This is a genomic window from Gryllotalpicola ginsengisoli DSM 22003 (assembly GCF_000419445.1).
Taxonomy (GTDB): Bacteria; Actinomycetota; Actinomycetes; order Actinomycetales; family Microbacteriaceae; genus Gryllotalpicola; species Gryllotalpicola ginsengisoli.
On record NZ_AULK01000005.1, the window covers coordinates 167,373 to 255,101 of the forward strand.

General features: G+C 69.7%; 102 protein-coding genes and 1 pseudogene (1 of these 103 cut by a window edge). 20 read left to right on the forward strand and 83 right to left on the reverse strand.

Annotation, left to right across the window (positions count from 1 at the left end; all coding sequences use genetic code 11):
- From H563_RS16255 to H563_RS0110810, 10 genes are all read right to left on the reverse strand, one after another.
- On the reverse strand, positions 1 to 175 hold the 5' portion of the coding sequence (locus H563_RS16255) for an RNA polymerase sigma factor (protein WP_051142734.1). Its footprint begins 1,100 nt before the window's first position; 175 of the gene's 1,275 nt are visible here — the first part of the coding sequence; it begins with the start codon at positions 173 to 175; its stop codon lies off the left edge, out of view.
- Positions 172 to 588, reverse strand: a complete 417-nt coding sequence (locus H563_RS0110770) for a YciI family protein (RefSeq protein ID WP_022882616.1) — start codon at positions 586 to 588, stop codon at positions 172 to 174. The genes H563_RS16255 and H563_RS0110770 overlap by 4 nt, the downstream gene beginning before the upstream one ends.
- Position 589: 1 nt before the next feature.
- The gene (locus H563_RS0110775; protein ID WP_022882617.1) at positions 590 to 1,048 is read right to left on the reverse strand and encodes a YciI family protein; all 459 of its coding nucleotides are present in this window, start codon (positions 1,046 to 1,048) and stop codon (positions 590 to 592) included.
- A 280-nt stretch (positions 1,049 to 1,328) separates the two neighbouring features.
- Positions 1,329 to 2,903 (reverse strand): glutamine-hydrolyzing GMP synthase, encoded by a 1,575-nt coding sequence (gene guaA / locus H563_RS0110780; protein ID WP_027479347.1) that lies wholly within the window; start codon positions 2,901 to 2,903, stop codon positions 1,329 to 1,331.
- Positions 2,899 to 3,456: a DUF3817 domain-containing protein gene (locus H563_RS0110785; protein WP_022882619.1), complete on the reverse strand. Its 558-nt coding sequence runs from the start codon at positions 3,454 to 3,456 to the stop codon at positions 2,899 to 2,901. The genes guaA and H563_RS0110785 overlap by 5 nt, the downstream gene beginning before the upstream one ends.
- A gap of 5 nt (positions 3,457 to 3,461) precedes the next feature.
- Complete coding sequence (locus tag H563_RS0110790; protein WP_027479349.1) at positions 3,462 to 4,292, reverse strand: SURF1 family protein; 831 nt, start codon at positions 4,290 to 4,292, stop codon at positions 3,462 to 3,464.
- 40 nt (positions 4,293 to 4,332) lie between these two features.
- The gene (locus tag H563_RS16260) at positions 4,333 to 5,685 is read right to left on the reverse strand and encodes a cation:proton antiporter (RefSeq protein ID WP_051142727.1); all 1,353 of its coding nucleotides are present in this window, start codon (positions 5,683 to 5,685) and stop codon (positions 4,333 to 4,335) included.
- 2 nt (positions 5,686 to 5,687) lie between these two features.
- Entirely contained in the window at positions 5,688 to 6,218 is a 531-nt protein-coding gene (locus H563_RS0110800; protein ID WP_022882622.1) for a cation:proton antiporter regulatory subunit, read from the reverse strand.
- Between the two features lie 131 nt (positions 6,219 to 6,349).
- Positions 6,350 to 8,086 (reverse strand): glycerol-3-phosphate dehydrogenase/oxidase, encoded by a 1,737-nt coding sequence (locus H563_RS0110805; RefSeq protein ID WP_022882623.1) that lies wholly within the window; start codon positions 8,084 to 8,086, stop codon positions 6,350 to 6,352.
- Between the two features lie 176 nt (positions 8,087 to 8,262).
- Entirely contained in the window at positions 8,263 to 9,384 is a 1,122-nt protein-coding gene (locus tag H563_RS0110810) for a GuaB3 family IMP dehydrogenase-related protein (protein WP_022882624.1), read from the reverse strand.
- Between the two features lie 56 nt (positions 9,385 to 9,440).
- On the opposite strand from H563_RS0110810, the gene H563_RS0110815 reads away from it, so the two are divergent.
- Positions 9,441 to 10,598 carry a MalY/PatB family protein gene (locus H563_RS0110815; RefSeq protein WP_022882625.1) on the forward strand — a complete coding sequence of 386 codons (1,158 nt, stop codon included), beginning with the start codon at positions 9,441 to 9,443 and terminating at the stop codon, positions 10,596 to 10,598.
- 10 nt (positions 10,599 to 10,608) lie between these two features.
- Here H563_RS0110815 and H563_RS0110820 read toward each other — a convergent pair whose 3' ends face one another.
- Both H563_RS0110820 and guaB read right to left on the reverse strand, forming a co-directional pair.
- The gene (locus tag H563_RS0110820) at positions 10,609 to 11,601 is read right to left on the reverse strand and encodes an LLM class F420-dependent oxidoreductase (RefSeq protein ID WP_022882626.1); all 993 of its coding nucleotides are present in this window, start codon (positions 11,599 to 11,601) and stop codon (positions 10,609 to 10,611) included.
- 376 nt (positions 11,602 to 11,977) lie between these two features.
- Positions 11,978 to 13,480 carry an IMP dehydrogenase gene (gene guaB, locus H563_RS0110825; RefSeq protein ID WP_022882627.1) on the reverse strand — a complete coding sequence of 501 codons (1,503 nt, stop codon included), beginning with the start codon at positions 13,478 to 13,480 and terminating at the stop codon, positions 11,978 to 11,980.
- 267 nt (positions 13,481 to 13,747) lie between these two features.
- Here guaB and H563_RS0110835 point away from each other — a divergent pair, with 267 nt between their 5' ends.
- From H563_RS0110835 to H563_RS16275, 7 genes are all read left to right on the forward strand, one after another.
- Entirely contained in the window at positions 13,748 to 15,151 is a 1,404-nt protein-coding gene (locus H563_RS0110835) for a branched-chain amino acid ABC transporter permease (RefSeq protein ID WP_022882628.1), read from the forward strand.
- A gap of 13 nt (positions 15,152 to 15,164) precedes the next feature.
- A complete protein-coding gene (locus H563_RS0110840) occupies positions 15,165 to 16,139 on the forward strand; it encodes a branched-chain amino acid ABC transporter permease (protein WP_027479351.1) in 975 nt (324 codons plus the stop codon).
- 40 nt (positions 16,140 to 16,179) lie between these two features.
- The gene (locus H563_RS16265) at positions 16,180 to 17,214 is read left to right on the forward strand and encodes an ABC transporter ATP-binding protein (RefSeq protein ID WP_407635320.1); all 1,035 of its coding nucleotides are present in this window, start codon (positions 16,180 to 16,182) and stop codon (positions 17,212 to 17,214) included.
- Positions 17,211 to 17,975: an ABC transporter ATP-binding protein gene (locus H563_RS16270; protein ID WP_022882631.1), complete on the forward strand. Its 765-nt coding sequence runs from the start codon at positions 17,211 to 17,213 to the stop codon at positions 17,973 to 17,975. Before H563_RS16265 ends, H563_RS16270 begins: the two co-directional genes overlap by 4 nt.
- Before the next feature lie 118 nt (positions 17,976 to 18,093).
- Positions 18,094 to 18,444: a YciI family protein gene (locus tag H563_RS0110855; RefSeq protein ID WP_022882632.1), complete on the forward strand. Its 351-nt coding sequence runs from the start codon at positions 18,094 to 18,096 to the stop codon at positions 18,442 to 18,444.
- A 1-nt stretch (position 18,445) separates the two neighbouring features.
- Complete coding sequence (locus H563_RS0110860; RefSeq protein WP_022882633.1) at positions 18,446 to 18,787, forward strand: YciI family protein; 342 nt, start codon at positions 18,446 to 18,448, stop codon at positions 18,785 to 18,787.
- An 8-nt stretch (positions 18,788 to 18,795) separates the two neighbouring features.
- Positions 18,796 to 20,067: an RNA polymerase sigma factor gene (locus H563_RS16275; protein ID WP_022882634.1), complete on the forward strand. Its 1,272-nt coding sequence runs from the start codon at positions 18,796 to 18,798 to the stop codon at positions 20,065 to 20,067.
- A gap of 265 nt (positions 20,068 to 20,332) precedes the next feature.
- On the opposite strand, the gene H563_RS0110870 is transcribed toward H563_RS16275, so the two are convergent.
- The 3 genes from H563_RS0110870 to groES all read right to left on the reverse strand — a co-directional run bounded on the left by H563_RS0110870 (position 20,333) and on the right by groES (position 22,989).
- On the reverse strand, positions 20,333 to 21,592 hold the full coding sequence (locus H563_RS0110870) for an ABC transporter substrate-binding protein (RefSeq protein WP_022882635.1): 1,260 nt from the start codon (positions 21,590 to 21,592) through the stop codon (positions 20,333 to 20,335).
- Between the two features lie 111 nt (positions 21,593 to 21,703).
- A complete protein-coding gene (rarD, locus tag H563_RS0110875; RefSeq protein WP_022882636.1) occupies positions 21,704 to 22,633 on the reverse strand; it encodes an EamA family transporter RarD in 930 nt (309 codons plus the stop codon).
- Positions 22,634 to 22,692: 59 nt separating this feature from the next.
- The gene (gene groES / locus H563_RS0110880) at positions 22,693 to 22,989 is read right to left on the reverse strand and encodes a co-chaperone GroES (RefSeq protein WP_022882637.1); all 297 of its coding nucleotides are present in this window, start codon (positions 22,987 to 22,989) and stop codon (positions 22,693 to 22,695) included.
- 137 nt (positions 22,990 to 23,126) lie between these two features.
- Between groES and H563_RS0110885 the strand changes: the two genes are divergently transcribed.
- Positions 23,127 to 24,323, forward strand: a complete 1,197-nt coding sequence (locus H563_RS0110885; protein ID WP_027479352.1) for a THUMP-like domain-containing protein — start codon at positions 23,127 to 23,129, stop codon at positions 24,321 to 24,323.
- 57 nt (positions 24,324 to 24,380) lie between these two features.
- On the opposite strand, the gene H563_RS17445 is transcribed toward H563_RS0110885, so the two are convergent.
- The 4 genes from H563_RS17445 to tsaB form a co-directional block, all read right to left on the reverse strand.
- Positions 24,381 to 25,268, reverse strand: a complete 888-nt coding sequence (locus tag H563_RS17445; protein WP_022882639.1) for a DUF4190 domain-containing protein — start codon at positions 25,266 to 25,268, stop codon at positions 24,381 to 24,383.
- 101 nt (positions 25,269 to 25,369) lie between these two features.
- Positions 25,370 to 26,437 (reverse strand): tRNA (adenosine(37)-N6)-threonylcarbamoyltransferase complex transferase subunit TsaD, encoded by a 1,068-nt coding sequence (gene tsaD, locus H563_RS0110895; RefSeq protein ID WP_027479353.1) that lies wholly within the window; start codon positions 26,435 to 26,437, stop codon positions 25,370 to 25,372.
- Positions 26,434 to 27,090 carry a ribosomal protein S18-alanine N-acetyltransferase gene (gene rimI, locus H563_RS16285; protein ID WP_245556842.1) on the reverse strand — a complete coding sequence of 219 codons (657 nt, stop codon included), beginning with the start codon at positions 27,088 to 27,090 and terminating at the stop codon, positions 26,434 to 26,436. The genes tsaD and rimI overlap by 4 nt, the downstream gene beginning before the upstream one ends.
- Entirely contained in the window at positions 27,087 to 27,707 is a 621-nt protein-coding gene (gene tsaB, locus H563_RS0110905; RefSeq protein ID WP_022882640.1) for a tRNA (adenosine(37)-N6)-threonylcarbamoyltransferase complex dimerization subunit type 1 TsaB, read from the reverse strand. Before tsaB ends, rimI begins: the two co-directional genes overlap by 4 nt.
- A gap of 90 nt (positions 27,708 to 27,797) precedes the next feature.
- Here tsaB and H563_RS0110910 point away from each other — a divergent pair, with 90 nt between their 5' ends.
- The 3 genes from H563_RS0110910 to H563_RS0110920 are packed head-to-tail and all read left to right on the forward strand — an operon-like array spanning position 27,798 to position 30,081.
- The gene (locus H563_RS0110910; RefSeq protein ID WP_022882641.1) at positions 27,798 to 28,568 is read left to right on the forward strand and encodes a LamB/YcsF family protein; all 771 of its coding nucleotides are present in this window, start codon (positions 27,798 to 27,800) and stop codon (positions 28,566 to 28,568) included.
- On the forward strand, positions 28,565 to 29,185 hold the full coding sequence (locus tag H563_RS0110915; RefSeq protein WP_245556843.1) for a 5-oxoprolinase subunit B family protein: 621 nt from the start codon (positions 28,565 to 28,567) through the stop codon (positions 29,183 to 29,185). The genes H563_RS0110910 and H563_RS0110915 overlap by 4 nt, the downstream gene beginning before the upstream one ends.
- Positions 29,185 to 30,081 carry a 5-oxoprolinase subunit C family protein gene (locus tag H563_RS0110920; RefSeq protein ID WP_022882643.1) on the forward strand — a complete coding sequence of 299 codons (897 nt, stop codon included), beginning with the start codon at positions 29,185 to 29,187 and terminating at the stop codon, positions 30,079 to 30,081. The genes H563_RS0110915 and H563_RS0110920 overlap by 1 nt, the downstream gene beginning before the upstream one ends.
- 21 nt (positions 30,082 to 30,102) lie before the next feature.
- Here the strand turns inward: H563_RS0110920 and H563_RS0110925 are convergent, their stop codons facing one another.
- Genes H563_RS0110925 through H563_RS0110935 form a run of 3 tightly spaced genes read right to left on the reverse strand, consistent with a single transcriptional unit; the run spans position 30,103 to position 32,829 of the window.
- The gene (locus H563_RS0110925) at positions 30,103 to 31,146 is read right to left on the reverse strand and encodes a DUF2891 family protein (RefSeq protein ID WP_022882644.1); all 1,044 of its coding nucleotides are present in this window, start codon (positions 31,144 to 31,146) and stop codon (positions 30,103 to 30,105) included.
- Entirely contained in the window at positions 31,133 to 32,101 is a 969-nt protein-coding gene (locus H563_RS0110930) for a DUF979 domain-containing protein (RefSeq protein WP_022882645.1), read from the reverse strand. Before H563_RS0110930 ends, H563_RS0110925 begins: the two co-directional genes overlap by 14 nt.
- Entirely contained in the window at positions 32,098 to 32,829 is a 732-nt protein-coding gene (locus tag H563_RS0110935) for a DUF969 domain-containing protein (protein WP_245556844.1), read from the reverse strand. Before H563_RS0110935 ends, H563_RS0110930 begins: the two co-directional genes overlap by 4 nt.
- Positions 32,830 to 32,937: 108 nt before the next feature.
- Between H563_RS0110935 and H563_RS16290 the strand changes: the two genes are divergently transcribed.
- Positions 32,938 to 33,570 (forward strand): GntR family transcriptional regulator, encoded by a 633-nt coding sequence (locus tag H563_RS16290; RefSeq protein ID WP_022882647.1) that lies wholly within the window; start codon positions 32,938 to 32,940, stop codon positions 33,568 to 33,570.
- Between the two features lie 2 nt (positions 33,571 to 33,572).
- Here the strand turns inward: H563_RS16290 and H563_RS0110945 are convergent, their stop codons facing one another.
- The 7 genes from H563_RS0110945 to glmS form a co-directional block, all read right to left on the reverse strand.
- The gene (locus H563_RS0110945) at positions 33,573 to 34,595 is read right to left on the reverse strand and encodes a DUF2891 family protein (protein ID WP_022882648.1); all 1,023 of its coding nucleotides are present in this window, start codon (positions 34,593 to 34,595) and stop codon (positions 33,573 to 33,575) included.
- Positions 34,592 to 35,896, reverse strand: coding sequence for an alpha/beta fold hydrolase (locus H563_RS0110950; RefSeq protein WP_022882649.1), 1,305 nt, complete (start codon positions 35,894 to 35,896; stop codon positions 34,592 to 34,594). The genes H563_RS0110945 and H563_RS0110950 overlap by 4 nt, the downstream gene beginning before the upstream one ends.
- The gene (locus H563_RS17950; protein ID WP_155865183.1) at positions 35,893 to 36,126 is read right to left on the reverse strand and encodes a hypothetical protein; all 234 of its coding nucleotides are present in this window, start codon (positions 36,124 to 36,126) and stop codon (positions 35,893 to 35,895) included. Before H563_RS17950 ends, H563_RS0110950 begins: the two co-directional genes overlap by 4 nt.
- 276 nt (positions 36,127 to 36,402) lie before the next feature.
- Positions 36,403 to 36,837 (reverse strand): tRNA (adenosine(37)-N6)-threonylcarbamoyltransferase complex ATPase subunit type 1 TsaE, encoded by a 435-nt coding sequence (gene tsaE, locus H563_RS16295; protein ID WP_051142736.1) that lies wholly within the window; start codon positions 36,835 to 36,837, stop codon positions 36,403 to 36,405.
- 107 nt (positions 36,838 to 36,944) lie between these two features.
- On the reverse strand, positions 36,945 to 38,165 hold the full coding sequence (gene alr / locus H563_RS16300; RefSeq protein ID WP_022882651.1) for an alanine racemase: 1,221 nt from the start codon (positions 38,163 to 38,165) through the stop codon (positions 36,945 to 36,947).
- On the reverse strand, positions 38,158 to 38,520 hold the full coding sequence (locus tag H563_RS0110965; protein WP_022882652.1) for a holo-ACP synthase: 363 nt from the start codon (positions 38,518 to 38,520) through the stop codon (positions 38,158 to 38,160). Before H563_RS0110965 ends, alr begins: the two co-directional genes overlap by 8 nt.
- Before the next feature lie 3 nt (positions 38,521 to 38,523).
- On the reverse strand, positions 38,524 to 40,374 hold the full coding sequence (gene glmS / locus H563_RS0110970) for a glutamine--fructose-6-phosphate transaminase (isomerizing) (protein WP_022882653.1): 1,851 nt from the start codon (positions 40,372 to 40,374) through the stop codon (positions 38,524 to 38,526).
- Positions 40,375 to 40,449: 75 nt separating this feature from the next.
- Here glmS and coaA point away from each other — a divergent pair, with 75 nt between their 5' ends.
- Entirely contained in the window at positions 40,450 to 41,397 is a 948-nt protein-coding gene (gene coaA / locus H563_RS0110975) for a type I pantothenate kinase (protein WP_022882654.1), read from the forward strand.
- 71 nt (positions 41,398 to 41,468) lie between these two features.
- A complete protein-coding gene (locus H563_RS0110980; protein WP_027479357.1) occupies positions 41,469 to 42,506 on the forward strand; it encodes a GNAT family N-acetyltransferase in 1,038 nt (345 codons plus the stop codon).
- A 170-nt stretch (positions 42,507 to 42,676) separates the two neighbouring features.
- Here H563_RS0110980 and glmM read toward each other — a convergent pair whose 3' ends face one another.
- Genes glmM through rplM form a run of 3 tightly spaced genes read right to left on the reverse strand, consistent with a single transcriptional unit; the run spans position 42,677 to position 45,039 of the window.
- Positions 42,677 to 44,041 (reverse strand): phosphoglucosamine mutase, encoded by a 1,365-nt coding sequence (glmM, locus tag H563_RS0110985; RefSeq protein ID WP_022882656.1) that lies wholly within the window; start codon positions 44,039 to 44,041, stop codon positions 42,677 to 42,679.
- A 32-nt stretch (positions 44,042 to 44,073) separates the two neighbouring features.
- Positions 44,074 to 44,553: a 30S ribosomal protein S9 gene (gene rpsI / locus H563_RS0110990; protein ID WP_022882657.1), complete on the reverse strand. Its 480-nt coding sequence runs from the start codon at positions 44,551 to 44,553 to the stop codon at positions 44,074 to 44,076.
- A gap of 39 nt (positions 44,554 to 44,592) precedes the next feature.
- Complete coding sequence (gene rplM / locus H563_RS0110995; RefSeq protein WP_022882658.1) at positions 44,593 to 45,039, reverse strand: 50S ribosomal protein L13; 447 nt, start codon at positions 45,037 to 45,039, stop codon at positions 44,593 to 44,595.
- A gap of 262 nt (positions 45,040 to 45,301) precedes the next feature.
- On the opposite strand from rplM, the pseudogene H563_RS18210 reads away from it, so the two are divergent.
- The 3 genes and pseudogenes from H563_RS18210 to H563_RS16305 all read left to right on the forward strand — a co-directional run.
- A pseudogene (locus tag H563_RS18210) lies at positions 45,302 to 45,853 on the forward strand (acylneuraminate cytidylyltransferase family protein); the annotation flags it as partial.
- 183 nt (positions 45,854 to 46,036) lie between these two features.
- Entirely contained in the window at positions 46,037 to 46,909 is an 873-nt protein-coding gene (locus H563_RS18215) for an N-acetylneuraminate synthase family protein (RefSeq protein WP_027479358.1), read from the forward strand.
- A 5-nt stretch (positions 46,910 to 46,914) separates the two neighbouring features.
- The gene (locus H563_RS16305) at positions 46,915 to 48,210 is read left to right on the forward strand and encodes a DUF6716 putative glycosyltransferase (protein WP_022882660.1); all 1,296 of its coding nucleotides are present in this window, start codon (positions 46,915 to 46,917) and stop codon (positions 48,208 to 48,210) included.
- On the opposite strand, the gene truA is transcribed toward H563_RS16305, so the two are convergent.
- The 51 genes from truA to H563_RS0111260 form a co-directional block, all read right to left on the reverse strand.
- On the reverse strand, positions 48,185 to 49,057 hold the full coding sequence (gene truA / locus H563_RS0111010; RefSeq protein WP_027479359.1) for a tRNA pseudouridine(38-40) synthase TruA: 873 nt from the start codon (positions 49,055 to 49,057) through the stop codon (positions 48,185 to 48,187). The genes H563_RS16305 and truA overlap by 26 nt on opposite strands.
- A gap of 31 nt (positions 49,058 to 49,088) precedes the next feature.
- Complete coding sequence (locus tag H563_RS0111015; protein ID WP_281169783.1) at positions 49,089 to 49,448, reverse strand: YchJ family protein; 360 nt, start codon at positions 49,446 to 49,448, stop codon at positions 49,089 to 49,091.
- A gap of 116 nt (positions 49,449 to 49,564) precedes the next feature.
- Positions 49,565 to 50,152: a 50S ribosomal protein L17 gene (gene rplQ / locus H563_RS0111020; protein WP_022882663.1), complete on the reverse strand. Its 588-nt coding sequence runs from the start codon at positions 50,150 to 50,152 to the stop codon at positions 49,565 to 49,567.
- 48 nt (positions 50,153 to 50,200) lie between these two features.
- Complete coding sequence (locus tag H563_RS0111025; protein WP_022882664.1) at positions 50,201 to 51,187, reverse strand: DNA-directed RNA polymerase subunit alpha; 987 nt, start codon at positions 51,185 to 51,187, stop codon at positions 50,201 to 50,203.
- A gap of 125 nt (positions 51,188 to 51,312) precedes the next feature.
- Complete coding sequence (gene rpsK / locus H563_RS0111030; RefSeq protein ID WP_022882665.1) at positions 51,313 to 51,714, reverse strand: 30S ribosomal protein S11; 402 nt, start codon at positions 51,712 to 51,714, stop codon at positions 51,313 to 51,315.
- A 36-nt stretch (positions 51,715 to 51,750) separates the two neighbouring features.
- The gene (gene rpsM / locus H563_RS0111035; RefSeq protein WP_022882666.1) at positions 51,751 to 52,131 is read right to left on the reverse strand and encodes a 30S ribosomal protein S13; all 381 of its coding nucleotides are present in this window, start codon (positions 52,129 to 52,131) and stop codon (positions 51,751 to 51,753) included.
- A 179-nt stretch (positions 52,132 to 52,310) separates the two neighbouring features.
- Complete coding sequence (rpmJ, locus tag H563_RS0111040; protein WP_022882667.1) at positions 52,311 to 52,427, reverse strand: 50S ribosomal protein L36; 117 nt, start codon at positions 52,425 to 52,427, stop codon at positions 52,311 to 52,313.
- Between the two features lie 67 nt (positions 52,428 to 52,494).
- A complete protein-coding gene (infA, locus tag H563_RS0111045; RefSeq protein ID WP_011186713.1) occupies positions 52,495 to 52,716 on the reverse strand; it encodes a translation initiation factor IF-1 in 222 nt (73 codons plus the stop codon).
- 173 nt (positions 52,717 to 52,889) lie between these two features.
- Positions 52,890 to 53,783: an aminodeoxychorismate lyase gene (locus tag H563_RS0111050; protein ID WP_022882668.1), complete on the reverse strand. Its 894-nt coding sequence runs from the start codon at positions 53,781 to 53,783 to the stop codon at positions 52,890 to 52,892.
- Between the two features lie 14 nt (positions 53,784 to 53,797).
- Complete coding sequence (map, locus tag H563_RS0111055) at positions 53,798 to 54,634, reverse strand: type I methionyl aminopeptidase (RefSeq protein ID WP_027479362.1); 837 nt, start codon at positions 54,632 to 54,634, stop codon at positions 53,798 to 53,800.
- A 7-nt stretch (positions 54,635 to 54,641) separates the two neighbouring features.
- Entirely contained in the window at positions 54,642 to 55,274 is a 633-nt protein-coding gene (locus H563_RS0111060) for an adenylate kinase (protein WP_022882670.1), read from the reverse strand.
- Positions 55,271 to 56,593: a preprotein translocase subunit SecY gene (gene secY, locus H563_RS0111065; RefSeq protein WP_022882671.1), complete on the reverse strand. Its 1,323-nt coding sequence runs from the start codon at positions 56,591 to 56,593 to the stop codon at positions 55,271 to 55,273. Before secY ends, H563_RS0111060 begins: the two co-directional genes overlap by 4 nt.
- A 98-nt stretch (positions 56,594 to 56,691) precedes the next feature.
- Positions 56,692 to 57,210: a 50S ribosomal protein L15 gene (rplO, locus tag H563_RS0111070; protein ID WP_022882672.1), complete on the reverse strand. Its 519-nt coding sequence runs from the start codon at positions 57,208 to 57,210 to the stop codon at positions 56,692 to 56,694.
- On the reverse strand, positions 57,210 to 57,395 hold the full coding sequence (gene rpmD / locus H563_RS0111075) for a 50S ribosomal protein L30 (RefSeq protein WP_022882673.1): 186 nt from the start codon (positions 57,393 to 57,395) through the stop codon (positions 57,210 to 57,212). The genes rplO and rpmD overlap by 1 nt, the downstream gene beginning before the upstream one ends.
- Positions 57,395 to 58,108, reverse strand: a complete 714-nt coding sequence (gene rpsE, locus H563_RS0111080; RefSeq protein WP_022882674.1) for a 30S ribosomal protein S5 — start codon at positions 58,106 to 58,108, stop codon at positions 57,395 to 57,397. Before rpsE ends, rpmD begins: the two co-directional genes overlap by 1 nt.
- A complete protein-coding gene (gene rplR / locus H563_RS0111085; RefSeq protein ID WP_022882675.1) occupies positions 58,105 to 58,464 on the reverse strand; it encodes a 50S ribosomal protein L18 in 360 nt (119 codons plus the stop codon). The genes rpsE and rplR overlap by 4 nt, the downstream gene beginning before the upstream one ends.
- A gap of 2 nt (positions 58,465 to 58,466) precedes the next feature.
- Positions 58,467 to 59,003: a 50S ribosomal protein L6 gene (rplF, locus tag H563_RS0111090; protein ID WP_022882676.1), complete on the reverse strand. Its 537-nt coding sequence runs from the start codon at positions 59,001 to 59,003 to the stop codon at positions 58,467 to 58,469.
- 6 nt (positions 59,004 to 59,009) lie between these two features.
- Positions 59,010 to 59,408 (reverse strand): 30S ribosomal protein S8, encoded by a 399-nt coding sequence (gene rpsH, locus H563_RS0111095; protein ID WP_022882677.1) that lies wholly within the window; start codon positions 59,406 to 59,408, stop codon positions 59,010 to 59,012.
- Between the two features lie 175 nt (positions 59,409 to 59,583).
- Positions 59,584 to 60,174, reverse strand: coding sequence for a 50S ribosomal protein L5 (rplE, locus tag H563_RS0111100; protein WP_022882678.1), 591 nt, complete (start codon positions 60,172 to 60,174; stop codon positions 59,584 to 59,586).
- Positions 60,174 to 60,533, reverse strand: a complete 360-nt coding sequence (rplX, locus tag H563_RS0111105) for a 50S ribosomal protein L24 (RefSeq protein WP_022882679.1) — start codon at positions 60,531 to 60,533, stop codon at positions 60,174 to 60,176. Before rplX ends, rplE begins: the two co-directional genes overlap by 1 nt.
- Positions 60,534 to 60,537: 4 nt before the next feature.
- Positions 60,538 to 60,906, reverse strand: coding sequence for a 50S ribosomal protein L14 (gene rplN, locus H563_RS0111110; protein WP_022882680.1), 369 nt, complete (start codon positions 60,904 to 60,906; stop codon positions 60,538 to 60,540).
- The gene (rpsQ, locus tag H563_RS0111115) at positions 60,906 to 61,205 is read right to left on the reverse strand and encodes a 30S ribosomal protein S17 (RefSeq protein ID WP_022882681.1); all 300 of its coding nucleotides are present in this window, start codon (positions 61,203 to 61,205) and stop codon (positions 60,906 to 60,908) included. Before rpsQ ends, rplN begins: the two co-directional genes overlap by 1 nt.
- 5 nt (positions 61,206 to 61,210) lie before the next feature.
- The gene (gene rpmC, locus H563_RS0111120) at positions 61,211 to 61,558 is read right to left on the reverse strand and encodes a 50S ribosomal protein L29 (protein ID WP_022882682.1); all 348 of its coding nucleotides are present in this window, start codon (positions 61,556 to 61,558) and stop codon (positions 61,211 to 61,213) included.
- Positions 61,558 to 61,977 carry a 50S ribosomal protein L16 gene (gene rplP / locus H563_RS0111125; protein WP_022882683.1) on the reverse strand — a complete coding sequence of 140 codons (420 nt, stop codon included), beginning with the start codon at positions 61,975 to 61,977 and terminating at the stop codon, positions 61,558 to 61,560. The genes rpmC and rplP overlap by 1 nt, the downstream gene beginning before the upstream one ends.
- Positions 61,977 to 62,729: a 30S ribosomal protein S3 gene (gene rpsC, locus H563_RS0111130; protein ID WP_022882684.1), complete on the reverse strand. Its 753-nt coding sequence runs from the start codon at positions 62,727 to 62,729 to the stop codon at positions 61,977 to 61,979. The genes rplP and rpsC overlap by 1 nt, the downstream gene beginning before the upstream one ends.
- A complete protein-coding gene (gene rplV, locus H563_RS0111135) occupies positions 62,729 to 63,094 on the reverse strand; it encodes a 50S ribosomal protein L22 (protein WP_022882685.1) in 366 nt (121 codons plus the stop codon). The genes rpsC and rplV overlap by 1 nt, the downstream gene beginning before the upstream one ends.
- A gap of 25 nt (positions 63,095 to 63,119) precedes the next feature.
- Positions 63,120 to 63,401, reverse strand: a complete 282-nt coding sequence (gene rpsS, locus H563_RS0111140) for a 30S ribosomal protein S19 (RefSeq protein ID WP_022882686.1) — start codon at positions 63,399 to 63,401, stop codon at positions 63,120 to 63,122.
- Between the two features lie 12 nt (positions 63,402 to 63,413).
- Entirely contained in the window at positions 63,414 to 64,253 is an 840-nt protein-coding gene (rplB, locus tag H563_RS0111145; RefSeq protein WP_022882687.1) for a 50S ribosomal protein L2, read from the reverse strand.
- A gap of 16 nt (positions 64,254 to 64,269) precedes the next feature.
- Positions 64,270 to 64,569, reverse strand: coding sequence for a 50S ribosomal protein L23 (gene rplW, locus H563_RS0111150; RefSeq protein WP_022882688.1), 300 nt, complete (start codon positions 64,567 to 64,569; stop codon positions 64,270 to 64,272).
- On the reverse strand, positions 64,569 to 65,213 hold the full coding sequence (gene rplD / locus H563_RS0111155) for a 50S ribosomal protein L4 (protein ID WP_022882689.1): 645 nt from the start codon (positions 65,211 to 65,213) through the stop codon (positions 64,569 to 64,571). The genes rplW and rplD overlap by 1 nt, the downstream gene beginning before the upstream one ends.
- 3 nt (positions 65,214 to 65,216) lie before the next feature.
- Positions 65,217 to 65,876 (reverse strand): 50S ribosomal protein L3, encoded by a 660-nt coding sequence (rplC, locus tag H563_RS0111160; protein ID WP_022882690.1) that lies wholly within the window; start codon positions 65,874 to 65,876, stop codon positions 65,217 to 65,219.
- 15 nt (positions 65,877 to 65,891) lie between these two features.
- Complete coding sequence (gene rpsJ / locus H563_RS0111165) at positions 65,892 to 66,200, reverse strand: 30S ribosomal protein S10 (protein ID WP_027479364.1); 309 nt, start codon at positions 66,198 to 66,200, stop codon at positions 65,892 to 65,894.
- 476 nt (positions 66,201 to 66,676) lie between these two features.
- Positions 66,677 to 67,870: an elongation factor Tu gene (tuf, locus tag H563_RS0111170; protein ID WP_022882691.1), complete on the reverse strand. Its 1,194-nt coding sequence runs from the start codon at positions 67,868 to 67,870 to the stop codon at positions 66,677 to 66,679.
- Between the two features lie 141 nt (positions 67,871 to 68,011).
- Positions 68,012 to 70,156 carry an elongation factor G gene (fusA, locus tag H563_RS0111175; RefSeq protein ID WP_027479365.1) on the reverse strand — a complete coding sequence of 715 codons (2,145 nt, stop codon included), beginning with the start codon at positions 70,154 to 70,156 and terminating at the stop codon, positions 68,012 to 68,014.
- A 93-nt stretch (positions 70,157 to 70,249) separates the two neighbouring features.
- Complete coding sequence (gene rpsG, locus H563_RS0111180; RefSeq protein WP_022882693.1) at positions 70,250 to 70,720, reverse strand: 30S ribosomal protein S7; 471 nt, start codon at positions 70,718 to 70,720, stop codon at positions 70,250 to 70,252.
- The gene (rpsL, locus tag H563_RS0111185; RefSeq protein ID WP_022882694.1) at positions 70,720 to 71,094 is read right to left on the reverse strand and encodes a 30S ribosomal protein S12; all 375 of its coding nucleotides are present in this window, start codon (positions 71,092 to 71,094) and stop codon (positions 70,720 to 70,722) included. Before rpsL ends, rpsG begins: the two co-directional genes overlap by 1 nt.
- Before the next feature lie 338 nt (positions 71,095 to 71,432).
- Positions 71,433 to 72,485: a hypothetical protein gene (locus tag H563_RS0111190; protein WP_022882695.1), complete on the reverse strand. Its 1,053-nt coding sequence runs from the start codon at positions 72,483 to 72,485 to the stop codon at positions 71,433 to 71,435.
- Positions 72,472 to 72,963 carry a DUF6121 family protein gene (locus tag H563_RS0111195; RefSeq protein WP_022882696.1) on the reverse strand — a complete coding sequence of 164 codons (492 nt, stop codon included), beginning with the start codon at positions 72,961 to 72,963 and terminating at the stop codon, positions 72,472 to 72,474. The genes H563_RS0111190 and H563_RS0111195 overlap by 14 nt, the downstream gene beginning before the upstream one ends.
- A 2-nt stretch (positions 72,964 to 72,965) precedes the next feature.
- Complete coding sequence (locus H563_RS16310) at positions 72,966 to 73,982, reverse strand: ABC transporter permease family protein (protein ID WP_022882697.1); 1,017 nt, start codon at positions 73,980 to 73,982, stop codon at positions 72,966 to 72,968.
- 42 nt (positions 73,983 to 74,024) lie between these two features.
- A complete protein-coding gene (locus H563_RS0111205; RefSeq protein ID WP_022882698.1) occupies positions 74,025 to 74,477 on the reverse strand; it encodes a MaoC/PaaZ C-terminal domain-containing protein in 453 nt (150 codons plus the stop codon).
- 25 nt (positions 74,478 to 74,502) lie between these two features.
- Positions 74,503 to 75,210: a hypothetical protein gene (locus tag H563_RS0111210; RefSeq protein WP_155865185.1), complete on the reverse strand. Its 708-nt coding sequence runs from the start codon at positions 75,208 to 75,210 to the stop codon at positions 74,503 to 74,505.
- A 5-nt stretch (positions 75,211 to 75,215) separates the two neighbouring features.
- A complete protein-coding gene (locus tag H563_RS0111215; protein WP_022882700.1) occupies positions 75,216 to 76,109 on the reverse strand; it encodes a hypothetical protein in 894 nt (297 codons plus the stop codon).
- On the reverse strand, positions 76,106 to 77,155 hold the full coding sequence (gene pilM / locus H563_RS0111220; protein ID WP_022882701.1) for a type IV pilus assembly protein PilM: 1,050 nt from the start codon (positions 77,153 to 77,155) through the stop codon (positions 76,106 to 76,108). The genes H563_RS0111215 and pilM overlap by 4 nt, the downstream gene beginning before the upstream one ends.
- 18 nt (positions 77,156 to 77,173) lie before the next feature.
- Positions 77,174 to 78,004, reverse strand: coding sequence for a prepilin peptidase (locus tag H563_RS0111225; RefSeq protein WP_022882702.1), 831 nt, complete (start codon positions 78,002 to 78,004; stop codon positions 77,174 to 77,176).
- Positions 78,001 to 80,001, reverse strand: a complete 2,001-nt coding sequence (locus tag H563_RS0111230) for an autotransporter outer membrane beta-barrel domain-containing protein (protein WP_155865187.1) — start codon at positions 79,999 to 80,001, stop codon at positions 78,001 to 78,003. The genes H563_RS0111225 and H563_RS0111230 overlap by 4 nt, the downstream gene beginning before the upstream one ends.
- Positions 79,998 to 80,708 (reverse strand): PulJ/GspJ family protein, encoded by a 711-nt coding sequence (locus H563_RS0111235; RefSeq protein ID WP_022882704.1) that lies wholly within the window; start codon positions 80,706 to 80,708, stop codon positions 79,998 to 80,000. The genes H563_RS0111230 and H563_RS0111235 overlap by 4 nt, the downstream gene beginning before the upstream one ends.
- A gap of 2 nt (positions 80,709 to 80,710) precedes the next feature.
- Positions 80,711 to 81,130 carry a type IV pilus modification PilV family protein gene (locus H563_RS0111240; protein ID WP_022882705.1) on the reverse strand — a complete coding sequence of 140 codons (420 nt, stop codon included), beginning with the start codon at positions 81,128 to 81,130 and terminating at the stop codon, positions 80,711 to 80,713.
- 85 nt (positions 81,131 to 81,215) lie between these two features.
- Positions 81,216 to 81,716, reverse strand: a complete 501-nt coding sequence (locus H563_RS18410) for a type II secretion system protein (RefSeq protein ID WP_051142729.1) — start codon at positions 81,714 to 81,716, stop codon at positions 81,216 to 81,218.
- Positions 81,717 to 81,891: 175 nt separating this feature from the next.
- The gene (locus H563_RS0111250; protein ID WP_022882707.1) at positions 81,892 to 83,130 is read right to left on the reverse strand and encodes a type II secretion system F family protein; all 1,239 of its coding nucleotides are present in this window, start codon (positions 83,128 to 83,130) and stop codon (positions 81,892 to 81,894) included.
- Entirely contained in the window at positions 83,127 to 84,737 is a 1,611-nt protein-coding gene (locus tag H563_RS0111255) for a PilT/PilU family type 4a pilus ATPase (RefSeq protein WP_022882708.1), read from the reverse strand. Before H563_RS0111255 ends, H563_RS0111250 begins: the two co-directional genes overlap by 4 nt.
- 19 nt (positions 84,738 to 84,756) lie before the next feature.
- Entirely contained in the window at positions 84,757 to 86,430 is a 1,674-nt protein-coding gene (locus tag H563_RS0111260) for a GspE/PulE family protein (RefSeq protein WP_022882709.1), read from the reverse strand.
- Positions 86,431 to 86,731: 301 nt separating this feature from the next.
- Here H563_RS0111260 and H563_RS0111265 point away from each other — a divergent pair, with 301 nt between their 5' ends.
- Complete coding sequence (locus tag H563_RS0111265; RefSeq protein WP_022882710.1) at positions 86,732 to 87,088, forward strand: hypothetical protein; 357 nt, start codon at positions 86,732 to 86,734, stop codon at positions 87,086 to 87,088.
- A gap of 355 nt (positions 87,089 to 87,443) precedes the next feature.
- The coding region (locus tag H563_RS0111275; protein WP_022882712.1) for a transposase at positions 87,444 to 87,729 on the forward strand (286 nt) is incomplete at its 3' end.

Sequence of the window (87,729 nt, forward strand, 5' to 3'; positions counted from 1 at the left end):
AGGTCAGCGCCTCGGCGAGCGCCTCCTGCGCGAGATCCTCGGCGAGGGCGAAGTCGCCCGTGTAGCGCAGGAGCGTGGCGACGATGCGCGCCGACTCGATGCGCCACACGGCCTCGACCGCGCGGCGGGCGGATCGCCCGTCTTTCCGGGGCGGGCGACCCGCGGCATCCGTCAGCTCGGCTGCTCGCTCGCGCGCCACTCCTTCTCCTTCTCGATCCACTCGTTCGCGTCCGGGAAGTCGCTCTCGTCGGTCACGCGGCGGATCTCGAGCTTGCTGCCGGCCGCCAGCGGCGCCCGCTTGGCCCACTCGGCGGCCTCTTCGATGGTCGGCACGTCGAGCAGCCAGAAGCCGTTGAACAGCTCCTTCGTCTCGCCGTACGGGCCGTCGCTGACGACCGGCGGGGTCTGATCGAAGTCGACGACGAGGCCCGGCTCGGGGGCGAGCCCGTCGCCGCCGACCATGACGCCGGCCTTGATCATCGACTCGTTGTAGCGGCCCATCGCCTCGATCACGGCGGTGAAGTCGGGCAGGCCGAAATTCTCCACCGCGTCGTCGGTGGTGCGCATGATCAGCATGTACTTGGGCATCTCAGACCTCCACGCCCGCCTTGACGGCAGCGCGGCGGGCGAGCTCACGGCGCCACTGCGCGTCTTTGCGGATCCACTCGTTGTCCTGCGCGACGTCGTCGAGCGAGCCGACGCGCCGGACCTCGAGATTCGTGCCCGGTCCCAGCGGGGCCTTCACCGCCCACTCCAGCGCCGCCTCCTTCGACGGCACATCGATGATCCAGAACCCCCAGAACAGCTCCTTGGTCTCGCCGTACGGCCCGTCGGTGACGACCGGCGGGGTCGACGAATAGTCGATGACGGAGCCGGACTCGGTGTCGTCGAGGCCCTCCATGCCGACGAGCACGCCGGCCTCGAAGAGCTGCTCGTTGTAGCGGCTCATGGTGTCGACCATCTTGTCGAGATCCATTCCCGCGTCGGCCATGGCCTGCTGCGCGACGGCCTCGTCGACCGTGCGCAAGATCAGCATGTACTTGGGCATCCTTCGCTCCTTCGCTCGGGGGGCCGCACGTCACGACCCTCTCACCGACGCGTCGAACGGGGAAGGCCCGGATCGACACCGGCGCAGGATTCGTCGCAAAACGCAGGATCCGTCACTCCGAGCCGACGTTCGAGAGTGACAGATCGTGCGATCAGCGACGATCGGCACCGGGCGCTTAACGCAGGATGCCGCCCGCAGGCGGCCACAGCTCCGCGCCGGCGGCCAGGGACGGCCGCCGGAATGACGGGAGGGAGGCCCGAAAGGGCCTCCCTCTGATCCGTCATTCCCACTCGATGGTGCCCGGCGGCTTCGAGGTCACGTCGAGCACCACGCGGTTCACGTCCGCCACCTCGTTGGTGATGCGGTTCGAGATGCGCGCCAGCACGTCGTACGGCAGTCGGGTCCAGTCGGCGGTCATCGCATCCTCCGACGACACGGGCCGCAACACGATCGGGTGCCCGTAGGTGCGCCCGTCGCCCTGCACGCCGACCGAGCGCACGTCGGCCAGCAGCACGACCGGGCACTGCCAGATCTCCTCGTCGAGCCCCGCCGCGGTGAGCTCGGCGCGGGCGATCGCGTCGGCGGCGCGCAGCGTCTCGAGGCGCTCGCGGTTCACGGCGCCGACGATGCGGATGCCGAGGCCGGGGCCCGGGAACGGCTGGCGCCCCACGATCTCGGCGGGCAGGCCGAGCTCGCGGCCGATCGCCCGCACCTCGTCCTTGAACAGGGTGCGCAGCGGCTCGACCAGCTGGAACTCGAGGTCTTCGGGCAGGCCGCCGACGTTGTGGTGGCTCTTGATGTTGGCGGTGCCGCTGCCGCCGCCCGACTCGACGACGTCGGGGTAGAGGGTGCCCTGCACGAGGAACTTGACCGGCTCGGCCCCGGCCGCGGCGGCCTCGGCGACCAGGTCGGCGGCCGCCCGCTCGAAGGCGCGGATGAACTCGCGGCCGATGATCTTGCGCTTCTGCTCGGGGTCGGTCACCCCGTCGAGCGCGGCGAGGAACACCTCGGCCGCGTCGACCGTGACGAGGCGGATGCCGGTCGCCGCGACGTAGTCGCGCTCGACCTGCTCGCGCTCCCCGGCCCGCAGCAGCCCGTGGTCGACGAACACGCAGGTCAGCTGGTCGCCGACCGCCTTGTGCACGAGCGCCGCGGCGACGGCCGAGTCGACCCCGCCCGACAGGCCGGCGATGACCCGCGCCGAGCCGACCTGCTCGCGGATGCGCTCGACCTGCGTCTCGATGACGTTCTCGCTGTTCCACTCCGACGGGATCCCCGCGGCCCGGTGCAGGAAGTTCTCCAGCACGCTCTGCCCGAACTGCGAGTGCTTCACCTCGGGGTGCCACTGCACGCCGTAGAACTTCTTCTCGTCGTTGGCGAACGCGGCCACCGGCGTCGACTCGGTCGAGGCGAGCACCTCGAAGCCTTCCGGCGCCCGCGCCACCGAGTCGCCGTGGCTCATCCATGCGATCTGCTCCGCCGGCTGGTCGGCCAGCAGGGTCCCGGGCTGCGTCACCGAGACATCCGTCGCCCCGTACTCGCGCTTGCCGGTGTGCGCGACCTCGCCGCCGAGCGCCTGCGCCATGACCTGGAAGCCGTAGCAGATGCCGAGCGTCGGCACGCCGAGCTCGAACGCGGCCGAGTCGAACGACGGGGCACCCTCCTCGTACACGGACGACGGGCCGCCCGAGAGGATGATGCCGGCCGGATTCTTGGCCGCGATCTCGTCGGCGGTGATCGTGTGCGGCACGATCTCCGAGTACACGGATGCCTCGCGCACCCGCCTGGCGATCAGCTGGGCGTACTGCGCCCCGAAGTCGACGACGAGGACCGGCCGGTTCTCCTGCGTGCTAATCGGTTCCTCCTGGCTGTGCGGACGGCTGTGCGGGCTGCTGCGCCGCCGGCTGTGCGGGTGCGTTCTGCGCGAGATAGGTCTTGACCTGCTTGGTGATCAGCCCCTCGACGATGAAGGACATGAACGGGATGACCCCGCCCAGCGCGATCTGCACGAACTTCGTGAACGGCATGCGCATGAGCGACCACAGCCGGAAGTCGGCGAACAGGTAGAGCACGTAGAGCCAGCCGTGCGCGATGAGCACGGCGATGGAGACGTTGAACCCCTGCAGGTAGGGGTCGGTGGCCGGGTTGACGATCGGGAACGAGATGATCGGCTGGCCGGGCTGGAAGGCGTACACCCAGTGCCCGAAGCCGTACTTGACGACCATCTCGGCGCACAGCAGCAGCAGCATGATGCCGGTGATCCAGGCGGTGACCTGGTAGAGCCGCAGCGCCGCGGGCACCTTGGGCAGGTCGGCCGCGCGGGGGCGGGCGCCGTTGACGCTGCGCAGCTGCTCGAGCAGTCGGGAGAGGTAGGTTCCCTCGTCCTGAGAGGTGGGGGCCGGCTGCATGGGGTTCAGTCTACTTTCTCGGTCTGGGGGGAACGGGCGGCCGGGGCATCCGCCCCGCCCGTCTCGAGCGCGGCGGCCGCCTCGAGGTCTTCGACCTCGCGCTCCCACGCGTCCTTCGCCAGCCGGTACCAGAGGTACACGGCGAAGCCCGCGAACACCGCCCACTCGGCCGCGTAGAACGCGTTCAGCCAGTCGATCGAGCGCTGCTGGATCGGCGGCGGCGCGTAGATCGCCGTGAGCCCCTCGGGCACGTCGGTGCGGGCGACGACGTACGCCTCGTAGATGCGGGGGCTCTCGCCGAGGTCGGACCACAGGTTGATCAGGGCGGCGACCGAGAGGTCCTGCAGCTTGGGCGGGTCGCCGTCCTCGCTGTCCTCCGGCTGCTCGGGCGCCTCGGTGGGCAGCAGCCGGCCGGTGAGATCCAGATTCTCGGGCACGGATGCCTCGAGCTTCCGCTGCGCCGCGACCGCTGCCTGCCGGGTCGCGGCGAAGCCGCGCGCCACGGCCAGGTGCGCTCCCTCATCCGCCCCGTCGGTCACGACGGTGTGCGCGACCACCCACCAGCCGCGGGTGCCGCCGTTGTCGCGATCCTGGATCAGCACGTAGTCGGCGGGCACGGTGCGCACGGACACGGTGACCAGCTGGCCGACCCGGTCCGAGGCGATCGCCTTGCCGGGGTCGAGGATCGTGCCGAGCCGGCGGGTCGTCTCGGTGATCTGCGGCCCCACCTGCCGCGCCTGCACGGCACGGGTCAGCTGCCACTTGCCGAGCCCGGCGAACACGCCGGCGACCACGAGGGCGAGCACCAGCACGCCGATCCAGCGGGGGCGGCGCATGACCTGGAAGAGCGTCAGGTCGCCGGGGTGGGGGGCGCGGTCAGAAATCTTCGGTTCGCTTTCGGGCGTCGGTCTCGGTCTCGAGCATCGCCTCGTCGACGAGCGGGTCGAGGACGGTGTGCCGCTTCCTATTCGACTCCCTCTCCTCCTCCGCAAGCTGGGAGTCCGCCGTCTGCGGGCGCCGCCGCGCGCGCATCCGTGCCAGCCAGGCGTTGATGCGGTCGGAGTTGGAGGCGAGGAGCGGGCCGACGACCGCCATGATCAGCACGTACAGGCCGGCGAACGGGGTGAGCTTCTCGTTCAGCCCGGCGGCCGCGGCGAGCGTGGCGAGGATCAGCGTGAACTCGCCGCGGCTGACGAAGATGACCGCGATGTTGACCCCGGCCGCGTGGCCCATGCGGTTGAAGTACGCGATCAGCAGGCCGGAGGCGTAGCTGACGACGACGGTGCCGACGACCGCGATCACCACCTCGCCGAACACCTGCGGGAAGGCGTGCACGTTGAGGGCGAGGCCGAAGTTCAGGAAGAAGAACGCCGCGAACACGTCGCGCAACGGTTCGGCGATCCGCTCGATCTTCGCCGCGTGCCTGGTCGTGCCGAACAGCAGGCCGATCAGGAACGCGCCGATCGCGTCGGTCACCCCGGTCAGCTCGCCGATGCCGGCGAACAGCAGCGCCAGGCCGAAGAACAGCAGGGTGAACAGCTCGTCGTCGCGCACCCGCAGGAGCCACTCCACGGGGCGGGAGCCGAACTGGGCGATGAGGAACATCGCGACGAGGAACGCCGCCGCGATGCCGAGCTGCAGCACCACCGACCAGAAGTCGCTCTTGCCGCTCAGCACGACCGAGACGATGGCGAGGTAGACGGCCACGAAGATGTCGCCGAACACGGTGACGCCGAGGATCGCCGGGGTCTCGGGGTTGGCCAGGCGCCGCAGCTCGATGAGCAGCTTGGTGATGATCGCGCTCGAGCAGGTGCCGACCATGCCCGCGATGATCAGCGCCTCGCGCGGCCCCCACCCGACGAGCGCACCGAACAGCCAGCCGAGCCCCGTGTTGAGGACGATGTACGAGCCGCCCGAGATGAGCAGCTTTCCGGCGTTGCCGATGAACTCGTCCTGATCGAACTCGAGGCCGAGGTTGAACAGCAGCAGGATCAGGCCGAACACCGCGACCAGTTCGACGTCCGCGGCCTGGAAGTCCAGGGGGAAGATCTCGGTGTGCGGGCTCGCCAGCAGCCCCACGATCATGTAGATCGGGATGGCGGGCAGGCCGATCAGCCTGGCGAAGCGCCCGAGGACGTACGCGAGGACGAACAGGACGCCGAGAACGATCAGGTCGTCACCGATGGAAGGTTGCTCACTCGCTGCGGCGAGTACGGCGGCGACGTGCATGGTCACTGCCCGGGCGGGGCGTCGGCCAGGGCCCGTCCGGCGACGGCGCCGGTGCGGAAGAAGCTGAACGCCTTGGCGACCTTCTCGGGGCTGCCGGCGACGACCAGGGTGTCGCCGGGGAACACTTTGAAGTCGGGCGACGGGGCCGGATTGGCCGACTCGCCGCGCACCACGGCGACCACCGTCAGCCCGACCAGCCCGTGGTCGGCGGGGGTGCCGAGCGGCTGGCCGGCGATGTGGTCGTCGTAGTCGACGGTGAACCAGTCGATCGACAGCCCGGGGATCTGGTCGAGGGCCGTCAGCGACTCGGTGATCTGCGTGCCGCCGAGCAGTTCGGCGAGCGTGTGCGCCTCGTCTTCGCTGAGGCGCAGGCTGACCTTCGTGACGTCGGCGCCGTCCTCGGCGTCGGAGAAGGTGATGAGGTCGCTGTGGCCGCTGCGGTGCGCGATCACGCCCACCTTGCCGCCGTCGTCGGTGACGAAGGTGTGCAGCACACCGACCCCGGGCAGCTTGACCCGTCGCACATCGACCATGTCAGAAGCTCCTCATCGGTTGCGTCGTCGCCGCCCAGTCTAGACAGGCGGGTGCGATGCGGTTCGAGGCGCGGAAGACCGGCCGATCCGCGGCGGGCGGGCGGTTCGCCCGCCCGGCCAGGTCCCCCGGGTCAGCTCGCGGCGAGCGGGCTGGGGATGTCGGGGGCGGAGAGCCGCACCCGATCGGCCGACTCGTCGTCGGGCTCGAGCTGCGAGGCGCGCTCGGCCTCGACGCGCTTCAGGTAGTAGTCGACCTCGACCTGCTGCTGCTCGTCATCCCAGCCGAGCACCCCGCCCATCAGCTTCGCGGCGACCGGTGCGGCCGAGACGCCGCGGTCCCACGCCTCGATCGAGATGCGGGTGCGCCGGGCGAGCACGTCGTCGAGGTGCAGTGCGCCCTCGTGGCTGGCCGCGTACACCACCTCGGCGCCGAGGTAGTCGTCGGCGCCCGGCAGCGGCTCGGCCAGCGAGCGGTCCTCGGCGATCAGGGCGATCACGTCGTCGGCGAGGGTGCCGTAGCGGTTCAGCAGGTGCTCGACGCGGGTGACGTGCAGTCCCGCCTCCTTCGCGATCCGCGAGCGGCGGTTCCAGGCGGCCTGGTAGCCCTCGGCGCCGACCAGCGCGATGTCTTCCGTGGTCGACTCGGGCACGCGCCCGTCGAGGGCGTGCACCGCCGCGTCCACCGCATCCTTCGCCATCACGCGGTAGGTGGTGAACTTGCCGCCCGCGATCACCACGAGCCCGGGAACCGAGTGGCCGACGAGGTGCTCGCGGCTGAGCTTGCTGGTCTGCTCGCTCTCGCCGGCGAGCAGCGGCCGCAGCCCGGCGTAGACGCCCTCGACGTCTTCCCGGGTCAGCGGCACGGCCAGCACCTGGTTCACGTGCTCGAGCAGGTAGTCGATGTCGGCGGCCGTCGCCGCCGGATGCGCCTTGTCGAGGTGCCAGTCGGTGTCGGTGGTGCCGATCAGCCAGTGCCGGCCCCACGGGATCACGAACAGCACGCTCTTCTCGGTCCGCAGCAGCAGCCCGGTGCTCGATTGGAACCGGTCGCGGGGCACCACCAGGTGGATGCCCTTCGAGGCCCGCACGTGGAACTCGCCGCGCTGGGCGACCATCGCCTGCGTGTCATCCGTCCACACCCCGGTCGCGTTGACGACCTGCTTGGCCTGGATGTCGAACGCCTCGCCGGTCTGCAGGTCGCGCGCATGCACGCCGACCACGCGCTCGCCCACCTTGATGAACCCCTCCACCTTGACGCGGGTGGCGACGGATGCGCCGTATGCGGCAGCCGTGCGCGCGAGGCTCGCGACGTACCGGGCGTCGTCGACCTGCGCGTCGTAGTAGGTGAGCCCGCCGACGAATGCGTCGGCAGCGAGGCCCGGCGCCAGTTTGCGCAGCTGGCTCTTGCTGAGGTGGCGGTGGTGCGGCACCCCCGGCGGCCGGCCGCCCGTGTACGAGAACGCGTCGTAGAGCGTCATTCCGGCGCCGATGTAGAACCGCTCGGTGACAGGGGTGGTGAGCGGGTAGAGGAATCGCACCGGCTTCACCAGGTGCGGCGCGATGCGCTCGAGCAGCAGACCGCGCTCGATGAGCGCCTCGCGCACGAGGCGGAAGTCGAGTTGTTCGAGATAGCGGATGCCGCCGTGGATCAGCTTCGACGAGCGGCTCGACGTGCCCGACGCCCAGTCGCGCTGCTCGACGAGCCCGACCGTGAGGCCCCGGGTGACGGCGTCGAGGGCGGCGCCGGTGCCGACCACCCCTCCGCCGACGACGAGGATGTCGAGCTCGGTCGTCTTGAGCGCCTCGACGGCCGCCTGGCGCTCCTCGGGACCGAGCTTCGAGGAATGCGAGATCAGCGTGCCAGCCATGTCCTCACCGTACCCGCCGCTTTCGCGTGATGTCCCGGCCTTTCGCCGCGCTGCTCCAGGTCTGGGAAAGTGTGCAGCATCGGCCCGTTCCCCTCGCGCTGCTGAAACGGACTCGCGCCACCGTCATGGCAGGCGCGCGTGTCGGTTCGAGTAGCGCGAACGGGCAGGGCCGGCCGTCAGTGCAGGCGGTAGGGGGCGACGACGACCTCGACGCGCTGGAACTCCTTGAGGTCGGAGTAGCCGGTCGTCGCCATCGAGCGGCGCAGCGCGCCGATCAGGTTGGCCGTGCCGTCGGCGACCGTGGCCGGGCCGTACAGCACCTCCTGCAGCGAGCCGACGGTGCCGACCTGCACGCGGTGGCCTCGGGGCAGCTCGGGGTGGTGCGCCTCGGCGCCCCAGTGCCAGCCGCCGCCGGGCGCCTCGCTCGAGCGGGCGAGCGCGGTGCCGAGCATGACCGCGTCGGCCCCGCAGGCGATCGCCTTCACGATGTCGCCCGAGGTGCCGAGGCCCCCGTCGGCGATGACGTGCACGTAGCGGCCGCCGGACTCGTCCATGTAGTCGCGGCGCGCGCCGGCGACGTCGGCCACCGCGGTAGCCATCGGGGCGTGGATGCCCGTGACGGCGCGGGTGGTCGAGGCCGCTCCCCCGCCGAAGCCGACCAGCACGCCGGCCGCGCCGGTGCGCATCAGGTGCAGCGCGGCCGTGTAGGTCGCGGCGCCGCCGACGATCACCGGCACGTCGAGCTCGTAGATGAACTTCTTCAGGTTGAGCGGCTCGCGCTGCTTGGCGACGTGCTCGGCGCTGACCGTCGTGCCGCGGATGACGAACACGTCGACGCCGGCGGCGAGCACCGTCTCGTAGAACTGCTGGGTGCGCTGGGGGCTGAGCGCACCGGCGACCACGACGCCGGCGGTGCGGATCTCCGCCAGCCGGTCGCGGATCAACTCGGCCTTCACCGGCTCCGAGTAGATCTGCTGCATGCGCTGCGTCGCGCTCTCGACCGGGAGCGAGCGGATCTCCGCCAGCAGCGGCTCCGGGTCCTCGTAGCGGGTCCACAGCCCCTCGAGGTCGAGCACGCCGAGGCCGCCGAGCTTGCCGATCTCGATCGCCGTCGCCGGCGAGACGACCGAGTCCATCGGCGCGGCGAGGATGGGGGTGTCGAAGGTGAACGCGTCGATCTGCCAGGTGACCGAGACGTTCTCGGGGTCGCGGGTGCGCCGCGACGGCACGATCGCCACATCGTCGAAGGCGTACACCCTGCGCGCGCGCTTGGCGACGCCGATCTCTACCTCTGCCACGCCCCCAGCCTAGCCGTGCCCTGATCGGGCGCCGGGAGGCGCAATAGGCTGGCCGCATGGCCGACCCCACCCGCGCGGAACCGCTCGAGAGGCTCCGCCGCCGCACGAGCGAGAAGTGGGCGACGTACGGCACCGAGGTGCTGCCGATGTTCGTCGCCGAGATGGACTACCCGCTCGCGCCGCCGATCAAGGCCGCCCTGCACGAGGCCGTCGACCTCGGCGATACGGGCTACGTCTACCCCGCCGACCACGGCGTCTTCGACGCGTTCGCCTCCTTCGCGCAGGACCTCTGGGGGTGGCATCCCTCGCCCGCCATGATGGCGACGACGACCGACGTGAGCGTCGTGATCGTCGAGTCGCTGCGCCGCCTCATCGGCCCCGGCGACGCCGTCGTGGTGACCTCGCCCGTCTACCCGCCGTTCTTCGACCTCATCCCCGAAGCGGGCGGCACCGTGCTCGACGTGCCGCTGCTCGACGACGGCGCGCGCTACGGGCTCGACCTCGCGGGCATCGACCGCGCCTTCGCCGAGGGCGCCCGCGGCGTGCTGCTGTGCAACCCGCACAACCCGCTCGGGCACGTGCACCCGCGCGACGAACTCGTCGCGCTCTCCGACATCGTCGAGCGGCACGGCGGCTTCGTGGTCAGCGACGAGATCCACGCGCCGCTCACGCACACGGATGCCTCGTTCACCCCGTACCTCACCGTGTCGGCCGCCGCGGCCGAGCACGGCATCGCCGCCCACTCGGCCAGCAAGGCGTTCAACCTCGCCGGGCTCAAGTGCGCGCTGTTCGTGACGGCGGGCGAGCGGATGGCGCGGCTGGTGCGCCACCTGCCCGACGAGGTGCGCTTCCGCACCGGCCTGTTCGGGCTGATCGCCACCCGCGTCGGATTCACCGAGGGGCGCGAGTGGCTCGCCGGCACCCTCGCCGCCATCGAGGAGAACCGGCGCCTGCTGGGCGCGCTGCTGGCCGAGAAGCTGCCGCAGGCCGGCTACCGCGAGCCGCACGCGAGCTACCTGGCCTGGCTCGACCTGCGCGCGCTCGGCTGGGGCGACGACCCGGCCCGTGTCGCACGCCGAGAGGCGAAGGTCGCCCTGGCGAACGGGCCGCGCTTCGGCGAGCGCGGGAACGGATTCGCGCGGCTGAACTTCGCGTGCGACCCGGCCGTGCTGACCGAGGCGGTCGAGCGGCTCGCGGCCGCGGCATCCGTCTGATCGGCGCCGCTCAGCTCAGCTGCGGCAGCACCTCCTGCTCGAACAGCTCGATGCCGTCCAGCGAGTACGCGGCGTCGGGGAAGTAGAAGATCGCGTAGCCGAGGCCCCTCTCCGCCATCTGCTGCAGCCGGTCGACGATCTGCGCGGGCGTGCCGACGGCCAGCGCCTTCTCGCTGCGGTACTCGCCGACGAAGCCGTCGGTCGCCTCGCCGAGGTAGGGCCGCACGCGCTGCTCGAGCGCGTCGAGCTGCCGGTCGACGTCGGCCTGGGTCGCGCCGACGATGACGTTGTAGTTGGCGCTGCGCACGATGGCGTCGAAGTCGGTGCCGAGCTTCTCGGTGTGGCCCTTGAGGATCTCGCTCTTGCGGGTGAACGTCTCGGGGTCGCCGGCGAAGTTGGTGTACTGCGCGTACTTCGCGGCGATCTTCAGCGTGACCTTCTCGCCACCCCCGGAGATCCAGAACGGGATGCCGGGCTGCTGCAGCGGCTGCGGGTGGAACAGGGCGCCGTCCACCTGGTAGTACTTGCCGTCGAGCGTCGCGGTGCCGGTCTGCCAGGCCTGCTTCATGATCTCGACGCCCTCGCCGAGGCGGCCGAGGCGCTCGCCGATCTCGGGGAAGCCGTAGCCGTAGGCGCGCCACTCGTGCTCGTACCAGCCGCCGCCGATGCCCATCTCGACGCGGCCGCCGGAGACGATGTCGATCGTCGCGGCCACCTTGGCGAGGTAGGCGGGGTTGCGGTAGCTCATGCAGGTGCACATCTGGCCGAGCCGCACCCGCTTCGTCGCGGCGGCGAAGGCGGCCATCAGGCTCCACGCCTCGTGGGTCGCCTGGTCGCTGGGGATCGGCACGGTGTGGAAGTGGTCGTAGACCCAGATCGACTCCCACAGCTCCGTGGAGTCGGCGTGCTGGGCGACGGTGTTCATGGCCTGCCACTGCTGCGCGGCGTCGATGCCGACGAGATCGTGGCGCCAGCCTTGGGGAACGAAGAGTCCGAATCGCATGGTCCGGACTCTATCGAATCGATTCGCCCACCCCTAGAGGGCCCGGGTCTGCAGAGGGTGATCGGATGCCGCATCCGTCGGTCGTCGTGCGCTGTCCGTCGCCCGAGTTCCGCCCGGCCGCGATTCGTCAGTTCTTGCTCTCTCCACTGCTCCCGGGAGCACTTTTCGGCGAACCACGCGAGGCCGCCACACCGGCTCGTCACGAAGTGCTGAGACGGGCACGATCGGGAGCCAGAAGTGACGAATCGCGCGGCGTGACGGATGCCGCATCCGCTCGGCCTCGTCAGGAACGGGCGAAGGGGGCAGGGATACGCGAAGGGGCCAGGAATGCGCGAAGGGGAGGGTCCGGCGTCCCTCCCCTTCGCGGCGATCGGTGTCAGCGGCGGTAGTTCGGCGCCTCGACGACCATCTGGATGTCGTGCGGGTGGCTCTCCTTGAGCCCGGCCGGGGTGATGCGCACGAACCTGCCCTTGCTCTTCAGCTCGGGGATGGATCGCGCGCCCACGTAGAACATCGTCTGGCGCAGCCCGCCGAGCATCTGGTGGATGACGGAGGAGACGGCGCCGCGGTAGGGCACCTTGCCCTCGATGCCCTCGGCGATGAGCTGGTCGTCGCTCGGCACGTCGGCCTGGAAGTAGCGGTCGCGGGCATAGGAGGTCTTCTTGCCGCGGGTCTGCAGCGCGCCGAGCGAGCCCATGCCGCGATACGACTTGAACTGCTTGCCGTTGACGAAGACCAGCTCGCCCGGCGACTCGTCCGTGCCGGCCAGCAGCGAGCCCATCATCACGGTGTCGGCGCCGGCGACGAGCGCCTTGCCGATGTCGCCCGAGTACTGCAGACCGCCGTCGGCGATGAGCGGCACACCCGCGGCGCGGGCGGCGAGGGATGCCTCGTAGATCGCCGTGACCTGCGGAACGCCGACGCCGGCGACCACGCGGGTGGTGCAGATCGAGCCGGGGCCGACGCCGACCTTGATGGCGTCCGCTCCGGCGTCGATCAGCGACTGCGCGCCGGAGCGCGTGGCGACGTTGCCGGCGATCACCTCGACGTTCGCGAACGCGGGGTCGCTCTTCATGCGCCCGATGATGTCGTGCTCGGCCTTGCTCTCGCCGTTCGCGGTGTCGGTGACGATCACGTCGACGCCGGCCTCCATCAGGGCGACGGCGCGCTCCCAGGCGTCGCCGAAGACGCCGATGGCGGCGCCGACGCGCAGCCGGCCGGACTCGTCCTTCGTGGCGAAGGGGTACTTCTCGGACTTGTCGAAGTCCTTGACGGTGATGAGGCCCTTGAGGCGGCCGCCCTCGTCGACCAGGGGCAGCTTCTCGATCTTGTGCTGTGCGAGCAGGGCGAGGGCGTGGTCGGGGTCGGTGCCGACCGGGGCGGTGACGAGCGGCGACTTGGTCATGACGTCGGCCACGCGGGTGGTCTCGGCCTCGAACGGCGAGACGAAGCGCATGTCGCGGTTGGTGATGATGCCGACCAGGACGCCGTCGGCGTCGACGACGGGGAGCCCGGAGACGCGAAAGGTGCGGCAGACCGCGTCGACCTCGGCGACCGTCGCCTCAGGGGTGGTGGTGACGGGGTTGGTGATCATGCCCGACTCGGAGCGCTTCACCTGGTCGACCATCTTCGCCTGCTCCTCGATGGAGAGGTTGCGGTGGATGATGCCGATGCCGCCGCCGCGCGCCATCGCGATGGCCATCCGCTCTTCGGTCACCGTGTCCATGGCCGCCGAGAGCAGCGGCGAGTGCACCGTGATCCGCTTGGTCAGGCGCGAGGACGTGTCGGCCTCGCTCGGGATGACGTCGGTCGCCCCGGGCAGGAGCATGACGTCGTCGTAGGTCAATCCGACGAAACCGAACGGATCTGGCTGGTCCATGGGCACCCCTTGTGATCGCACCGCTGATACGCAGGAATCCCCACGGTCTGTCGCCATCGGGGATTCTCGCTCCATGGTAACCCGCGCGCGTAGAGATCCATTCCAATGCATAGAAATGCATAGAAGCGGATGCGCCGCCCGAGCGCGCCCTCGACCGAGCGCCGCCGGAAACACGGACGACACATTGCCCCCCTACATTCAGTGCCCAACGCACCACGAGGCGCCGCCCCAGCGGCCCGCACCTGTTCACGCACACCAGGAGGTCGAGTGCACGCCACCCGACAGCGACCGTTCCCGCGCGCCGCGGCGCTCCTCGCCGCCGCGTTCGCCGCGGCTCTCGCGCTGGCTCTGACGCCCGCGGCCGCCCACGCGGCCACCACCCCGATCGACCCGAGCACGGCCAAGGAGTCCATCCTCGTCCGCACCCTCGACAACAGCTCGCCGCCGGCGAAGCCGCTGCCGAACATCCCGGTCGAGATCTCCGGCGACGGCTACGACGTCACCACCGCGACCGATGCCAAGGGGCAGATCGAGGTCGGGGTGCCCGAGCCGGGCGACTACACGGTGACGATCGACACCTCGAAGGTGCCGAGCGGCCTCGCCCTGCCGCCGGCGCTCAAGGCCAGCCGCACCGTCACGGTCGACACCGGTAACAAGCAGGTGCTGGCCAACTACATCTTCGTCTCGGCCTCCGCCGCCCAGCAGTCGAGCCGGCCGAGCTCGGGCGCCACGAGCGGGCCGTCGTCGTCCTCGACGTCGGAGAGCCCGTCGAGCTCGAGCTCCGGCAGCAAGTTCTCCCGGCAGATCTGGCCGAGCATCGTGACCGGCCTCGTCTTCGGCCTGCTGCTCGCCCTCGCCTCGATCGGCGTCTCGCTGATCTACGGCACGACGGGCCTGAACAACTTCGCGCACGGCGAGCTCGTGACCTTCGGCGGGCTGATGGCCTACACCTTCACGCGGCTCGTGCCGCTGCCCGGCCCGGTCGCGATCCTGATCGCCCTGGTGCTCGGCGGCGTCATGGGCTACGTGCAGGATCTCGCGATCTGGCGGCCGCTGCGCCGCAAGCGGGTCGCGCTGATCCCGCTGATGATCGTCAGCATCGGCCTCTCCCTCGCGCTGCGCTACCTGTTCCAGATCATCTACGGGCCCGGCTCGCTGGTCATGCCGCAGGACAGCTCGGCCGCCCTGTCGATCGGACCGGTGCACCTGACCGGGGCGAACCTGTGGGCGGCGATCATCTGCATCGTGGCGCTGCTGCTCGTGGCGTTCCTGCTCACCCGCACGAACATCGGCAAGGCCACGCGCGCCGTGTCCGACAACCGGGCGCTGGCCGCCGCCTCCGGGATCGACGTGGAACGGGTCATCCGTATCGTCTGGACCGCGGGCGGCGCGCTCGCCGGCCTCGGCGGCGCCCTGCTCGCCTACTACCAGACGGTGCAGTGGAACTCGGGCTCGCTGATCCTGCTCGCCATCTTCGCCGCCGTCACCCTCGGCGGTCTCGGCACGACCTACGGCGCGCTCGTCGGCTCGCTCGTGATCGGCCTGTTCATCAACGTCTCGGCGATCTGGCTGCCCGCGAACCTCAAGTTCGTGGCGGCCCTCATCGTCATGATCGTCATCCTGCTCGTGCGGCCGCAGGGCATCCTCGGCAAGCGGGACCGGATCGGATAGCGGAGCGAACATGCTGGACTGGACCTTCCTCCCCCTCACGCTGAACCAGATCATCTCGCCGCAGACGATCGCGTACGCCCTGGCCGCCCTCGGCCTGACCGTGCACTTCGGCTACTCGGGCCTGCTCAACTTCGGCCAGGCCGGGTTCATGTCGGTCGGCGCCTACTTCTTCGCCATCACGGCGACCCGCTTCGGATTCCCCCTGTGGGCGTCGGTGCTCGCAGCGCTCGTGGGCTCGACGGCGTTCGCGTTCCTGCTCGGCATCCCGACGCTGCGGCTGCGCGCCGACTACCTGTCGATCGTCACGATCGCCGCGGCCGAGATCATCCGCTACACGGTGCAGACGCCGAACCTCACCGCGCTCACCGGCGGCTCGGACGGCATCAACGGCTCCGAGGCCGGCTTCGAGGCCATCAACCCCATCCCCGACCGGGTGTACAAGATCGGCGTGCAGCCCTACACGAACGACGACCTGTGGGTGATCATCGTCGGCTGGGTGCTCGTCGGCGCCGCGGCGCTGTTCGTGTGGCAGCTGATGCGCAGCCCGTGGGGCCGCATCGTCAAGGGCATCCGCGAGGACGAAGACGCGGTGCGCGCGCTCGGCAAGAACGTCTACTCGTTCAAGATGCAGGCCCTGATCATCGGCGGCGTCCTCGGCACGCTCGGCGCGATCATCAACATCCTGCCGACCTCGCTGCAGCCCGACAACTACGGCACCCAGACCACGTTCTTCCTGTGGACGATCATGCTGCTGGGCGGGGCGACCACCGTGCTCGGGCCGATCATCGGCGCGATCATCTTCTGGGTCGTGCTCTCGCTCTCCGACGGATTCATCGCCGTGCTCTCGACGGCGAACATCGTGCCGCTCTCGCAGGTGCAGCAGGGGCCGGTGCGGTTCATCATCGTGGGGGTGGCCCTGATGCTGCTGGTCGTGTTCCGGCCGCAGGGCATCTTCGGCAAGAAGAAGGAGGCGTACTTCAGTGCCTGACCCGACGCCTGAGACGACCGACTCTGAGACGACCGGCACCGTGTCGACGGGCACGGTGACGGATGCGTCCCCCATCGTCGCCGAGCCGATCCGGCCCGGCGTGCCGAAGGTCGACCCGATCCTCATCGCCGACGGGGTCGTGCGCCACTTCGGCGGCAACGTCGCCGTCGACGTTGCGCACGTGGAGGTGCCGCGCGGCAAGATCACCGCCCTGATCGGGCCGAACGGCGCCGGCAAGACGACGTTCTTCAACCTGCTCACCGGCTTCGACAAGCCGAACTCCGGCGCCTGGACCTTCCAGGGCCACTCGCTCGCCGGCGTGCCCCCGCACAAGGTGGCCCGCCGCGGCATGGTGCGCACGTTCCAGCTGACCAAGTCGCTCGGCCTGCTCTCGGTGCTCGAGAACATGCGCCTCGGCGCGACGAAACAGCTCGGCGAGCGCTTCATCCCCTCGCTGATGCCGTTCCTGTGGAGCGCGCAGGAGAAGGCGATCACCGAGAAGGCGATGGAGCTGCTGGCCCGCTTCAAGCTCGACGCGAAGGCCGACGACTACGCCGCCTCGCTCTCGGGCGGGCAGCGCAAGCTGCTCGAGATGGCCAGGGCGCTGATGAGCGACCCGACGCTGGTCATGCTCGACGAGCCGATGGCCGGCGTGAATCCGGCGCTGACGCAGTCGCTGCTCGGCCACATCCTCAACCTCAAGCGCGAGGGAATGACCGTGCTTTTCGTCGAGCACGACATGCACATGGTGCAGACGATCGCCGACTGGGTGATCGTGATGGCCGAGGGCAAGGTCGTCGCCGAGGGATACCCGCGCGAGGTGATGGGCGACCCCGCCGTCATCGACGCCTACCTCGGCGCCCACCACGACACCGACCTGGGCACGCTCACCGGCCAGCTGGCGGTCGCCGAGGAGGTCGGCGTCTCCGGCGACCTCATCGAGCAGATCGAGGGCGAGATCGAGGCGGAGCCGAACCTCGCCGCGGAGCCGGCGAACGAAAGCGCTGTGGAGCTGGAAGAGGAAGAGGCACCGGGCGGCGCATCCGTCGACGAGCCGGAGGAGGGCGAGAAGTGACCGACGAGATCGCGCTGCAGACCGAGGACCTGGTCGCCGGCTACATCCCCGGCGTGAACATCTTGAACGGATGCTCCGTGACGGTGAAGAAGGGCGAGCTGGTCGGCATCATCGGCCCCAACGGCGCAGGCAAGTCGACCCTGCTCAAGGCGGTGTTCGGGCAGGTCGGCATCCGCAGCGGCAAGGTGCTGCTCGGCGGCCAGGACATCACGGGGCTGAAGGCCGACAAGCTGGTCACCCGCGGCGTCGGCATGGTGCCGCAGAACAACAACGTGTTCCCGTCGCTGACGATCGCCGAGAACCTGCAGATGGGCGCCTACCAGCGGCCGAAGACCTACCAGGAACGTCTCGACTTCGTCACCTCGCTGTTCCCCGAGCTCGCAAAGCGGCTCGCGCAGCGGGCCGGATCGCTGTCGGGCGGCGAGCGGCAGATGGTCGCGATGAGCCGCGCGCTGATGATGGATCCGCAGGTGCTGCTGCTCGACGAGCCGTCGGCCGGCCTCTCCCCCGTCAGGCAGGACGAGACGTTCATCAACGTCGCGCAGATCAACCGCGCCGGCGTCTCGGTGCTGCTGGTCGAGCAGAACGCGAGGCGCGCGCTGCAGATCTGCCACCGCGGCTACGTGCTCGACCAGGGCCGGAACGCGCACTCGGGGCCCGGCCGCGAGCTGCTGAACGACCCGAAGGTGATCGAGCTGTACCTCGGCACGCTCGCGACCGACCACACCGCCACCTCCACCACCCCCGTCGTCGGCGGCTGACCTCCTCAGTCGGCCCGGAGCCGATTCGCGTCGATCCGGAACGCGAGCGGTCGATCCGCACTGTCGATCTGGCGCCCTCCCGCGCATCGGAGTAGTGAAGAGCCACCAGGGAGGAACCATGGCGAAGTATCTCGTGCTCATCTACGACGACGAGCAGCAGCTGGCGGGCGCGGACCCGTCGATCATCGAGGCCAATCACGAGCGGCACGTCGCGTTCAACCGCGACAACGGGGCGGCCGTCGTCGGAGGGGCACAGCTCAAGGGGTCGGAGACCGCGACGAGCATCCGTACCCGCCCCGACGGGACGGTCACCGTCACCGACGGCGTGTTCGCCGAGACCAAGGAGGTGCTCGGCGGCTACTACGTCATCGACGCGCCCGACTACGACGCCGCGTTGGCGCTGGCCAAGCAGGTGCCCGCCGTGTTCGGCGGCGTCGAGGTGCGGCCGATCATCGACCCGGGGGCGTGAGATGGGCAAGTACCTCGCGCTGATCTATGGCGACGAGTCGGTGTGGTCGGGCCTCGACCCCGAGGCGGAGAAGGCGATGTACGCCGAGTACGACGCCTTCGGCGAGCAGTACGGCTCCTATCTGGTCGGAGGCGAAGAGCTGCGGCCGAATGCGACGGCCAAGCTGATCCGCCGCACCGCCGACGGTGAGGTCGTGGTCACGGACGGCGCGTTCGGCGAGACGAAGGAAGCGCTCGGCGGCTACTACGTGATCGAGGCCGACGACGAAGCCACGGCGCTCGAGGTCGCGTCGCATGTGCCGGCGCCGGGCGGCTTCGTCGAGCTGCGCCCGATCGCCGAGTAGGCAGAACCATGGGCACGGATGCCGCGGCCGGCGCCTCCTCGCATCCGGGAGCCCGCCGCGCCGAGGCCGAGGCGGCGGTCGCCCGCGCCCACGCCTCGGAGTGGACCTTCGTGCTCGCCGCCGCGGCGCGGGTGGCCGGCGACCTCGACGCGGCCGAGGATTGCGTGCAGGACGCCTACGCCCAGGCGCTCGTGCACTGGGCGCGGGACGGGGTGCCGGCCCGGCCCGGCGCCTGGCTGACCACGGTCGCCACGCGTCGGGCGCTCGAGCTGCATCGGCGCGCGGCCACCCTCGCCCGCAAGCTGCCGCTGCTCGTGCCCGACCCCGTCGACGAGCTGCCCGAGGCGTACGAGTTCCCCGACGAGCGGCTGCGGCTCGTGTTCACCTGCTGCCATCCCGCGCTCGCGCTCGAGGCGCAGGTCGCGCTGACGCTCCGCTTCGTCTGCGGGCTCAGCACGGCCGAGGTCGCCCGCGCCTTCCTCGTCAAGGAGGCGACGATGCAGGCGCGGCTCACCCGGGCGAAGAAGAAGATCGCCGAGACGCGCATCCCCTACCGGGTTCCCGACGCCGCCGAGCTGCCCGAGCGGCTCGCCGCCGTGCTCGAGGTGGTGCATCTGGTCTACACGAGCGGGCACACCGCCGCCGCGGGCGCCGGGCTGACCCGGCTCGACCTCGCCGAGCGAGGCATCGCCCTGGCGCGGATGCTGCGGGCGCTGCTTCCCCGCGACCCCGATGTGGCGGGGCTGCTCGCCCTCACCCTGCTCACCGAGGCCCGCCGCGCCGCCCGCACCGACGCCGACGGCCGTCTCGTGCTGCTCGAAGACCAGGATCGCGCGCTGTGGAACCATGAGCTCATCGCCGCCGGGCAGCAGCTCGTCGAGCAGGCGCTGCGCACCCCGCCCGCCGGGCGCTACACGCTGATGGCGGCCATCGCGGCGCTGCACGACGAGGCGCCGAGCTGGACCGAGACCGACTGGCCGCAGATCCTCGCCCTCTACGACCTGCTGCTGCGGCGCTGGCCGTCGACGGTCGTGGCGCTGAATCGAGCCGTCGCGGTGAGCTTCGTCGAAGGACCCGCCGAGGCGCTCGCGCTCGTCGACGGGCTCGCCGAAGACCCCTCCCTCGCCACCTACCCGTACCTCGCCGCGACCCGCGCCGACCTGCTGCGCCGACTCGGCGAGACGGATGCCGCCGCGGCGGCCTACGAGGAGGCGCTGCTGCTGACCGCCAACGAGGTCGAGGCGCAGTTCCTCTCCGCGAGGCTCGCCGACCTGCGCTGACGGTGCACCGAGGCGACCCGCGATGGGCTTCTGGGGCGCCGAAACGCCATCACGCGTCGCCTCGGCGGGGGTGTGGAACGCGAAGGGGCCCCGCCTTCCGGCGGGGCCCCAGCGCGGTGCGACCCTTCGAGACGCGCTACGCGCTCCTCAGGGACCACCCTTCGAGACGCGCTGACGCGCTCCTCAGGGACCGCCCTTCGAGACGCGCTACGCGCTCCTCAGGGACCGCCCTTCGAGACGCGCTGACGCGCTCCTCAGGGAGCGCCTAGTTCTTGGTCAGGTCGCCGAACTCCGCCGACTCGAACGTGTTCGAGTTGTCCTTGTTGTACTTGTAGATGGAGATGTAGGCCTGGCCGGGGTCGCCGTTGTCCTGGAAGGAGATGGGACCCGACAGACCCTGGTAGTGGATCGACTTGCCGTCCTTGATCAGGTCGGCGCAGGCGGAGAAGGTCTTGCAGTCGGTGTCACCCGAGGTGATGGACTGCAGGTTGTCCTTCAACGTCGTGCCGTCGGTCGCCCCGCCCTTCAGCGCCGCCAGGGCCATCACCACGACCCCGTCGTACGTCTCCGGGGCGTACGACCACGCCTGCAGCTCCTTGGCGCCGTCCTTCTTGGCCTGGGCCTGCAGACGCTTCTTGAAGTCGTCGGTCGCCTGGTTGCCCGGGTTGGTGAACTGGGCGCCCTCGATCGAGACGTCCTTGTACGTCGGGTCGATGACGCCGAAGTTGCCGTCGGAGCCGTAGAAGTTCTTGAAGTCGAAGCCGGCGGTCTCGAGCAGCGGCGCGATCTTCTTGATCTGGTCGAAGGTGATCGCGACGAGCGCGTCGGGGTTCGGCGCCAGCACCGTGTTCACCTCGGAGGAGAAGTCGCTCGCGTTCGGGTCGAAGGCCGTGTACGAGGCGACCGTGACGCCCTGCGCCTCGAGCGAGGCCTTCACGTTCTTGGCGAGACCGGAGCCGTAGGAGTCGTTCTGGTACAGGATCGACACGTTCGTGTGCCCGTCCTTCGCGACCTTCTCGCCGAGCACCTTGCCCTGGAGCACGTCGGAGGGCGCGTCGCGCCAGAAGTATCCGTTGTCGTCGTCGCTGGACAGGTCGGGCGAGGTGTTCGCCGGCGAGAACAGCAGGGTCTTCGCGCTGGTGACCTGCTTGAGCACCGTCAGCGTCACGGACGACGACTCGGCGCCGAGGATCGCGGTGTTGCCCGCCGCCAGCAGCGAGGTCACCGACTGGGTGGCGATGTTGGTGCTCGTGTCACCCGAGTCCTTCTGGGTGATGTCGATCTTGATGCCCTTGTTCGCCTTGTTGATGTCGGCCACGGCGAGGTTGGACGCCTCGATCGCGGGCGGGCCGAGCGTGGCGAGGGTGCCGGTCTGCGGCAGGATGGTGCCCAGCTTGAGCGTCAGATCGCCCGACTTGTCGCCGCCAGAGGACGACGAGGTCGAGCATCCGCTCAGTGCGAGGGCAGCCGCACCGAGGACGGCGATGGCGCCGACGGTCAGGCGGAGAGAGCGCTTCGTGCTCATGCTGCTCCTTTGAGAGGAATGTGTGCGTGTGTGCGTGCCGAACGAGGGCGGGATCGCCCTGGTTGGTACCGCACGCTATGCCGTCAATGGCTTTGTTGTGAATCCTGGGTGTTACGGCCGTGTAACACGTCGGGCGCCGGGGCGGCGCGTGGTCGCGATGAGATCCGCGACGAGCAGCAGGAGCGCCGCCCACACCAGGGCGAAGCCGACCCAGCGCTCCGGCTGCATCCGCTCGTGCAGCAGGACGACGCCGACGAGGAACTGCAGGATCGGCGTCAGGTACTGGATCAGGCCCAGGTCGACGAGCGGCAGCCGCCTGGCCGCGGCCGCGTACAGGAGCAGGGGCACGGCGGTGACCACCCCGGCCGCCATCAGCAGCAGGGCGTGACCGGCACCGTGCGCGGCGAAGGTCACGCCGCCCGAGGCGCCCGAGACGCCCAGCACGATCAGCTCGACGGCGGCCACCGGCGAGAGCCACGCGGTCTCCAGCGCCAGTCCCGAGAGCGCGCCGATCGAGCGGCCGACCCGGTTCTTCACCAGCCCGTACAAGCCGAACGAGAACGCGAGCGTGAGCGCGATCCACGGGAAGCGGCCGTAGGCGAAGGTGAGCACGCCGATCGCGACGATGCTGATTCCGACGGCCACCCACTGCAGCACCCGCAGCCGCTCGCGCAGCACGATGACGCCGAGGAACACCGTCACCACAGGGTTGATGAAGTAGCCGAGGGCGGCTTCGACGACGTGGCCGCTCAGCGTGGCGAAGATGTAGACGGTCCAGTTGATGAAGATGAGCAGCCCTGCGGCGCCCATGGTGAACACGAGGCGCGGACTGCGTCGGGCGGCGCCCAGCGTGCGCCATCCGTGCGTCGCGGTCAGCGCGATCGCGCAGAACACGAGCGAGAACAGGATGCGCCAGGCCACCACCTCGACCGCGCCCGCCGGCGCGAGCAGCAGGAAGTAGACCGGCAGCAGCCCCCACAGCAGGTAGGCGAGGACACCGTGGATCAGGCCGCTGCGGTGCGCGGTGTCATGGTCGGGCACCCGTTAAACACTAGGGGCCCGAGCCGACCGGCCCGGACCCCTGTGGCGTCTGTGCGTTACTAGCGCTCCACGACCGCGAGCACGTCGCGGGCCGAGAGGACCAGGAACTCGTCGCTGCCGAACTTGACCTCGGTGCCGCCGTAGCGCGAGTAGATGACGCGGTCGCCGACTGCGACGTCGAGCGGCACGCGGTTGCCGTTGTCGTCGATGCGACCGGGGCCGACGGCGACGACCTCGCCCTCCTGCGGCTTCTCCTTCGCGGTGTCGGGGATCACGAGACCCGACGCGGTGGTCGTCTCTGCCTCGACCTGCTTGATGACGATGCGATCCTCGAGCGGCTTGATGGAGACCGACACGGTAGACCTCTTTCTTGTACGGTGTACTCAAGACATGGGTTAGCACACTCGGAGTGAGAGTGCTAAGCCCGAGTCTAGGACCGACGCTGGCACTCCTGCAAGGTGAGTGCCAAAACGACGAGCGAGGTGATGATCGGATGCTTCGCGCCGAACTCATCGAACTGCTCAGTCCCGAGGGGCTGCGTCTGCTCGACAGCCTGCCGCCGTACGAGTCGCGCCGTGACGTGGTGCAGCTGGTCGCCGAGCTGCGCGCCCAGGGCCACTCCCCCTCGCTCGTGGCGGCCGTGCTCACCCAGGCGAAGCTGCGGGGGAAGGCCGGCGGCCCGGCCGGGAAGTTCGGCGACTTCGCCTCGCGCATGCTGTTCACCGAGGCCGGCCTCGAGCAGGCCACGCGGCTGAACGTCGCCGCCCGGCATGCGGCCCGGTACCGCGACGCGGGCGTCGAGACCGTGGCCGATCTCGGCTGCGGCATCGGCGGCGACGCGATGGCGCTCGCCGCCCTCGGGCTGCGGGTGACGGCCGTCGACCGCGACGAGGTGACGGCGGCGATCGCCTCCTACAATCTCGCGCCGTTCGACGACGCGGTCGTGGAGCACGGCGACGCCGAGGACTTCGACATCTCGCGGGTCGACGCGCTGTGGCTCGACCCGGCCCGCCGCACCGCCGGTCACTCCGACACCCGCCGGCTGCGCTCCACCGACGACTGGTCGCCGTCGCTGGACTGGATCTTCAACGCCGCGAGCCGCATGCCGGTCGGGGTCAAGCTCGGGCCCGCCTTTGACCGCGACCTGATCCCCGGCTCGGCCGAGGCGCAGTGGGTCTCCGTCGGCGGCCAGGTCGTCGAGCTCGGGCTGTGGTTCGGGCCGCTCGCCCGCCCCGGCGTCACCCGCGCCGCCCTGCTGCTCGGCACCGGCGGTGCGCACGAGTTGACCGCCGCCGCCGACGCGCCCGACGAGCCGGCAGGCGCACTCGGCGACTACCTCTACGAGCCCGACGGCGCCGTGATCCGCGCCCGGCTGATCGGCGACCTCGCGCGCTCGCTCGGCGGCCGCATGATCGGCGACGGCATCGCCTACCTCACCGCCGACGCGCCGCACCCGACCCCGTTCGCGCAGGGCTTCCGCATCGTCGACGAGCTGCCCTACGCCGAGAAGCAACTCAGGCAGGCGCTGCGCGCCCGCGGCATCGGCGCGCTCGAGATCAAGAAGCGCGGCGTCGACGTCGACCCCGCGAAGCTGCGCACCCGGCTCGCCCTGAAGGGCGACACGGCGGCCACGCTGATCCTCACCCGGGTCGCGGGGCGGCACACCGCGCTGCTCGCCGAGCGCCTGTGAGCGCACAGACGGATGCCCCAGGCGCCGGCCCGGGGCATCCGATCGCCGCGTCGCGGGTCAGGAGGAGTAGGAGTACGAGCTGCTGGTGCACTCGCCGGGGTTGCTCGAGCAGTACGCGCTGACGGCGGCCACGATCAGGATGACGACGATGATGCCGACCACGATCAGCCCGACGCCCAGCCACAGGCCCCACAGCGCCATGCCGCGGCCCTTCTCGCCGGTGCGCTTGATCTGCCCGAGCGAGAGAGCGCCTGTGATGATGCCGACGATCGGGCCGATGAACAGGAAGCCGATGAAGTTCGACAGGGTGGCGATCAGCGAGACGATGGCCAGCACGTTGGTGCGCGGGCCGTTATGCGGCGGGCCGTACGGGGACGGGCCGCCGGGAGCGCCGTAGCCCGGTGCGCCGTAGCCAGGCGCACCGTAGCCAGGCGTGCCGTAGCCGGGGGCGCCGTAGCCCGGAGGCGGAGGGGCCGAGGTCTGCGGGCCGCCGGGGGCGCCGTAGCCGGCGCCGGGCGGCGGAGGCGGCGGCGCGTCGGACGACGGCGCGCCGGCCTGCGGCTGCGATTCCCCGGGGCGGTACGCGCCCGGCTCGCCCGAGGGCGGGGTCGCCGCGGAGTACGACGGCGGGCCGGGCGGCGTCGGTGCCGACGGCGGCTCGTAGCCGGGCGGGGCGGGCGGGGCCGGCGGCTCGGGCGGCATCGGCGGCCCCGGAGGCGTCGGCGGGTCGAACGGGGCGGGCGGCTCGAACGGCGGCAGCGGCTCCTCGGGCGTCGGCGGTGCGGGCGGCTGCGGCTCCTCGGGGGTGGGCGTCGGCTCGGGCTCGCCCGGCGTGGTGGGCTCGGGGGCGGGGCCGGGGGTGGTGGGCTCGGGCGGTGTCACCGGGACGTCCGGCCCGGGTTCGCCGGGCTCGACGGGATCGGTCGGTTTGCGCGGATCGGACATCGGTCCCCCTTCTCTGCAGCGCGCGGGAGCACGCCGCGGTCCCGCCCATCGTCCCAGCCCGTTCGGAAGGGTGTCAACGAGCCGCGCCCGCCGCGGAAATGTCAGGCGACCTGGATATCCGTCACGGGCAGAGTCGAGTCCGCGCCGAAGCGGAGCGAGGAGGGCCCGTGCCCGGCCATGATCAGCTGCGCGGCGAGCGCCGCGATCATCGCGCCGTTGTCGGTGCACAGAGACAGGGCGGGGATGCGCAGCTCGATGCCCGCCGCCGCGCAGCGCTCCGTGGCGACCTCGCGCAGACGGCGGTTCGCGACCACGCCGCCGCCGAGCAGCAGCCGGGGCACGCCGCGGTCGCGGCAGGCGTTCACGGCCTTGCTGACGAGCACGTCGACCACGGCCTCGCGGAACGAGGCGGCGACGTCGGCGACGGGCACCGGCTGCGAGGCATCCGCTCTCTGCTCGACCCAGCGGGCGACGGCGGTCTTGAGCCCCGAGAAGGAGAAGTCGTAGCGGTGCCGTTCCAGATCCTTGGGCAGGCTGAGCCCGCGCGGGAAGCGGATCGCGGCCGGGTCGCCGCCCTCGGCGGCCTTGTCGATCTGCGGGCCGCCCGGGTAGGGCAGGCCGAGGATCCGCGCGACTTTGTCGAACGCCTCGCCCGCCGCGTCGTCGATCGTCTCGCCGAGCAGCTCGACGTCGGCGGTCAGGTCGCGCACGTGCAAGAGGCTCGTGTGGCCGCCCGAGACGAGCAGGGCGATGGTGGGCAGTTCGATCGGATGCCCCGGGCCGCCGGCCGCATCGAGCACGTCGGCTCCGACGTGGCCGACGAGGTGGTTCACCGCGTAGAGCGGTTTGCCGAGCGAGACGGCGAGCGCCTTGGCGGCGCCGACGCCGACCATCAGGGCTCCGGCGAGGCCCGGGCCGCTGGTCACGGCGACGGCGTCGAGGTCGGCGAGCTCGACCTGCGCCTCGGCGAGCGCCGCCTCGAGGGTCGGCCCCATCGCCTCGAGGTGGGCACGGGCGGCGACCTCGGGCACGACGCCGCCGTAGCGGGCGTGCTCGTCCATGCTGCTGGCGATGGTGTTGGCGAGCAGGCGGGTGCCGCGCACGATGCCGACCCCGGTCTCGTCGCAGCTGGTCTCGATGCCGAGCACGAGCGGCGCGTCGCGGTTCACGGCTGGTCTCCATTCGCCGGCTGCGCCGTCGAGTCGACCGCCGTACCCCCGCCGGCCGACTCGGCCGCAGGCTCCCCGCCGGCCGACTCGGCCGCAGGTCCGCCCCCGCTGGTCGACTCGGCCGCAGGCCCACCCCCGCTGGTCGACTCGGCCGCAGGCCGATTGGAGGCCAGGGGCAACTGCATGACGATCGCATCCACGTCGTCCGGCTGGTAGTACCCCTTGCGGATGCCGATGTCGGTGTACCCGAGCGAGTGGTACAGCTGCTGCGCCCGGTCGTTGTCGACCCGCACGTCGAGGAACACGTCTCGCACCCCGCGGCGCTGCGCCTCCGCGTGCAGCTGGTTCATCAGCTCACGCCCCATGCCGACTCCGCGCACGTCGGGGGCGAGGGCGATGGTCTGCACGTCGGCGTCCTTCGAGCCGGGCAGCGCGAGCAGCCCGGCGTATCCGCGCACCACGACGGGGTCGTCCACCGGCACGACGGCGAGGTACCAGGTGTGGGGGCTCGCGAGCTCCTGCCGCCACAGCTCGGGCGACCACGCGTCGTTCACGAAGATCTGCCGCTCGAGCTGGGCGATCTGCTCGAGGTCGGCCATGCCGGCGCGGCGCATGGTCCACCCGCCGAGCACCGGGAACTCGAGGTCGCTCACGCGGTCACCCGCTTCGGGCCTGCGGACAGGGTGACGTCGGGCGAGCGCAGGTAGAGCGCCTCGTCGGCGGCGAACGGCCGCCCGTTCGCCCAGGTCAGCTCGGCGAGCAGGCCGAGCGCGGCGGCCGAGACGGATGCCGCCTCCCGCCGCTCCACGTCGACGTGGGGCAGCTCGTCGGGCGCGGCCAGCCCGGGCCCGCTCGCGCGGGTCGGGAGTCCGGCGTCGTCGGCGCCCGCGTAGTGCGACCAGTACAGCTCGCGGCGCCGCGCATCCGTGAGCACGAGCAGCGGTCCGGTGTGCCCGCCGCGGTAGGCGTCGAACGCGATCGCGTCGTGGCTGACCAGCCCCACGACCGGCTTCCGGGCGCCGAGCGCGAAGGCGCGGGCTGCGGCGATGCCGACGCGCAGACCGGTGAACGGGCCGGGCCCCATGCCCGCGGCGACGGCGCTCAGCGCCCCGACCGCGACCCCGGATTCCTCGAGCGCTTCGGCGATCAAGCTGCCGATCACCTCGGCGTGCCGGCGGTGGTCGTCGACCGACTTCTCGGCGATGACGCCCCGGTCGAGGTCGACCACGGCGACCGACGACCCGGCCGAGGTGTCGATCGCGAGCAACATGCCTCCAGGCTACCGGGGCCGCGCAGAGGAGACTGGTGCGGGGTGCACCGAGGCGGCTACATTGTTCAACAATCTCGAAAGGAGGCCCGCGTGACCGCGATCGACCTCAACGCCGACCTCGGCGAAGGCTTCGGCGCGTGGTCCATGGGAGACGACGAGGCGCTGCTCGAGACGGTCACGAGCGCGAACGTCGCCTGCGGCTTCCACGCCGGCGACCCGCAGATCATGCTCGCATGCTGCCGCTCGGCGGCCGCGCGCGGGGTCTCCATCGGCGCACACGTGGCATACCGCGATCTGCATGGCTTCGGCCGCCGGGCGATCCCCGTGGACCCGGACGAGTTGTACGCCGACGTCGTCTACCAGCTCGGGGCGCTGCGAGCGGCCGCGCACACCGCGAACACGCGTGTGCGCTACGTGAAACCGCACGGCGCCCTCTATAACGTCGCGATCCGGGATGCGCTCCAGGCAGAAGCCGTCGCCGCCGCCTGCGCGGACGTGGATCCGCAGCTCGCAGTGCTCGCCTTGCCGGGTTCCCAACTGCATCTCTCGGCCCAGGCGCACGGGCTCACCGCGGTGGCCGAGAGCTACGCCGACCGCGCGTTCGGTCCGGACGGCACGCTCGTGCCGCGATCGCAGCCGGGCAGCGTGCTGCATGACCCCGATGAGATCGCTGCCCGCGTCGTGCGACTCGTCACGGAGCACCGGGTGACCGCGATCGACGGCACAGAGCTCGAGTTGGTGCCGCAGTCGGTGTGCGTTCATGGCGACACTCCCGGCGCCGCGCAGATCGCCCGCAGCGTCCGATCCGCCCTGCTGCAGGCGGGGGTCCGGCTTGAGCCCTTTGCCGCGGAAGCATGGTGAGCACACCCCGTTTCCTGCCCGCCGGAGAGCGAGCCGTGCTGGCCGAATTCGCTGATCTCGCCGGTGTCATGGCGCAGCGCGCCGCGCTCGCCGCCGAACCGATCCCGGGCGTGACCGAGACGGTCACCGGTGCACGCACCCTTCTCCTGCGCTTCGACGCCACGACGGATGCCGCCGCCGTCGCCCGCGCGCTGCGCGAACTGCCGCCCGTCGCGCCGCCGGATTCGGAGGCCGACGTGATCGAGGTCCCCGTCGTCTACGACGGGGAGGACCTCGAAGCCGTCGGCGCCATGACCGGCCTCGGCGCCGACGGAGTCGTCCGCGAGCACACTGCACGCCTGTGGCGCAGCGCCTTCTGCGGCTTCGCGCCCGGGTTCAGCTATTTGACCTCAGACGGCGCCTCGCTCGAAATCCCGCGGCGGCCCACGCCGCGCGTCGCGGTGCCGGCCGGCGCGGTCGCCCTCGCGGGAGAGTTCAGCGCCGTCTATCCCCGCACCTCCCCCGGCGGCTGGCAACTCATCGGCCGCACCGAGATGGCGATGTGGGATCTCGAGCGCGACCCGGCGGCTCTGCTGCCACCCGGAACGCCGGTGCGCTTCGTGGCGGTCGAGGCCTGATGGCGGTGCTCGCGGTCGAGGGCGTGGGATGGCAGGCCCTCGTCGAGGACGCCGGACGGCCCGGCTTCGCCGATGTCGGACTCGGGTCCGCCGGTTATGCCGACACCGCCTCGGCCGATCTCGCCAACCGACTGGTCGGCAACCGGCACGGGTCGGCGCTCGTCGAGGCCCTGTTCGGAGGCTTGGCGGTTCGTGCGCGAGGTGCTGCGCTCGTGGCCGCGACCGGCGCGCCCTGCCCGGTGCTCGTGCGGGGCGAAGACGGGCGGATGCGCGGCGCGGCGATGTACGAGGTCATCGACTTGCGCGACGGCGACCGTCTGGAGCTCGGCTCCCCGTCCGTCGGGCTGCGCAGCTACCTCGCCGTCCGCGGCGGCATCGACGTGGAGCCGGTCCTGGGCAGCCGCTCCCGCGACACGCTGGCAGGCGTCGGCCCGGCACCGCTGGCACCGGGCGATCTTCTGCCCATCGGCGGGAACGACGCCGAATGGCCGTCCGTCGACGCCGTGCCCTGGCCCGGGTGGACGTCCGGCGGCGAGGTGGTGCTCGACGCCGTGCGCGGCCCGCGCGACGACTGGTTCGAGCCGGCCGCGATGGCGTGGCTCGGCGCGGGCACGTTCACCGTCAGCAGCCAGGCCGACCGCATCGGCGTGCGCCTGACCTCGGCTCAGCCGCTCACCCGCCGCGAGCGCGGCGAACTCCCGAGCGAGGGCGCCGAACTCGGCTCGGTCCAGGTTCCCCCCGACGGACACCCGATCCTGTTCCTCGCCGACCACCCCGTCACCGGGGGCTATCCGGTCGCCGCGGTGCTGACGAGGGCGTCCATCGCGCGTGCCGCTCAACTCGTGCCGGGCCAGCAGGTCCGCCTGCGGCTGCTGCCTGCGCCGCCGCTTCCGTGAGCCGGCGCGCCCGTTCCGGGATCAGATTCCGTGTCGCTCGATCGCGGACACCGCGTCCCACGCGAAGGTCGCCAGCCAGTGCGAGGAGAAGTACTCGTCCGAGACGGATGCCTCGAGCGCTGCGGGCAGCAATGCCGGCACCGCCGCGCGCAACAGGGCGGCGAGGTGCTCCGAGCCGGTCTCGGCGAGCGCCGAGGCGATCTTGACAGCGGCCGACGCGCGCGACAGGTCGAGTCCGTAGAGATGCGACTGCTGCGGGTCGCCCGGATCCAGGACAGTGGCCGGCCTGAGCACCGCACTGTCCGGCTCGAGCAGCCCGAAGAAGCCTGCGGCCCACTCCGCGAACTCGCCGTCGGGAAGCACCTCACGCATCAGCAGCGCTTCCTCCAGCCCGGGCGAAAGGAAGTCCTGGCCGCTGCGCTCATAGTGGAACGGCCAGTCCCGGTCCGCGCCGTACCAACGCCGCGCTGCGCGCGCGCACTCCTCGGCAAGCCTCTCGTCGCCGAGTTCGAAAGCCGCGGCGCGCAGGTGACGGATGCCGAAGGCGCTGTTGGCGTGAACGCCGTGCCGCACCGGCTCGGGCACTCCGGTGAGCCATCCGATCGCCAATTCGCCGATCGTGGCGGCCAGCTCGGCCAGCGCCGGGTCGAGCGAGCGGATGCGCACGTCGTCGGCGCGTCGCACGGCGGCGATGAACTCGAGCGCCCAGGCCCAGCCGTACGGGCGCTCGTAGTGCGGGTTGTCGCGCAGGTAGGCCGCTTCGATCGCCGCATTGCCCTCGGTCACGGTGACGGCGAGACGCGAGTGCAGCCGCTGCGCCGTCTCGCCCCGGGTGCCGGTGTCGAGCAACTGGACCGCGAGCCAGTGCATGTGCGCACTGGAATGCCAGTCGAACGATGAGCCGAAGATCGGGTGCCGCACTCGCGCGGGAACAAGGTCGTCATCGCTGCGGTCGAGGTGCTGGGCGGCGTAGGGATACGGCCGCGTGATGTTCTCGAGAGCGACCTCGGCGAAGCGGGGGGCCCATGCGAGGCGGTCGATGCGGAAGGCGTCAGAAGGCGACAAAGTACATCAGTCCGATGTTCACGACGAGCATGATCGCCGCCGTCGGCAGCTGGGCCTTGATGGCGCTGTAGCGGTTGCGCATCTCGAGCAGCGCGGCGGGCACGAGGTTGAAGTTCGCCGCCATGGGAGTGGTGAGGGTGCCGCAGAAGCCGGCGAGCATGCCGATCGAGAACACGGCGGCCGGATTGCCATGGAAAACATGGACCAGCACGGGCCAGCCGACCGCCGCGGTCATGATGGGGAAGGCCGCGAACGCGTTGCCCATGATCACGGTGAACACGGCCATTCCCACGCAGTAGACGAGCACCGCCGCGATCAGCGAGCCGTCGGGAAGCATCTTCTTCGTGATGTCGCCGACCGCCGTGCCGACGCCCGCCTCGGTGAAGAGCGAGCCGAGCGTCGACAGCATCTGCGGCAGCAGGGCCGCCCATCCGATGGCCTCGAGCAGCCTTCCGCCCTCGCGCACGGGGGTGGCCAGCGACGGGGGCTTCAGGATCAGCACTCCGACGGCGGTCGCCACGATCGCACTCACTCCGAGTCCCGTCAGGGTCGCGGTGCCGTCCGCCAGCAGCGGTGAGCCCCCGATCTTCACCATCGGCCCCACCAGTGCCACCAGCACCGTCACCGCGGGGATCACCAGAGCGGGGATGAAGAGCCGGTTGCCGAAGCGCGCCGCCGAGACCTCTCGTTCCTCGGCACTGGTCGTGCGCTCGACCGCCTTGCCGGTGAAACCGAACCCGGCGAGCACGACCATGAGCAGCACAGCGATGCCGAGGATCCACGCCGGCGCCTGGCCCGACACGACGAAGGTGCCGTAGAAGAAGCTCAGGCCGAGCACGCCCCAGAAGGCGCCGTTCCCGAGACGCCGCGCATGCGTGCGGTCGCCGAGGATCAGGACCGAGACGGCGACGAAGAACGCGCCGATGAGCCAGTAGAGCCACTCCGCGGTGATCATGCCGCCGCCTCCGAGGCCGACGCCGTTCCGAGCGGGGCGCTGCGGAGCATCCGATCGAGCTTGCGGTCCAGCAGCAGCAGCCGAGTGCCGTGCACGAGCAGTGCCGCGATGCCCGTCGGCAGAGCCCAGAGCGCGAGTTCGAGCGGTTCGAGCGTCAGGTGGTACGTCGTGTCGACGAACCCGGTGATCAGCAGGATCGAGCCCACCGCGACGAAGATGTCCTCTCCGAAGAAGACGCCGACGGTGTCGGCGGAGGCCGAGAACCCCTTGAGCATCTCGATGGCCTTCTCGCTGAGCGTGCCGTACTTCCGTTCGGCAGCTCCGACCACCATCGGGTAGATCAGCGGGCGTACCGCCTGCGCGTACCCGCCGATGGTGGTGAGGCCCACCGCCGCCGTCGCCTGGCGGATCGCCTGGTAGAGGGCGAGGATGCGCCCGGCGGTGAGCTTGTCGAGCTTGCCGATCAGCCGCGCGGCTTGAGCCTGCAGTCCGTAGCGCTCGATCAGACCGATGACCGGCAAGACGACGGCGAACGTCGTGACGGACCGGCTGTTGGCGAAACCGGTGCCGAACGCGTTGAGGATCTCGAGCGGGCCGATTCCGCCGATGACGGCGGTGACGATGCCGGAGACGGTCACCACCAACAGGGCGTTGAGGCGCAGGGCGAAGCCGATCACGACCAGCGCGACGCCGATGAGCACGAACATGGGCTCTCCAGAGAGGGTCAAGGGGAGGAGGTTGTTGAACAAGCTAGGGCAGATTGTTCAACAATCCGAGCCCGTCTGTGGTGGTTTTACACGCCGTTTACACGTCACGTCCCGTGGAAGGATGAGGGCATGAGCACGCGGGGTCCCGGCGCCGAGCACGCGGCCGCGAGTCTGCGCAGCAGAATCATCGACGGCGAACTGCGCCCGGGCACGCAGCTGTCGGAAGAACACCTGAGCGTCTCGCTGGGGGTTTCGCGGAACACGCTGCGGGAGGCGTTCCGGCTGCTGGCCCACGATCGCCTTGTCGAGCACCGCTTCAACCGCGGCGTGTTCGTGCGCGAGCTTTCCGCCGAAGACGTGGCCGACGTCTTCGCGGTGCGCCGCATCGTTCAACTCGCGGCGGTTCAGGCGACGTCGCCCGATGACCCCGCCCTTCGCGATGCGCGACAAGCGTGCGCCGATGCTCGCGCGGCGGCCGCGCGCGGGGCCTGGCTCGAGGTCGGCAGCGCGAACATGCGGTTCCACACCGCCCTGGCTTCCACCCTGCACAGTGAGCGGATGGAGACGCTGATCCGCTCGTTGATGGCCGAACTCCGGCTCGCGTTCCACGCCATGGATGACGATCTGCGCCAGTTCCACGAGCCGTACATCGCGCGGAACGAGGCGCTGCTCGAGTTGCTGGAGAGCGGCGACCGGCGCAGGGCGGCTGACGCGCTACGCACCTACCTCGACTCCGCCGAGCGGCAGCTGCGCGGCCGCTGAACTCACCCCGGCAGCTGCTCGAGCGCGTCCCACGCGAAGGTCGCCAGCCAGTGCGACGACATGAACTCCTCCGAGACGGCGGCCTCGAGGGCCGCCGGAAGCAGGGCGGGGGCGGCGTGCTCGAGCCATCCGATCAGCTCGTCCTGCCCGCCCGCGGCCCGCAGCGCACGCGCGACGCGTGACGCGGCCGCCGAGGTCGACAGCCCGAGACCGTACAGGTGCACCTGCTGCCCGTCGCTCGGGTCGAGCACGGTGGCGGGCGTGAGCACGGATGCTTCGCCCGAGAGCCGCCCGAAGAACCCGGAGGCCCACGCGCCGAACTCGTCGGGCGGCAGCACCGCCGCCATCAGATCGGCCTCGGCGAAGCCGGGCGAGAGGAAGTCCTGCCCGCTGCGTTCGTACTCGAACGGCCAGTCCCGGTCCTCGCCGAACCAGCGCCGCGCGGCCGCCTCGATCGCCTGCGCCGCGTCGTCGCGCCCGAGCTCGCGGGCGGCGCCGAGCGCGAGGCGCATGCCGAAGGCCGAGTTCCCGTGCACGCCGTGCCGCACGGGCTCGGGCGCGGCGGCGAGCCATCCGATCACGCGCTCCACGAGCACGTCGGTCAGGGGCGCGAACCCGGGCGCGAGGGCGGCGACCACGGGAACGTCGGAGCCGGCCGCCGACGCGGCGAGCGCGAGCGCCCAGCCCCACCCGTAGGGGCGCTCGAACAGCGGATGCGCGCGCAGGTAGTCCGCCTCGACGGCCAGGTTCTCGGCCGTGAGCGCCGCCTGCAGCGCCCCGGCGAGCCGGTCGGCAGCGGGGAACGCGACCCCGAACTCGAGCAGCCGGGTGCCGAGCCAGGTCATGTGGACGCACGAGTGCCAGTCGTACGAGGTGGCGAACGCCGGGTGCAGCTCGACGGGCAGAGGCCGGTCGTCGGGGCCGGCCGTGGTGTGGTGCGCGGCGTACGGGTACGGCCGCGACAGGTTGTCGAGCACGACCCGGGCGAAGGCGTCGGCGTGGGCGCGTTGCAGCTCCTCGCTCATCGCAGGGCGCCGCCGTCCGCCTCGAGCAGCGCGTGCAGCCGGGCGAACACGTCGCCGTTGCGCAGCCCGTCGTGCTCGAACTCGTTGGTCACCCAGGGGTGCAGATTGCCGACCGCCTGCGCCGTCTCGAGCTGCAGCCCCGAGTCGACGTACATGTCGTCGAAGTACACGGCGGCGTAGACGGGCACCTCGTTGGCGGCGAGCCGCGCCGTGTCGTACAGCGTCGACCAGCTCTCGCGCTCGTGCAGCGCGTGCGCCGCCGCCTCGAAGGGCTTGAGCGACCGCAGCTCGGCGAACTGCCAGGGGTAGATCATCTCGCCGGTCAGCAGCAGCGGCCGCGCGCTCTCCGCGAAGGCGGGCAGCTCGTCTCGCACCCGCTGCGCCGCCCATGCGGTCGGGCCGGCGTCGGGGCCGCTGGCGTAGATCGCCTCCTGCAGCACGGCGTAGAGCGGGTTGGTGGCGAAATCGGTCGCGGCGGCGACCTGGGCGAGGAATCCGTCGTCGAGCTCCTCGCCCTTCCAGTCGAAGGCCTCGTCGACGAGCCAGTGCACCTGCTCGTAGCCGGGGTGCTTCATGCCGAAGCCCATGCCGAGGGTCTGGAAGCGGCGCACGGTGAGCACGTCGCCGTCGGGCAGCGTGACGGGCGAGGCGGCGAGCCGGTCGGCGATGCGCTCGATCGCCGCCACGTCGTGCGGGTACCGGCGCCGGTACTCGGCGTTCTTCGCCTCGACCCGCGGGTAGGTGCGCCGGTAGACGAGCTCCGCGTCGGGCCGGGTGACGGAGGCGAGCCCACCGGTGACGAGGCACGCGGCGAGCCCCTCAGGGGCGAGCGACAGGTAGCTCAGGGTGAGGAATCCGCCGTAGCTCTGCCCGAGGGTGGTCCACCGCTTCCCGCCGAAGACGTGCTCGCGCAGGTGCTCGGCGTCGCGCACGATCTGATCGGCGCGGAAGTGGGCGAGGTACTCGGCGGCCTCCACCGCGGTGCCGAAGCGCCCGATCGTGCGCGCGTCGACGCGGGTGCTGCGGCCGGTGCCGCGCTGGTCGAGCAGCACGACGCGGTAGTTCTTCAGCGCCTCGGCGATCCAGCCCGAGGCCGTGACCGGCCTGGGCCCTTTGCCGCCGGGGCCGCCCTGCAGGAACAGCAGGCACGGCAGGTCCTCATGGCGCTTGGTCGGCGTGACGAGCTCGCGCGCGAAGACCGTGATCGTGCCGGCGTCCGGGTGATTCCAGTCGAGGGGTACGGATGCCTCGTGCTCGCGCACGTGCAGCCCCGGGATCGTGTACTCGGCCGTGACGGTCATGCGCTCAGGTCCTCCCAGATGAAGTGCGTGGGTGGTGCCGGTTTCCCAGTCGCGGCGCCGGATCGCCCGGGTCTGACCCTCGAAGCGGCGGATGGTGGGAGACCGGTCGCACGGGCCTGCGCCTCCGTCGGACGCGGCCGCACGTGGAACGGCCAGCCGCTGCTGGTGGGGAAGGCGATGATCGCGCCGTCACGCCCGACCTCGACCGGGGTGAGCGCGATGGAAGCCATGCCCCGATGCTACTGACGCCGCACCCTCGCCGATTCGTCACTTTCTGCCGCCTGTGGCCGCCGACCGAGCATCTTCCGACGAGTCGGCATGGCTCGCTTCCGCCACTCGTCGCTCTTGCACTCCCCGCTGCCGCGGGGCAACCATTATCGACGAGTCGATTCTGGGAGTGTCCGGCCCGGCTCTTGCAGTGGCCTGGGTTCGTCACATTGTGCTCCGGCGATCCGGGCGGCAAGCCGTTTGCGACGAATCGCCGGAGCGGGCACGCCCGGCCGCCCTCACGCCCAGCGCGGGCCGTGCGGGGTGATGGTCACGGTGCGGGGCTCCTCCGGGGCATCCGCCGGGTCGAAGTCGTCACCGGCGCCCTCGGGCCGCGCGATGACGACGTCGAGCCACGAGTCAGACTCGGCCTCGATCAGCCCGTGCCCCCACTCGGCGACGACCACCGACCGCTCGTAGTCGATGTCGAGGTCGTCGAGCTCGACCGCGTCGCGCAGCCGGTACGCGTCGACGTGCACGAGGTCGGGACCGCCCACGAGCGACGGATGCGTGCGCGCCAGCACGAACGTCGGCGACGTGATCGGCCCGCGCACCCCGAGCGCCTCGCCGATGCCGCGCGTCAGGGTGGTCTTGCCAGCGCCGAGCGGACCGGTCAGCACGACCAGATCGCCGGCCCGCAGCGTCGCACCGAGCTCGCGCCCGAGCGCCTCCATCTCGGCCGTGCCCCCGACGACGCGCTGCGTGCCGCTGGTCGACTCGCCGGCATCGCCGGCCGCACCGCTGGTCGACTCGCCGGCATCGCCGGCGAATGGAGACCTGCTCACCGCCGCTCCTCCGGTCTCCACTCGGCGCCGTCGGCGCCGAGTCGACCTGCGGAACCCACGTACCGCCGACTCGTGCGCCCGCCGATGCGCGTGACGATCTCCCAGTTGATCGTGTCGGCGGCTCGCGCCCAGTCCTCCACCGGCGGCACCCCGCGCGCCGCGTCGCCGAACAGCACCACGGGGTCCCCGACCGACACCGGCGCATCCCCCGCGTCGACGACGAACTGGTCCATCGCGACCCGACCGGCGATCGGATGCACCCCGCCGCCGACCCACACCGCTGCGCGGTTCGAGACCGCGCGCGGAATGCCGTCCCCGTACCCGAACGGCACGAGCACGAGCGTCGTCTCGCGCTCGGTCGTGTAGGTGTAGTCGTACGACACCGAGGTGCCGGCCGGCACCCGCTTCACGGAGGCGGCGCGCCCCTGCAGCGTCATCGCGGGCCGCAGCCCCAGCTCGGCGGCCCCGGCCGGGTCCTGGAACGGCGAGAGCCCGTACACCGTCAGCCCGAGCCGCACGGTGTTGTACCGCGCCTCCGGCTGCCTCAGCGCCGCGGCCGAGGCCGCGGCGTGCACGAGGTCGGGTGCGAGCCCGACGCCGCGGGCGAGCTCGAGGCCCTGGTCGAACCGGTCGAGGCTCTCGGCGTCGTCCTCCGGGGAGGCGTTCGAGAGGTGTGTGAACAGTCCGACGACGTCGATGTGCCGGGCGAGCTCGAGCTCGGCGGCGATGCCGAACGCCTCCGACCAGCGCTCGCGGGGCAGGCCGTTGCGCGACAGCCCCGTGTCGAGCTTGAGCTGCACCGAGGCGCGCCGGCCCACCCGCTGCGTCGCGTCGGCGATCGCCCGCAGCTGCGGCAGCGAGGAGACGCCGAGCGACACCCCCTGTGCCACGGCCTCGTCGAATCGCTCCGCGGGGTCGTGCAGCCAGGCGACGACCGGCGCCTCGATGCCGGCGGCGCGCAGTTCCAGCGCCTCCCCCACGGTCGCGACGCCCAGCCAGTCGGCTCCTCCGGCGAGCGCGGCGCGCGCCGACGGCACGGCCCCGTGCCCGTAGCCGTCGGCCTTGACGACCGCGATGAAGTGCTCCGTCCCCGTGAGCGCGCGCAGCACGCGCACGTTGGAGGCGATGGCGTCGAGGTCGATCACGGCCTCGCGGAAGCCGACGGGGTCGAGGTAGGCCGGGGCGGCGCCCGGCGCGGCGGGCTGCGGCTCAGGCATCCGTGCCCCCTTCGGCGACCACGAACGCGACGGCCACGCCGGCGTCGTGGGTGATGGACAGGTGCAGCCGGCGCACGCCGTGCGCCGCGACCACCTCGGCCGCGCCGCCGCGCAGCTCGAAGCCCGGGTCGCCGTGCTCGTTCGAGACGACGACGATGTCGGTCCACACGAGCCCGTCCGAGCGGCCGAGCGCCTTGATCAGCGCCTCCTTGGCCGCGAACCGCGCCGCGAGCGAGTGCACGGGCAGTCCTTGTTCGCTGGTGGCGAACAGCCGCTCCCGCAGCCGCGGGGTCTGCTCGAGCTTCTGCGCGAAGCGGTCGAGCCCCACCACGTCCACGCCGATGCCGGTGATCACGGCTTACTCGACCGTGACCGACTTGGCCAGGTTGCGCGGCTGGTCGACGTCGAGCCCCTTGGCGCTGGAGAGCTCGAGGGCGAAGATCTGCAGCGGCACGACCGCCAGCAGCGGCTCGAAGAAGGGGGCCGCCAGCGGCACCGGGATGACCTCGTCGGCATACGGCAGCACCGCGACGTCGCCGATCTCGGCGATCGCGATCACGCGGGCGCCGCGAGCCCGGATCTCCTGGATGTTCGAGACGACCTTGCGGTGCATCTCGTCCGAGTAGCGGGGGCTCGGCACGAGGACGAACACGGGCAGGCCCGGCTCGATCAGCGCGATGGGCCCGTGCTTGAGCTCGCCGGCCGCGAAGCCCTCGGCGTGGATGTACGCGAGCTCCTTGAGCTTCAGCGCCCCTTCCAGCGCGACCGGATACCCGACGTGCCGGCCGAGGAACAGCACGGCGCGCGTGTCCGCCATCCAGTGCGCGAGCTCGGCGATCCGGTCGTGCGTGCCGAGCACGGTGCGCATCTTGTCGGGCACCGCGAGCAGTTCGCGCACCTGCGCTGCGCGAGCGGATGCGTCGAGCGTGCCCTTCACCCGCGCGAGGTGCAGCCCGAGCAGGTACAGGGCCGTGATCTGCGCGACGAACGCCTTCGTCGACGCGACCGCCACCTCGGGCCCGGCGTGCGTGTACAGCGCCGCGTCGGACTCGCGCGGGATGGTCGCGCCCTGCGTGTTGCAGATCGACAGGGTGCGGGCGCCGAGCTCACGGGCGTGCTTGACCGCCATCAGCGTGTCCATGGTCTCGCCCGACTGGCTGATCGACACGACGAGGGTGTGCGGGCCGACGACGGGGTCGCGGTAGCGGAACTCGTGAGCCAGCTGCACGTCGACCGGCACCCGCGCCCACGACTCGATGGCGTACGAGCCGACCTGCCCGGCGTACGCGGCGGTGCCGGCGGCCACCACGACGATGCGGTCGACCTGCGCGAGCACGTCGTCGCCGAGCTCGGCGAGCTCCGGCACGACGACGTCGTCGCCGTCGAGCCGCTCGCGCAGGGTGTCGGCGACCGCGTCGGGGTCCTCGGTGATCTCCTTCAGCATGAACGACGACCAGCCGCCCTTCTCGGCGGCGGAGGCGTCCCACTGCACCTCGAACGGCGCGACCTCGACGGGGTCCCCGGCGAAGTCGGTGACCTCGACCCGGTCCGGCGTGATGACGACGATCTGGTCCTGCCCGATCGCGACCGCCCGGCGGGTGTGCTCGATGAAGGCGGCGACGTCGCTGCCGAGGAAGTTCTCGCCCTCGCCGAGGCCGATCACGAGCGGCGAGTTGCGGCGCGCGCCGACCACGACGCCCGGTTCGTCCTCGTGCACCGCCAGCAGCGTGAAGGCGCCGTCCAGGCGGGCGACCGTGTTGCGGAACGCGGTGCGCAGGTCGCCGGTGCGCCGGTACTCGACGCCGAGCAGCTTCGCCGCGACCTCGGTGTCGGTCTCGCTGTCGAAGACGACGCCCTGGCCCTCGAGCTCCTCCTTGAGCTGCGCGAAGTTCTCGATGATCCCGTTGTGGATCAGCGCGAGCTTCCCGTCGTCGCCCAGGTGCGGGTGCGCGTTGCCGTCGGTGGGGCCGCCGTGCGTCGCCCAGCGCGTGTGGCCGATCCCCGTCACGCCGTCGGCGATCGGATGCGTCGACAGCTCCTCCTCGAGCACGCCGAGCTTGCCCGCCCGCTTCGCCGTCCGCAGTCGGCCCTCCGGATCGATCACGGCCACGCCCGCGGAGTCGTAGCCGCGATACTCGAGCCGCTTCAGCCCGCCCAGCAGCACCGGCAGAGACTGCCGCGATCCGACGTAACCGACGATTCCGCACATGCGGTCGAGCTTAGTTGCGGCGCCTGAGCGAGGCCCGGCGGGGCCGGGCGCGTGCGGGAACTAGACTCGGTCACCATGACCGAACACGGCGCCGTCGCCACCGCGGCGCAGACGCCGTTCGTCGAGCTGAGCCGCGCCGACTGGGCGGAGCTCGCCCACAGCACGCCGCAGCCGCTGACCGAGACCGAGATCGTGCAGCTGCGCGGCCTCGGCGACGTGCTCGACATGCGCGAGGTCTCCGAGGTGTACCTGCCGCTGTCGCGTCTGCTGAACCTCTACGCCCAGGGCACGCAGCGGCTGCACCGCGCCACGAGCGACTTCCTCGGCGAGCGCGCCGCCCGCACCCCCTTCGTCATCGGCGTGGCCGGCTCGGTGGCGGTGGGCAAGTCGACGGTCTCGCGCCTGCTGCGCGAGCTGCTCAGCCGCTGGGAGAACACCCCGCGCGTCGAACTCGTCACGACCGACGGATTCCTCTACCCGAACGCCGAGCTCGAGCGGCGCGGCCTGATGGAGCGCAAGGGCTTCCCGGAGTCGTACGACCGGCGCGCCCTGCTGCGCTTCGTCACCGAGGTCAAGAGCGGGGCCCCCGAGGTGCGCGCGCCGTTCTACTCGCACCTGAGCTACGACATCGTGCCCGACGCGCAGATCATCGTGCGGCGCCCCGACATCCTCATCGTCGAGGGGCTCAACGTGCTGCAGCCCGGCTCCACCGGCAGCCTCGCCATCAGCGACCTGTTCGACTTCTCGATCTACGTCGACGCCAGCACCAAGGCGATCGAGGGATGGTACATCGACCGCTTCCTCAAGCTGCAGAAGGGCGCCTTCGCCAACCCGCAGTCCTACTTCCACCGCTACGCCGAGCTGACGGAGCAGGAGGCGACCGAGCGGGCGCGCGGCATCTGGAAGTCGATCAACGAGCCGAACCTCGAGCAGAACGTGCGGCCCACGCGGGCACGCGCCAAGCTCGTGCTGCGCAAGAGCGCCGATCACACCGTCGACTCGGTGCTGCTGCGCAAGCTCTGAGAAGCGGATGCACGGCCGGGCGTTCGACGCGCATCCAGGCTTCGGTCGGCGGCGAGTGCCAGAGTGAGTCCGTGACCGATCTGAGCCCCCTTAGCGAGCGCGTCGAGGCGCCGCACCGGCTCGCCCTGCCGATCCATCCCGACATCGCCCTGTGGCGCCCGCTCACCGCCGACGACGCCGATGAGGTGACCGCTCTGCAGCAGGCCGCCGACGCCGTCGACCACCCGAGCTGGACGACCCCGCGCGAAGACATCGTCGAAGAGCTGGGGCACAGCTACGTCGATCTCGCCCGCGACTCCCTGGGCGGGATCGACGCCGACGGCCGGATCGTCGCCTGGGGGCTCAACGTCATGCCGCCGAACCCCGAGACGCTCGTGCGCGTGCTGCTCCTCGGCACGACGCATCCGTCGGTGCGCGGCGCCGGCATCGGCCGCCAGCTGCTGCAGTGGCAGCGCGGCCGCGCACAGCAGATGCTGCGCGGCTCGAACCTGCCGCTGCCCGGCTGGATCCTGCAGTACCTCTCCGCCGGCAACGTGCCGGGCATCCGCCTGGCCGAACTGCTCGGCTTCCACGTGGGCCGCTATTTCGCCACGCTCACCCGCGATCTCGCCGAGCCCGTCGACGTGCCGCCCGAGCCCGACGGCGTCCGGATCGTCCCCTGGCGCGACGAGCTGAGCGCCGCGACCCTCGCGGCGAAGAACGAGGCGTTCCGCGACCACTGGAGCAGCCAGCCCACCTCGGCCGAGCAGTGGAGGCATCTGGCCGGCGGCGAGTTCTTCCGCCCCGACCTGTCGTTCCTCGCACTCAGCGCCGACGACCCCGGCACCGTCGCCGGCCTGGTGCTCACCAGCGTGCTGGAGCACGACTGGCCACACCAGGGCTACACGAGCTCCTACATCGGCTTCGTCGCGACCCGGCGCCCCTGGCGCGGCCGCGGTGTCGCCGCGGCCCTGCTCTCGCGCGCGCTCGACGCCTCCAGGAAGGCGGGGCTCGAGAAGGCCGTGCTCGACGTCGACACGCAGAACCCGAGCGGCGCCGTCGCCCTCTACACCGACCTCGGCTTCGTCCCCGACGACAGCCGCCAGGTCGCCATGGTCTTGCAGTACTGAGCTAATTTTGCGCGCCGGTCCCCGCCCGGCGCGCCGCGGTCGACTTTCCCGGTTCCCACGACCGCCGGCGAACAAGTCGCCGGCTTGAGGAGCGTCTTGCGAGGGCTCGAACTGTCGGACGATGCTGCGTGCAGCGTGTTCGACGGATGCCTGCGGCATCCGTGCCCGCGTTACTCGGCGAGCTCGGCGCGCACGACCTCGGCGAGGCGCTGCGCGTACGACTTCGCGGCCTCGTCGTCCGCGGCCTCGACCATCACGCGGATCATCGGCTCCGTGCCGCTCGGGCGCAGCAGCACCCGGCCCGTCTCGCCGAGCTCCGCCTCGACGGCGGCGACCGCGTCGGCGATCGCCTGGTTGCCCGCGAAGCGGCCACGGTCGACGCCGCGCACGTTGATGAGCTCCTGCGGGAAGACGGTCATCACCGAGGCCAACTCGGCCAGGGACTTGCCGGTGCGGGCCATCTCGGCCAGCAGGGTCAGCCCCGTCAGCGCGCCGTCGCCGGTGGTGGCGTGCTCGCTCAGGATGACGTGGCCGGACTGCTCCCCGCCGATCGAGTAGCCCTCTTCGTTGATCTTCTCGAGCACGTACCGGTCACCGACTGCCGTGGTGACGACGTTGATGCCGTGCGCCTGCATGGCGCGGTGCAGGCCCAGGTTGCTCATGACGGTGGCCACCAGCGTGTCCTTCGCGAGCTTGCCCCGGTCCTTCAGCGACAGCGCGAGGATCGCCATGATCTGGTCGCCGGTGACCTCGACCCCGTTCGCGTCGACGGCGAGGCAGCGGTCCGCGTCACCGTCATGCGCGATGCCGACGTCGGCGCCGTGTTCCAGCACCGCCCGCTTCAGGTTGTCGATGTGCGTCGATCCGACGCCGTCGTTGATGTTGAGCCCGTCGGGATCGGCGCCGATGACCGTGACCTTCGCCCCGGCCAGCGCGAACGCCTCCGGCGACGTGCCGGCCGCGGCGCCGTTCGCGCAGTCGAGCACCACGTGCAGCCCGTCGAGCCGGTGCGGGAGCGCTTCGATGAGGTGCACGATGTAGCGGTCCTCACCGTCGGCGAAGCGACGGATGCGCCCCACGTCGCCGCCCGTCGGCGTCCACTTGGGCCGCCCGAGCGCCGCCTCGATGCGGTCCTCGACCACGTCGGGCAGCTTCGTTCCGCCCCGCGCGAAGATCTTGATGCCGTTGTCGGGCGCCGGGTTGTGCGAGGCGGAGATCATCACGCCGAAGTCGGCGTTGATGTCGGAGATGAGGAAGGCCGTCGCGGGGGTCGGGATCACTCCGGCGTCGAGCACGTCGACACCGGAGGACGCCAACCCGGCCGCGACGGCCGAGACGAGGAATTCGCCGGAGATGCGGGGGTCGCGTGCGACCACCGCGACGGGGCGCTTCCCGGCGGCGCGCCGGGCATCGGCCTCACGGCCGGTGCCCAGCACGATGGCCGCGGCCTGCGCGACACCCAGTGCGAGATCCGCGGTGAGGATGTCGCCGTTCGCGAGTCCGCGAACGCCGTCGGTGCCGAACAGGCGCGCCATTGCCGAAAAGACCCGGTAGCCCGTCGAAGCGCTTAGCGCTTCGAGAACTGCGAGGCCTTGCGGGCCTTCTTGAGACCGGCCTTCTTGCGCTCGGTGACGCGGGCGTCACGAGTGAGGAAGCCGGCCTTCTTGAGCGTCGCGCGGTTGTTCTCGCGGTCGATCTCGTTCAGGGCGCGGGCGATGGCGAGGCGCAGCGCGCCCGCCTGTCCCGAGGGGCCGCCACCGGTGATGCGGGCGACGACGTCGTAGGCGCCCTGCAGCTCCAGCACCTTGAAGGGGTCGGTGATCAGCTGCTGGTGCAGCTTGTTGGGGAAGTAGTCCGCGAACGCGCGGCCGTTGACGGTGATCTCACCCGAGCCGGGGATGAGGCGGACGCGGGCGATGGCCTCCTTGCGGCGGCCCACCGCGGCGCCCGGCACGTTCAGCACTGCGCGAGGGGCGGCGGCCTCGGCGGCCGGGGTCTCGGTCGTGAAGCTCTCGGGAGCCTCGATCTGGTCAGCGATCTTTGCCACTTGATTCAGTCCTTAAGAAGTCTTGTCGAGGTCCGGCGCCTACTGGGCGACCTGCGGGAAGGTGTACGGCTTCGGCTGCTGTGCAGCGTGCGGGTGCTGGGGGCCGGCGTAGACCTTGAGCTTGCCCAGCTGCTGGCGACCCAGCGTGTTCTTCGGCAGCATGCCGCGAACGGCCTTCTCGACGGCACGGACCGGGTTCTTCTCGAGGAGCTCGGCGTAGGTCACGGCCTTCAGACCACCCGGGTAGCCGGAGTGGCGGTACGCCTTCTTCTGCTCGGCCTTCTGACCGGTGAGGGCGACCTTGTCGGCGTTGATGATGATGACGAAATCGCCCGTGTCGATGTGCGGGGCGAACGTCGGCTTGTTCTTGCCGCGGAGGATCGCGGCGGCGTGGCTGGCCAGGCGGCCGAGCACCACGTCAGTGGCGTCGATGACGACCCAGTCGCGCTGGATCTCGCCGGCCTTGGGGGTGTAAGTGCGCGTCACAGTAGTGGCTGCTTTCTTGTCGGAGTTGGATGGTCGTGAATCCCGCTCCCGTCGGGAGTTCCCACTCGGATCGAGACGGAACGCCACAGGTGGAGGGCTCAACTTCGGATACCGCGCGGCAGGCGCACGACACCAAAGATCGATCCTACGCGAGGGCCGCCGAATGGGCAAACCGGCACCGCTCTCCCAATGTTCACCTCCCGTCCACTCGAGAGCACCGGCAGGAAACCCGGCTGCGCAAGACCGTGTCTACGTTGAGCGGATGCACCGCTCAAACCCCGACCGGAACCCGACGGTCGTCGCCGTGATCCCGGCGCGAGCCGGATCCCGCGGGGTGCCCGACAAGAACCTGCAGCCCGTCGGCGGCGTCCCGCTGATCGCCCGTGCGGTGGGCTCGGCCCTGACCGCCCGGTTGATCGACCGGGTCGTGGTCTCCACCGACGGCGACGCCATCGCGCAGGCCTCGAGCGCCGCGGGAGCCGAGGTCGTCCGGCGGCCATCCCAGCTTGCGAGCGACACGGCCTCGAGCGAGGCCGCGCTGCTGCACGCCCTCGATGAGCTCGAGTCACGAGGCATCCGTGCCGACGTTCTCGTCTTCATCCAGGCGACCAGCCCGTTCATCGCCCCGGAAGATCTGGATGCCGCCATCGGCCGCATCCTCAGCGGCGAGTCCGATGTGGTCCTCGCCGCCGCCGAGTCGCATGCATTCCTGTGGCGGCTGGGTGAGAATGGCGCCGAAGCAATCAACCACGACGCGTCATTCCGCCCGCGCCGGCAGGACCGCGAGGCCCAGTACGTCGAAACCGGCGCCTTCTACGTGATGCGCGTCGACGGGTTCCGCGCGGCCGGCTTCCGGTTCTTCGGCCGCATCGGCATCGCCGTCACCGACGAACGCCACTCGATCGAGATCGACACCCCCGAGCAATTGCTCATCGCCGACGCCATCGCCACCAGCACGGCGACGGCCCGACCCCGCCCCATCAACGAAAGGCAAGCCATGACCGTTCGCATCGGACGCCACGCCGTCGGAAACGACCAGCCCGTCTACGTCATCGGCGAGATCGGACTCAATCACAACGGCGATGTCGAGATCGCCAAGCAGCTCATCGACGTCGCCGCCGACGCCGGAGCGCAAGCGGTGAAGTTCCAGAAGCGCACCCCGTCGATCTCCACTCCCGAGCACATGAAGAACACTCCGCGCTCGACGCCCTGGGGCGAGATGACCTACCTCGAGTACCGCTACCGCGTCGAGTTCGACCGCGACCAGTACATCGAGATCGGCGACTACGCCACTCTGCGCGGGCTCGACTGGTTCGCGTCGCCGTGGGATGTCCCGTCCGTGGCCTTCCTCGAGGACCTGAACGTGTGCGCGTACAAGGTGGCCTCGGCATCCGTCACCGACCTCGAGCTGCTCGACGCGATCGCCGCCACCGGCAAGCCCGTCATCCTCTCCACCGGCATGTCCACCCTCGAGCAGATCGACGCGGCCGTCGCTCGGTTCGACGCCGACAAGCTCGTGCTGCTGCACGCCACCTCGACGTACCCGCTGCCCGCGGAGGAGGCGAACCTGCGGATGATCAACACGCTCAAGGAGCGCTACGCGGGCACGCCCGTCGGGTATTCGGGCCACGAGCCGGGCCTGCAGATCTCCCTCGCCGCGGTCGCGCTCGGCGCGGTGGCGGTCGAGCGCCACATCACCCTGGATCGCACCATGTGGGGCAGCGACCACGCCGCGTCGCTCGAGCCGCACGGTCTCGACAACCTGGTGCGCGACATCCGCATCATCGAGCAGGCCATGGGCGACGGCGTGAAGCGCGTGATGCCCGGCGAAGAGGCCCCGATGGCCAAGCTGCGCCGCGTGGGGGCATAGCGCACGTGGCACGACGTCGCATCCTCGGCATCGTCGACTCGGACTCGTACGTCAAGTGGGGTGCCGCTCTGCTTGCCGACCTGCCGCCGGACTGGGAGGTCGCACTGACTCTGGTGGCCTCACGCCTGGCGGCCAGCGACGTGCAGGTCGCGGGCGCCCTCGCCGGCACCCCGTTCCGTCCGGCCGACGTGCCGAGGGCGACGCTGCTGGAGATCATCGCGCGGTTGCGCGCCGATCCGGTCGACGCCGTCTTCGTGGCCACCAGCGGCGCGGCCTCCGAGGCGGTGATCACCGCGCTCACGCTGGAACTATCGCCGCGACCGGTCATCATGACGGGGCTGCCGGGCATCTCTTCGCCCGCCAAGTACAAGGGGCTGTTTCGGCGGGCGCAGGCCGACATGTTCGTGCTGCACAGTCACCGCGAGGTGCGCGAGTACCGCGAGCTCGCGGCGCAGCGCGGCATGACGCACACCTTCGGTCTGGCCACGCTGCCGTTCCTGGAACACGTCCGGGTGCACTCGGCGCCGGTGCGCGACAGCATCGTCTTCGCCGCTCAGCCCACCATCCCGTTCCATCGCGAGGACCGCGAACTCGTCATGGGCTGGCTCGTCGAGACGGCCCGCGCCCACCCCGACCTGCGCGTCGTCGTCAAGGTGCGGGCGCTGGCGGGCGAGCGGCAGACGCATCACGAACGGCACCCGTACGCCGGTCTGGTGCCGCAGGACGCCCCGGCGAACCTCGTCGTCGAAGGCGGTTCGATGGCCGAGCACCTCGCGCGAGCGGTCGGGTTCGTCACGATCAGCTCGACGGCGGCGCTCGAGGCGATCGCGGCCGACGTGCCGAGCATCGTCCTCACCGACTTCGGCGTCTCCGGCGCGCTCATCAACGAGGTGTTCGTCGGCAGCGGACTGCTGGCGTCGTCGCGAGACCTGATCGCCGCCCGCTTCCACACCGTCGACCCCGTGTGGCGTGCGCAGAACTACTTCCACCCCGAGTCGGAGAACGACTGGCAGGAACGCCTCGAGGAATTCGCGTTGCTGCGCGACGCGGGTGCACTGCCCGACCGCCCGTCGCAGCGCCGCAGCAAGGGCGGATGGCTGCGCCGCGCCTGGGATCGCAAACGCGCCTTCGGCCCGCACGACCACACGCTCACGGGGTACATCGCCGCGGGCATCGGCTACCCCTACCTGATCGTGCGCCGCCGCCTGCGCGACCTCACCCGGCAGAGGCGCGACGCGGTTCCGGGGAGCGAGGCGCCGGTGGCCGAGGCATCCGTCACAGCACCCGCCGGGCGCGGGTAGCCGCCGCACGCTCGGCGAGTTCGTCGTCGGGAGGGTATTCGACCGCGACCAGCGTGAGCCCCTTCGCCGGCATGACCTTGAAGGCGCTGGTGCGCGCGCCGACGTCGAGAATGAGGGCGAGATCGGATGCCGCGAGCCGGCCCTCCCCGACGGCGACGCATCCCCCGACCAGAGCCCGCACCATACTGTGGCAGAACGCGTCGGCGACCGCCCGCGCGATCAACACGCCCTCTGCGTCGCGGTGCCAGTCGAACTCCTGCAGCGTCCGGATGGTCGTCGCCCCGTCGCGCGGCTTGCAGAACGCGGCGAAGTCGTGCAGGCCGATGAGAGCGCGTGCCGCGGCGTCCATCGCCGACTCGTCGAGTGGCGCCGGCCACCAGACGGTGCGATGGCGCTGCGCAGGGTCGCGGGTCTCGACGCGGTCGCTGACGCGGTACTCATAACGGCGCGCAGTGGCCGAGAACCGGGCGTCGAAGCCGGCGGGTGCGATCCGTCCCCGCTTCACCACGACGTCGGTGCTCGCGCCCAGGATTCCGTTCAGCCGGTACGCGACCGCGGCGCCCGCATCGGAAGCCGACTCGGCGCCGATCCGCACGTGCCGCAGGGAACGCACCTGCTCGGCGGTCAGGTCGAGATGCACGACCTGGGCTGCCGCATGCACCCCCGCATCCGTGCGCCCGGCGACCACCAGGGTCGGGGCCGGCGGCGTGCGCCGGAACAGCACGGCGAGGCCCTCCTCGAGCACGCCCTGCACCGTGCGCAGCCGCGGCTGGCGCGCCCACCCGCTGAAGCCAGTGCCGTCATAGGCGAGATCGAGGCGCACGCGGGTGACGGTCTCGTCGCTCATCGCGCCCATGGTAGCGACGCCCGCCGGCGCATCACTCGGCCCAGGCATCGCCGTCGACATAGAGCCACGAGCCCTCCTCGCGCACGAAACGGCTCGTCTCGTGCAAGACACCCCGCTCGGAGCCCCGACGCCACACAGCGCGGAACTCGACGTCACAGGTCCGGTCGAACGGACCTCCGCCGCGGCTTCCCAGCACATCGAGTCGCCGCCACACCGTGCCGTCGTCGAGACCGAGCGGTGGGGCGGGTCGCGTCGACGGGTGCCACGTGCGCAGCACGTAGTCCACGTCGCCGAGGGCGAAGGCGCAGTAGCGCGAGCGCATCAGCTGCTCCGCGGTGGCCGCTCGCACGTCGCCGCGGAGCAGGGGCGCGCAGCACTCGCCGTAGCTCATTCCGGTTCCGCAAGGGCACCGAGACGCGTCATCCGTCATCTCGATCACCGTACCCGTCACGCGCGAACGCCCCGCGACCTTTTCGGGTGCGGGGCGTTCGTCTGGCGGGGTGCGGTTCAGCGCTCGGCGTCTTCGGCGGCGGGCTCGACCGTCGCGTCCTCGGCGTCGACCTCGGCCTCAGCGGCTTCGTTCGCCTCGGCGGCCGCTTCCTCCTCGGCGACCTCGGCCGCGACGTCCTCCTGCAGCTCGGCCTCGGCCGGGGCCGCGGCGGCCTCGGTCTCCTCGGCCGGCTCCTCGACGGGGGCGGAGGCCGCGGCGGGCTTCGCCTTCTTGACCTTCGGCGTGACCGGCTCGAGCACGAGCTCGATCACGGCCATGGGAGCGTTGTCGCCCTTGCGGAAGCCGGTCTTGACGATGCGCGTGTAGCCGCCCTCGCGATCGGCGACGAGCGGAGCGATCTGGGTGAACAGCTCGTGCACCACCGACTTGTCCTTGATCGTGGCCAGCACGCGACGGCGGGCGTGCAGGTCGCCGCGCTTCGCGAACGTGATCAAGCGCTCGGCGAGCGGACGCAGGCGCTTGGCCTTGGCCTCGGTCGTCTGGATCGACTTGTGGGTGAACAGGCTGGCCGCCAGGTTCGCGAGCAGCAGGCGCTCGTGGGCGGGACCGCCTCCGAGGCGGGGGCCCTTGGTGGGCTTAGGCATTGTGTTTCTCCGTGGGTGAAAAGGGTGGTGGCCTGTGGGTCGAGAAGACTAGTTCTCGTCCTCGAAGCCGCTGTAGAAGTGGGCGCCGTCGAACCCGGGGACCGAGTCCTTCAGGGACAGGCCCATCTCCGTCAGCTTCTCCTTGACCTCATCCACCGACTTCTGGCCGAAGTTGCGGATGTTCATGAGCTGCGTCTCCGAGAGGGAGACCAGCTCGCTGACGGTGTTGATGCCCTCGCGCTTGAGGCAGTTGTAGGAGCGAACCGAGAGGTCGAGATCCTCGATGGGCATCGACAGCTCGGAGCTGAGCACGGCGTCGACCGGGGCGGGGCCGATCTCGATGCCCTCGGCCTGGTTGTTCAGCTCGCGGGCGAGTCCGAACAGCTCGACCAGCGTCTTGCCGGCCGAGGCCAGGGCGTCACGGGGGCTGATCGCGGGCTTGGTCTCGACGTCGACGACCAGACGGTCGAAGTCGGTGCGCTCACCGGCGCGCGTCGCCTCGACGCGGTAGGTGACCTTGAGCACCGGCGAGTAGATCGAGTCGACCGGGATCTGCCCGGCCTCGCTGAATTCGCTGCGGTTCTGCTGCGCCGAAACGTAGCCGCGGCCGCGCTCGATGGTGAGTTCGATCTCGAGCTTGGCCTTGTCGTTCAGGGTCGCGATGACGAGCTCGGGGTTGTGGATCTCCACGCCGGCCGGGGCGGAGATGTCGGCCGCGGTGACCTCGCCCGCGCCCTGCTTGCGCAGGTAGGCGGTGATGGGCTCGTCGTGCTCGCTCGAGACGACCAGGCCCTTGATGTTCAGGATGATCTCGGTGACATCCTCTTTGACGCCCGGCACCGTGCTGAACTCGTGCAGCACGCCGTCGATGCGGATGCTTGTGACCGCGGCGCCCGGGATCGACGACAGCAGCGTGCGGCGGAGCGAGTTGCCGAGGGTGTACCCGAAGCCCGGCTCGAGCGGCTCGATGACGAACCGCGAACGGTGCTCCGAGATCGGCTCCTCGGTCAGAGTAGGACGCTGTGCAATGAGCACTGTTGATTCCTTTCGGCTAAGAGTCCGCTATATGACTCTTGCGTGAGTGAAGGTGTTGAGTTGTGTGAAGAGCGACCGATCACGGATGCCCCGGCGGCGGGGCATCCGTGTCGACAGAGTCCTAGTTAGACGCGGCGGCGCTTCGGCGGGCGGGCGCCGTTGTGAGCCTGGGGCGTCACGTCGGTGATGCTGCCGACCTCGAGGCCGGCGGCCTGGAGCGAGCGGATAGCGGTCTCGCGGCCCGAGCCCGGGCCCTTGACGAAGACGTCGACCTTCTTCATGCCGTGCTCCTGAGCCTGGCGCGCAGCCGACTCGGCGGCGAGCTGGGCGGCGAACGGGGTCGACTTGCGCGAGCCCTTGAAGCCGACGCCACCGGAGGAGGCCCAGCTGATCACAGCACCGCTCGTGTCGGTGATCGACACGATCGTGTTGTTGAAGGTGCTCTTGATGTGGGCCTGGCCCACGGCGATGTTCTTCTTCTCCTTGCGGCGCGGCTTACGCGCGGCAGCCGTCTTAGGTGCAGCCATTTGTGTCTATCTCTCCTGAATCCCTGGGGCCCGCGGTTACTTGCGGCCGGCCTTCTTCTTGCCGGCGACGGTGCGCTTCGGACCCTTGCGGGTGCGCGCGTTCGTCTTGGTGCGCTGACCGCGCACCGGGAGGCCGCGGCGGTGACGCAGACCCTGGTAGGAGCCGATCTCGACCTTGCGGCGGATGTCGGCCTGCACCTCACGGCGAAGGTCGCCCTCCACCTTGAAGTTGCCCTCGATGTAGTCGCGGAGCGCGACCAGCTGGTCGTCGGTGAGGTCCTTGACCCGGATGTCGCCCGAGATGCCGGTGGCGGCGAGGGTCTGAAGCGACCGCGTGCGGCCGACACCGTAGATGTACGTCAGTGCGATCTCCACGCGCTTCTCGCGCGGGATGTCGACGCCTGCAAGACGTGCCATGTTGGCTTTCTCCTGTAAGTGAGTGGAGGTGTGGGACAGCGCCGGTGCTCGGGCCTCCAACCCGGGGTGTCCCGCCCGGTGATCGACTCACGCGGAGCGTGAATGGGAACCGGGCGTTCTGGCGTTGCCTGATTGCGTATTCAGTTGTGAAGTCTCATGCGGGCTCTCGCCCGGGTCGACTAACCCTGACGCTGCTTATGGCGCGGGTTCGACGAGCAGATGACCATCACGCGGCCATTGCGGCGGATGATCTTGCAGTGCTCGCAGATGCGCTTGACGCTGGGCTGGACCTTCATGTTTTTTCCTTCGCTGTCTTCGTGCGCCTCGCCTGGCGGCGAGGGCCGTTACTTACGCAGCGAATCCTTACTTGTAGCGGTAGACGATGCGGCCGCGGGTCAGGTCGTAGGGGCTGAGCTCCACGATCACGCGGTCCTCCGGGAGGATACGGATGTAGTGCTGTCGCATCTTGCCCGAGATGTGGGCAAGAACCTTGTGACCGTTGGTCAGCTCGACGCGGAACATCGCGTTGGGCAGAGCCTCGATCACAGATCCTTCGATCTCGATGACGCCGTCTTTTTTGGCCATAGCCTCACTGTCGCTAAGGAGTAGGGTTTCGCTGTTCGTGCGGGGATTGTGGTGTCTGAACGTTGCACGGCGCGCACCCGATGACGGGTGCAAGACACCAAAGATCAATCATATGGGAAGTCTTCCCCTAACGCCAGTCGAGGGTCTATGCTTCCAGGCCGCTCGGCGTGTCCTCACTCCCGCCGTGCGAGCAGGGCGTCGTTCAGCCGGTCTGTGAGGTCGCGGTCGACGGCGATCGCGCGGCCGTCGATCTCGGTGATCGGGGTGGCGAGCATCACGCTCGAGAGCAGCCACACTCCGTCCGAGTCGAAGAGATCGGATGCCGCGACCAGGCGGTCCTCGGTGGCGAAGCCCCACTCCCCCGCCACCGCGAAGACGCTCAGTTGCGTCGTGCCGGGCAGGATCCCGATGTCCGTCTTCGGCGTGATCAGCGTGTTGCCGCGGCGCAGCAGCACCGTCGACTGCGGCGCTTCCATGACGTAGTCGTCGGAGGAGATGAAGATCGCGTTGTCCGCCCCGCGCCGCGCGGCCTCGCGCAGCGCCGCCATGTTGACGGCGTAGGACAGCGTCTTCGCGCCCGGCAGCAACCACGGCGCCTTCTCGGACAGGTCGTGGCGGTAGCCGCGGTCGAGAGTCACGACCTTCCAGCCGTCGCGGCGGCTCGGGAAGTCGCCGCTCGTCGTCGTGGCGATCAACCAGCCGGTGGGAACGCCCGATCCTTCGACGCCCCGCGAGAGCACCAGCTTGACGCCGCCCTGACGGTCGGTCGGCAGCGCCGCGGCGGCGATCTGCATGGCCGCCCGCCACTGCTCGAGATTCGGGGCGGGCAGCTCGAGCAGCTGCGCGGAGTTGGCGAGCCGCCAGAAGTGGCCGTCGACAGCCTGGGCGAAACCGTCGATCACACCGAGGGTCTCGAAGACGCCGTCGCCGCGGGTGGCGGAGAGCTCGGTGGCCATCAGGCTCGGCTGCCCGTCGGGCACGCGGTGCACCGTCGCGGCCCAGCCTCCCTCGGGTTCCGGCGCGTCGGCGGGGGCGACATCGAGCATGAAGACGATCGGCTGGGTCATCCGTTTTCCCTCCTTCAGGCCGGCCGCACGGGGGTGATCCCGAACGGCGCGAGACCGGCGGCGCCGCCGTCCTCGGCGGTGAGCACCCAGATGCCATCCTGGTGCACGGCGACGCTGTGCTCCCAATGCGCGGCCGCCGAGCCGTCATCGGTCACGACGGTCCAGCCGTCGTCGCGCACGTACGTCTCGGCCGAGCCGAGCGTGACCATGGGCTCGATGGCCACGACGAGACCCGGTTTCACCTCCGGGCCCTTCTGGCGCACGGCGTAGTTGAACACAGGCGGATCCTCGTGCATCGAACGGCCGATGCCGTGCCCGATGTAGTCGGTGAGGATTCCGTACTCGCCCTGCGAGTCGATGTAGTCCTCGATCGCCGCACCGACCTCGTTCAAGTGCCGGGCGTTCGCGAGGGTCGCGATGCCGTGCCAGAGCGACTGCTCGGTGACGCGGCTGAGCTCCCGCCGCGCCGCGACCAGGTCCGGTCGCGCGGGATCGTCGACCACGAAGCTGCGCGCGGCATCGCCGTTCCAGCCCTGCGTGGAGATCGCGCCGGAGTCGACCGAGACCAGGTCCCCCGGCTGCAGCACGCGACTGCCCGGGATGCCGTGCACGACCTCGTCGTTGACCGAAGCGCAGATGGTGTGGAAGTAGCCCTGCTCGAGCTTGAAGTTCGAGCTGAGGCCGCGCTGCGTGATCGCCGACTCGGCGGCACGGTCGAGGTCCAGCGTGGTGACGCCGGGCGCGATGATCTCAGCGACGGCGTCCAGACTCGCCGCCGTCGCGAGCCCCGGCTCGAGCATGAGCCGCAACTGCGCGGGCGACTTGTAGATCGACCGACGGATGCTTCGCATCATCGCGCTACGCGGCGTCGTCGACGGGGCGGATGCCCCGGGCCTCGAGCGCCTTGTGCACGCGGCCCGCGACCTCTTCGATCGGCCCCAGCCCATCGACCTCGATCAGCAGGCCGCGCTCGCGATAGATGTCGATGATCGGCTCGGTCTCGGTGTGGTAGACGTCGAGCCGGCGCCGGATGACCTCTTCCGTGTCGTCGGCACGACCCTGCTCGAGCGCGCGCTTGAGCAGGCGCTGGACGACGGCCTCGGTGTCGACGATCAGGCGGATCACGGCGTCGAGCGCCGCGCCCTGGCCGGCGAGGAACTCGTCGAGGAATTCGACCTGGCCCGCGGTACGCGGATAGCCGTCGAGCAGGAACCCCTTGGCGGCATCCGTCTGCGAGAGCCGGTCGGCGACGATCTCGTTGGTCACCTCGTCGGGCACATACGCACCCTGCGCGGTGATCTCCTTGACTTTAAGGCCGAGCGGGGTCTCGTTCTTGATGTTCTCGCGGAAGATGTCGCCCGTGGAGACGTCGGGGATTCCGAGCGACGACGCGATGAACTTCGCCTGAGTTCCCTTGCCGGCGCCGGGAGGGCCCACGATGAGCAGGCGCGCCTCCGCTGTGGCGGTGGTGTCTTCGATGGCTTCCGTCATCGGAGCAACCCTTCGTAGTGGCGCTGCTGCAACTGCGAATCGATCTGCTTGACGGTCTCGAGGCCGACGCCGACGATGATCAGGATCGAGGTGCCGCCGAACATGAACTGGTTGCTGGTGCCCAGCAGCGCGAAGGCCACCAGCGGGATCAGCGCGACGATCGCCAGGTAGAGCGAGCCCGGCAGGGTGATGCGGGTGAGCACGTAGTCGAGGTACTCGGCGGTCGGCCGACCCGCACGGATGCCGGGGATGAACCCGCCGTACTTCTTCATGTTGTCCGCGACCTCTTCCGGGTTGAAGGTGATCGCGACGTAGAAGTACGTGAAGCCGATGATGAGCAGCGCGTACAGCAGCATGTACAGCGGGTGGTCGCCCTTGGTCAGGTAGGTGGTGATCCAGGTCACCCACGGCGCGGCGGCCTCGCCCGAAGCGGGCTGCGCGAACTGCGCGATGAGCGACGGAAGGTACAGCAGCGACGACGCGAAGATGACGGGCACGACGCCGGCCATGTTCACCTTGATCGGGATGTAGGTGTTGTTGCCGCCGTAGGTGCGGCGCCCGATCATTCGCTTGGCGTATTGCACGGGGATGCGGCGCTGCGACTGCTCGACGAAGACGACCGCGGCGACCACGAGCGCGCCGATCACACAGACGATCAGGAAGGTGCCGAAGCCCTTGCTCTGCTCGATGGCCCACAGCGACGTGGGGAACTGCGCGGCGATGGAGGTGAAGATGAGCAGCGACATGCCGTTGCCGATGCCGCGCTCGGTGACCAGCTCGCCCAGCCACATGATGAGGCCCGTGCCCGCGGTCATCGTGATCACCATCAGGAGGATGGCGTACCAGCTGGTGTCGGTGACGATGTTGGAGCACTCGGTGGTGCTCGTCGTGCCGAACAGGGCACCGGAGCGGGCGACCGTGATCAGCGTCGTGGACTGCAGCACGCCGAGTGCGATGGTCAGGTAGCGGGTGTACTGCGTCAGGCGCGCCTGCCCCGACTGGCCCTCTTTGTACAGCGTCTCGAAGTGCGGAATCACCACGCGCAGCAGCTGCACGATGATCGACGAGGTGATGTACGGCATGATGCCGAGCGCGAAGATCGAGAGTTTCAGCAGCGCGCCGCCGGAGAACAGGTTGACCAGCTCGTAGAGCCCGGTCGTGCCCTGGTTCGCATTGAGGCACGTCTGCACGTTGCTGAAGTTCACGTACGGCGAGGGGATGAACGACCCCAGCCGGAAGATCGCGATGATCGCCAGCGTGAACAGGATCTTCTTGCGAAGGTCTGGCGTGCGCAGGATTCGCGCGACGGCACTGAACAAAGGGGCGTCCTTATCGTGGAAAAGGTAGAGGGCCGGGGGCTGAAGCCACCCGACCCTCTACTTTACGTCAGCCCGGCGGCGGTCTGAGACCGGCCGGGTCAGTTGATCGAACCGCCGGCGGCGACGATCTTCTGCTCGGCGCTGGCCGACACCTTGTCGACCGTCACGTTGAGCTTGACCGCGATGTCGCCGTTGCCGAGCACCTTGACCTTCTCGTTCTTGCGGACCGCGCCCTTGGCCACGAGGTCGGCGACGGTCACGTCGCCACCCTGCGGGTAGAGCTCGGCGAGCTTGGCCAGGTTCACGACCTGGTACTCCACCCGGAACGGGTTCTTGAAGCCGCGCAGCTTCGGCGCGCGCATCACGGAGTTGAGCTGACCGCCCTCGAAACCGGGACGCACCGAGTAGCGGGCCTTGGTGCCCTTGGTGCCGCGACCCGCGGTCTTGCCCTTCGAGCCTTCACCGCGGCCGACGCGAGTGCGATCCTTCTTCGCGCCCGCGGCGGGGCGCAGGTGATGCACCTTCAGAACGTTGACGCGCTCCTCGGTCGACTCGGCCTTGGCCTTCTTGGCGGCCGGCTTCGTGGCGGTCTCGTCCGCCTTCTTCTCGTCAGCCATCAGTCAATCTCCTCGACCTTCACCAGGTGGGCGACGGCGCGGACATAGCCACGGTTCTGCTCGTTGTCCTCACGCACGACGACATCGCCGATTCGCTTCAGACCGAGGCTGCGCAGCGTGTCGCGCTGGTTCTGCTTCTCACTTACCTTGGACTTGATCTGGGTCACCTTGAGGCGCGCGGCCATTAGGCACCTGCCTTCGCTGCAGCGGCGGCCTCGGCCGCCTGGGCCTCGGCACGCAGAATCCGGGCCGGCACGACCTCGTCGTAGTCGAGACCACGGCGGGCCGCGACGGAGCGGGGCTCCTCGAGGCTCTTCAGGGCCTCGACGGTCGCGTGCACGATGTTGATGGTGTTCGACGACCCGAGCGACTTGCTCAGCACGTCGTGGATGCCGGCGCACTCGAGCACGGCACGAGCGGGACCACCGGCGATGACACCGGTACCCGGGGCAGCCGGACGCAGCAGCACGACACCGGCAGCGGCCTCGCCCTGCACGGGGTGCGGGATGGTCGAGGCGACGCGAGGCACGCGGAAGAAGTTCTTCTTCGCCTCCTCGACGCCCTTCGAGATCGCCAGCGGAACCTCGCGGGCCTTGCCGTAGCCGACGCCCACGAGACCGTTGCCGTCGCCGACGACCACGAGAGCGGTGAAGCTGAAGCGACGACCGCCCTTCACGACCTTCGACACTCGGTTGATCGTGACGACGCGCTCCAGGAACTGGCTGCGGTCGTCATTGCGGGCGCCGCGCTCGCGGCTGCCGCGGTCACGGCCGCGACGGCTGTCACGGGTGTCACGCGCGGTCGTGTCGCTGCCCGCGGCAGTCTCGACCGGCTTCTCTGCAGTCGCCTGGTCTACAGCCACGTCCTGCTCCTTCACGTTCTTCTTCTCGTCGCTCACAGGTCCAAACCGCCTTCACGAGCGCCTTCGGCGATGGCCGCGACGCGGCCTGCGTACTTGTTGCCGCCGCGGTCGAACACGACCGCCTCGATGCCCGCGGCCTTCGCGCGCTCGGCGACCAGCGCACCGACGCGGCGGGCCTTGGCCGTCTTGTCGCCCTCGAACGCGCGCAGGTCGGCCTCGAGGGTCGACGCGGACGCGAGGGTGTGGCCGATGGCGTCGTCGACGACCTGCACGAAGACGTGGCGGGCCGAACGAGTGACGACGAGACGCGGACGGGCCGCGGTGCCGACGATCTTCTTGCGCAGGCGGGAGTGGCGGCGGCTGCGCGCAGCATTCTTGCTGTTGTTCGCCATGTTTACTTACCAGCCTTTCCGGCCTTGCGACGCACGACCTCGCCGGCGTAGCGGATGCCCTTGCCCTTGTAGGGCTCCGGCTTCTTGATCTTGCGGACGTTCGCAGCGGTCTCACCGACGAGCTGCTTGTCGATGCCGCTCACGGTCACCTTGTTGTTGCCCTCGACGGCGAAGGTGATGCCGGTCGGCGGCTCAACCGTGACGGGGTGCGAGAACCCGAGCGCGAACTCGATCGAGGAGCCCTTCTGGGCAACGCGGTAACCGGTGCCGACGATCTCGAGCTGCTTGGTGTAGCCCTGCGTGACGCCGATGATCTGGTTGTTGATGAGCGAGCGGGTCAGACCGTGCAGGGCACGGGACTCACGCTCGTCGTCGGGGCGGGTGACGAGGACCTGGTTCTCCTCGACCTTCACCTCGATGGGGCTGGCGACGGTGAGCGACAACTCACCCTTCGGACCCTTGACGGTGACGGTGCGGCCGTCGATCTTCACATCGACCCCGGCGGGGATGTCGATGGGCAGTCTTCCAATACGCGACATAGCGGATTACCACACGTAGGCGAGGACTTCCCCGCCGACGCCCTTCTTCTCAGCCTGACGGTCGGTGAGCAGACCGGAGGAGGTGGACAGGATGGCGACACCGAGACCGCCGAGAACGGTGGGGATCTCGGTCGACTTCGCGTACACGCGAAGGCCGGGCTTCGAGACGCGCTTGATGCCGGCGATGGAGCGCTCGCGGTTCGGGCCGAACTTGAGGTTCAGGGTGAGGGTCTTGCCGACGCGGGCGTCGGAGACCGACCAGTCCGCGATGTAGCCCTCCGCCTTGAGGATGTCGGCGATGTGCGCCTTCAGCTTCGAGTGGGGCATCGACACGGTGTCGTGGTAGGCGCTGTTCGCGTTGCGCAGACGTGTGAGCATGTCTGCGACCGGATCAGTCATGGTCATGACTAGTGATTCCTTAGTTGTCACCAGGTTTCGCGCGCCCGTTACACGAACGGCGACCTGTGGTGGAGGGGTGAGACGGATGCCCCACCCGTGGTTCCCGCCGGATGGCGGGGCCTGCGCTGGGCACAAACCCCGCCATCTTAGCGGATGATCCTGGAGGGATCGTCCAGTCCGCTTACGCGGCCTGGTCGTTGGACTTGAACGGGAAGCCGAGCGCGCGCAGCAGGGCGCGGCCCTCGTCATCCGTCTTGGCCGTGGTGACGACGGTGATGTCGAAACCGCGCACGCGGTCGATCTTGTCCTGGTCGATCTCGTGGAAGATCGACTGCTCGCTGACGCCGAAGGTGTAGTTGCCGTGACCGTCGAACTGGCGGTCGGAGAGGCCGCGGAAGTCGCGGATGCGCGGCAGCGCGAGCGACAGGAGACGGTCCAGGAACTCCCAGGCGCGGTCACCGCGAAGGGTGACGTGCGCGCCGATGGCCTGGCCCTCGCGCAGCTTGAACTGAGCGATCGACTTCTTGGCCTTGGTGACCTGCGGCTTCTGACCGGTGATCTTGGTCAGGTCGGCGATGGCACCGTCGATGATCTTGCCGTCGCGGGCCGCCTCACCGACGCCGGTGTTCACGACGACCTTCACCAGACCGGGGATCTGGTGGGGGTTCGTGAAACCGAACTGCTCCTTCAGAGCCGGCACGATCTCGTTCTTGTACTTCTGCTTGAGGCGCGGCTGGATCTTGCCAGCCTGCACGGCAGCGGTGTCGGTCATTACAGGTCCTTACCTGACTTCTTGGCGTAGCGCACGCGGACGTTCTTCGTGACGCCGTCCTTGGTGACCGTCTCGACGCGGTGGCCGACGCGGGTCGGCTTCTTCGTCTCGGGGTCGACGAGCGCGACGTTGGAGATGTGGATGGGCGCCTCGACGGTCTCGAGACCGCCGGTCTTCGAACCGCGCTGGGTCTGGCCGACCTTCACGTGCTTGGTGACGTAGTTGACGCCCTCGACCACGACGCGGTTCTGGTCGCCGAGGACCTCGAGGACCTTGCCCTGCTTGCCGCGGTCACCGCCGCGCGCCTGGGTGGCGCCGGAGATGACCTGAACGAGGTCGCCCTTCTTGATGTTGGCCATCGGACTAAATCACCTCCGGTGCGAGCGAGACGATCTTCATGAAGCGGCGGTCGCGGAGCTCGCGGCCGACCGGTCCGAAGATGCGGGTGCCGCGCGGCTCGCCGTTGTTGTTCAGGATGACCGCCGCGTTCTCGTCGAACTTGATGTACGAGCCATCCGCTCGACGGGTCTCTTTGACGGTGCGGACGACGACCGCCTTGACGACGTCGCCCTTCTTGACGTTGCCGCCGGGGATCGCGTCCTTGACGGTCGCGACGATGACGTCGCCGAGACCGGCGTAGCGGCGGTTCGAGCCGCCGAGGACGCGGATGGTCAGCAGCTCCTTGGCACCGGTGTTGTCGGCGACCTTGAGACGGGATTCGTTCTGGATCATTACTTCGCCTTCTCCAGGATCTCGACCAGGCGCCAACGCTTGGTGGCGGACAGCGGACGGGTCTCGCTCAGCAGGACGAGGTCGCCGACGCCCGCGGTGTTCTGCTCGTCGTGCGCCTTGACCTTCTTGGTCGTGCGCATGACCTTGCCGTACAGCGAGTGCTTCTTGCGGTCCTCGACCTCGACGACGATCGTCTTCTCCATCTTGTTGGAGACGACGTAGCCGCGAGCGGACTTGCGGTAGGCGCGAGCGGGGGCGGCCTTCTCGGCGACCTCGGCTTCAGCCTTCTTGGTAGCCATATCGACTATGCCTCCTCGGTCTCGGCAGCCGGGGCCTCAGCCTCGGCCGTCTTGTCTGCGTTCTTGCCCGCGCCTGCGGACTTCGCGCTCTTCTTGGCGGCAGCCTTCTTGGGAGCCTCGGTCGGAGCCGGGACTGCGCGGATGCCCAGCTCGCGCTCACGGATGACCGTGTAGATGCGAGCGATGTCGCGCTTGACCGCGCGGAGCCGGCCGTGGCTCTCGAGCTGGCCGGTAGCGGCCTGGAAGCGCAGGTTGAACAGCTCTTCCTTGGCCTTCTTCAGCTCGTCGGTGAGACGAGCGTCGTCGAACGTGTCGAGCTCGGCGGGTGCGAGCTCCTTGGAACCGATCGCCATTACGCGTCGCCCTCCTCGCGCTTGATGATGCGTGCCTTGAGGGGCAGCTTGTGGATGGCACGGGTCAGCGCCTCACGAGCGAGCTGCTCGTTGACACCGGCGACCTCGAAGAGGACGCGACCCGGCTTGACGTTGGCGACCCACCACTCGGGAGAGCCCTTACCGGAACCCATGCGGGTCTCGGCCGGCTTCTTGGTGAGCGGTCGGTCGGGGTAGATGTTGATCCACACCTTGCCGCCGCGCTTGATGTGACGCGTCATGGCGATACGAGCGGACTCGATCTGACGGTTGGTCACGTAGGCGGGCGTCAGGGCCTGGATGCCGAACTCGCCGAAGCTCACCTTCGTGCCGCCGGTCGCCTGACCGGAACGGCCCGGGTGGTGCTGCTTGCGGTGCTTCACACGACGGGGGATCAGCATTATGCCGTGGCTCCTTCCGCGACCGGGGCCTCAGCCTGGTTGCGCGGGGCGCGGCGAGGACGGTCGTTACGGTCGCGGCTCGGCTTGGACGCCTGCTCGCGAGCGAGTTCCTTGTTGGTGATGTCGCCCTTGTAGATCCAGACCTTCACGCCGATGCGGCCGAAGGTGGTCTTCGCCTCGTAGAAGCCGTAGTCGATGTTCGCGCGGAGCGTGTGCAGCGGCACGCGACCCTCGCGGTAGAACTCGGAGCGGCTCATCTCGGCGCCGCCGAGGCGGCCGGAGACCTGGATGCGGACACCCTTTGCGCCGGCGCGCTGCGCGCCCTGCAGACCCTTGCGCATCGCGCGGCGGAAGGCCACGCGGGCGGAGAGCTGCTCGGCGATGCCCTGAGCGACCAGCTGGGCGTCTGCCTCGGGGTTCTTCACCTCGAGGATGTTCAGCTGGATCTGCTTGCCGGTGAGCTTCTCGAGGTCCGTGCGGATGCGCTCAGCCTCGGCGCCGCGGCGGCCGATCACGATACCCGGGCGGGCCGTGTGGATGTCCACGCGGACGCGGTCGCGGGTGCGCTCGATCTCGATGCGCGCCACGCCGGCGCGATCGAGGTTGTCGGTCAGCATCTTGCGGATCTTGATGTCCTCACCGACGTAGTCGGCGTAACGCTGGCCCGGCTTGGTCGAGTCCGAGAACCAACGCGACACGTGGTCCGTGGTGATGCCCAGACGGAAGCCGTAGGGGTTGACTTTCTGACCCATTACTTCGTCCCTTCGTCCGGAGTGGCCAGGACCACGGTGATGTGGCTGGTGCGCTTGTTGATGCGGAAGGCACGACCCTGGGCACGCGGCTGGAAACGCTTGAGGGTGGTGCCCTCGTCGACGAATGCGCGCGAGACGTAGAGGTCCTGCTCGTCCAGGAACTGGTTCGAGGCGTCGGCCTTGACGCGAGCGTTCGCGATGGCCGAGGCGACGAGCTTGTAGATCGGCTCGCTCGCGCTCTGCGGCGCGAACTTCAGGATGGCCAAGGCCTCCTGCGCCTGCTTGCCGCGGATCAGGTTGACGACGCGACGAGCCTTCTGAGGCGTGATGCGGATGTGTCGCACGCGTGCGATCGACTCCACCATTTCTTTCTCCTCCTAACGTCACCGACTAGCGGCGACGACCCTTCTTGTCGTCCTTCTCGTGTCCACGGAAGGTGCGGGTCGGGGCGAACTCACCGAGCTTGTGCCCGACCATGGTCTCGGTGACGAACACCGGGATGTGCTTGCGACCGTCGTGCACCGCGATGGTGTGACCCAGCATGGCGGGGACGATCATCGAACGACGCGACCAGGTCTTGATCACGTTCTTCGAGTTGGCCTCGTTCTGTCGAACCACCTTCTGAAGCAGGTGCTCGTCGACGAAGGGGCCCTTCTTGAGACTGCGGGGCATCTTCTACTTCTCCTACTTCCGCTTCTTGCCGGTGGGACGACGGCGAACGATGAGCTTGTCGCTCTCCTTGTTGGGGTGACGGGTGCGGCCCTCGGCCTGGCCCCACGGGGTGACCGGGTGACGACCACCGGAGGTCTTGCCCTCACCACCACCGTGCGGGTGGTCGATGGGGTTCATCGCGACACCGCGGACGGTCGGGCGCACGCCCTTCCAGCGCAGGCGGCCGGCCTTGCCCCAGTTGATGTTCGACTGCTCGGCATTGCCGACCTCGCCGATGGTCGCGCGGCAGCGCGCGTCGACGTTGCGGACCTCGCCCGACGGCAGACGCAGCTGGGCGTACGGGCCGTCCTTCGCGACGAGGCGCACCGAGGCGCCCGCCGAACGGGCCAGCTTGGCGCCACCGCCCGGCTTCAGCTCGATCGCGTGCACGACCGTACCGGTGGGGATGTTGCGCAGCGGCAGGTTGTTGCCCGGCTTGATGTCGGCGCTCGCGCCCGACTCGACCACGTCGCCCTGCTTCAGGCCGTTCGGGGCCAGGATGTAGCGCTTCGTTCCGTCAACGTAGTGGAGCAGCGCGATGCGGGCGGTGCGGTTCGGGTCGTACTCGATGTGCGCGACCTTGGCGTTCACGCCGTCCTTGTCGTTGCGACGGAAGTCGATGACACGGTACTGGCGCTTGTGGCCACCGCCGATGTGGCGGGTCGTGATGCGGCCCTGGTTGTTGCGACCGCCGGTCTTGGCCAGCGGGCGCAGCAGCGACTTCTCGGGCGTCGACCGGGTGATCTCAGCGAAGTCGGCAACGGACGAACCGCGACGACCGGGGGTCGTGGGCTTGTAGTTACGGATAGCCATTGTTCTTCCTTCGCTCCTAGCCGACAGCCGTGAAGATGTCGATGGAACCGGACTTGAGCGTGACGATGGCGCGCTTGGTGTCCTTGCGCTTGCCGGTGCCGAAACGGGTGCGGCGGGTCTTGCCCTGACGGTTCAGGGTGTTCACCGACGCGACCTCGACCTTGAAGATCGACTCGATGGCGAGCTTGATCTCGGTCTTGTTCGAGCGCGGGTCGACGACGAAGGTGTACTTGCCCTCGTCGATCAGGCCGTAGCTCTTCTCGCTCACGACCGGGGCGATGATGACGTCGCGCGGGTCCTTGTTGACGGCGGCCATTACGCGGTCACCTCTTCCTTGGTGGTCTTCGCCGCGGTGAAGGCCTCGTACGCCGGCTTGGTGAAGACGATGTCGTCGCTCACCAGCACGTCGTAGGCGTTCAGCTGGTCGGCGGGGAGGGCGTGGACGGTGGTCAGGTTGCGAACCGAGAGCCAGCCGTTCTCGTCGTCGCGGTCGAGGACCACGAGCACGTTCTTGGTGACGCCCAGGCCGGCGAGGAGCTGCTTGGCGTTCTTGGTGGACGGCGCGTCTGCGGCAAGGCCCTCCACAATGTGGAGACGGCCGGCGCGGGCCCGATCAGAGAGGGCGCCGAGCAGAGCGGCGGCGATCATCTTCTTCGGGGTGCGCTGCGCGTAGCTGCGCGGCACGGGGCCGTGCACGACGCCACCGCCGGTGTGCTCGGGCGCACGAACGGAGCCCTGACGGCTCCGACCGGTGCCCTTCTGCTTGAACGGCTTGCGGCCGGCGCCGGACACCTCGCCGCGGTTCTTGGTCTTGTGCGTGCCCTGGCGCGCTGCGGCGAGCTGGGCGACGACGACCTGGTGGATCAGCGGGACGTTGGTCTGAACGTCGAAGAGCTCTGCGGGCAGCTCGACGGAGCCGGCCTTCTTGCCCTTCACGTCAATGACGTCGAGTGCAGTCATGGACTACGCTCCCTTCACTGCGTTGCGGACGAAAACGATGCGGCCGCGAGCACCGGGGACGGCGCCCTTGACGAGCAGCAGGCCCTTCTCGGCATCGACCGAGTGCACCGTGAGGTTGAGAACGGTCACGCGCTCGCCGCCCATGCGGCCGGCCATCCGCATGCCCTTGAACACACGGCTCGGGGTCGAGGACGCGCCGATGGAGCCCGGCTTGCGGTGGTTGCGGTGCGAACCGTGCGAAGCGGAGACGCCCTTGAAGTTGTGGCGCTTCATGACACCGGCGGTGCCCTTGCCCTTCGAGGTGCCGACGACGTCGACGAGCTGGCCGGCCTCGAAGGTCTCACCGACGGTGAGCTCCTGGCCGAGCTGGTAGCTCGAGGCGTCAGCGGTGCGGACCTCGGTGAGGTGGCGACGCGGCGTCACGCCGGCCTTCTCGAAGTGGCCGGTCGCCGGCTTGTTCACCTTGCGCGGGTCGATCTGGCCGTAGGCGATCTGCACGGCGTCGTAGCCGTCGACCTCGGGGGTGCGGATCTGGGTGACCACGTTCGGAGTGATCTCGACGACGGTGACGGGAATGAGCTTGTTGTTCTCGTCCCACACCTGGGTCATCCCGAGCTTCTTGCCGAGCAGGCCCTTGACGGTCTTGGTCTGAGTGTTAGACATGTTCGCCCGGCCCCCTTACAGCTTGATCTCGATGTTGACGTCGGCAGGCAGGTCGAGGCGCATGAGCGAGTCGACGGCCTTGGGCGTCGGGTCGATGATGTCGATCAGCCGCTTGTGCGTGCGCTTCTCGAAGTGCTCGCGGCTGTCCTTGTACTTGTGGGGCGAACGGATCACGACGACCACGTTCTTCTCGGTCGGAAGCGGCACCGGTCCGACGACGGTCGCACCCGCGCGGGTGACCGTGTCGACGATCTTGCGTGCCGAGGTGTCGATGACCTCGTGGTCATACGACTTCAGTCGAATGCGGATCTTCTGTCCCGCCATCACTGACTCGCTCTCGTGTAAGGCGTCGTACAGGCTTCCGGGCCTGCATTGGACGCGACGTGCTCCGAGCGGGGTGCCGCTCGAAGCTCGTGGTGTAGCACCACTCTTCGGTTTTCAACGCATGCGTCCGGCGCGGCCGCCGCAGGCACAGACGTGTCCCGTGGTCACCGTTGTCGGATTTTTGCGAGGTGTTCTCCTGCCCGCGGCCTAGCCTGAGTCCCGATGGGCGGCTATGCACTGCCTGGCAGTGATCCGGCCGAGGCATCCGCCTCACGTGCCGAAATGTTGAACCCTACAAGTTTGCCAGACGAAACCCATTGCTGCAACCCGGGCGTGTCGTGCTTATGACCGCGCCGGTCCTCGCCCGGCGCGGGTCGCTGCGGGAGACACGGGAAAGGGGCCGGGCCCGAAGGCCCGACCCCTTTGGATCGAGATGCGCAGTTGCGCTGCTACTCGATCACCTGCTTGCGATCGTCTTACTTGATGATCTTGGTGACGGTACCGGCGCCCACGGTGCGGCCACCCTCACGGATGGCGAAGCCGAGGCCCTCCTCCATCGCGATCGGCTGGATCAGCTCGACGTGGAGGTCGGTGGTGTCACCCGGCATGACCATCTCGGTGCCCTCGGGAAGGGTGATGACACCGGTCACGTCCGTGGTGCGGAAGTAGAACTGCGGACGGTAGTTCGCGTAGAACGGGTTGTGGCGGCCACCCTCGTCCTTGGACAGGATGTACGCGGTGCCCTCGAACTCGGTGTGCGGCGTGACCGAACCCGGCTTGACGACGACCTGACCGCGCTCAACGTCCTCGCGCTTGGTACCGCGCAGCAGCAGACCGCAGTTCTCGCCGGCCCACGCCTCGTCGAGCTGCTTGTGGAACATCTCGATACCGGTGACCGTGGTCTTCTGCGTCGGACGGATGCCGACGATCTCGACCTCGGAGTTGATGGCGAGGGTGCCGCGCTCGGCACGGCCGGTGACGACGGTGCCACGACCGGTGATCGTGAAGACGTCCTCGATCGGCATCAGGAACGGCTTGTCGCGGTCACGCACCGGGTCGGGGATCGACTCGTCGACGGCCTCCATGAGGTCGAGGACCGACTGGACCCACTTCGGGTCGCCCTCGAGAGCCTTGAGGCCCGACACGCGCACGACCGGAGCGTCGTCGCCGGGGAAGCCCTGGGAGGAGAGCAGCTCGCGGACCTCCAGCTCGACGAGCTCGAGGATCTCCTCGTCGTCCACCATGTCGGCCTTGTTCAGCGCGACGAGCAGGTAGGGGACGCCGACCTGCTTGGCGAGCAGAACGTGCTCACGGGTCTGAGCCATGGGGCCGTCGGTGGCCGCCACGACCAGGATCGCGCCGTCCATCTGCGCGGCACCCGTGATCATGTTCTTGATGTAGTCGGCGTGGCCCGGGGCGTCAACGTGCGCGTAGTGGCGCTTCGGCGTCTCGTACTCGACGTGCGAGATGTTGATCGTGATACCGCGCTGGCGCTCCTCGGGAGCCGAGTCGATCGACGAGAAGTCGCGGACGACGTTGACGTCCGACGGGTACTTCTCGGCGAGCACCTTCGAGATCGCGGCGGTAAGCGTGGTCTTGCCGTGGTCGACGTGACCGATCGTACCGATGTTGACGTGCGGCTTGGTCCGCTCGAACTTGGCCTTAGCCACTGTGGGTCCTCCTCAGGACTCTCGTGTAGAAGCTGCGGTCGGCGCGTGCCGGCCGGACATTCTACGGGGATTGTTTCTATGTTACGGGATGTTTGCCAGGCCGATTTCTCGGCCCGAACGCTCGCTCGAGGAGCTGAACGACTACTCGCCCTTGCTCTTCTGCACGATCTCGTCGGCGACGTTCCTCGGCACCTCGCCGTAGGTCTCGAACTGCATCGAGTAGACGGCGCGGCCGGCGGTGCGGGATCGCAGGTCGCCGATGTAACCGAACATCTCGGAGAGCGGGACGATCGCGCGGATCACCTTGACGCCCGAGGCATCCTCCATGGCCTGGATCTGGCCGCGGCGGGAGTTCAGGTCGCCGATGACGTCGCCCATGTACTCCTCGGGGGTGCGCACCTCGACCGCCATCAGCGGCTCGAGCAGGACCGGGTTGGCCTTGCGCGCGGCCTCCTTGAAGCCCATCGAGCCGGCGATCTTGAATGCCATCTCGGACGAGTCGACCTCGTGGTAGCCGCCGTCGAGCAGGGTCGCCTTGACGCCCACCATCGGGAAGCCGGCGAGGATGCCGCCCTGCATGGCCTCCTGGAAGCCCGCGTCGACCGACGGGATGTACTCGCGCGGGATGCGACCACCGGTGACCGCATTCTCGAACTCGTACGTCTTCTCGCTCGTGACCTCGAGCGGCTCGAGCTTGAACTGGATCTTCGCGAACTGGCCGGAGCCGCCGGTCTGCTTCTTGTGCGTGTAGTCGTGACGCTCGACCGTCTTCTTGATGGTCTCGCGGTACGCCACCTGCGGCTTGCCGACGTTGGCCTCGACCTTGAACTCGCGGCGCATGCGGTCGACGAGGATGTCGAGGTGCAACTCGCCCATGCCCTTGATGACCGTCTGGCCGGTCTCGGGGTTGAGCTCGGTGCGGAAGGTCGGGTCCTCCTCGGCCAGCTTCTGGATCGCGGTGCCCAGCTTCTCCTGGTCGGCCTTGGTCTTCGGCTCGATGGCGACTTCGATGACGGGCTCGGGGAAGGTCATCGACTCGAGCACCACCGGGTTGGCCGGGTCGGCGAGGGTGTCACCGGTGGTGGTGTCCTTCAGGCCGATGACGGCGTAGATGTTGCCGGCGGTCAACGAGTCGACCGGGTTCTCCTTGTTGGCGTGCATCTGGAAGATCTTCCCGATGCGCTCCTTCTTGTCCTTGGTCGAGTTGATGACCTGCGCGCCGGACTCGAGGTGACCCGAGTAGACCCGGATATAGGTCAGGCGACCGAAGAACGGGTGCGCGACGACCTTGAACGCGAGCGCCGAGAACGGCTCGTTCGCGTCGGCGTGGCGCTCGATGATCTTCTCCTCGTCGCGCACGTCGTGGCCCTCGATGGACGGCACGTCGAGCGGCGACGGCAGGAAGTCGATCACGGCGTCGAGCATCGGCTGCACACCGCGGTTCTTGAACGCCGAACCGCACAGCACCGGGTAGACCTCGGAGGCGATCGTGAGCTTGCGGATCGCGCCCTTGATCTCGTCGACCGTGAGCTCTTCGCCGCCGAAGTACTTCTCGAGCAGCTCGTCGCTCGACTCGGCCACGGTCTCGAGCAGCGTCTGGCGGTACTCCTCGGCGCGGTCCTTGAGCTCGGCGGGGATCTCCTGGATCTCGTACTTGGCGCCCATGGTCACGTCGCCCTTGGCATCGCCCGGCCACACGAGGGCCTTCATGGTGATGAGGTCGACGACGCCGACGAAGTCGCTCTCCGAGCCGATCGGCAGCTGCAGCACGAGCGGCTTCGCGCCGAGCCGGTTCACGATGGTGTCCACGGTGTAGTAGAAGTCGGCGCCGAGCTTGTCCATCTTGTTGACGAAGCAGATGCGCGGGACGTTGTACTTGTCGGCCTGGCGCCACACGGTCTCGGACTGGGGCTCCACGCCCTCCTTGCCGTCGAACACGGCGACCGCGCCGTCGAGCACGCGCAGGGACCGCTCCACCTCGACGGTGAAGTCGACGTGTCCCGGGGTGTCGATGATGTTGATCTGGTGCCGGTTGCCGTCGTTGTTGGCGGCGTAGGTGGGCGCCCAGAAACAGGTGACCGCGGCGGACGTGATGGTGATGCCGCGCTCCTTCTCCTGCTCCATCCAGTCGGTCGTCGAGGCGCCGTCGTGGGTCTCGCCGATCTTGTGGTTGACGCCCGTGTAGAACAGGATGCGCTCGGTGGTGGTGGTCTTACCGGCATCGATGTGCGCCATGATGCCGATGTTGCGGACCTTCTTCAGGTCCGAGAGCACGTCAAGTGCCACGGGGTTCCTCCGATTGGATGACGGTGAAGGTGAAGTTGTGGGGCAGGCGGGCGACGGATGCACGAGGCATCCGATCGCCCGCCTGCGTCGCCCTTACCAGCGGTAGTGGGCGAAGGCCTTGTTGGACTCGGCCATCTTGTGGGTGTCTTCGCGGCGCTTGACCGCGGCGCCGAGGCCGTTCGACGCGTCGAGGATCTCGTTGGTGAGACGCTCGGTCATCGTCTTCTCGCGCCGGGCCTTGGCGTAGCCGGTGAGCCAGCGCAGGGCGAGGGTGTTGGCGCGGTGCGGCTTGACCTCGACCGGGACCTGGTAGGTCGAGCCGCCGACGCGGCGGGACTTGACCTCGATGGTCGGGCGGATGTTGTCGAGCGCCTTCTTGAGCGTGGCGACCGGGTCGTTGCCGGTCTTGGCCTCGACGCCGGCGAGGGCACCGTAGACGATGCGCTCGGCGAGGCCCTTCTTGCCGTCGAGCAGGATCTTGTTGACCAGCTGCGAGACGACGGGCGAACCGTAGACCGGGTCGGCGACGACCGGGCGCTTGGGAGCGGGACCCTTGCGAGGCATTACTTCTTCTCCATCTTCGCGCCGTAGCGGCTGCGAGCCTGCTTGCGGTTCTTGACGGCCTGGGTGTCGAGCGCGCCGCGGATGATCTTGTAGCGCACGCCGGGGAGGTCCTTCACACGACCGCCGCGGACGAGCACCATCGAGTGCTCCTGCAGGTTGTGGCCCTCACCGGGGATGTACGCGGTGACCTCGGTGCCGTTGCTGAGCTTGACACGGGCGACCTTGCGCAGAGCCGAGTTCGGCTTCTTCGGGGTGGTCGTGTAGACGCGCGTGCACACGCCGCGCTGCTGCGGGTTGGCCTTCAGGGCGGGCGCCTTGGTCTTGACGACCTTGGGGGTGCGCCCCTTCCGGACCAACTGCTGAATGGTTGGCACTACTTGCTCCTCTATGAAAACTGCACGGTGACAGCAGATGTTCTTCCCCGCCCGGAATCACCGGGCAGGATGGATCGGACTCGTTGTTGTGACGGGAGTGTCGCGACCTGCGAATCCGATATGCCGTGGGGGCGGGCCGGGTGGCCTTCCCGACCGGGGTCGGGGTGCCCTTCATGGATTCGGTACGTGCCAGCGAATGAAACGGGATCGGAAGCCTCGCGGGATTCCGCGCACGGTTCATGCGCACGACAAAGCGCACACCCTGCCAATGATAGGCGACGCGTGCACTTCGCGCCAAACCGCGTGAGGGCCGTTCGCCCTAGGCGTTCGGCGCGGGATCAGGCGTCGGAGTCCCCGATCTGCGTGCCGCCGCCGTCGGAGTACGCCGACGAGGGGACGAAGCGCACCGAGTCGCCCGAGACGACCAGCGTGCCGGACACTTCGAAGGGTTGGGAGCCGGTGGTGGCGGTGCCGGTGAGGCCGCCGACGGAGGCATCCGATGAATAGGTGACGTAGCCGGGCGAACTGGTGGCCACCGGCCAGCCGCCGAGTTCGTCGTTCCACCCGCCGAGGGCGACCTGGGGAGCCTCGTCGAGGGTCCAGTGGCCGTTGGAGTAGGTGACGCCCTGCTGTGGCTCGGCGTAGAACGGGCAGCCCTCGGGCGTCATCGACGTCTGGGCGACGCAATCGGCGAGCCACTTGCCGACGGCATCCTTTGCGGCGCTCACGGCGGCGGGCTGCGCCTCAGCGCTGACCTCGGCGGCGGCGGCCTGCTGCGGCGGGAACACCGCAGCGACGGCGCCGGCGCTCACGCTGTAGTACTTCTCCTGAGCCGCGTCGATGGCGTAGGTGCCGGGGAACGCGCGCTCGACGACCTGGCCGTCGTGGGCGGTCACCGCGTGGCCGCCGATCTTCACCGTCATGTCGTCCGGCCCGTGCAGGTTCACGGTCAGGGTGGGCAGGGACTGTTTGGCGAGGCGCCAGGCCGAAACGATCGGGGCGGAGGCGCGGGCGACCTTGAACTGCGCCGTGTACGCGGCCTGGCCCTGACGGATGCGCGCCTGCACGGTCGCCGTCGCCCCGCTGCGCTCGACTCCGAGGATCTGGAAGGAGCTGACGCGATCCGTGGCCTTGCGATACGCGGCATCCGTCAGCAGCACGTCGTCGTCGCCTGCCGTGATGCGGCCGAGCTTCATGGCGGTGGAGACGTCGCCGTCCACGACGGCCTGGAGGTAGTGGCGCACGGGCAGCTCGGGCGAGGAGATCGCGGCGAGCGTGGGGATCGTGCCGATGCCCAGGGTGACGGCTACGGCGCTCGCGAGCACTGCGACGACGATGCCGACCAGGGCGAGGGGGCCGAGCAGGCGGGGGCGGGATTCAGTCGTCGTCATGCTTCTCCCAGGGCCATTCGGGGCGCCCGCGCTGCCGGATCCGCGAGGCCAGCAGGAGCATGTAGAGCAGGGCGATGAGGAACCCGAGCGCGCCGGCGGTCGGGGCGAAGGGGCGGGTCAATTCGGTGCCGAGGAAGAGCAGCCCGGCGACGGGGTCGCCCGCGCCGACGAAGACCGCGATGCCGCCGAGCAGCGCATACGCCAGGTACGCACCGACCGCGATGCCGAGCGCGGCGAGGGGGCTGACGCGCTGCCGCTGCTCGGGGACCCGCAGCGCGATCCAGAGCAGACAGCCGAACACGAGCAGCGTTGCTGCGGCGACGGCGATCGGGCCCGCCAGCAGGCCGGCCTGCGGGTCGTCGACGACGTCGATGCCGGCGAAGAGGGAGGTCACGCCGAACACGGCGATGACGAACGCGAAGTACAGCACGGTCGCGAAGAACGCGACGGTCGACGCGTAACGGCGGAACCCGGTCAACCTCAGCGCGCGAGCGCGGCTCGCTCCTCTTCATATGCGGCGGCGGCCTCGGCGTTGCGGCGCTTGACCGACTGGCCGCGGGCGGCGATCCACGCGCCCATCCAGGTGACGACCTCGAGGGCGAGGAACGTCGCCGTGAAGGCGATCAGCACGTAGGGGACGTTGGCCTGGAAGTAGTCACCGAGGAACGAGCGGAACTCGTCCGGCGTGCGCTCCCAGATGCGGTTCGTGATCAGCGCGGCGGCGAAGTAGCCGACGAAGACCAGGGCCGCGACGAACATGCTTCCGAAGACATATGCCCACCAGCGGCCGCGGTTCACGATCGCGACGAGCGCGATGAAGGCGGCGGCGAACACCGCGAGGGGCAGCCAGAACTCCCAGCCCTCCACGTAGCTGAGGATGTACTCGCGGGTGCTGTCGGCGCCGAAGCGCACGAACAGGATCACGTAGGTCGCCGCGATCTCGAGGGCGGCGAAGAGCACGGTGGCGAGCACGGCGAGCAGGATTCCGACGCCGCGGTTGCTGCGCTTCTTCGGCGGCGTGGGCGGCTGGACATAGACGGGCGACGGCTGCGAGACGGATGCGGCGGGCGCCGGCTGCTCGGCCGCCGTCGGCTCGACGGTGGTCGGCGTCGCCGGGGCCTCGGCGGCAGGGGCGGACTCGGTCGTCGTGGCGGCCTGGGTGACCGGTTCGCTCACGGGCGCCGCCGCCGGGGCATCCGTCGCGGCGGTCTCTGCGGGCGCCTCCTGCGCGGATGCCTCCGAGTCGGCGGGCTCCGCGGTCGGCTCGACCTCGTCCGAGGTCTGTGGAACGGACTGCTCGGGGGCGACGTGCTCGGAAGCGGCGACCGGGCGGTAGCCGGGGTCGAGCGGCTGCACGGTCGCGGTGTCGGTGTGGTCGGCGGGGTCGCCGCCGGCAGGAATGGTGGGCTGCGCGCCTGTGCGCAGTGCGGCGGCGGTCTCGTCGGCCAAGGGGGTCGGCTCCTCGCTGCGCTGCGGCGTCGGCGTCGTGTCGCTCATGCGCCCCAGGGTAGCAAGGCGCCTCGCCGACCCTCGGGATTGCTATGCGGTGAGCGGGGCGGCGAGCACCATGACGTCCATCCGGCCGGATTGCACGGTCACGCCGTCCTGGTTCGCGAGGGTGAGCTGCCGCTCGAGGATGCCGTACTCGCCCGAGCTCGTGGGGCGCGCGGAGAGGATCTCGACCGTGCAGGTCAGGGTGTCGCCGATGAAAACGGGCGCGGCAAACTTCCACTGGTCGATGCCGAGCAGCGCGACGGCGCTGCCCTCGAACACTCCGGTGCGCGCGATCAGGCCGAGGCAGAGCGAGGCGCCGAGCATGCCGTGCACGATGCGCTGCCCGTAGCGGGTGCGCTTGGCGTACTCGGCGTTGGTGTGCACCTCGTTGTTGTCGTTCGTCCACGCGGCGAACTGGTAGACGTCGGCTTCCGTGATGGTGCGGCCGGGGGTCGTGAACGTCTGTCCCGCGTGGAAGTCGGGGAGGTAGAGGGGCATGCGGTCAGGCTACCGGCCGCCGCGGCTACGACCCGTTGCCGACGAGCACGTAGATGTAGCCGGCGACGGTGGCGCTGCCGGAGGACGAGGTGCCGGAGGACGAGCCATCCGTCGCGGCCGCGGCCGCTTTCTGCACATCGAGCTTGTCGACCAGGAAGAGCCGCGGGCCGTCTTGCTGCACGGCCTGGGTGAAGTCCATCAAGCTCGCGTAGTCGCCGGAGGCGGCGAGCGTGACCGGCAGCAGCAGGAAGTTGGACGTCGTGATCGACGGGTCGGTGGTCAGCGGCGGGGCGACGGCGGCGGCGGTCGCGTTAGCGGTGGGCGCCGGCGTGGCCGTGCTGCTCGCCGTGCCGGACGAGGCGGCGGTCGATCCGGCGGCGGACTGCGGCGCGTATGCCGTCGGCTCGCCGACCGTGATCGAGGTGAGCGTCGTGTGCGTCGACGAGGCCTGCGACGACAGCTGCCGCACGAAGTCGGTGACCTCGGGCTCTCCCGGCACGGAGGCCTGCAGCGTGGCGAGCTGCTGCTTGAGCTCGCCGATCGAGGCGTAGTCCTTCTTGAGCTTGGCGAGCTGCACCTGCGAGGCCTGCAGCTGCTGCTGCGCGGCGGTCTTCTGCTCGTCGGCGGTCGCCGCCTGGTCGAGCTGGGGTGAGATGCCGACGAGCCACGCCAGCACGGCGACGGCGACGGCCATGACGACTCCGCCGAGGATCCACAGTCGGTTCGAGTTCATGGCGGTCACTGCTTTCCGGCGAAGCGGCCCGAGAAGGCCTGGTCGGTGAGGGAGAGGGTGATGGTGGTGGTCCAGGACCCGGAGGCGGTGGCGGTCGAGGCATCGCCGGTGGCCTGGGTGCCGGCGGCGGCCCCTGCGCTGCCGCTCGTGATCGCTCCGGCTACCGCGTCGGCGTAGCCGGGCAGCTTCTGCATCGCGTCGAGCGCGTCGGCGATGGCGGTCTCGCTGCTTGCCGAGACGGTCAGGGTGACGGTCGCGGCGCGGCTCGGCGAGAGCGGGGCGGCGTCTTGGCTGACGGATGCCGTGGGCGAGGCGGTCTCGCCGCTGATCGCCGTCACCTGGACGCCCGAGGGCAGCACCCCGTCGATCTTCGCGAAGTACGCCTTCCAATCGATCTCGGTCGCGGCGCCCACGCGCTGGGCGCTCTGGGCGAGCGCGACCTGGCTCTGCACGGAGCGCACGGACGCATACCTCGCCTGCTGGGCGACGACGGATGCGTTCTCGGACTGCACCTCGGCGAGTTCGCTCTGCGCCCGCTGCGCCAGCACGTAGGTGCCGGCGGTGGCGCCCCCGGCGAGCAGGACGACGGCGACCAGCACCAGGAGCACGAGGTTGCGCGCCTGGCGGGCCTTGCCGACGGCGGCGACCTCGGGCGGCAGCAGGAAGGCGCGCGGGGTGCCGCCGATCACGAGATCGTCGGCGCGCGCGGCCCGGGTGAGGGTGAGGCGCGGGCCCTTGGCGGGCTTGGCGGGCTTGGGGGCGCGGGGCTTCCGCTCGGGGGCTTCCGGCGCGGCGGGGGCGACGGACTTGGTGCGGCGGCGTCGGGCAGGGGCATCCGTCTCGATCGGGTGCGCCTCGAGCAGCTCGGTCAGCGGGGTGGGCAGGTCGGAGGCGGTCATGCGGCGCTCCCCAGGGCGAGGCCCACGGCGACCGACAGGGTCGAGCGGGCGTCGGAGAGCTGCTGCGCGTCGACCGATTTGGCGACCGAGACGTTGGTCAGCGGGTCGCCGAAGGAGACGGGCAGGCGGGTGACGTCGGCGAGGCCCTTGAGGAAGCCGGGCAGTGCCGCTCCCCCGCCGGTCACGACGATGCTGCGCACCGGCGAGTCGGGGTGCACGTTGGTGAAGTAGTTCACCGTGTTGCGCAGGCTGGCGAGGATCTCGTTGCCGACGTCGTAGATCACCTGCACGGCGCGGTGCTCCTCCACCGTGGCGACCTGGGCGGCGAGGCCGAGGCGGCGCTTGACCCGCTCGGCCTCGTCGGCCGGGATCTCGAGGCGCTGCGCCAGGGCTGAGGTGAGGTCGGAGCTGCCGGAGGGGATGATGCGCACGAACTTCGGCACGCCGTCGACGGCGATCACGACGGTCGTCGCCGAGGCGCCGAGGTCGACGACGGCGACCGGTCCGGTGGGCTCGGTGCGGGAGACGAGCGCGCGCACCAGGGCGAAGGGGATCAGATCGACGTTCTCAGGCGCGAGACCGGCGGACTGGGCCGCCTTGACGTTGTCGAGCACCGCCTCCTTCACGGCGGCGATGAGCAGGCCGTGCACGACCGGGCCGCCCTCGCCCTCCCCTTCCGAGACCGGGTAGAAGTCGAGCAGCGCGTCGCCGACGGGCACGGGCAGCAGATCCTGCACCTGGTAAGGCAGGGTCTCGCGGATGCGCTTCAGCGGCGCCTTCGGCACCGTGAGGTCGCGGGCGAGCACGCGCTGGTTGCCGACCCCGAGCACGACCTTCTTGCTCTTGAAGCCGGCGCGGGCCCAGAGCTGCTTGAGCGCGGTGGCGACGGTGTGCGGTTCGCTGACCTCGCCGCGGGCGACGGCCCCTTCGGGCAGTTCGAGCTCGTGGTAGCGGTGCAGCACCGGGCGGCCCTTTCCGTTGTCGGTCAGCTCGACCGCGCGCAGCGCGTCGCTGCCGATGTCGACTCCGACGATCGTGTGTGACATGGTCTGTGCTCCTTCGGGTCAGGCGTTCAGACCGAACAGGGAGAGATAGGAGGAGGCGAGCTGGGCGCCGAACACGACGCCCACCCAGGCGCCGAGCAGCATCCAGGGGCCGAAGGGGATGCCGCTCTTGCGGCCCGCGCGGCGGGCGAGGAGCAGCACGACGGCGAACAGGCCGCCGAGCAGGAAGGCGCTGAACGCGCCGACCACGAGCTGGGCGAGGCCGAGGTGGCCGAGGTAGAGGCCGAGCACGCCGGCGAGCTTCACGTCGCCGAAGCCCATGCCGCGGGGCGAGGCGAGCGCGATGGCGACGTAGAGGACGAACAGGGCGGCGCCGCCGACGAGCAGGCTGATCAGGTGCGCTGAGTCGTGGGTGAGCACGGATGCCGCGGCCAGCAGCACCCCGCCGACCAGGTAGCTCGGCAGCACGATGCGGTTCGGCAGGGTGCGGGTGTCGAGGTCGATCAGCGCGAGAGCGATCGAGACCGCCGCGAGGTACAGGAACGCGAGGAGCTCGAGGATCGAGGCGGTGAGGTGCGAGGCATCCGTCGCCTGCCAGCGCGTGAGCGCGACCCAGGCGGCCACGCCCGCGAAAGCCAGCCCCGTGCCCAGCTCGACGAGCGGGTAGCGGGAGCTGATCGGCTCGGCGCAGGTGCGGCATTTGCCACGCAGCATGAGCCACGACAGTAGCGGGATGTTGTCGTAGGACCGGATCTGCTGTCCACAGCGGGGGCAGGCGCTCGGCGGGTTGACCACGCTGAGGCCGGCCGGCACGCGGTAGACGACGACGTTGAGGAAGGAGCCGATGAGGCTGCCGAAGATTCCGAGGGCGAGGGCGGGCATGGTGATCATCCCCTCGTGTCGAATCGGGACGTCTCAGTGGCCGTCACCGTGGTGATCGGGACACCGGGGCCGGTCGGGTAGGCGAGGGCGCCGGGCACGTCCATCTCGTAGTAGACGACCTCGGGCGAGTTGCCGGTGGTCGACTTGCCGACGTACACCTCGCCGTTGAACGGGCCCGCGTTGTTATCGACGTTCCACGAGCAGGGTGTGAAGAAGAAGCTGCGGACGTCGTCGGTGGTCGTGAAGTGGTTGGTCGCGGTGATGTCGGCGTAGCCGGCCGGGCGCGAGGCGTTGCAAACAGGGCTGTGGTAGCCGTTGCCGTACGCGTCGACGCCGTCCGGGTACTGCCAGGTGACGGTCTGCGTGCTCGAGGAGGGCAGCTTCCCGTCGGTCGGCACGATGGCATAGAACTGGTGCACACCGTTTGCGGAGTCGATGGTCGTGTTGCCGCCGAAGTCGAAACCGGACTGGCTCATCACGACCACATCGCCGTGCAGGTTCAGGTCGGAGAGCTTCAGCGGGCTGCTTCCGCAGTTCGTGAAGACCACGATGCTCTTGCCGGTCAGGGCGCTGATCGCCGCGGAGTTCGTCGAATCGGACGTGGAGCAGCTCGGCGCCGTCACGAGGTGCCAGCCGGCGTCGAGCCAGGGCTGGAGGGAGGCGGTGTCGCTTCCGATGGCCGGCAGGGACTCCTTCTGCGGCGCGACGACCGTCGTGTTCGTCGGGTAGTTGAGCGCCGTCGGGATCTGAGAGGCGTCGAAGCCGACGGTGCCGCCCGGGCAGGGCTTCAGTGTGACGTTCCCGCTCGCGCCGCAGGTGGAGGCCGGCTCGCCGATGCGGCTCAGCGACAGCGCCTGGTTCCCGGCGACGGCGACGTAGCCGCCGACGACGTGGCCGGTGCCCGTCGTGCTCGCCGTGGACACGAGGCCGCCGCCGGTCGAGCGGACGTTGCCGTATACCGCGGTGCTGTTGCTGTTTAGGGTCACGTCGCCGGAGGCCTGCACGTCGCCCGCGACGGAGTCGCCAGAGTCGACGGTGACGGTGCCGCCGAAGCTCGTGACCGAGCCGCAGCCGGTGGATGCGGCGGAGCAGTTGCCGACCGAGTGGCCGATCTCGATGTTGCCGTTGGTCACCAAGGACCCGTCGACGGCGGCGCCGGCGAGAGTGAGGTTCGGCTGGTTGTACAGCATGAGGTTCTGGCCGATCTCGACGTTCCCCGTCGAGGTGAAGGTGCCCGACCAGACGCTGCCCTTGACGTTGCACGGATGCTCGAGGTTCACGTTGCCCTGGGCGTAGATGCTGCCCTCGATCGGGTGAGCGGTGCCGCCCGTGGTGCAGGAGACGTCACCGTTGCTGTAGACGTCGGCACTCGTTCCCCCCGTCGGGTCGATCGTGGTCGCGCCGTTGGTCAGGGTGATGCTCGCGTCGCTGAAGACGGACTTGTCGATCGCGGCCGAGTTGTCGTAGCTCGTGTTGACGTCGAGCGCGACGACGGCGGTGACGGAGCGGGTGTCGCCGGAGGACTGGCCCGCGACGCCCTTCGCGATCGCGGTCCCGGTCGAGTCGACGACGGCCTTCACAGGCGGGTCGCCGACCGCGTCGAACTGAAGGAAACCGCCGACGCAGGACGCGAGCTCGGCGCCGGCCGCGTCGTAGTAGTGCACGGTGGCGGAGTAGCTCGTCTTGTAGTTGACGGTGTCGGATTCCGCGACCGAGGCGTCGTAGCTGTGGGAAGCGCTGCACGGCAGGCGATTGGCGAGCGGAGCGCCCGTGTCGCCGATCGTGGCGAGGATGTCGTTGATGCCGGAATCCGCTGCGGCCCGCGACTGGGTCGACGCGCGTGTGGAGGTCGAGAATCCCACCGCGTGCACGGCGGCGCCGGCAAGCGTGAGGCTGACGATCACGACGACCGAGAAGATCACGATGACGCTGGGCAGCGCGAAGCCGTCGCTGTCGGCGAGGCGCCGCATGATGAGCGGGCTGCGGGGATTCCGGGTGCGGGTCATGGTGTGGGGGTGGGGGTCGCGGTCGGCAGGGGGTAGCACTGGTCGGGGCCGGTTCCGGTGGCGGTGATCTTGCGGGGCATGATCACGTTGGGAACGAGCACGAGTGCGGTGGATCCGTTCGTGATCTTGAAGTTCAGGTCCAGCTCGCCGTCGTGCGAGTTGAAGACGAGCGTGGAGCCGTCGGCGGGCTCGATGTTCTCGCCCAGGAGAGTCCAGCTGACGCCCGACTGCGAGACGTTCGGCTCGAGGTGGTGGGACCCCGACCAGGTGAAGCCGGCGGGGTCGTCGATCATGGAGTCGGAGCTCGCCTCGACGATGGTCTTGGTGGTCGGCGAGTAGTACCAGGCCATGCACTTCCAGGTGATGTCGCCGCCGCTCGTGCCCATCGCGACGCGCGCGCGAAGCAGCTCGCCGTTCGCGTCGACGGTCGAGAGGATGCCGTCGTCCGAGACCGCGACGGAGTCCGTCGGCTCGGGACCTGGGGCGGCGTTGCGCACGCCCTCCTCGACGCTCTTCGAGATCAGCTGACCCGTCGTCGTCGCATCGGAGAAGTCGGTCGTGACGTGTTGAGTGCGGAACATGCTGATCAGGATTCCGGCGGCGAGGGAGAGGACGAGCACGCCGAGCATGGTCGCGATGATCATCTCGACCAGAGTGAAGCCGCTGTCGTCTCCGGGGCGGAGACGGTCGCGGGAACTGCACTCCATGCTCAGTCCTCGCTTGTCAATTGGATGCGGGCGGTGGCTTCGGCCAGGTGCTGGGTGGCGCCCTGCCGGCCGACCCAGACGCTGTAGGTGACGACGGCCGGGTAGAGGCTGGGGCAGTCTTGGGTGAAGACCCGGTGGATCGTGAGCACGGTTCCGCGGGGATCGGTGACCTGCAGGCCGTTGAGGTCAGCGGCCCAGGTCTTGAGTGCATTGCAGGTGTTGGGGATGTCGATCTGCGCCTGGTCGAGCTCGCGGTCGACGATCTGCGACGCGGTCGAGGTGTCGACGTTGTTCGACGCGGTGCGCATCGACAGGGTGAGCACCGGAAGGATCGCGACGGCCAGAACGGCGAGCAGCATCATGGCGACGAGGACGTCGATGAGGCCGATGCCCCGTTCGTCGTCCTGCGAGGATGCGGTCACGATCGCCTATTCCTGGTCTTGATGTCCGGTTGCGGGGCAGGGCGGCCGCCCTGCCCCGCAACGATCGAAACTCGTACTACTCAGTTCAGGGCGCCGTGGGGCACGTGGCGCCGCCCGTCGGCGCGGTCGTTCCCACACCGGTCGAGTCGGATGCGTAGAAGACTTTGCCGGTCGTGGACTTACCGGTGATGCAGAAGTTGCTGCCAGAGGTGGCGTATGCCAGGAACGACGTGTTCGAGCTGAGAGTGGCTCCCGCGTCCTTGAAGGTGTCGGTGGGCGCCGTAGTGACGCTAGCGGGGTATGCGGTGGGAGCCACGGCGACAGAAGCGACAGTCTGCCCAGTGGGAAGATCGCCTGCGTTCGTCTCGAGGCTGACGAGCGCAGTCTTGAGATTCGTCACATCGGTCTGGACGGCCGAATCCTTCGCGTTCTTCTGAACGCCGAGGTACACGGGGATCGCGATCGCGGCGAGGATGCCGATGATGATCACGACGACGAGGAGCTCGATCAGGGTGAAGCCCTTCTCGCTCTCCTGGAGCAGCCCATTGCGGCGAGCGTTGAGCTTGCCCATGAGACGGAAATACATGGCGTAGTCCTTTGGTCGGTAGGAGCTGTGGATGCCGACGGAGCAGAAGTAAACCTCCGTCTGAAGTTGAGACTATGTACTGCCGATTGATCGGGTAATCCCAACAACGGGGGTGATTTTCGGCCCCGAATCCCCAGATCAGGGCACATTTCTACCCCAACTGTGGGGGTACCGATCAACTCGCGTTCTGTACCGCGTCAGTGATCTGGAAGATCGGCAGGTAGAGGCAGACGATCATGCCGCCGACGACGACGCCGAGGAAGGCGATCAGCAGCGGCTCGATGAGGCTCGTCAGGGAGTCGGTCATCGCCTCGACCTCGGAGTCGTAGAAGTCGGCGATCTTGTTGAGCATGACCTCCATCGAGCCGGCGTCTTCGCCGACGGCGACCATCTGGGTCACCATCATCGGGAAGACCGGCTCCTGAGCGAGCGGCTCGGCGACCGACTTGCCCTGGCGCACCGCCTTGGCGACGCGCTCGAGGGCGGTCTCGATCGCCCAGTTGCCGCTCGTCTCGCCGACGATGCGCAGGCCGCTCAGGATCGGCACGCCGGCGCCCATCATGTTGGCGAAGTTGCGGGCGAAGCGGGCGATGGCGATCTTGGTGAACAGCATTCCGAAGACCGGCAGCTTCAGCATCCGTGGCTCGATCGCCGCGCGCACGCGCGGCTCGTTCTTGTTGCGCCGCCACCAGACGCTGCCGGCGATGACGGCCACGATCAGCGTGGGCAGGGCCCACGGCATCTGGTGCGACATGACAACGAGGATCTGGGTCGGCAGCGGCAGGGCGCTGCCGAGGCTCGCGAACATCTTCGCGAAGATCGGCACGATGAAGGTCAGCATGATGACGACCGCGATTAGCGAGATCGCGAGCACGACCATCGGATAGGTCATCGCCGACTTGATGCTCGCCTTGAGCTTCGCTTCCTTCTCGAAGCCGTCGGCGACCGTGTTGAGCGCGCCGTCGAGGAAGCCGCCGGTCTCGCCCGCGCGGACCATGTTGATCATGATCGGCGGGAAGATCTTGGGATGCCGCACGAGGCTGTCGGAGAGCGAGGAGCCGGTTTCGACATCCTTCGCGATCTTCTCCAGCGCCTCGCGCAGCGTCTCGTTCTCGCTCTGCTCGGAGAGGATCGTGAGGGTGCGCAGCAGCGAGACGCCGGCGCCGGTCATGGTCGCCATCTGACGGGCCATGACGGCCAGGTCTTTGAGCTTGACGCCCTTCTTGAGGAAGCTCAGGTTGATCTCGCGGTTCAGCCCCGAGCCGGTCTCGGCGACCGAGATCGGGGTGAGGCCCATCTTCATCAGCCGCGCGTGCGCCGCGCCCTCGTTGGGCGCCTCGAGGCGGCCCTTGGCGACCTTGCCGTCGGCGCCGCGGCCTTTGTAGACGAACGTCGACGAAGGAACTGTCGTCATTGCGCGACCCTCGGGCTGAACGCGTCGCCGAAGTCGGGGCCGGCGGACTGCAGGGCACGGCTCGCGGCATCCGTCGGCGTCTCGACGCGATGGATGAGGCGGTCGAAGCCGGCGCGGTCGTGCACCTTCTCGAGCGCAGCCGTACGGGTGATCGTGCCCGCGTTGACGAGCTCGGCGAGGTGCTGATCCATGGTGTGCATGCCCAGGTCGCGCCCCGCCTGCATGGCCGAGGTGATCTGGTAGGTCTTGCCCTCGCGGATCAGGTTGCCGACCGCGGGAGTCGTGATGAGCACCTCGGTCGCCACGACGCGGCCCTCGCCGCTCGCCTTCTTGACCAGGGTCTGGCAGACGACGCCCTGCAGGGTGGAGGCGAGCTGCACGCGCACCTGGTCCTGCTGGTGAGGCGGGAAGACGTCGATGACGCGGTCGATCGTCTGCGGGGCGTCCTGCGTGTGCAGGGTGGCGAAGACGAGGTGGCCGGTCTCGGCGGCGGTCAGCGCCACTGAGATGGTCTCGAGGTCGCGCAGCTCGCCGACCAGGATCACGTCCGGGTCCTGACGCAGCACGTGCTTGAGCGCGTTGGCGAAGCTGTGGGTGTCGTGGCCGACCTCGCGCTGGTTGATGATCGACTTCTTGTGGTTGTGCAGGAACTCGATCGGGTCTTCGACCGTGACGATGTGGTCCGTGCGGGTCTCGTTGACCAGGTCGATCAGGGCGGCCAGCGTCGTCGACTTACCCGAGCCGGTGGGGCCCGTGACGAGCACCAGGCCGCGCGGCAGGGTCGCGAAGCGGCCGATCGACTCGGGGATGCCGAGCGACTTCAGCGTCTTGATCTCGGTCGGGATGAGCCGGAACGCCGCGCCGATCGCGTCGCGCTGCTGGTAGAAGTTCACGCGGAAGCGCGCGTTGGCGCTGACCGTGTAGGCGAAGTCGAGCTCGAGCTCCTCCTCGAAGCGGCGCTTCTGCTCCTCCGTCAGGAGGGAGTAGAGCGCGCGCTGGACCCGGTCGCGATCCCACACCGTGGTGCCGGGGGCGGCGCGCAGGCCGCCGTCGACGCGCAGCATGGGCGCGGCGTTGGCCGTGATGTGCAGGTCGGAGGCGCGGCTCGCGACGACTTCTTGCAGGGCGGCGATCAGCGCCGGGTCGGCGTCGGTGCGGGTCGGGGCGACGGATGCCGCGGGCCGGGGCGGCTCGGAAACGGCGGGTTGCGGGGCGGGGGCTGGGGTCTGCACGGCGGGCGTGGGAGCGGGCGGTGTCGCGACGGCCGGCTGCACGGCGGGCGGCAGCACCGTGTCGGGGGTCGGCCACGCGGCCGCGGCGGGAGCCGGCTGCGCCGGCGCGGGCTGCTCGTCGTAGGCGTGCTGCTCGCGCAGGGCGCGGCGGCTCGTCGGCGGAGCCGTGGGCGCGGTGACGGGGGCCGGCGCCGCCTGCTGGGGCGGAACGACCGGCGCGAGCCGCTCGGGCGCGAGCCGCTCAGGCGCGGCGACCGGCTCGGGCGCGAGCCGCTCGGGCGCGATGGGGCGCGGCGGCGTCAGCGGCCTGGGCGACCAGCCGAACGCGCTGTCGAAGTCCGGCTCTTCCGGGATCTCGTAAACGGGCCTGTCCATTGTGTTCCCTCCCCCAGCCCTACGCGACCACGCGCAGGACCTCCTCGACGGACGTCCATCCGGCGAGGCACTTGGCCCAGCCGTCCTCGCGAAGCGTGAGCATTCCCTGCGCCCGCGCGGTGCGGGCGATCTCGGCGCTCGACGCGCGCTCGACGGTGAGCCGTTCGATCTCCTCCGACACCGACATGACCTCGTGCAACGCCATGCGGCCGCGGTAACCCGTGTTGGAGCAGGCACGGCAGCCGACCGGCGCGAAGAGCTGCGCGTCGGCGTCGAGCGCTGCGACGGGGAATCCGATGCTCGTCAAAAGCGCCAGGTCGGGGTTCTCGACCGGCGCCTTGCACCGCTCGCACAGGCGACGCGCGAGTCGCTGGGCGACCACGCAGTCGAGCGCGGAGCCGACGAGGAACGGCTCGATGTCCATCTCGGTGAGACGCGTGACGGCACTCGGCGCGTCGTTGGTGTGCAGCGTCGACAGCACGAGGTGGCCCGTGAGCGCCGCCTCGATCGCGATCTGCGCGGTCTCGTGGTCGCGGATCTCGCCGAGCAGCACGACGTCGGGGTCGGAGCGCAGGATCGAGCGCAGGGCGCTGGCGAAGGTCAGGCCGGCCTTCGGATTCACCTGGACCTGATTGATGCCCGGCATCCGATACTCGACCGGGTCTTCGACGGTGATGACGTTGATCTCGGGTTTCGAGACCGTGTTGAGCGTCGTGTACAGCGTCGTCGACTTGCCGGAACCGGTCGGTCCGGTGACGAGGATCATGCCGTACGGCTTGGTGTACGAGCGGCGGTAGACCTCGAAGTTGTGCGGCAGCAGGCTGAGGTTCTCGAGCGACATCGTCGTGCTCGTGTTGTCGAGGATGCGCATGACGACCTTCTCGCCCCACACCGTGGGCAGGGTCGCGACCCGCAAGTCGATCTGGCGGCCGCCGTGGCTGACCGACATGCGGCCGTCCTGCGGCTTGCGACGCTCGGCGATGTCGATGTCGCTCATGATCTTGAGGCGGCTGATCACGCCGTTCTGGATCGCCTTCGGCGCCGGCTGCATCTCGTGCAGCACGCCGTCGATGCGGTAGCGCACGCGCACCTCGTGCTCGGCCGGCTCGATGTGGATGTCGGAGGCGTGATCCTGGATCGCCTGGCTGACCAGCAGGTTGACGAAGCGCACGATCGGCGCGTCGTCGTCGGTCGAGTCGGTGTCGAAGGCGGAGTGCTCCTCTTCCTGCGCCTTCTCCTCTTCGAGCGTGGCGGTCAGGTCGGAGAGCTCGCCGTCGGCGCGCACGTAGCGGCTGATGGCGGCGTCGAGATCGGATGCCTCGGCCACCGCGATCTCGACGCGTCGGCCCGTCGCGGCGCGCACGTCGTCGGCGGCCAGCAGGTCGTCGGGGTCGTCGGTGGCGATGATGAGCTGGTCGCCGTCGAAGGCGATCGGCAGCACGCGGTTGCGGCGCAGCACGGCCGGGTTGACGAGGGCGACCGCCTGGCGGTCGACCGGGTACTCGGCGAGCTCGACGAAGCGCGCGCCGGCGCGGGCTGCGCGGGCGCGGGCGATCTGGACACTGGAGAGGACGCCGTCCTCCACCAGGCCTTGGATCGCGACGGCCTCGTCGGCTGGTGCGGCCGAGATGAGGTCGAGATGCTCTATGGGCAAGGCGCCGTGGAGGATCAGGATCTCCGTGAGGGACGCCATGGACGTACCTCCTTGCAGGTGCGCCCCAGCTGGTCGGGACAGCTAGGAGATGGGTGGTCGTGAGGGGCTACGACGCTAGGCCACGGTATACGCGCCGGGGCGCCGGCGACCATATCCCCGTGTTGGGGTCATCGTCATAATGGACGCGTCAGATGACGTGCAGCGCGCCTGCCAGTCAGGTTCAGCCTCGAACGGGCGGGTGCGCGGTCGAGGATCAGCGACGAGACTGGAAGCTATGACGAGGGCATGTGCCGCGCGCTCTACCGTTCGGCTCAGGACGGCGCGGACGATCTGGTCCGGCGTGGCGTTCGGTGCCGCCGTCGGTACCGCGAGCCTCCTTTGGGCTGCGTTCGCGACCGGTTCCGTCGGATACCTCCCGGTGTTCATGCTCGGGTTCTGGATCGTCGGTGGCTTCGTGGGTGCGGTGTCCGCACTTCTCGGGCTCGTTGCGTGGAATGTCCTCTCGGGCGCATCGCGCTGGCCGGTGGCGGCCGCGACCGCCGCGGCTGGAACCATGCTGTGGTTCCTCTGGCTGCTCCTCGACTATGAAGGCTGGGCGAAGGTCGTCTGGCCTGGAACGTTGATCGCGGCCGTGCTCATGTTGGGGTTCGGCGTCACGCTCGTCAGAAGCGCGAAGCTGACCCGAGCCCCGCAGTAGCTGCGCCTACTGGCCTGCGATGTGCAGTAGCCCAAGCGGCCGCGCGTAACGCAAGCGGGGCTTGGTCTTTGGATCGGCCGCGTTCTTGCGTGGGTGTGCGTAGGCGCCGCGGTTTGTACACATCTTCGATGTTCGGGGCGTCGAATGTCGGTGGTGGCTTTTAGAGTGTGTGGCATGAGTTCGATGCGGGACGCGTTGGCGGGACTACCGCAGCTGGTGGCCGAGCAGGTCGCCGCCTGCGGTGAGCTCTGCGCCCTGTCCGGTTGATTCGCCCTGGGTTTGGTTCCTAGTGGTTTCCGGGGCTGGCGAGTGATTCGCCCTGGGTTTGGTTCCGCTTCCTTTGGGAGGATGAATCATGCCCCGTCAGTTCGCGCCGGAGTTCCGGCAGCGTGCGCTCAGGATGCTGGAAGAGGCGATCCCTGAGCACGAGACCGAGTACTCGGCGATCCGTCATGTCGCCACCAAGCTCGGCATCGGTCCGGAGACGCTGCGCAAGTGGCGCCGCCGGTCCGAGATCGACTCCGGCCAGCGCGCCGGGGTGACCACGGCGGAAAGCGCCGAGTTGAAGCGGCTCAAACGCGAGAACGCCGAACTGCGCCGCGCCAACGAGATCCTGAAGACCGCGTCGGCGTTTTTCGCTG

Coding starts and splice junctions, on each gene's coding strand:
- H563_RS0110770 (WP_022882616.1), bottom strand. CDS start 588: ATGCCCAAGTACATGCTGATCATGCGCACCACCGACGACGCGGTGGAG.
- H563_RS0110775 (WP_022882617.1), bottom strand. CDS start 1,048: ATGCCCAAGTACATGCTGATCTTGCGCACGGTCGACGAGGCCGTCGCG.
- H563_RS0110785 (WP_022882619.1), bottom strand. CDS start 3,456: ATGCAGCCGGCCCCCACCTCTCAGGACGAGGGAACCTACCTCTCCCGA.
- H563_RS0110790 (WP_027479349.1), bottom strand. CDS start 4,292: ATGCGCCGCCCCCGCTGGATCGGCGTGCTGGTGCTCGCCCTCGTGGTC.
- H563_RS16260 (WP_051142727.1), bottom strand. CDS start 5,685: ATGCACGTCGCCGCCGTACTCGCCGCAGCGAGTGAGCAACCTTCCATC.
- H563_RS0110800 (WP_022882622.1), bottom strand. CDS start 6,218: ATGGTCGATGTGCGACGGGTCAAGCTGCCCGGGGTCGGTGTGCTGCAC.
- H563_RS0110805 (WP_022882623.1), bottom strand. CDS start 8,086: ATGGCTGGCACGCTGATCTCGCATTCCTCGAAGCTCGGTCCCGAGGAG.
- H563_RS0110815 (WP_022882625.1), top strand. CDS start 9,441: ATGGCCGACCCCACCCGCGCGGAACCGCTCGAGAGGCTCCGCCGCCGC.
- H563_RS0110820 (WP_022882626.1), bottom strand. CDS start 11,601: ATGCGATTCGGACTCTTCGTTCCCCAAGGCTGGCGCCACGATCTCGTC.
- guaB (WP_022882627.1), bottom strand. CDS start 13,480: ATGGACCAGCCAGATCCGTTCGGTTTCGTCGGATTGACCTACGACGAC.
- H563_RS0110855 (WP_022882632.1), top strand. CDS start 18,094: ATGGCGAAGTATCTCGTGCTCATCTACGACGACGAGCAGCAGCTGGCG.
- H563_RS0110860 (WP_022882633.1), top strand. CDS start 18,446: ATGGGCAAGTACCTCGCGCTGATCTATGGCGACGAGTCGGTGTGGTCG.
- H563_RS16275 (WP_022882634.1), top strand. CDS start 18,796: ATGGGCACGGATGCCGCGGCCGGCGCCTCCTCGCATCCGGGAGCCCGC.
- H563_RS0110870 (WP_022882635.1), bottom strand. CDS start 21,592: ATGAGCACGAAGCGCTCTCTCCGCCTGACCGTCGGCGCCATCGCCGTC.
- H563_RS0110885 (WP_027479352.1), top strand. CDS start 23,127: ATGCTTCGCGCCGAACTCATCGAACTGCTCAGTCCCGAGGGGCTGCGT.
- H563_RS17445 (WP_022882639.1), bottom strand. CDS start 25,268: ATGTCCGATCCGCGCAAACCGACCGATCCCGTCGAGCCCGGCGAACCC.
- tsaB (WP_022882640.1), bottom strand. CDS start 27,707: ATGTTGCTCGCGATCGACACCTCGGCCGGGTCGTCGGTCGCCGTGGTC.
- H563_RS0110920 (WP_022882643.1), top strand. CDS start 29,185: ATGGCGGTGCTCGCGGTCGAGGGCGTGGGATGGCAGGCCCTCGTCGAG.
- H563_RS0110930 (WP_022882645.1), bottom strand. CDS start 32,101: ATGATCACCGCGGAGTGGCTCTACTGGCTCATCGGCGCGTTCTTCGTC.
- H563_RS16290 (WP_022882647.1), top strand. CDS start 32,938: ATGAGCACGCGGGGTCCCGGCGCCGAGCACGCGGCCGCGAGTCTGCGC.
- H563_RS0110945 (WP_022882648.1), bottom strand. CDS start 34,595: ATGAGCGAGGAGCTGCAACGCGCCCACGCCGACGCCTTCGCCCGGGTC.
- H563_RS0110950 (WP_022882649.1), bottom strand. CDS start 35,896: ATGACCGTCACGGCCGAGTACACGATCCCGGGGCTGCACGTGCGCGAG.
- H563_RS17950 (WP_155865183.1), bottom strand. CDS start 36,126: ATGGCTTCCATCGCGCTCACCCCGGTCGAGGTCGGGCGTGACGGCGCG.
- tsaE (WP_051142736.1), bottom strand. CDS start 36,837: ATGGAGGCGCTCGGGCGCGAGCTCGGTGCGACGCTGCGGGCCGGCGAT.
- alr (WP_022882651.1), bottom strand. CDS start 38,165: ATGCCTGAGCCGCAGCCCGCCGCGCCGGGCGCCGCCCCGGCCTACCTC.
- glmS (WP_022882653.1), bottom strand. CDS start 40,374: ATGTGCGGAATCGTCGGTTACGTCGGATCGCGGCAGTCTCTGCCGGTG.
- coaA (WP_022882654.1), top strand. CDS start 40,450: ATGACCGAACACGGCGCCGTCGCCACCGCGGCGCAGACGCCGTTCGTC.
- glmM (WP_022882656.1), bottom strand. CDS start 44,041: ATGGCGCGCCTGTTCGGCACCGACGGCGTTCGCGGACTCGCGAACGGC.
- H563_RS18215 (WP_027479358.1), top strand. CDS start 46,037: ATGACCGTTCGCATCGGACGCCACGCCGTCGGAAACGACCAGCCCGTC.
- truA (WP_027479359.1), bottom strand. CDS start 49,057: ATGAGCGACGAGACCGTCACCCGCGTGCGCCTCGATCTCGCCTATGAC.
- H563_RS0111015 (WP_281169783.1), bottom strand. CDS start 49,448: ATGAGCTACGGCGAGTGCTGCGCGCCCCTGCTCCGCGGCGACGTGCGA.
- rplQ (WP_022882663.1), bottom strand. CDS start 50,152: ATGCCTAAGCCCACCAAGGGCCCCCGCCTCGGAGGCGGTCCCGCCCAC.
- rpsK (WP_022882665.1), bottom strand. CDS start 51,714: ATGGCTGCACCTAAGACGGCTGCCGCGCGTAAGCCGCGCCGCAAGGAG.
- rpsM (WP_022882666.1), bottom strand. CDS start 52,131: ATGGCACGTCTTGCAGGCGTCGACATCCCGCGCGAGAAGCGCGTGGAG.
- rpmJ (WP_022882667.1), bottom strand. CDS start 52,427: ATGAAGGTCCAGCCCAGCGTCAAGCGCATCTGCGAGCACTGCAAGATC.
- infA (WP_011186713.1), bottom strand. CDS start 52,716: ATGGCCAAAAAAGACGGCGTCATCGAGATCGAAGGATCTGTGATCGAG.
- H563_RS0111050 (WP_022882668.1), bottom strand. CDS start 53,783: ATGACCCAGCCGATCGTCTTCATGCTCGATGTCGCCCCCGCCGACGCG.
- map (WP_027479362.1), bottom strand. CDS start 54,634: ATGCGAAGCATCCGTCGGTCGATCTACAAGTCGCCCGCGCAGTTGCGG.
- H563_RS0111060 (WP_022882670.1), bottom strand. CDS start 55,274: ATGACGGAAGCCATCGAAGACACCACCGCCACAGCGGAGGCGCGCCTG.
- rplO (WP_022882672.1), bottom strand. CDS start 57,210: ATGGCTGACGAGAAGAAGGCGGACGAGACCGCCACGAAGCCGGCCGCC.
- rpmD (WP_022882673.1), bottom strand. CDS start 57,395: ATGGCCGCGCGCCTCAAGGTGACCCAGATCAAGTCCAAGGTAAGTGAG.
- rplR (WP_022882675.1), bottom strand. CDS start 58,464: ATGGCGAACAACAGCAAGAATGCTGCGCGCAGCCGCCGCCACTCCCGC.
- rplF (WP_022882676.1), bottom strand. CDS start 59,003: ATGTCGCGTATTGGAAGACTGCCCATCGACATCCCCGCCGGGGTCGAT.
- rpsH (WP_022882677.1), bottom strand. CDS start 59,408: ATGACCATGACTGATCCGGTCGCAGACATGCTCACACGTCTGCGCAAC.
- rplE (WP_022882678.1), bottom strand. CDS start 60,174: ATGACCGACACCGCTGCCGTGCAGGCTGGCAAGATCCAGCCGCGCCTC.
- rplX (WP_022882679.1), bottom strand. CDS start 60,533: ATGGCCAACATCAAGAAGGGCGACCTCGTTCAGGTCATCTCCGGCGCC.
- rplN (WP_022882680.1), bottom strand. CDS start 60,906: ATGATCCAGAACGAATCCCGTCTCAAGGTCGCCGACAACACCGGTGCC.
- rpsQ (WP_022882681.1), bottom strand. CDS start 61,205: ATGGCTACCAAGAAGGCTGAAGCCGAGGTCGCCGAGAAGGCCGCCCCC.
- rpmC (WP_022882682.1), bottom strand. CDS start 61,558: ATGGCGATCGGTTCCAAGGAGCTCGCACCCGCCGAGCTCGACACGTTC.
- rplP (WP_022882683.1), bottom strand. CDS start 61,977: ATGCTGATCCCCCGTCGTGTGAAGCACCGCAAGCAGCACCACCCGGGC.
- rpsC (WP_022882684.1), bottom strand. CDS start 62,729: ATGGGTCAGAAAGTCAACCCCTACGGCTTCCGTCTGGGCATCACCACG.
- rplV (WP_022882685.1), bottom strand. CDS start 63,094: ATGGTGGAGTCGATCGCACGCGTGCGACACATCCGCATCACGCCTCAG.
- rpsS (WP_022882686.1), bottom strand. CDS start 63,401: ATGCCCCGCAGTCTCAAGAAGGGCCCCTTCGTCGACGAGCACCTGCTT.
- rplB (WP_022882687.1), bottom strand. CDS start 64,253: ATGGCTATCCGTAACTACAAGCCCACGACCCCCGGTCGTCGCGGTTCG.
- rplW (WP_022882688.1), bottom strand. CDS start 64,569: ATGGCCGCCGTCAACAAGGACCCGCGCGACGTCATCATCGCCCCGGTC.
- rplD (WP_022882689.1), bottom strand. CDS start 65,213: ATGACTGCACTCGACGTCATTGACGTGAAGGGCAAGAAGGCCGGCTCC.
- rplC (WP_022882690.1), bottom strand. CDS start 65,876: ATGTCTAACACTCAGACCAAGACCGTCAAGGGCCTGCTCGGCAAGAAG.
- rpsJ (WP_027479364.1), bottom strand. CDS start 66,200: ATGGCGGGACAGAAGATCCGCATTCGACTGAAGTCGTATGACCACGAG.
- rpsG (WP_022882693.1), bottom strand. CDS start 70,720: ATGCCTCGCAAGGGTCCCGCTCCCAAGCGCCCGGTCGTCGCCGACCCG.
- H563_RS0111190 (WP_022882695.1), bottom strand. CDS start 72,485: ATGACGACGACTGAATCCCGCCCCCGCCTGCTCGGCCCCCTCGCCCTG.
- H563_RS16310 (WP_022882697.1), bottom strand. CDS start 73,982: ATGAGCGACACGACGCCGACGCCGCAGCGCAGCGAGGAGCCGACCCCC.
- H563_RS0111205 (WP_022882698.1), bottom strand. CDS start 74,477: ATGCCCCTCTACCTCCCCGACTTCCACGCGGGACAGACGTTCACGACC.
- H563_RS0111210 (WP_155865185.1), bottom strand. CDS start 75,210: ATGAACTCGAACCGACTGTGGATCCTCGGCGGAGTCGTCATGGCCGTC.
- H563_RS0111215 (WP_022882700.1), bottom strand. CDS start 76,109: ATGACCGCCTCCGACCTGCCCACCCCGCTGACCGAGCTGCTCGAGGCG.
- pilM (WP_022882701.1), bottom strand. CDS start 77,155: ATGTCACACACGATCGTCGGAGTCGACATCGGCAGCGACGCGCTGCGC.
- H563_RS0111225 (WP_022882702.1), bottom strand. CDS start 78,004: ATGATCACCATGCCCGCCCTCGCCCTCGGAATCTTCGGCAGCCTCATC.
- H563_RS0111230 (WP_155865187.1), bottom strand. CDS start 80,001: ATGACCCGCACCCGGAATCCCCGCAGCCCGCTCATCATGCGGCGCCTC.
- H563_RS0111235 (WP_022882704.1), bottom strand. CDS start 80,708: ATGGAGTGCAGTTCCCGCGACCGTCTCCGCCCCGGAGACGACAGCGGC.
- H563_RS18410 (WP_051142729.1), bottom strand. CDS start 81,716: ATGTATTTCCGTCTCATGGGCAAGCTCAACGCTCGCCGCAATGGGCTG.
- H563_RS0111250 (WP_022882707.1), bottom strand. CDS start 83,130: ATGACGACAGTTCCTTCGTCGACGTTCGTCTACAAAGGCCGCGGCGCC.
- H563_RS0111255 (WP_022882708.1), bottom strand. CDS start 84,737: ATGGACAGGCCCGTTTACGAGATCCCGGAAGAGCCGGACTTCGACAGC.
- H563_RS0111260 (WP_022882709.1), bottom strand. CDS start 86,430: ATGGCGTCCCTCACGGAGATCCTGATCCTCCACGGCGCCTTGCCCATA.